The organism is Gammaproteobacteria bacterium (ex Lamellibrachia satsuma), assembly GCA_019623805.1.
Taxonomy (GTDB): domain Bacteria; phylum Pseudomonadota; class Gammaproteobacteria; order Chromatiales; family Chromatiaceae; genus QGON01.
Genome location: CP053680.1, coordinates 3204168 through 3319510, shown reverse-complemented (window position 1 = coordinate 3319510; position 115343 = coordinate 3204168). Strand labels below are relative to the sequence as shown.

General features: G+C 54.0%; 86 protein-coding genes and 2 pseudogenes (2 of these 88 cut by a window edge). 28 read left to right on the top strand and 60 right to left on the bottom strand.

Annotated features, from left to right (window positions below):
• From HPY30_14535 to HPY30_14525, 3 genes are all read left to right on the top strand, one after another.
• Positions 1–1665, top strand: partial view of a HAMP domain-containing protein gene (locus HPY30_14535; protein ID QYZ67085.1) — the 3' portion only. The gene continues 36 nt to the left of window position 1, outside the view; only the last 1665 of its 1701 coding nucleotides appear in the window; its start codon lies beyond the left edge, outside the window; the stop codon is at positions 1663–1665.
• Between the two features lie 140 nt (positions 1666–1805).
• A complete protein-coding gene (locus tag HPY30_14530) occupies positions 1806–2222 on the top strand; it encodes a GFA family protein (protein ID QYZ67084.1) in 417 nt (138 codons plus the stop codon).
• A 500-nt stretch (positions 2223–2722) separates the two neighbouring features.
• The gene (locus HPY30_14525) at positions 2723–5797 is read left to right on the top strand and encodes a tetratricopeptide repeat protein (GenBank protein QYZ67083.1); all 3075 of its coding nucleotides are present in this window, start codon (positions 2723–2725) and stop codon (positions 5795–5797) included.
• Between the two features lie 497 nt (positions 5798–6294).
• Here the strand turns inward: HPY30_14525 and HPY30_14520 are convergent, their stop codons facing one another.
• The 10 genes from HPY30_14520 to HPY30_14475 form a co-directional block, all read right to left on the bottom strand.
• On the bottom strand, positions 6295–7884 hold the full coding sequence (locus HPY30_14520; GenBank protein ID QYZ67082.1) for an SUMF1/EgtB/PvdO family nonheme iron enzyme: 1590 nt from the start codon (positions 7882–7884) through the stop codon (positions 6295–6297).
• A gap of 88 nt (positions 7885–7972) precedes the next feature.
• The gene (locus HPY30_14515) at positions 7973–8215 is read right to left on the bottom strand and encodes a hypothetical protein (GenBank protein ID QYZ67081.1); all 243 of its coding nucleotides are present in this window, start codon (positions 8213–8215) and stop codon (positions 7973–7975) included.
• Positions 8216–8515: 300 nt separating this feature from the next.
• Positions 8516–10393 (bottom strand): DUF4157 domain-containing protein, encoded by a 1878-nt coding sequence (locus tag HPY30_14510; GenBank protein QYZ67080.1) that lies wholly within the window; start codon positions 10391–10393, stop codon positions 8516–8518.
• A gap of 156 nt (positions 10394–10549) precedes the next feature.
• The gene (locus HPY30_14505) at positions 10550–11533 is read right to left on the bottom strand and encodes a toll/interleukin-1 receptor domain-containing protein (protein ID QYZ67079.1); all 984 of its coding nucleotides are present in this window, start codon (positions 11531–11533) and stop codon (positions 10550–10552) included.
• 223 nt (positions 11534–11756) lie between these two features.
• Positions 11757–12842: a hypothetical protein gene (locus tag HPY30_14500; protein QYZ67078.1), complete on the bottom strand. Its 1086-nt coding sequence runs from the start codon at positions 12840–12842 to the stop codon at positions 11757–11759.
• A 143-nt stretch (positions 12843–12985) separates the two neighbouring features.
• The gene (locus HPY30_14495; GenBank protein QYZ67077.1) at positions 12986–14992 is read right to left on the bottom strand and encodes an ABC transporter ATP-binding protein; all 2007 of its coding nucleotides are present in this window, start codon (positions 14990–14992) and stop codon (positions 12986–12988) included.
• Positions 14993–15003: 11 nt separating this feature from the next.
• Complete coding sequence (locus tag HPY30_14490; GenBank protein ID QYZ67076.1) at positions 15004–16401, bottom strand: ABC transporter permease; 1398 nt, start codon at positions 16399–16401, stop codon at positions 15004–15006.
• Between the two features lie 52 nt (positions 16402–16453).
• Positions 16454–16774 carry a GIY-YIG nuclease family protein gene (locus HPY30_14485; protein ID QYZ67075.1) on the bottom strand — a complete coding sequence of 107 codons (321 nt, stop codon included), beginning with the start codon at positions 16772–16774 and terminating at the stop codon, positions 16454–16456.
• Positions 16775–16822: 48 nt separating this feature from the next.
• Entirely contained in the window at positions 16823–17800 is a 978-nt protein-coding gene (locus HPY30_14480; GenBank protein QYZ67074.1) for an ABC transporter permease, read from the bottom strand.
• Complete coding sequence (locus HPY30_14475; GenBank protein ID QYZ68069.1) at positions 17797–19929, bottom strand: ABC transporter substrate-binding protein; 2133 nt, start codon at positions 19927–19929, stop codon at positions 17797–17799. Before HPY30_14475 ends, HPY30_14480 begins: the two co-directional genes overlap by 4 nt.
• Positions 19930–20153: 224 nt before the next feature.
• Between HPY30_14475 and HPY30_14470 the strand changes: the two genes are divergently transcribed.
• Positions 20154–20927 (top strand): enoyl-ACP reductase, encoded by a 774-nt coding sequence (locus tag HPY30_14470; GenBank protein QYZ67073.1) that lies wholly within the window; start codon positions 20154–20156, stop codon positions 20925–20927.
• A gap of 46 nt (positions 20928–20973) precedes the next feature.
• Here the strand turns inward: HPY30_14470 and soxB are convergent, their stop codons facing one another.
• From soxB to HPY30_14455, 3 genes are all read right to left on the bottom strand, one after another.
• Entirely contained in the window at positions 20974–22752 is a 1779-nt protein-coding gene (gene soxB, locus HPY30_14465) for a thiosulfohydrolase SoxB (GenBank protein ID QYZ67072.1), read from the bottom strand.
• Positions 22753–23142: 390 nt separating this feature from the next.
• Positions 23143–23769, bottom strand: coding sequence for a response regulator transcription factor (locus HPY30_14460; GenBank protein ID QYZ67071.1), 627 nt, complete (start codon positions 23767–23769; stop codon positions 23143–23145).
• Positions 23770–23772: 3 nt separating this feature from the next.
• Positions 23773–25137: a PAS domain S-box protein gene (locus tag HPY30_14455; GenBank protein QYZ67070.1), complete on the bottom strand. Its 1365-nt coding sequence runs from the start codon at positions 25135–25137 to the stop codon at positions 23773–23775.
• Positions 25138–25342: 205 nt separating this feature from the next.
• Between HPY30_14455 and HPY30_14450 the strand changes: the two are divergent.
• Positions 25343–25548 (top strand): annotated as a pseudogene (locus HPY30_14450) (hypothetical protein).
• A 30-nt stretch (positions 25549–25578) separates the two neighbouring features.
• Positions 25579–27285 (top strand): group II intron reverse transcriptase/maturase, encoded by a 1707-nt coding sequence (gene ltrA / locus HPY30_14445; GenBank protein ID QYZ67069.1) that lies wholly within the window; start codon positions 25579–25581, stop codon positions 27283–27285.
• Positions 27286–27359: 74 nt separating this feature from the next.
• Here the strand turns inward: ltrA (HPY30_14445) and HPY30_14440 are convergent, their stop codons facing one another.
• The 6 genes from HPY30_14440 to HPY30_14415 all read right to left on the bottom strand — a co-directional run bounded on the left by HPY30_14440 (position 27360) and on the right by HPY30_14415 (position 38354).
• Entirely contained in the window at positions 27360–28358 is a 999-nt protein-coding gene (locus HPY30_14440; GenBank protein QYZ67068.1) for a phosphate/phosphite/phosphonate ABC transporter substrate-binding protein, read from the bottom strand.
• 39 nt (positions 28359–28397) lie between these two features.
• Positions 28398–29198, bottom strand: coding sequence for a hypothetical protein (locus tag HPY30_14435; protein ID QYZ67067.1), 801 nt, complete (start codon positions 29196–29198; stop codon positions 28398–28400).
• Between the two features lie 240 nt (positions 29199–29438).
• Positions 29439–29651, bottom strand: a complete 213-nt coding sequence (locus HPY30_14430) for a hypothetical protein (protein ID QYZ67066.1) — start codon at positions 29649–29651, stop codon at positions 29439–29441.
• Entirely contained in the window at positions 29648–29794 is a 147-nt protein-coding gene (locus tag HPY30_14425) for a hypothetical protein (protein ID QYZ67065.1), read from the bottom strand. Before HPY30_14425 ends, HPY30_14430 begins: the two co-directional genes overlap by 4 nt.
• A 4-nt stretch (positions 29795–29798) precedes the next feature.
• On the bottom strand, positions 29799–29957 hold the full coding sequence (locus HPY30_14420) for a hypothetical protein (protein ID QYZ68068.1): 159 nt from the start codon (positions 29955–29957) through the stop codon (positions 29799–29801).
• Between the two features lie 123 nt (positions 29958–30080).
• Positions 30081–38354, bottom strand: coding sequence for a tandem-95 repeat protein (locus HPY30_14415; protein ID QYZ67064.1), 8274 nt, complete (start codon positions 38352–38354; stop codon positions 30081–30083).
• A 656-nt stretch (positions 38355–39010) separates the two neighbouring features.
• Between HPY30_14415 and HPY30_14410 the strand changes: the two genes are divergently transcribed.
• Together HPY30_14410 and HPY30_14405 are read left to right on the top strand one after the other, a co-directional pair.
• Positions 39011–41296: an RNA-binding transcriptional accessory protein gene (locus HPY30_14410; GenBank protein QYZ67063.1), complete on the top strand. Its 2286-nt coding sequence runs from the start codon at positions 39011–39013 to the stop codon at positions 41294–41296.
• Positions 41297–41547: 251 nt separating this feature from the next.
• Entirely contained in the window at positions 41548–41994 is a 447-nt protein-coding gene (locus tag HPY30_14405) for a hypothetical protein (GenBank protein QYZ67062.1), read from the top strand.
• A 142-nt stretch (positions 41995–42136) separates the two neighbouring features.
• Here HPY30_14405 and HPY30_14400 read toward each other — a convergent pair whose 3' ends face one another.
• Together HPY30_14400 and HPY30_14395 are read right to left on the bottom strand one after the other, a co-directional pair.
• A complete protein-coding gene (locus HPY30_14400) occupies positions 42137–43057 on the bottom strand; it encodes a hypothetical protein (protein QYZ67061.1) in 921 nt (306 codons plus the stop codon).
• Positions 43058–43069: 12 nt separating this feature from the next.
• On the bottom strand, positions 43070–43459 hold the full coding sequence (locus HPY30_14395) for a DUF2780 domain-containing protein (protein QYZ68067.1): 390 nt from the start codon (positions 43457–43459) through the stop codon (positions 43070–43072).
• A 173-nt stretch (positions 43460–43632) separates the two neighbouring features.
• Between HPY30_14395 and HPY30_14390 the strand changes: the two genes are divergently transcribed.
• The gene (locus HPY30_14390; GenBank protein QYZ67060.1) at positions 43633–45111 is read left to right on the top strand and encodes a DUF853 family protein; all 1479 of its coding nucleotides are present in this window, start codon (positions 43633–43635) and stop codon (positions 45109–45111) included.
• Positions 45112–45217: 106 nt separating this feature from the next.
• Here HPY30_14390 and HPY30_14385 read toward each other — a convergent pair whose 3' ends face one another.
• From HPY30_14385 to HPY30_14370, 4 genes are all read right to left on the bottom strand, one after another.
• A complete protein-coding gene (locus HPY30_14385) occupies positions 45218–45934 on the bottom strand; it encodes a transposase (protein ID QYZ67059.1) in 717 nt (238 codons plus the stop codon).
• A gap of 553 nt (positions 45935–46487) precedes the next feature.
• Complete coding sequence (locus tag HPY30_14380; protein ID QYZ67058.1) at positions 46488–46685, bottom strand: hypothetical protein; 198 nt, start codon at positions 46683–46685, stop codon at positions 46488–46490.
• Between the two features lie 723 nt (positions 46686–47408).
• Entirely contained in the window at positions 47409–47942 is a 534-nt protein-coding gene (locus HPY30_14375) for a hypothetical protein (protein QYZ67057.1), read from the bottom strand.
• Between the two features lie 389 nt (positions 47943–48331).
• Positions 48332–49093 (bottom strand): hypothetical protein, encoded by a 762-nt coding sequence (locus HPY30_14370; GenBank protein ID QYZ67056.1) that lies wholly within the window; start codon positions 49091–49093, stop codon positions 48332–48334.
• A 481-nt stretch (positions 49094–49574) separates the two neighbouring features.
• Between HPY30_14370 and HPY30_14365 the strand changes: the two genes are divergently transcribed.
• Complete coding sequence (locus HPY30_14365; GenBank protein QYZ67055.1) at positions 49575–50258, top strand: YceH family protein; 684 nt, start codon at positions 49575–49577, stop codon at positions 50256–50258.
• 37 nt (positions 50259–50295) lie between these two features.
• On the opposite strand, the gene HPY30_14360 is transcribed toward HPY30_14365, so the two are convergent.
• The 6 genes from HPY30_14360 to HPY30_14335 form a co-directional block, all read right to left on the bottom strand.
• On the bottom strand, positions 50296–51366 hold the full coding sequence (locus HPY30_14360; protein QYZ67054.1) for an alkene reductase: 1071 nt from the start codon (positions 51364–51366) through the stop codon (positions 50296–50298).
• Positions 51367–51791: 425 nt separating this feature from the next.
• Positions 51792–52568 carry an ABC transporter permease gene (locus HPY30_14355; GenBank protein QYZ67053.1) on the bottom strand — a complete coding sequence of 259 codons (777 nt, stop codon included), beginning with the start codon at positions 52566–52568 and terminating at the stop codon, positions 51792–51794.
• Positions 52565–53503 (bottom strand): ABC transporter ATP-binding protein, encoded by a 939-nt coding sequence (locus tag HPY30_14350; GenBank protein QYZ67052.1) that lies wholly within the window; start codon positions 53501–53503, stop codon positions 52565–52567. The genes HPY30_14355 and HPY30_14350 overlap by 4 nt, the downstream gene beginning before the upstream one ends.
• A 151-nt stretch (positions 53504–53654) precedes the next feature.
• Positions 53655–54410, bottom strand: a complete 756-nt coding sequence (locus tag HPY30_14345; GenBank protein ID QYZ67051.1) for a ParA family protein — start codon at positions 54408–54410, stop codon at positions 53655–53657.
• Positions 54407–55972, bottom strand: coding sequence for a CHAD domain-containing protein (locus HPY30_14340; GenBank protein ID QYZ67050.1), 1566 nt, complete (start codon positions 55970–55972; stop codon positions 54407–54409). The genes HPY30_14345 and HPY30_14340 overlap by 4 nt, the downstream gene beginning before the upstream one ends.
• Positions 55973–56192: 220 nt before the next feature.
• Positions 56193–56627 (bottom strand): Hsp20/alpha crystallin family protein, encoded by a 435-nt coding sequence (locus HPY30_14335; protein ID QYZ67049.1) that lies wholly within the window; start codon positions 56625–56627, stop codon positions 56193–56195.
• 216 nt (positions 56628–56843) lie between these two features.
• On the opposite strand from HPY30_14335, the gene HPY30_14330 reads away from it, so the two are divergent.
• Genes HPY30_14330 through psd form a run of 3 tightly spaced genes read left to right on the top strand, consistent with a single transcriptional unit; the run spans position 56844 to position 59554 of the window.
• Positions 56844–58025: an alanine--glyoxylate aminotransferase family protein gene (locus HPY30_14330; GenBank protein ID QYZ67048.1), complete on the top strand. Its 1182-nt coding sequence runs from the start codon at positions 56844–56846 to the stop codon at positions 58023–58025.
• A gap of 30 nt (positions 58026–58055) precedes the next feature.
• On the top strand, positions 58056–58646 hold the full coding sequence (locus tag HPY30_14325) for a hypothetical protein (GenBank protein ID QYZ67047.1): 591 nt from the start codon (positions 58056–58058) through the stop codon (positions 58644–58646).
• Positions 58647–58684: 38 nt separating this feature from the next.
• On the top strand, positions 58685–59554 hold the full coding sequence (psd, locus tag HPY30_14320) for a phosphatidylserine decarboxylase (GenBank protein QYZ68066.1): 870 nt from the start codon (positions 58685–58687) through the stop codon (positions 59552–59554).
• Between the two features lie 104 nt (positions 59555–59658).
• On the opposite strand, the gene HPY30_14315 is transcribed toward psd, so the two are convergent.
• The 16 genes from HPY30_14315 to HPY30_14240 form a co-directional block, all read right to left on the bottom strand.
• Complete coding sequence (locus tag HPY30_14315; protein QYZ67046.1) at positions 59659–64560, bottom strand: cadherin-like domain-containing protein; 4902 nt, start codon at positions 64558–64560, stop codon at positions 59659–59661.
• 468 nt (positions 64561–65028) lie between these two features.
• Positions 65029–65979: an IS1595 family transposase gene (locus HPY30_14310; GenBank protein QYZ67045.1), complete on the bottom strand. Its 951-nt coding sequence runs from the start codon at positions 65977–65979 to the stop codon at positions 65029–65031.
• Between the two features lie 195 nt (positions 65980–66174).
• Positions 66175–68211: a cadherin-like domain-containing protein gene (locus HPY30_14305; protein ID QYZ67044.1), complete on the bottom strand. Its 2037-nt coding sequence runs from the start codon at positions 68209–68211 to the stop codon at positions 66175–66177.
• 413 nt (positions 68212–68624) lie between these two features.
• Positions 68625–69587: an FAD:protein FMN transferase gene (locus HPY30_14300; protein QYZ68065.1), complete on the bottom strand. Its 963-nt coding sequence runs from the start codon at positions 69585–69587 to the stop codon at positions 68625–68627.
• Between the two features lie 8 nt (positions 69588–69595).
• The gene (locus HPY30_14295; protein ID QYZ67043.1) at positions 69596–70567 is read right to left on the bottom strand and encodes a TonB family protein; all 972 of its coding nucleotides are present in this window, start codon (positions 70565–70567) and stop codon (positions 69596–69598) included.
• Positions 70564–71085 carry a biopolymer transporter ExbD gene (locus HPY30_14290; protein ID QYZ67042.1) on the bottom strand — a complete coding sequence of 174 codons (522 nt, stop codon included), beginning with the start codon at positions 71083–71085 and terminating at the stop codon, positions 70564–70566. The genes HPY30_14295 and HPY30_14290 overlap by 4 nt, the downstream gene beginning before the upstream one ends.
• Positions 71082–71597, bottom strand: coding sequence for a biopolymer transporter ExbD (locus HPY30_14285; protein QYZ67041.1), 516 nt, complete (start codon positions 71595–71597; stop codon positions 71082–71084). The genes HPY30_14290 and HPY30_14285 overlap by 4 nt, the downstream gene beginning before the upstream one ends.
• Positions 71594–72238: a MotA/TolQ/ExbB proton channel family protein gene (locus HPY30_14280; GenBank protein QYZ67040.1), complete on the bottom strand. Its 645-nt coding sequence runs from the start codon at positions 72236–72238 to the stop codon at positions 71594–71596. The genes HPY30_14285 and HPY30_14280 overlap by 4 nt, the downstream gene beginning before the upstream one ends.
• A gap of 84 nt (positions 72239–72322) precedes the next feature.
• On the bottom strand, positions 72323–72592 hold the full coding sequence (locus tag HPY30_14275; protein QYZ67039.1) for a hypothetical protein: 270 nt from the start codon (positions 72590–72592) through the stop codon (positions 72323–72325).
• 2 nt (positions 72593–72594) lie between these two features.
• Positions 72595–73074 (bottom strand): tetratricopeptide repeat protein, encoded by a 480-nt coding sequence (locus tag HPY30_14270; protein ID QYZ68063.1) that lies wholly within the window; start codon positions 73072–73074, stop codon positions 72595–72597.
• A gap of 160 nt (positions 73075–73234) precedes the next feature.
• The gene (locus HPY30_14265) at positions 73235–75886 is read right to left on the bottom strand and encodes a tetratricopeptide repeat protein (GenBank protein QYZ68064.1); all 2652 of its coding nucleotides are present in this window, start codon (positions 75884–75886) and stop codon (positions 73235–73237) included.
• A gap of 152 nt (positions 75887–76038) precedes the next feature.
• Positions 76039–77898 carry a tetratricopeptide repeat protein gene (locus HPY30_14260; GenBank protein QYZ67038.1) on the bottom strand — a complete coding sequence of 620 codons (1860 nt, stop codon included), beginning with the start codon at positions 77896–77898 and terminating at the stop codon, positions 76039–76041.
• Complete coding sequence (locus HPY30_14255) at positions 77895–78428, bottom strand: AraC family transcriptional regulator (GenBank protein ID QYZ67037.1); 534 nt, start codon at positions 78426–78428, stop codon at positions 77895–77897. The genes HPY30_14260 and HPY30_14255 overlap by 4 nt, the downstream gene beginning before the upstream one ends.
• Positions 78428–80014 (bottom strand): general secretion pathway protein GspF, encoded by a 1587-nt coding sequence (locus HPY30_14250; protein QYZ67036.1) that lies wholly within the window; start codon positions 80012–80014, stop codon positions 78428–78430. The genes HPY30_14255 and HPY30_14250 overlap by 1 nt, the downstream gene beginning before the upstream one ends.
• A gap of 14 nt (positions 80015–80028) precedes the next feature.
• Entirely contained in the window at positions 80029–82413 is a 2385-nt protein-coding gene (locus HPY30_14245) for a LamG domain-containing protein (protein ID QYZ68062.1), read from the bottom strand.
• 111 nt (positions 82414–82524) lie between these two features.
• The gene (locus tag HPY30_14240) at positions 82525–83661 is read right to left on the bottom strand and encodes a hypothetical protein (GenBank protein ID QYZ68061.1); all 1137 of its coding nucleotides are present in this window, start codon (positions 83659–83661) and stop codon (positions 82525–82527) included.
• Between the two features lie 720 nt (positions 83662–84381).
• Here HPY30_14240 and HPY30_14235 point away from each other — a divergent pair.
• The 6 genes from HPY30_14235 to HPY30_14210 all read left to right on the top strand — a co-directional run bounded on the left by HPY30_14235 (position 84382) and on the right by HPY30_14210 (position 90306).
• On the top strand, positions 84382–87012 hold the full coding sequence (locus HPY30_14235; GenBank protein QYZ67035.1) for a hypothetical protein: 2631 nt from the start codon (positions 84382–84384) through the stop codon (positions 87010–87012).
• Positions 87013–87017: 5 nt separating this feature from the next.
• A complete protein-coding gene (locus tag HPY30_14230) occupies positions 87018–87770 on the top strand; it encodes an SH3 domain-containing protein (GenBank protein ID QYZ67034.1) in 753 nt (250 codons plus the stop codon).
• A gap of 83 nt (positions 87771–87853) precedes the next feature.
• Complete coding sequence (locus HPY30_14225) at positions 87854–88423, top strand: outer membrane beta-barrel domain-containing protein (protein QYZ68060.1); 570 nt, start codon at positions 87854–87856, stop codon at positions 88421–88423.
• Positions 88424–88439: 16 nt separating this feature from the next.
• On the top strand, positions 88440–88943 hold the full coding sequence (locus HPY30_14220; protein QYZ67033.1) for a TlpA family protein disulfide reductase: 504 nt from the start codon (positions 88440–88442) through the stop codon (positions 88941–88943).
• A gap of 3 nt (positions 88944–88946) precedes the next feature.
• On the top strand, positions 88947–89171 hold the full coding sequence (locus HPY30_14215) for a DUF4266 domain-containing protein (protein QYZ67032.1): 225 nt from the start codon (positions 88947–88949) through the stop codon (positions 89169–89171).
• Entirely contained in the window at positions 89101–90306 is a 1206-nt protein-coding gene (locus tag HPY30_14210; protein QYZ67031.1) for a DUF3570 domain-containing protein, read from the top strand. Before HPY30_14215 ends, HPY30_14210 begins: the two co-directional genes overlap by 71 nt.
• A 150-nt stretch (positions 90307–90456) precedes the next feature.
• Here HPY30_14210 and genX read toward each other — a convergent pair whose 3' ends face one another.
• Together genX and efp are read right to left on the bottom strand one after the other, a co-directional pair.
• Entirely contained in the window at positions 90457–91398 is a 942-nt protein-coding gene (gene genX / locus HPY30_14205; GenBank protein ID QYZ68059.1) for an EF-P lysine aminoacylase GenX, read from the bottom strand.
• Between the two features lie 50 nt (positions 91399–91448).
• Entirely contained in the window at positions 91449–92021 is a 573-nt protein-coding gene (efp, locus tag HPY30_14200; protein QYZ67030.1) for an elongation factor P, read from the bottom strand.
• On the opposite strand from efp, the gene epmB reads away from it, so the two are divergent.
• A complete protein-coding gene (gene epmB / locus HPY30_14195; GenBank protein QYZ67029.1) occupies positions 92020–93093 on the top strand; it encodes an EF-P beta-lysylation protein EpmB in 1074 nt (357 codons plus the stop codon). The genes efp and epmB overlap by 2 nt on opposite strands.
• A 245-nt stretch (positions 93094–93338) precedes the next feature.
• Here the strand turns inward: epmB and HPY30_14190 are convergent, their stop codons facing one another.
• Positions 93339–93548 (bottom strand): cold shock domain-containing protein, encoded by a 210-nt coding sequence (locus HPY30_14190; protein QYZ67028.1) that lies wholly within the window; start codon positions 93546–93548, stop codon positions 93339–93341.
• A gap of 233 nt (positions 93549–93781) precedes the next feature.
• Positions 93782–94843, bottom strand: coding sequence for a GGDEF domain-containing protein (locus HPY30_14185; protein QYZ67027.1), 1062 nt, complete (start codon positions 94841–94843; stop codon positions 93782–93784).
• Positions 94844–95155: 312 nt separating this feature from the next.
• On the opposite strand from HPY30_14185, the gene HPY30_14180 reads away from it, so the two are divergent.
• Complete coding sequence (locus tag HPY30_14180; protein QYZ67026.1) at positions 95156–96403, top strand: IS701 family transposase; 1248 nt, start codon at positions 95156–95158, stop codon at positions 96401–96403.
• An 81-nt stretch (positions 96404–96484) separates the two neighbouring features.
• Here HPY30_14180 and HPY30_14175 read toward each other — a convergent pair whose 3' ends face one another.
• The 4 genes and pseudogenes from HPY30_14175 to HPY30_14160 form a co-directional block, all read right to left on the bottom strand.
• Positions 96485–97564, bottom strand: a complete 1080-nt coding sequence (locus HPY30_14175) for a phospholipase (protein QYZ67025.1) — start codon at positions 97562–97564, stop codon at positions 96485–96487.
• 97 nt (positions 97565–97661) lie between these two features.
• Positions 97662–99368 carry a group II intron reverse transcriptase/maturase gene (gene ltrA, locus HPY30_14170; protein ID QYZ67024.1) on the bottom strand — a complete coding sequence of 569 codons (1707 nt, stop codon included), beginning with the start codon at positions 99366–99368 and terminating at the stop codon, positions 97662–97664.
• Between the two features lie 30 nt (positions 99369–99398).
• Positions 99399–99604 (bottom strand): annotated as a pseudogene (locus tag HPY30_14165) (hypothetical protein).
• A 628-nt stretch (positions 99605–100232) separates the two neighbouring features.
• Positions 100233–100439 carry a cold-shock protein gene (locus HPY30_14160; protein ID QYZ67023.1) on the bottom strand — a complete coding sequence of 69 codons (207 nt, stop codon included), beginning with the start codon at positions 100437–100439 and terminating at the stop codon, positions 100233–100235.
• Positions 100440–101192: 753 nt separating this feature from the next.
• Here HPY30_14160 and HPY30_14155 point away from each other — a divergent pair.
• Together HPY30_14155 and HPY30_14150 are read left to right on the top strand one after the other, a co-directional pair.
• Positions 101193–103139: an alpha-amylase gene (locus tag HPY30_14155; GenBank protein ID QYZ67022.1), complete on the top strand. Its 1947-nt coding sequence runs from the start codon at positions 101193–101195 to the stop codon at positions 103137–103139.
• Between the two features lie 336 nt (positions 103140–103475).
• The gene (locus HPY30_14150; protein ID QYZ67021.1) at positions 103476–104999 is read left to right on the top strand and encodes a response regulator; all 1524 of its coding nucleotides are present in this window, start codon (positions 103476–103478) and stop codon (positions 104997–104999) included.
• A gap of 108 nt (positions 105000–105107) precedes the next feature.
• Here the strand turns inward: HPY30_14150 and HPY30_14145 are convergent, their stop codons facing one another.
• Positions 105108–107369, bottom strand: a complete 2262-nt coding sequence (locus tag HPY30_14145; GenBank protein QYZ67020.1) for a TonB-dependent receptor — start codon at positions 107367–107369, stop codon at positions 105108–105110.
• A gap of 568 nt (positions 107370–107937) precedes the next feature.
• On the opposite strand from HPY30_14145, the gene HPY30_14140 reads away from it, so the two are divergent.
• The gene (locus HPY30_14140; protein ID QYZ67019.1) at positions 107938–108360 is read left to right on the top strand and encodes a hypothetical protein; all 423 of its coding nucleotides are present in this window, start codon (positions 107938–107940) and stop codon (positions 108358–108360) included.
• Between the two features lie 223 nt (positions 108361–108583).
• Here HPY30_14140 and HPY30_14135 read toward each other — a convergent pair whose 3' ends face one another.
• Together HPY30_14135 and nfo are read right to left on the bottom strand one after the other, a co-directional pair.
• On the bottom strand, positions 108584–109543 hold the full coding sequence (locus HPY30_14135) for a C4-dicarboxylate ABC transporter (GenBank protein QYZ67018.1): 960 nt from the start codon (positions 109541–109543) through the stop codon (positions 108584–108586).
• Between the two features lie 204 nt (positions 109544–109747).
• A complete protein-coding gene (gene nfo / locus HPY30_14130) occupies positions 109748–110593 on the bottom strand; it encodes a deoxyribonuclease IV (protein QYZ67017.1) in 846 nt (281 codons plus the stop codon).
• A 73-nt stretch (positions 110594–110666) separates the two neighbouring features.
• On the opposite strand from nfo, the gene cysZ reads away from it, so the two are divergent.
• Entirely contained in the window at positions 110667–111413 is a 747-nt protein-coding gene (gene cysZ, locus HPY30_14125) for a sulfate transporter CysZ (protein ID QYZ67016.1), read from the top strand.
• A 173-nt stretch (positions 111414–111586) separates the two neighbouring features.
• Here cysZ and HPY30_14120 read toward each other — a convergent pair whose 3' ends face one another.
• Positions 111587–111850 (bottom strand): hypothetical protein, encoded by a 264-nt coding sequence (locus HPY30_14120; GenBank protein ID QYZ67015.1) that lies wholly within the window; start codon positions 111848–111850, stop codon positions 111587–111589.
• Positions 111851–111927: 77 nt separating this feature from the next.
• Complete coding sequence (locus tag HPY30_14115; protein QYZ67014.1) at positions 111928–112068, bottom strand: hypothetical protein; 141 nt, start codon at positions 112066–112068, stop codon at positions 111928–111930.
• A gap of 172 nt (positions 112069–112240) precedes the next feature.
• On the opposite strand from HPY30_14115, the gene HPY30_14110 reads away from it, so the two are divergent.
• The 3 genes from HPY30_14110 to HPY30_14100 form a co-directional block, all read left to right on the top strand.
• A complete protein-coding gene (locus HPY30_14110; GenBank protein QYZ67013.1) occupies positions 112241–112813 on the top strand; it encodes a hypothetical protein in 573 nt (190 codons plus the stop codon).
• A gap of 96 nt (positions 112814–112909) precedes the next feature.
• Positions 112910–114856: an acetate--CoA ligase gene (gene acs / locus HPY30_14105; GenBank protein QYZ67012.1), complete on the top strand. Its 1947-nt coding sequence runs from the start codon at positions 112910–112912 to the stop codon at positions 114854–114856.
• 82 nt (positions 114857–114938) lie between these two features.
• Positions 114939–115343, top strand: partial view of an oxidoreductase gene (locus HPY30_14100; protein ID QYZ67011.1) — the start only. Its footprint extends 462 nt past the window's final position; the window shows 405 of its 867 coding nt (coding positions 1–405); its start codon is at positions 114939–114941; its stop codon lies off the right edge, out of view.

The following is a 115343-nucleotide window of genomic DNA, read 5'->3' as shown; positions in this document are numbered from 1 at the left end:
AAAATTGGTTTCGGCTTTGGGCTTGTCGGTCTGATTTTTCTCATTGTGATCTGGCAGTATCACGATACCCTGCGGCAGTCGCTGGGTGACTATCAACAACTCCAGAATATCTTTGTTGCAAAGAAAATCGATATGTTGTCAATCGAAAGCAGCATGAGGGGAGCGCGCCAGGCAGAAAAGGAATTCCTGCTCTACCGGGACGAGGCATTTGCCGGGGAAGTGGATCGCCAGTTGCAACAGGCCCTGCTCGCCGCCGCCGATCTGGGCAGGGTCGACCCGGAGTCGATTCATATTGCGGACCGGATTACCGAACTGCTCAATATCTATCAGCAGAAATTTCAGGCAACGGTGCTGGATTGGCGCAAGATGGGGCTGGATCACAATTCTGGCCTTCAGGGTACGTTTCGAAATGCGGCCCATGAGTTGGAGACGATGGCCGGGCACTTCAAGGTGGACCGCCTCTATCTGCAATTGCTCCAGATCCGCCGGAGCGAGAAAGACCTGGGGCTAAGGCGGGAAGAGCAATACCTGGCGCAGGTGCTCGATCTCATCCAGGAGTTCGAGAGAAAAACAGCGGAGGCGCAATTCGAGGAGGGGGTAAAAACCCGGCTGTTTCACGAGATAGGGACCTATCGAGAGACCTTCAAAGCCTATGCACGCACTGTGCTCTCCGACGAGGACATTCATGGCGGCAAGGGACCTTTCCGTCAGGCGGCCCATAGAATAGAGGCGATACTGAACAGCCACCATGTTCCCGAGCTGGCAAATAACATCCTTCAGTTGAGACGGCGTGAAAAGGACTACCTGCTCAGGCATGACAAAAAGTACGTCGATATGGCTCTGCAGGAGCTGGATCGCATCCACACGCGGGTTGAACCGTCTGCCATAAGCACCGAACAGAAGACCCACTTTCTCACTCTTTTGAAAAACTACCGCCGGGACTTCACAGCGTTGGTCGAACAGAACGGCCACATTGACCGCATGACCGGGGAGATGCAGAGAGCGGTCTCTGAAATCACGTTACTGGTCAAGGAGAATGTCGCGACCGCCAATCAAGTCATGACGCGCATGGAAAAAGAGATCAACCTCTCATCGGATCAAAAGGAGCGCTTCTTGCTCTGGTCGGTTGCCGTGGCGACACTGTTGGGTATTATTTTTGCCATTTCCATCACCCTGCGTATCGTTCGCCCGCTACGGTCGATGGCCGGTATGCTGGACCAACTTGCATATGAAGAGACCACTGAGCGTCTGCCCTTCTATCCAGGCGCAAGAGATGAAGTCAACGCAATGGCCGGCTCGGTCAATACCATGGCCGACAACAAATCACGTTTCATTGCCTGGTGGAAAAGTTCAATGCGCGAGGCTGACGCCTGCGAGAATCTGGAAACCGTTCTGAAACAAACGCCAGACAAGCCGGAAAGGGATGAAGCTGAGCGGGAGTTCAGAAATGCATTGGCGGCTCGTCACGAACTGCTGTTCCAGCAATATCACAAACTGCACGTCTTGAACGGGGCGGTTATCAAACAGGCGGAGGCGCTGCAAAAGGAGGGACATTCAGGAGGGATTCAGATCAGCATCAACACCATCCGATACTCATCCCACTCCATGCAGAATATTCTTGAAATGGTTGCCTTCCAGGAGAATCAAAAACGGCCCGCGGTGTGATTTCCGGTAAAAGCGATAGCTTCCCAAGTTGTTCGAGGAATAAGAACAAACCGGTCATAGGAGATGTTCCTCTCCTATGGAAAAATCTTGCTTTCGAATCTATCAAATGAGCCAGTTCGTTACCGAAATAATGAAGAATAATGAGCGCAAATACCTATAAAGGCGGTTGTCTTTGCGGCAAAGTCCGTTTTGAAATAATAGGCAAAATAGAGAACATCATCTATTGCCATTGTTCGCAGTGTCGAAAAGCACAAGGCAGTGCATTTGCAACAAATGGGAATGTAGATGTAGAAAAATTTATTTTTATATCGGGTAAAAATGAGCTAACGGGTTATCAATCGTCTCCAGGGCAAACAAAATATTTCTGCAAACACTGTGGTTCCCCAATCATCAGCAATAATGAATCCGTTCCGAACAAAGTACGGGTTCGTCTTGGAACCATCGAATCAGATATACGCGAAAGGCCAATCGCGCATATTTTCGTCACATCAAAAGCGAACTGGGAAACGTTGCCCGATGATCTACCTCATTACGACTCCTATGAGCCAGGTAGATAGATGCGCACCTAATCCGTCCTGGGCCTATTCGGGCCTTCTCCAACACCCATTTTTCACAGTTGAATTGCCGAACGGACGTAGGCACGATCAGGCGTAGCGGATCGGGCGTTTTTGGTTTGATATAACAATGAGGCTGCCGGTTACGCTGCGCTTGAACCGGCCTACGCTTTCAATCGGCTTGCAGAAAAAACCGGCAAAACGTGAGTCAGTGGAAGTTTTTACTCTGGCCCTAATCTCGTAATTTCTAAGGAAGTCCTAATTCATTGGGTCATTGTCATCTCGACCGTAGGGTGAGATCTCAAACTACAGGGTGCTTAACAGGTTTCGAGGTATGAGATTTCTCACTACGTTCGAGTAGTGCTACACGGATGTAGCGTTTACGAACCTAAGGATTCTAATGACAATTAATCAGATGCTCCTTAAACAATAATTGGTTCTATACTGCGGAAAAGTATCGGATATATTACTTCCAACAATTTTAAATAAAGCAGAAACAAGCAATGGCATCCAATATTGCAAACCGCCATGTACGGATTTTCGTCTCCTCGACCTTCCAAGATCTCGAGAAGGAACGTGAATTGCTGACACGTGAGACATTTCCTGCGATCAGAGAGAAGATGGCAGAACGACAGGTCACGCTAAGTGAAGTCGATCTTCGATGGGGAATTACAGCGGAAGATGCTGAGCAGGGCAGAGTATTACAACTTTGCTTGGAGGAGATAGATCGCTGTCGTCCATACTTCGTCGGTATCGTGGGCAACCGTTACGGTTCAAGAATAGAGCCTGATACAGGAACAGTAGCAAAATATGATTGGTTACGGAATGCTGCAGGCAGCAGTATAACCGAACTCGAGTTTCTTTATGGAGCGTTGAACTCACCGGATACAGCTCAAAGAAGCATATTTTACGTTCGTATCGATGCGGAAGGAGCTCATTCTTCTATGGAACTAAGGGCGCTCGTGAAAAAAATCGAGGATGCGGGGCTACCTCTTCGTCGCGGGTGGCGTGAACCTCGTGAACTGGCGAACCTGCTGGCTGAAGATTTTCTCGCACTTCTCCAAAAAGAGTTTCCAGACGAAACTCTCGATCAGTACGAACTGGTTGCTTCCCAGCATACTTATTATGCGAAAAATGCAGCAGCAACCTATGCGGCGAACGAAGACAATCTTCGCCGTCTGCACAGTTTTGTTGAGTCGGATGAGCCTCCGCTAGCAATAACAGGTGAGGCCGGATGCGGTAAAACTGCACTTCTCGCTGTATTTTCAGGATTTCTAGCAAAAGAGTCCACTTTCGTGCATTTCGTGGGCCCGCTCACTAACAGCACCGATCCAATCTTACTGATGAGACGATTGCTAAACTGGCTCACACGCGTGATAGGAGTCGAGACGAATGTGGATGTCGGGGCTAATGACCTCAAGAATGTAATTGACACCGCATTAATAAATATTCCGAAAGGAAAAAAGATTACTGTGATAATCGACAGTGTGGATTTACTCAATGATGTTCATGAAGCGCGACGATTTGTATGGTTGCCGAGACATCCGCCGCCAAATGTTCGATTGATTATCTCCAGTCAAAATCAAGATGTGATTGACGCTACTGCGCGACGTGGATGGGAGGTACATTTACTTGCCCCGCTTGATGTTAAACAACGCGAACAGATCGCGCAACGCTATCTGAAACCTCATGGAAAAGCTCTGAGCCGAAGCCAACTAGAAGTTGTCAGCAATAGCCATCAGGCGGGCAACCTCCTGTTTCTTCAGACAGCTCTGACAGAACTGCGTCTTTTCGGTGCTTTTGAGCTGCTAGACGCACAATTGGATAGGTTACTAAGCTTTCGTGATACCGAGGAACTTCTGGGGAAAATTATTGATCGCCTAGATAAAGAAGACCAGTCCGGGAGCGTACGATGTCTTCTGGAAATGCTATGGGTCTCCCATTCAGGAATGACCGAAAACGAAATCATGAGTATAGCCGAATCAGAGGGTCGGCATGCTCAATTGGTTTGGGTGGCCACGCGTCGTTCGCTTGAGGCGCATCTCGTTGAGCAAGCGGATCGAATTCGAATATCCAGCCATTCATTGAAAAACGCAGTGGCAAAGAAATATTTTTCTGATGCTGATGCAGCGATAAAAACGCGCCATCTTCTGGTTTCTTATTATGGGGGCTTGCCGTGTGTACGACGTATTCAGGAGCTTCCTGCCCAGCTAATCGCGTTGAAGCAGTATGAGGAACTCTACGCTCTGCTAGTCGATATTGGAAATTTCCAGGCATTTCCAGTTGAAGAAAACTCAAGACCACAGTTGCAATTCTTGTGGCAATTCTTGCCCTCATTTGATCCCGTAGCTGGATATATTGAATCGTTCGAAAAATTCCTGGGTGAAAAATCACCCACACTGGATGAACAGATCTCTATACTCAATGAACTCGGTCTATTTTTTGGGGAACTCTCTCGGCACGACGGAGCAGCGAGTGTCTATAAGCGCGCACTTTCCCTTGCGACAATTGTGCATGGCGAAAACGGTCCAGAGACTGCAGTGCATATCAATAATGTTGGCCACGCGTTACTGCAGAACGGTGATCGGGAGGCGGCCAATACACATTTTCAAATGGCAATAGATTTGTGCCAAGCTTCAGCAAAGCCCAACTATACCCTTATTGCATCGTTTATTGACAACCTCGCGCAGACTTTGACCTCGCCAAAGGACGCAACTGAGGTTTTTCAACGCGCATACTCACTGCGAAAAAGTGTCCTTGGTCCGCATTCGCCGGCCACTTTACGGAGTTTACACAACCTTGCTCAGTCCACTTACAAGTCAGGCGATATCGATGCGGCTGAACATATGGCGCGTAAAGTAATTGATCTTCGTGAAGACGTATTAGGCTGGGACAATTTATATGTGGCGATCAGCCGTGGTCTGCTGGCAGCAATACTCATCGAGCGTCAGAACTTCGAAGAAATGGAGAGCCAACTCATGGGAGCTATCCAAGTATATGAAAAACAAAGAGGTTACGATCACCCTTCCACATTGAACCTGAGAAACCTGTTCGCGGTTGCGTTGTTGAGGCAAAACCGGGGCCGTGAAGCAGAACCCTTGCTTAGGGAACTGATTGAGCACTTCCGGGAGAATGGCGATCTGGAATCACCGTTTGCGATCACAGTGCTTCACAACCTTGGTGTTGCCCGCAAACAACAAGGCTATCCAAATGAAGCGTTGTCCATAGTTGAGGAGGCTATTTCCCTGGAAAGAGTGCATGCTGATATCGACACACCGCAGGAGCTTACTTTTCAAAACACTCTGGCCGGAATATTGGTTGACTTAGGGCAGCGTGACGCTGCTGAGTGTAAGTACCGGGAAGTACTAGAAAAGAGGCAAGAACTGATTGGTGAAGAGCACCTTGATACTTCGCGAACCCTGCACGAACTGGGAAAATTATTGCTGTATATCGATCCGGTGGAAGCCGTTAAATGTCTAGAGCGTGCGGTTCGCATACGTTCCAAAAAACTCGGTATGGAACATAATTTAACAAAAGAGAGTGAGGAGGTACTTTCTAAAGCACAACGGATATCCTGAAATATTTTGAAGTGGCTAATTCTACTTTGTCAGCTTGGACCTAAAAGCAACTAACTGAATAAAAATGAATCCGTTCCGAACAAAGTGCGGGGTCGTTTTGGAGCCGTCGAATCAGGTATATGTGAAAGGCCAATCGCGCATATTTTCGTCTCATCAAAAGCGAATTGGGAAACGTTGCCCGATGATTTACCTCATTACGAGTCTTTTGAGCCAAGTCGATAAATGCATTTGTTACGACGGTCAATAGATTGTGGAGTGGGCTCTACAGGCGTATGGCAACTGCATCAAGGCCCTAAACTCCCGCCGAGTTGGATGCCGGCATCCAGGGCTGGGTCAACCATGTACGTTACGCCGATAGCTGGGGATTGCGCCGTAGCGTATTCAACCGCCTTGCCGCAAGGGGACGGTAAGTGAAAATGTAGGTGCGGTGCCACCGCCGCTATCGCGGCGGATCAGAGAACAGAAAATCAGCGATTCAGTGTTCAGCATCGCAGTGGTCAGTCTTTCATGATGGGGGACGAACAACTCAACCGAAAACCCAGAGCGTCGTAACGGTCGTCCGGCCCGACGAAGCCGTTGCGAAACGACGCGCGGGCGAAGTCTCGATCGTAGATCCAGGACCCGCCGCGCAACACGCGTCTTTCCGTGCCGCTGGTTTGTGTATTGACTGGATCGCCATACTCGTTCATACACCATTCCCAGACGTTTCCTGCAAGATCCGATACCTCTTGTACTGAGTCACCCTGGGGATAGATCCCTACTGCCGTGGTTCGTCCGAGGTTGTGAGAGCCAGCGTCACCCCGTGTTTCATTAATATTGGCCTGCCCGCTTTCGTACTTCTCCCCCCAAGGATAGTCCTGTCCTGGGTTGCCGCTCGATGCCGCCTGCTGCCACTGCCACTCTGTCGGCAGACTCACCCGGAAGCCCAATCGGTCGGATAGACAGGCACAGAAAGCCATCGCCTCGTACCAATTAACTCTTTCTCGCGGGTGATTGGGTTCACTCCGGCGAGGTGTTTTCAGGGAGTCTGGTCCACCATCCAACCCTTCCCACCACTTGGGGTTGGCATAACCTTCATCACCCTCGATAAAGGCCTGGAATTTAGCATTGGTGACGGGATAGCGAGCCAGGTAAAAGCGTTCGACCGGGAAAGTACCTGCATCGTCCTCCAGGCTGACTTCATCAGCGGCGGGGATCTCACGCCACTCAATATCGGGTAATCCATTTTCATCCAGCCCGACCCCGGGGCGTGGATCTCCGATGCCACCCAGCACCCTCCCCGCCTCGGCCCGTTCCTCGATTGTTAAAGCGGTGGAATCTTCGATAAGTTCGACAATGAGCCTGCGTATCTTTTTACGCTGACGGGGAAAGCCGGTGTCGTCCAGGCCAGTCAGCCCCAGTTCCATCAGGCTCAGGCCCGCCAACACCGAGACCTGGTGGCGGATGGTTTCGACCGCCTCTTCAGCAGTCTCCAGCATATCCTCGATGTAGCCGATGGCGGGGCGGGGTTTCTTGCGCTGCTCCAGGACCGCCAGCAGGAAGGTCTCCCGCCACCAGACCGGATCGGTGCATACCTCGCGGCTCAGGGCATCATCGGTGCGAGAACTGAGCCAGCTCATGGCCAGGTACTCCTGAAACGAGCGATGGGGAAAGGCGTAGTGGTCCTGGCCACTGCTGATAAGGATACCGCTATGCTGCTCCAGGTAGGCAAGCAGATCATCCCGGCCCAATGTCGCCAGCAGGGGTTCAAAGACGTCCAGCAACAGACTACGACTGATATTGGCGACACCATTGCTGTCGTGCTGTTCACGCTGGGTCTTGTGCGCCGACCACGCAAGTTTCTGCAGACATTCACGCAATATAGGTTCCGGCAGGCTAAGAGGCTGACCATCGCAGTTGCGAAAACAGCGGTTGGCCCGCCACTGGTAGAGCAGCAGGTTGACGCTGTCGCGGTAGAGTTCAGCACGGTCCTCCGGCAGACTGCCGCCACTGACGTGCAGGGTGGCGATGAGGGTCAGCAGCAGGGGACGGCGGGCCAGTTCCCGCAGGTGTTCACGGTCTTCGACCCGTTGCACCATATCAGGCACGCGAAGCTTCAAATCCTGTTCGCGCAGGCCGAATCTCTCTCTCGCCGCCCGATACCAGCCGTGGATGAACTGGCTTCGCTGTCCTTCATCAAATGGGGTGAGGAAGAGCGGGGTGATAACCGGACAGGCGCCAGCCGGGATCGGTGTATGCGTAGGGACGGGCGGTCAACATGAAGCGGGGCGACGCCGGCAGCTCTTCCACCAGCGCACGAATCGCCTGCAACAGGTGAGTACGGCGCTCACCGGCGGCAGGTACCTCGTCGAGTCCGTCGAGCAGGATCATTCCCCCTGGGGTTAGCGGTGTCCCGATTGTAGGCCTAGAAAAAATCACGCACCGTCTGGCGCTCTTCGGCCATATCGCCGGGTGAGGCGAGGAACACATGTTAGATCTTGCGATCAGCGGGTTTCGGCGACGACATGGTTCATCCCTGGTTACGACGGTGGAATATAACCTACGGATCTTTTGTTGGAAATTCAATTCCGTACATCTCAGGATCATCAGCATCTCGACCACGGGAAGGGGTCTCCTGCTTGCATCCCGTTGGCAGCAATGTAGCACGAGATCTCTCCCTGCGGTCGAGATGACAAATGATCAGGGATATCGCAGGTAATGCGGAATCAGACAACCCCATCAAGGCCCAGCCGCTGCGCCGACCAAACCCAGCACACTCTCGCCGGAGAGTCCATCGAGCGCGGTTCGAGTACCTCGGGCGTAGTTTGGATGAGCATCAATGGCATTTTCAAGATTGGTGGTGATAGCCGCCTCGCTCATCGCCAGCGCGGCCACGACATTCGCTTCTGATACGGAGGGATCCTGAACGATAATTCGGGTGCATATGTCCCGATAATGCGCAGTATTACCTTTTGCCGCCAAGACCATTGCCCATTGCAGCAGAGGGCTGGTGGCTGATCGTCTGTAACCGCGAATGGCCGCAGGTTGATCTGCAGCCGGGAGCGCCAGAATCTGGTCCATTGTATATTGCATTTGGCTGGTATAGGCTCGCGCCTCAAGTTCAAGCACACGGCGCTGTGTGATACCTGCACTCGCGGCGTCATCGGCGGCGTGGGTCAATTCATGGATGACCAGTGCTCGCGAATCAATCGCCGCAACGTTCAGACTGGTCGGCAGATAGAGCGTATCCCCTTTTTCCTGGTCTCTCCTGCCTATCGGTGAGTAGAAGGCTCCGGCGCCATTACCTGCTGTCAAGCTACGGAAGGCACGGGGGATCAGTGCATCGATCTTTATCTGACCACTCCTTATCTGCCCTGCGGTAGAGTGGCCTGCTGTCCGGGCGATGACATAGACGATCCCGGCCATCACTTTATCCCCCGAGCTACTGTCAGATGCCGCATTCAACATCGCACCCAATACTTCAAGGGAGGGAATGCTGTGTGTTTCCATATAGGCAATCATCGCAGTCGCCTGTCTCTGGAACTGTGGACCGGCATGCCGAAGAATTTCCGTGGTTGCCGCCGCATCAGCTTCAGCCAATAAGACCATTCCACGTTCAAGATCAACACCTAATGTCGTGATGGCTGTCCACAACTGCAGAATGAGCGCATCCGGTATCTGCTCCCGTCCGATATTTCGCACACGTTCACGGTTGGCCGCAGTGATGGTGTTGATCGCAATACTCAGCGCACCCGTTCCGTGCGCCTGAAGCAATGGGACATTGACCGGATTGAGCATCGCCGCCATCAAGAGCCGTTCAGCGTGGTTTACCGAACCTCTGACCTGCAGCGCATAGATACGCAGTGCATTGAGTTCGTTATCCGTCAGGGCGCCATCACCGACAAAACGTTTTATGCGTCTGAAGAAGCCCGCCGTGATACCACCACCGACCCGAAACAGATAGTTACCGGTAGGCACGTTTGCCGCATCGAGCTCAATCTCCCGTTGGACCATGGAAAACCGTTGCAGGCCTCCAGCGCCACGATTCTGCTGCACCACATGGGTCAGCTCATGGGCCAGCAGGTGTTTTCCGCTTTTCGTCCCGGGATTGTATTTTCCTGAGTTGAAATAGATGTCTTTCCCGTGGGTAAACGCCTGGGCACCGACAGCCCGGTTCAGGCTGGCGGATTCACTGTCTGTGTGTAGCCGAACATCACTGAAATCGAAACCCATCGACTGCGACATCTCCGTGTGGGTACGTTTTGGCAGTCTACTGCCGTTTCCCCTGGAGGATTGCAATCTGGCCGCCATACCCGCGGGCGCGGAAGGTGCGACTGCCCGGTGACTCGCCCGCCGTTGAATGGTGAAGAAATCCTGCTGTTGCGGTGATGAAGCGTGTTCAGAACGCTGAACAACTGCGGTGGCGACGTTATCGGCTTCCTTCTCATACTGATCGCCGGGCTGTCCAATCGTCAGCTTTGCCTGAAAGAAAGCGCCCGGCTGAGACCTTTTTCCCGATACCTTGCCGGCATGGGCGAAAAAAGGTTGCTCCTGCCTGTCAACCGTTTGGATTCCACGCCGCCTGCGTGGCCGGTATGCTCTAATGTCCCTGTTCATGATGTCGGTGTTTTTCAGATCCTTCCTTAAAAGGTAGACCACTCTTCAATGATCTGCCCGTAGAAGCACCGCTCCGGCACGATCCGGCATAGTGGTGAAATACAGGCGCCTTTTCGCCGCGGGGCGCGGCTCCTACAAAGTGTAGTCGGCCTGTCGTCACGCATTCTCAAGCAGCTTGGTGACCTGTTCCTCAAGCTCTCCCGGGCTTTTATGCAGCCGTTTGGAATAGAGCCAGTTCACATGGGTACCGACATTGAGCAAACCGGTTTGCGCGTTGGCACGGTCACGAGCGCGCACTGGTAGATTTTGATTCAAGGATTCGTGCCACTGTATAAGCCTTCCGCGCTTGCGTGTCTTTTCACCATCCAGCACACAAAACAGCTGCCGCTCCGTAACAGCAAGCCAAGTACGCTGTTTCACGGTGCGGAACAGCAGCAGTCCATCGACGACGTATTCTTCAGTCTCGCAGAATCCAGAATCGTCTATCAGTTTGCGCACACCGTTCCAGGTATAGAATTCGTTGCCAGAGGCGTTCTTCTCCTTAAACGGCTCTGTATAGATGGGTTGTGTGGAAATGGAGGCAGCAATGATCTCCTCGACAATATCTGCCTCTTCATCCACCAGCGCCTGACCGCTCCGTTCGCTCTCCAGTTGCTCATCGATACGCAGGGAAAATTCGACAAGTTTTTTCTCCCATTCATGCTTTGGCAGTTCCGACATAGCCTGCCCCGCATCAAATATCTGAATCTCCTGCAGCCAGGCGGTTTCTTGCCACAGGCAGGGACGGATGATAAGTGGAAAGATGGCAAGTTCGCCGCTGTTGGAGCGGTCGATCAGCAGTGGCAACTCCTGTTCGAGGATAAACTCAGAGGCTAAAAAGTCGGTCGAAACCAACAATACTGCCACCCTCGCCTGCCGGATGGCATCTTCTATCTCCGGCTTCCAATTGCTGCCGAGATCGATCTGTTTGTCCGACCAGGCGCGATAGTGAAATCTGGCATTCTGATACAGGTTCCCACTCTTCAGATCCAGCGCTTTCAAACGGGTAAACTTGAGAGAGTCCAGAAAGGCGATAAGCCGCTCATGCCAGTCATCATCGCGATGACTATAGGAGACGAATATATTTATTTCTTTACTCATTGGCCTTTACTTTTAACTCAGGTTTCCGAGTTCGTGGTGATAGCTAGCATGGAGTGTGGCTTCTCATAAGGTAACAGACGTAGGGTGCGCCGCGCGCACCATGATTGCTGTAACTGCTTATTCTGGTGCGCACGGCGCACCCTACCAAACTCTGCGGTTATTTCCTGATTGAGCAATGCAACAGCCCTCCGGTTCTTCCGTGAACCGGTCTTGCTGATAGTCGCTACCAAAGCATAACAGCCGTTTCACCCGCCGCATTGGCCCAGTAAAGACGAACGCGGAGAATATAGGTTGTGCCTTTCATCAGTCGATGCTCGATTCTGGCATTGTAGTCAGTACCGCTGTCATCATCGGCTTGAAGATAGATGGGATCATCGGTTCCACCATCCTCAAAAAGCACCATCAAAGTATCTGCCTCTCCAAAAGACTGCATGGTGTATTTGCGCGTTGTTTGCGGCTTGATAACCAGATTCACCTGTCCGCCCGCTTCGATCTGAATAACTTCAGACTGAAACGGCATCAGATTTATGTAGTCTTTTTTTCTCAGCAACGGATAGAAATGCTGTACCCAGCTTTTGTCTTTGGGTGAGAGGCCGGCAGCAGGATGAATGCCGGTGGAATCATAGGGGGACGGACCTTCAATCAGAGCAGCCCGAAATTCGTAATGCATGACAGAATTGCTGTCCCAGCCCGAACCTTCCACGTCACTTTCAGAAACTGCGTCCAAAATATTGCTGTCGATTTTTCTGCGGCTCCAGTTATTCGGCGGGCCGCTGAAATAATCGTAGACCCCCTGCCGGTTCCATTGAATGCCGGCAAACGGATTCTGATGTTCATGTTTGGCACCGAGGGAATGACCAATCTCATGCAGCGCCGTATCCTTTCCATGGGATGTTGTCAGCGACCAGCCAAAGTTCATCGTTCGCTTACGCTTTGAGATATTACCCATCGGATAGGTGCCGATATATGACCAGGAGCCTTCATCCTGATTAAAGCCGATCCTTATTTCGGCTTCATCGAGATTTTTCACTTCAACGAATTCAAGGCCGATACCCAGATCCTTCCACTCTTTGAATGCTTTTCTCACCGCACGTTTATCCGCTGCGTTCCCTGTCCATTTTGTTGGCGAGTCATGTTTCGTATGTTCAAAAAAACAGTAATGGATAACCGTACCGTTTACCCAGATGTTATCCATATCCAGGATAAATGCAGCCCGTCCCGGATCGACATCCTGTGGCACTTGGCGCACAGCCATTTCCGGCATATCGCAGAATTTACGACCCGCTTTTTCAGCTTTGGAAACACTCACCTTCTTTGTCCTTCTTACGCGTGTTTTTTTCTTGATCACCTTCCCATCCTCCTGTCCTTATCCGGCATTGGTCTATCAGAAGATATAGCACAAGGAGAATAATGTTCCCAGGAACACCCGTGTTTATCACCATGGACACGCTCTTATATCTGATCAATGCGGAAGCACCTGACGCGGTGGGTCTCTGAAATCGTGGTTTCAGCAGGGTATCCGGCACTACAGGCTGCAACGGCCTCTGGACAACGGGGATGAAAATGGCAGCCATTCGGCGGATTGGCGGGAGAAGGCATATCTCCCTCCAGACGGATCACCGAGCGTTGAAAATCGGGGTCGGGCACAGGCACGGCTGAAAGCAGTGCTTTGGTATAGGGATGCGCCGGCGACCCCAGCACCTTCTCGACACTGCCCTGCTCCACAATACGGCCCAGATACATCACTGCCACCTCATCGGCCAGATAGGAAACCACCGAGATGTTGTGCGTGATGAAGAGGTAGGATAACTCCAGTTCTCGCTGCAGCGATTTCAACAGGTTGAGGATCTGCGCCTGCACCGACACATCCAGCGCGCTGGTGGGTTCGTCGCAGACGATCAATTGCGGCTCCACCGCCAGAGCACGGGCGACACAGATGCGCTGACGCTGACCGCCGGAGAACTCATGGGGATAACGTGTAGCTGCATCGGCATGCAGTCCCACTTGTTCCAATAGCTGATTGACCCGCACCTTGCGATCTCTTTTTTTACCGATCTTCTGCGCACGCATCCCCTCGGCAATGATCTCCCCTACCAGCATGCGCGGATTCATGGAGGACATGGGATCCTGAAAGATAATCTGCATATCCGCGCGACGTTGGCGCAGCGCCTCTCCCTTCAACTGCGTCAGTTCGTCTTCGCCAAATTTCACCTGCCCTTCGGTGGGACGGATCAGTTGCAATATACCCTTGCCAACCGTGGTCTTGCCGCAACCCGACTCACCCACCAGGGCCAGGGTTCGTCCCTTGGCAATCGACAGCCCGAGACCATCCACGGCCCGCACCTGGCCCACCACACGCCGAAACACGCCTTTATGGATGGGAAAGTGAACCTTGAGATCCGTTACATCCAGCAGGGATTCATCACCCACCCGGGACAAACTATGGGTTTCCGCCTCGACGGAGGTATCACTCAGCGTGGGCGTGATCGGGTCGTCGGCATAGATAAGGCAGCGTACGCCCTGCCGTTCGGTTAGGTCGACCCAGTCGGGTATCTCGTTGCCACAACGGGATACCGCCTGTTCACAGCGATCCACAAAGCGGCAACCCGAAAACTGCTGGTTCAGCGGCGGCACCGTCCCTCTGATGACCGCCAGTTTTTCGTCCCGCTTGTGACTGTCCGGCAGAGATTCAAAAAGCTTGCGGCTGTAGGGGTGTTTCGGGCCTTCAAAGAAGGCTCCAACATCCGCAGTCTCAACGATCTGCCCCGCATACATCACCGCCAGTCGGTCAGCAGTCTCCGCCACCACACCCAAGTCGTGAGTGATGAGCAGGATCGCCATGCCGGTCTCCTGCTGCAACTGTTTCAGCAGGTTCAATACCTGGGCCTGGATAGTCACATCCAGCGCTGTGGTGGGTTCATCGGCGATCAACAGTTCTGGCCGCCCTGCCAGTGCCATGGCGATCATTACCCGCTGTTTCATGCCGCCGGAGAGCTGATGGGGATACTCTCTGGCACGGCGACGGGGATCGGGAATACCGACAGAATCAAGCAGTTCCACCACCCGCTCCGTCACAGCCGCGCCACTCAGTTTGTCATGCAGGCGCACCGCCTCGGCAATCTGATCACCGATGCGCAGCACCGGGTTGAGGGAGGTCATGGGTTCCTGAAAGATCATGCCCATGCGACCGCCCCGCACTTGGCGCATCTCCTGTTCGGAAAGGGTCAACAGATCCAGACCGTCAAGTTTGACATGCCCATCGCTGATGCGTCCGGAAGGCGGCAACAGGCGCATCATGGTGAGGGCGGTCATCGATTTGCCGCAACCCGATTCACCCAGCAGCGCCAGCGTCTCGCCCTGGCGAATGGTCAGATTGAGACCATCCACCACCCGCACCGGGTTCTGCTTGTTACCGAGCCGGGTGTGCAGGTTTTCAATTGCTAACAGATGATTTTTCATGGGCAATATCACTACCGGCTAGTGCGCAGTCTGGGATCAAAGGCATCCCGCACCACATCCGAAAAGAGGTTGGCGGAGAGCACCAGGGTAAACATGAAAATCAATGCTGCAGCCAGCGACCACCAGACAATCGGCTCGCGGGCCATTTCGAGCCGGGCGCTGTTGATCATATTGCCCCAACTGTTCATGGTCGGATCGACCCCTATATTGACGTAAGAGAGCACCGCCTCCGCCAGCACCAGGCCGCTGAAGTCGAGCACCAGGGTGATCAATACGATATGCAGCACGTTGGGCAGGATATGACGGCCGATGATGGTGAAGTGACCGACACCGAAGGCCTGGGAGGCCTGCACATACTCAAGCTCCCGCAATTTGAAAGTCTCGCCCCGCAACATACGGCAGAGACCTGTCCAACTGGTCACTCCCAGGATCATGCAGAGAAAGAGCAGCCGCAGGTCGGCCCGCTGGGTCAGACTGGCAAACTCCGCTTCGTGATTGCTCATGTAGATCTGCATCATGAGGATGGCGGCGGCGATCAGCAACACCCCTGGAATGGAGTTGAGGGTGGTGTAGCTGTATTGGATCAGATCGTCCACCCAACCCCGGAAATAACCTGCCATGATGCCGAGCAGGATCGCAGCAGGCAGCATCACCATGGTCGTCAGGGTACCGATCAACAGTCCGGTGCGGATACTTTTCAACGCCTGATAAAAGACATCCTCCCCCACTTTGTCGGTGCCGAAGAGGTGGTACTGAACCGCCAGTTCGCCCAGGATAAAACCGAGCACCAGCAGCACGCCCAATGTAATGAGCACTGTACGCCAGGGGATTGGCGTCTCATAGCGAATCACCCGTGACTGCATCTGCCCGAAGGTCAAATTTTCCCGCCTCGCCATCAGCGCCACAAACAGGACGGAGAGACCCAGCCAGCAGACTATGCCCTCCAGCGTTCCGTGTATGACATTAAGATAAATATCGGAAGCCCAGTCGAGTTCAGGGTCTGCCAGATGGGCACCGCCGAACTTCAGCCGGGGATAGTCACGTTGGCTTTTTCCACCAGCCAGTTCGATGGTCTCCTTGGCGTAGAGGTGTGTTGCAAGCGGTGCCGAATAGGTCTTCTCGGTGCGGGTGCGCAAGGGTGTGACCATAAGATCGAAGAGGCTCAGCACCTCGGCGGTCTCCCCCTCTGTGCCATCCATATCGGGATGGTAGTGAATGGAGTCGAGCAGGCCGATCAGGATATAACAGGAGAGCACCACCAGCGCCCCCATACCCACACGGCTGCGCGCCACATGCCGCCAGGGGGCACGCAGATGTTCCCGCCGACTGGCGAACAGGGCAAAGCTGACTGCCAGTAAAACCAGCAGGAAGACCAAGGCGTCGGTCCAGAGAATCACCAGATCAGGCATGGATTACTCTATCGATTTGGTTTCTTTCAACAACGCGTTTCATAGAACTCTGTCATTTCGACCGCAAGGAGAAATCTCCATCCCATTCTGCCGCAATATCTTCAAAGCAAGGATTAGTCTCTGCAACCAATGCATTTTTCTTCTCTCGCCTCCACTTTTTTATCTGTTTTTCTCTTGTAATAGCTGCAACCACATCATCGGTTTCTTCGAAATAGACCAACTTATCAATGTTGTATCTTTGGGTAAAACCCTTAACCAGTTTCCGTTTGTGTTCATATATTCTGCGTTGCAGGTCGTTTGTAACCCCAACATACATAACTTTCCCATTATTGTTGGTCAGGAGGTAAACGTAGTAGCTTTGCGTCCTTGCCATGAGATTTCTCCCTCTGGTCGAAATGACAAATTCTCTTCCATGACTGAATCACTGCAATCGCACCCTTGGATCGACGATGGTATAGGAGATATCGGTCAGTATCAGTCCGATGATGTAGAGCACGGAGCCAAGAAAGACCATCGCCCGCACGATGGCGAAATCCTGCCGGTTGATGGCATCGATGGTGTAACTGCCCAGGCCCGGTACGCCAAAGAAGGATTCGGTGATCAGACTGCCCATGAATAGCAGCGGCAGCACAGCCACCACGCCGGTCAGGATCGGGATCAGCGCATTCTGAAAGACATGGCCGAACAGCACCCACTGCTCACTCAAACCCTTGGCCCGGGCAGTGCGCACATAGTCCTTGTTGATCTCCTCCAGAAAAAGGGTGCGATACCAGCGGGTGCCGGCACCGATACCACCAATGACCCCGATGATCACCGGCAGGAGCAGAAACTTGATCGCACTCAGCCCGGTGCTGTAACCCGAGATCGGCACCAGATGGAGCAGTTTCCCCACCAGATACTGCCCACCGATGATGTAGAAAAGCGCTGAGATCGACATCATCACCACGCAGATCACTACCCCCCAGAAATCGATATAGGTGGCGCGAAAGAAGGCGATCAGCAGGGCGAAGGTGATATTCAACGCCAATCCAACCAGTAGCACCGGCACCGCGATGGCAAGACTGGGCCACATGCGCTGGGAGATGTCGTATCCGATATCGCGGCCGCTGTCGGAAACGCCGAAATCAAACTGAAACAGCTTCACCGACTTCTGAAAGAAGATGGTCCGGGTGATCTGTCCAGCACCCGCCTCGGATTCATTGTAGAGCATCGGAAGATCGTAGCCCCGCTCTGCTTTCCACTCCTCGATAGCGGCGGGAGTGACGCGCTTCATGCCCAGATTCATGCGCGCCATATCATCAGGGGAGTTGACCACGAAGAAGAGTAGGAAGGTGATGATGTTCACCCCGATCAGGATCGGGATGGCATAGAGCATCCGCCGTACAATATAGGCCATCATCGTGCAGCACTCCTCTCCCGGCGTCGGAACAGCACAACGGCGGGAATAAGGGAGAGCAGTAATATTACCGCAGTGCCAATCACCGGCCAGAGCACCGGTTGATTCCATGCCAACTGAGACTCATGGCGCAAGTCAGGGTCGACCCGTTTGTATTTCAACGTGTTGTTCGCCATCAGATTGGGTTTTACGTTGTGATACCAGGCGTGGCTCAGGGAGAACGCCTTGGAGTGATAACCAAACAACCAGGGGGCATCCCGCCGCAGTATCTCCATCATTTGGTCGATGATTGCCATCCGTTCGGGGCCGTTATCCATATTCTTCATCCTGCTGAAGAGTCCATCAAACTCAGGATTGGCGTAGTTAGAGGCGTTCTCCCCTCCCCCGTCCGCCTTGGAATTGGGGCCGTAAAGGAGAAAGAAGAAGTTCTCCGGATCAGGGTAGTCGGCATTCCAGCCCCAACTATACATCTGCCCGGTGCCTTTGCGGATCTTCTCCTGAAAACGGTTGTAATCGGTCGCGCGGACCACCAGCTGTATACCCAACTTGGTAAACTGCTTGCGCCACCAGTTCATCCTTGCTTTGTCATCCGGACCGGTCGCCACGGCATCGTAGTAGAGCACCAGTGGTTTACCTGTGTCCGGATCCCGCCCATCGGTATAACCCGCCTGTTGCAACAACGTCTTCGCCTCATCGATGGAACGGCGTTTGGGTTTACCGTCAATCACCTCGTAGACGTAGGGGTTGACTCCCTCGGCTCCAGGCCGGTTGCCGTAGATGCCCGGCGGAATCATTCCCTGTGCCGGGATGCCCCGCCCATTGGCAAAGATGGAGATAAACTCTTCGTAGTCCGCCGCAATGGCGATGGCACGACGCAGCAGCCGCGCCCGTTCAGAATCCCCGCCGACCACCGAATCGCGCATATTGAAGCCAAAATAGCCGATGGAAGTCTGTACAGCAGTGGTCAGCTGAATCCCTTTCTGCCGCATCGACTCCGTCAGCCCCACCTCTCCCTGATCACCGAACTGCACCGCCTGATCAAAACTGTCCGACGAAATACCGGAGGTATCGTAGTAGCCCTGCAGAAATTTATTCCAGTAGGGAATGGTCTCCTTCTCCAGGCTATAGACCGCCTTGTCGACAAAGGGCAGCGGCAAACCGGCGTCCTGCAACAGTCCAGCCGCGATGTCCTCGGGTTCACCCACTTGGGGATAGGACTCACCATGAAAATTGGGATTGCGCGCCAGCACCATGCGCAGGTTGGGGTTATTCTCCGTCAACATAAACGCCCCGGTGCCTACCGGATACCAGTCCAGTTTGATATTGCGCTTGCGCAACCCTGGCTGGGCGTAGAAGCGGTCCGCCTCCCAAGGCATGGGGGCAAAGAACGGCATCGCCATCCAGTAGACGAACTGGGGATATTTACCTTTGAGACGGATGCGATAGCGGTAGTTGTCCACCACCTCCACACCTGGCAGATCATACTCCCGCAGATCGACATAAGGACGCTCTTGACCGGTCTTCTTCTGCAGCCGTTTATCCTCGGCGCTCAGGCGCTCGGAAAACGCCTTGAAACCGACGATGTACTCATTCATCACCCCGGCGATAGGGCAGTGAAAACGGGGAAAAGCGAGGCGTTTAATCTGGTAGACGTAGTCCGCCGCCGTCAGTTCGCGGCTGTTGTTCACCGGCAGATCGGCCAGAATATGCAGCGTTTCCAACTGATTTTCATTCAACTGATGGTAGAGAAATTCACCAGACTCATCCCGGGCAAACAGGGGATGGGGTTGAAAGCGAATACCCGGTCGAATAGTGATCAGGTAGTCACTGAAGGCGATCTCATCAACCGGAGCACCATCCGGCAGAGACTTGCCGTCGGCGTCCAGGTAGGTGACCTGGGGCATACCCTCACTGGTCAGAGGCACCAGCTCATAGGGCCGTTTCAGAAAATGGTACTGTAGCGGCGGCTCATAGATCTGGGCGATAAACTCATACTCATTGGAGCTGTAGGAGCGGGCTGGATCGAGATGCTTGGGGCGCTCGGAGAAGGAGCGGTAGAGCACCTGGCTGGACATCTCGCCGGCGGGGTGAGGCGAGTTCCAGGGGGAGTCATCGCACCCGGTCAACAGCATGCCGATCAGCAACAGACTGCAGACTCCTCTTAGTTTTATCAATCTGACGCGCATAAAATGGCAGGGCTCGCCCTTTTCGATTCGGGAAATTTCGGGTAACTTAGTTCGTTCTTAGTTAGCGTACATCCAGACAGCTGGAAATAAACGCAGAGTTCGCCGAGGCAATCGGCCACTGGCCGCATTATCCGCAATTCTGTTTGATGACACCACCAAGGAATTGTTCCATGGGTTTTTTGCAAGACAAACGTATTCTTATCGTTGGCGTCGCCAGCAACCGTTCAATCGCCTGGGGCGTTGCCGAAGCCATGCACCGCGAGGGCGCACAGCTCGCCTTCACCTACCAGGGTGACAAACTCAAGAGCCGGGTGCAGAAGATCGCCGACCAGTGCGGTTCGGATATCGTACTGCCGCTGGATGTCACCAGTGACGAGCAGATCGATGCAGTATTCGAGGAACTGGGCAAGAAATGGGACGGCCTCGACGGCATAGTCCACTCTGTGGGTTTCGCCCCCCGCGACCATCTGGAAGGCAGGTATCTGGACAATTTGACCCGTGAGGGTTTTGCCATGGCCCACGATATCAGCGCCTACAGTTTCGCCGCGCTGGCAAAGGCTGGCATGCCGATGATGCAGGGCCGTAACGCCTCGCTGATCACCATGAGCTATCTCGGCGCCGTGCGCACCGTTCCCTTCTACAATGTGATGGGGGTTGCCAAGGCGAGCCTGGAGGCCAATGTCCGCTACATGGCCGACTCAATGGGTCCCGACGGCATCCGCGTGAACGCAGTCTCCGCAGGTCCGATTCGTACCCTGGCGGCATCCGGCATCAAGAACTTCAAGAGCATGCTCGACGAAGCGGAGCAGAAGACCCCGCTGCGACGTAATGTGACTACCGCAGAGGTGGGCAATGCGGCTGCTTTCCTCTGTTCTGACCTCGCCTCTGGCATCACCGGGGACGTGCTCTACGTCGACTCCGGCTACCACATCCTGGGCGTGTGATTCGAAACGTAGGGTGCGCCATGCGCACCCTACCCCAGCAGGATCATCAGCTGCTTCGGTACTCCGCAATACCTGGATTACCCTTCACGCCGACCAGTTTCGGGGTGTTGAGCTTTTTGATCTTTACCGTTTTCTGATGACGCAGGTAGTCACCCACCACATCCCAGATGGGACGGCCCGGAGATTTTGAACCCACGGTCGCCCAACCGGAAACCACATACTTCTTGTCAGCATCAATTGCGGTACCGTCGTTCAGGGTCATATTGGTAATGCGCTTGCCGAAACCCTTGCCCGGCTCACAGACATAGTCCAGGCCACCGACCCGCACCATGTCACCCCCCTGCTGATAGTAGGGATCCTTGTTGAAGAGGTTGTCACTCACATCCTCCAGGATTGCCTTGATGTCGACACCGCTCATCTCCCGGCGATAGGTCTCGGGATAGGTGATACTGGTCTGATCCATGACGTTGTCCATGGTGATCGTCTGACCCGGCAGCACGGTGGTGCCCCAGCGGAAACCGGGAGAGAGGGATATCTGGGCGTCATTGACCTCGGTGAGAGCATCGCAGATGACCTGATCGAAGGTGCCGTTGAAGTTGCCACGGCGATAGAGGGTCTCTTCCGCCACCGCCAACCGCTCATCCAGCTGAGACTTGTAGGGGGCACGCACACCGTCGATGTATGCCTGCATCTCCTTGTCTGCGGGCAGCAGGTTGGAAAAGACCGGTAGCAGCCGGTAACGAAAATCCCGCACCTTGCCGCCCTTTACCTCCAGATCCATCACACCGAGGAACTTGCCGTTGGAACCGGCATTGGTCACCAGGGTCTTGCCACCGGCATTCTTGACGACCGTCGGGGCCGGCATACCATCGTGGGTATGGCCGCCGAAGATGGCGTCGATGCCGCTGACCCGAGAGGCCATCTTGATGTCCACATCCATACCATTGTGGGAGAGCACCACTACCACATCGGGCTTCTCATTTTCGCGCACCATATCGACCACCGCCTGCATGCTTTCGTCCTGGATACCGAAGGTCCAGTCCGGGATGAAGCGCTGGGGATTGGCGATGGGGGTATAGGGAAAGGCCTGGCCGATCACGGCTACACGGGCACCGCCCACGTTCTTGATCACATAGGGCTTGAAGGCGTTGCCCTCATCTTCGTCAAAACCGTCAAAATCGGGAAACTTGTAGTCGAACAGGGCATCGTCATTTACCTTGACGTTCTGCGCTACGAAGTCGCCTTTGAAATCATGGATATTGGAGATCACCTCCTTGTCCAGATAGGTGAACTCCCAGTGACCGGTCATCACATCCACACCCAGCATGTTGCAGGCACCGACCATATCTTTTCCGCGGGTCCAGTAGGCTGTGCCGGAACCTTGCCAGGTGTCGCCCCCATCCATCAAAAGGGTGTTACCAGGCCCCCTCTCGGCACGGATACGGTCCACCAGCGTTCGCAGATGGGCAAAGCCGCCGATCTTGCCATACTTGGCCGAGGCAGCATCAAAATTGAGATAGCTGAAGGCGTGGGCTTCGATGCCGTTCGGTGCGATACCGAAATGGTTCAGCAGTTTGTCACCCACCAGGTGAGGTGCCTTGTTGAATGCATAACCCAGTCCCAAATTAACATTGGGTTCCCGAAAGTAGATGGGATTCAGCTGTGCATGTGTGTCAGTAAAGTGCAGCAGAGAGACATTACCAAATTTCGGCACCTCATAAAGATCGGCGGGCTGCCGGGCTGCTGCAAAGATCGAGCCGGGCATCATGCCGGCAGCGCCGGCGAGTCCCACCAGGCGAAGAAACTCACGTCTGGAAATAGACATTCTCTTTAAATCCTCTCAGGTATCAAGGGCAATTTTTCATTGGGTGGCAAGAGGGGCGAAGTCGATGCTGAATGATTCCAGGCACAGAAAACCTCTGTTGCCTCAATCAAATTTGACTCCGACCCTTATGAGATTCCAAATATTTTGTACTGCACCCATTACACATTTTCAGTCTTCAAACTGCGGTAAAAAGTTGAGTTGCCGCAAGACCACTATTGTTATTGCGTAAAAAAGAGTTGGCAGGAATAGAGGGGGCGCCTGTCAGAGCTCTCCAATAACCTTTCCTGCCAACATCAGGGCTTCCCCCCACTGGCTCCGGGCTGGTCAGGGGAACATTTATTATCTAACTCTATGTCGTATAAAGAAAATTCCCAATTACGCCAAACCCTATTACGGTTTTCCATAGTTTCTGTCCAGGGACAGCATCATGCGCATCAGGTGGGACAATGTATCAGCATGCATCTTCTCCATCACTTTGGATCGATGCGCCTCGACCGTCGACAGGGTGATGCCCATTTCATCGGAAATATTTTTGTTGCGTTTACCGGCAATCACCAGTTCCAGGACCTCCCGCTCACGAGGCGTCAGCTGCTCAAAACGATCCTGTATATCTGTAAGCCGTAACACTTCACCGCGCCGGTTGGCATCCTGCTCGATGGCACGATGCACACTGTCCAGCAGCATCTGGTCACGAAAAGGTTTCTCAATAAAATCCACCGCTCCATTCTTGACCGCGCGCACCGCCATCGGCACATCACCATGGCCGGTGATGAAAATGATCGGCGGGTAAATAGCTTCTCCCTGTAGCCGCTCCTGAAGTTCCATGCCGCTCATGCCCGGCATGCGGATATCCAGCACCAGACAGCCCGGAAGGCTGGCATCGAAAGCATCAAGATAGTTCCCGGCAGAGGCGTAACAGGCAACTGAAAGGCCCACGGATTGCATCAAAAGCTGTAGTGCGTTGCGCACCTCTTGATCGTCGTCCACGATGAAGACTGTCGGCGAGTTCTGTTCCATACTTCATGTACCCATGATAAGTGGAAGGGTAAATTGGAATTCCGCTCCGCCATCGGCTGGAGTGACAGTGCTAAGTCTACCACCATGAGCGTCAATGATCCCGTAGCTGATAGAGAGTCCAAGTCCCATGCCCTCACGTTTGCTGGTCACAAAAGGCGCGAACAGCGTATCCATGATATCGGGATTGAGTCCTGGGCCGGTATCCCTGACCGTCACCTGAACCTGATTGTCACGCAAACCGGTGCGGATGAGCAGTTCGCCGCCCGATTCCGGAGTATTACCCATCGCCTCAATGGCATTGCGGGCAAGATTGAGGATCACCTGCTCGATCTGTATCCGCTGAACATCAACCATTGGCACTTTCGGATCGAGATCCAGTTTCACCACCACATCGGCCCGGCGAATCTCGGGCCGGATCAGCACCTCCACGGTCCGAACCAGATCGTTGATGTCGACCTCGGCACTTTCCAGCGGCTCCTTTTGCACCAAACGGCGCAGCTGGCGAATGATCTCCCCTGCCCGTTCAGCCTGTGAAGCGATTCGGTCCATCACATCAGCACAGACCTGTTTGTTCTGCGAGCCGGACTCAAGCATACGGATGCTTGCATGGGCGTTGGTTGCAATCGCAGTCAGTGGCTGATTCAGTTCATGGGCGATACCTGATGCCATCTCACCCAACGTACTGAGCCGCGCCACCCGCGCCAGCTCATTCTGATGCTGACGTGTTTCATCTTCCACCTGCTTGCGCTTGGTGATATCACGAAACACCACAACGCTTCCCAGTGTCTTGCCAGATACATCCCGGATTGGCGTACTGGTGTACTCCACGGAAAAACTGCTGCCGTCCTTGCGCCAGAAGAGATCATCGGAGACATGCCTGGGCTGGTTGTCCCGGAACGCCAGGTAGACTGGGCAATCCTTCTGCGCATGTGGAGTGCCATCCGCATGGGTATGGTGCAGAATCTCATGCTGATTCCTGCCGATGAGGTCCTCCTCCTGCCAACCGGTGATCCTCACTGCAGCACGATTGACGAAGGTGGAATTACCCTGAAGATCCACACCATAGATACCGTCGGCCACCGAATCGAGGATCAATTCATGTTGCTGTTCCAGTTGCACCTTGGCACCATGCAGTTCCCGATTGAGCCGCATCACCCATAGCGTCATGAAGGACATGAGTATAAGGTGCGACATGAAGTCGCTTAAACAATTGTTTCGACTGGAGAAACATTCCAGTAAGGAAACCTGTTGTTTCGCCAACAGTAGCCTAGCGGCACATGCATTTCTGGTAACAAGAGTGTGTGAAGCTGCCGCGACAATGTAGCCCGGCCGTAAGGCTAAGACTGAACCGTGAGGGGATGTCTGCATCTGCGAGCGTCAATGTGGATGGGGCGCTAGGTTGGATGGTATGACCAACAAATGTGAACTGCCGATAAACATCGTCACGTGTGTACAAGCCAAAGACGCTGACAGGCTTGGGCCAAAATGGCAACGTAGCAAGGCTGCTCTCCTTTTGTATGAGGGCACGCGAATACTCAACGCTACCGGTGGATAGGCAGGGTCTAACCCATTCTTGTTGTTTAAGTGGAACATGGTAAGCCCGTATTTCCGCCCAATTGGGCAGGTGAACCGCAAGGAACACTGTTGGGAGTGCGGGTAAAGGAACGCGGAGAAAGCGAATGCCGATCTGTAATCGATTGGATAGAGATTGAGCTGCGAGGCGACATCATCTCCCGCGAAAGCGGGCAGACTTCCGTATGGTCTTTCATTACAAGATAGTTTGGAGAACTTTTACAGGAGGGAATGCAAATGACTACGCAAGCAAGTTGCGCGGGTGCGCCCTTCGGCGAACCGATACATTGGCATGGCATTGATTGGGCCAAATGTCATCGGGAAGTCAGAAGGCTGCAAGCGCGTATTGTAAAGGCAACACAGGAAGGCCGCTGGGGCAAGGTGAAAGCCTTGCAATGGCTGCTGACCCACTCGTTTTCCGGCAAAGCACTCGCCGTGAAACGGGTGACCGAAAACAAAGGCAAGAACACTCCGGGAGTAGACAAAGCAACATGGTCTACCCCAGAGGCAAAATCTCAAGCTATGTTGTCTCTTAGCCGCCGCGACTACCAACCGCGTCCATTGCGTCGGGTGTACATACCGAAAAGCAATGGGAAGATGAGACCGCTGGGTATTCCAACGATGAAAGACAGGGCCATGCAGGCACTTTATCTGCTTGCCCTGGAACCCATCTCGGAAACGAAAGCAGATCCGAACTCATATGGGTTCCGCCCTCAACGGTGCACTGCGGATGCGATCGAGCACTGTTTCAAAGCACTTGCTCGTGGCAATTCAGCGCAGTGGATACTAGAGGGTGACATCAAAGGCTGCTTCGACAATATCAGTCATGACTGGATGCTAGCAAATATCCCACTGGATAAAGTAGTGCTCCATAAATGGCTGAAAGCTGGATATATGGAAAACCGCAAACTTTTCCCAACAGAGGCGGGAACACCGCAAGGTGGAATTATCTCGCCAACCTTGGCCAATATGACTCTAGATGGACTCCAAGCTGCGCTGGACAAAGCGTTCCCTTGGACAACCCGCCGTGGTCAGAAAGTCAAAGTAAATCTGGTGCGTTATGCAGATGACTTCATCATCACCAGTGTCTCGAAAGAGCTGCTGGAAGATGAAGTTAAACCGCTAGTCGAGGATTTTCTTACAGAACGGGGATTAACCCTTTCTGCTGAGAAAACCAAGATTACGCATATAGAGGAAGGAGTTGATTTTCTCGGGCAGAATATTCGTAAGTATGGTGGGAAGTTGTTGATCAAACCATCAACGAAGAACGTTTCGACGTTCTTAGATAAAGTCCGTGGAATTGTGAAAGGTAACAAACAGGCAAAACATATCAGTTTGATAAGACTACTCAATCCAGTAATTCGTGGTTGGGTCAACTATCATCGCCATGTCGTAGCCAAGGATACCTTTCAGCGCGTTGACCGTGAGATTTGGCGTAGTTTATGGCAATGGGCTAAACGCCGACATCCAAAGAAGAATCGTCACTGGATTAAGGATAAATACTTTAAGCATGTGGGGAATCGGACTTGGGTGTTCGCAGCAGAAACGGGTAATTTGAAGCCCAATGGGAAGCCAATATTGGTAAAGCTGGTGTATGCCGGTGAAACGCCAATTCGGCGCTACCGCAAGATCAGGGCGAAAGCCAATCCTCATGACCATCGTTGGGAGTCCTACTTCGAAGACCGTGTTGGGTCCAAGATGCAGAATAACCTCCGTGGTCGTCGAAAACTGGTAAAGCTCTGGCTCGATCAGGACGGACGATGTCCCGTTTGCCGACAACGCATCACCAAGGAATCAGGTTGGAATGTTCACCGACTGATTCAACGCGTTGACGGTGGTAAGGACAACATAACCAACTTGGTCATGCTGCATCCCAATTGTCATAAACAAGTTCACAGCCAAAAGTTGGACGTTGTGAAGCCGGTTCCCGTGAGGGGGCTATGAAAAGGCTTGAGCCGTATGAGGGGAAACTCTCACGTACGTTTCTTAGGGGAGGGAGTGGCGGTAACGCCACTTCCTTACCCGACAAAAACCAAGCCGCCCAGTAGCCAGTACCGGTAGCGTTTGATGGCGTCCAACAGAGTGAAGCGCCCCGGTTCTGCATAGGGAGAGAGTGAAAGCTCCTTGAGTAGCTCATGCACCGGCTGATAGTCGAGGGGAATCGTCCAGCCGGCATATTTGCCGGAGATTGCAGCAGGGTGATCGTGGGGCATATTCAACAGTGCCACAGCCACCCGTTGAGCCAGGTCGTTCGCAGTATGGCTGACCTTACTGAACGGCCACTCCGGGTAGAGCCGGGTGCTGTGGGCAAAGGGAAACTCAGCGCTGGTCAACGGATTGATGATATGGAACTCATCCAGGTCGATGACCCCGGCATTTGCCATGCGTTCAAGAATATCCGTACGCACGGTACCGACATCCACCTTGCCCTCGCGCACCGCCATCACCACCCGATCGTGGATGCCACCGAACTCCAGCCTTTCAAAATCGCGGTAGGGATCCAATCCTGAGGACCTCAACTCGCGCCACGCCATCTGAAAACCACCAAGAGAGGTCGCATCCACTGCCATCAGCGAACGTCCGCGCAGATCTTCGAGATCTTTTATCTCCGCATGATCCCGGCGGGTGAACAGTACGCCACCGAATATATTGTAGGGCACATCCCCGCGCCGATTGTTAAGCGTGGCAATACGTGAGACGCGGAATTTTACTTCCAGATTGACGTAGATACCTGGATTCACCAGGATGAAGTCGACCGCACCCTGCAGCACCGCTGGATCGACCTCATCAAAGTCGAGGGGAATGATTTCAAACTGCTTTTCCGGGATGGCATTTCCCAGATACTCGGCCGTGGGACGCCAGGCGGCCAGTGTCGCCCGATCACCGCGGTGACTCAGCACACCGATACGGACCAGATCCCCTTCGGCACCGGCAGTGCCACAGAAACACCACAGTAAGCACAGCAGAACGAACGGCACGATGCTTGAGTGAAATAGTGACACCAGGGAAACCTTCAATCACCGCAAGTAGAGAGAACCGACACCACGCAAGCCAGGTTATTCCGTCAACTTGCGTAACTTACTGAACAGGCTCTTGCTGTTTTTCTCCTCGGCAAGCGCGACCTCCTCACGCAGGAGCATTTCTTGCGTCTCCTTTTCACGCTGCTGTTTTTCCATCTGTAGTCGTTTACGGATTTTTTCCTTCTCTGAGTCGGAAATATCCAAACTATGGAGATTTTCATGTTTGCGCAGGATAAAATTACCCAGATCATCAAGCCATTTCTCGGTAATTTTTTCAGGCTTGTAGAGGTGGCGCTTGATGGAAAATCCTTCAAAATTCGAGGTGATCATGCGGATGCCACCCTGTTCAGGATCGGCCTGAAAGAGAAAGATCACTTCAACCTTGACCTGCACCTGAAAAGTGAGGCCGACCAGTCGCTGCTCCATGTCCCTGACCGGCCACTCGGCAAAACGCATTTGCTGGTTTTCCAGGAAAGACCGCGTCGCATCTGCGTCCGACTTGGGGGTAACCGAAAATTCCAGTTCGCTCTCTGTCGCACAGTTGAATCGCAAACGGATAGTTTTGGTCTGATCGGTACTATCCGCGTTGACGATATAATCCTGTTGCCGTAATCCCTGAATTTCCCCGTAACCAAGCAGTTCATAGCTACAGCTCACATCCGGATTGACAAGCTGCAGCTGCTCCGCCAGTTCGTTGAGATAACGCAGGATCGCCCGCATGCGTGGTCGCAGGGTCGACTGGTAGAGGGCTTCCTGCCTGGCTTCAGGCGAGTCCTGCTCGTTATCCGGTTGCTGAAGACGTTCAGCCTCGTGTTTTAATTCATCAAGAAGGGACATGGTGAATCTTCGATAAAATCAGGTGGTTTCAGTCTTTTCCCTATCGATATTCTCAGGCTTCACTGCCATTACCCCGCCTTATTCATGGCGGGTTCCATCAGGCTAGGCGATACACCCGCCTAAAGCAAGGATTTTGGTTCGTAGTTTAGTCTCTGCACTAAAACACAGCTTTAACCACGAAGCGCACGAAGAACACAGAGAAAATTTGGGTCTTCACCAAATCATACTGAGTAACTCCGCTCACCTGACACCAGTCAGGTAGAGGTCCAGGCCACCAAGATGTAAGTAGATCGCTGTCTTAAACAGCTCTTTGCCTCGGAAGCCCGTCTCTGCCCAAGTTCGGTTTACGTAGTACCACAGAGACATCCCGTACTCCTTGATGGCCCAGGCGCGGGCAGTCTTCAGCGTGCTGTCCCGCAGATCCTTAAATGCCCGCCACTGCTTGGTACTCATGTTATCCGGGTTGTGGTCTGCCAAGTGTATTTGCTGCCTTTGAGCATGTCGTTGCCCAGTTGCAGCAGCGCCTTGTGCTCTTGGCGACGCACTTTGTCGACCGCATCGCCCAGGTACTTGGCGATATGAAACTTGTCCTTCACGCGGCTAACCGCTATAGCATTTCAAGCCATCGGATACAACGAGGCTGGACGCGGTCAAGCGCCGTTTCGCCCATTGAGCGATCTCCATCGTACGAAATTCCATCAACTCGATAAATCGCATGGCAACGGACTGTCCATCTTCGTTGGTTTGCACCGCCGCGATGAAGGGTGTCTTGCCTTCAGCACCGCGTCCACGTTTACCGCCGTTATGCTCGCCACCTCAATAGGCATCATCCACCTGAATGGCCCCGGCGGGTCGGCATCCCTGCCTTCAACCTTATCACCCTTACCTGGTTCGGGTGGTTCTCTCTACCAGCGTGGCGCTAGCTTCGTTGGAGTGCAGCGATTCCGCTCCACCATTGACCGAGTTGACCACATAGTAATAGGTCACGCCATTGGTCAGGCTTGGATCATAGTAAGCGCAATAATCACAGACATGACCAGCCGCAATCAGTGAGTAGGGACCACCTGCGGTGGTGCTACGGTAAATATTGTAACTTTCCGCACCATCTGTCGGAGTCCACATAAGGAACACTTCTCTGCTCTTTGCTCGGGCAGACAAGTCGACGATGGACTCACAAATATCACCTATTGTTCCACCACAGCCGCCACCGGCTTCCACAGTTATTGTAATTTCTTCAGAATCACTCAATAGCGGTACACCATCGTCAGCGACGGTAAAGTTCACCAGATAATCACCCGCCTGTCCGATCGTTGTGAACCAGTAGAACAGTGCGGTACCGTCACCGTTATCCACAAAGTCTGCCCCCGTGGGCAGACCATTGATCATGAAGTTCAGGTTGTCGCCATCGGGATCGCTGGCTGTAACGAAGAACGAAAGTTCATCATCTTCAGTGACTCTACGATCACCAATCGGATTGAGTACTGGCGGACGGTTTACATTGCCCACTGTGATGGTGATCTGTTCGCTGTCACTGGCAGTTGGGACTCCATCATCAGTGACGACGAATTCCACCTGATAGTTACCTGACTGAGTAAAGCTTGGTGTCCAGCTAAACAGCGCCGTACCATCACCATTGTCAGTCAAGTAAGCACCTGTAGGCAGGCTATTCACAGTGAAACTCAGGTTGTCACCATCCGGGTCAGTGGCTGTGATGGTAAATAATAGGTCATCGCCTTCATTCACCTGACGGCTGCCAATGGCATCCAGTACTGGTGGACGGTTCACATCGCCCACTGTGATGGTGATCTCTTCACTGTCACTAGCGGCGGGTATACCGTCATCGGTGACAATGAACAGTACTTGGTGGTTGCCTGCCTGACCAAAATTTGGTGTCCAGGTGAACTGAGCGGTTCCATCACCGTTGTCAGTCAACTGAGCGCCTGCGGGCAGTCTACCTGCACTGAAGCTGAGATTATCCCCATCGGGATCACTGGCAGTGATCAGAAAAGAGAGTTCCACATTCTCATCCCCCAGCTGAGTCCCAATTGCATCCAGCACTGGCGGTTGATTGACATTACCTACAGTAATAGTGACTTCCTCACTGTCACTGGCTACCGGGACACCATTGTCTGAAACAAGAAATAGCACCTGGTAGTTACCTGCCTGTGCGAAGCTCGGAGTCCAGCTGAACTGTGCCGTGCCATCGCCATTGTCAATCAACTGAGCGCCGGTAGGCAGATTGGCCGCACTGAAGCTGAGATCGTCACCATCTGGATCGCTCGCCGTAATCAGAAAAGACAATTCAACGTTTTCCTCAATTGCTTGAGGACCAATTGGATCCAGAACCGGTGGTTGGTTAATGTTGCCAACCGAAATCGTGATCAACTCACTGTCACTAGTAGATGGAACACTATTATCTGTCACAATGAATTCCACCGGATAGCTACCCGCCTGGAATGAATCAGGAACCCAACTGAATTGGGCGGTACCGTCTCCATTGTCAAACAACTCTGCGCCACCGGGCAGTCCTGTTGCAGTGAAACTCAGGCTGTCTCCATCCGGGTCGCTGGCAGTGAGTTGTATTGTCAACAAGGCGCCCTCGTCCACTGCTTTATCCCCAATAAGATCCAGAATCGGTGGACGATTGGTATTGTTGACAGTCAGTGTAAACGATTGTGTGTCGCTCAGACCTTGCCCGTCTGTCACGGTCACAGTGATCGTGTAGATTCCGGCATCTTCAAAGCCAGGGTTACTATTCAACTGGCCACTACCACCTCCATTGTCTACCACAGTCACAAACAGCGGTACACTCACACTAAAGACAAGCGTATCACCGACATCAGGATCACTTGCTGAGAGAAACACCGACAGGCTTGCACCTTCATCCATCGTCTGGTCGGCAATAGGCGCAAGCGCCGGTGGTAGATTGATATTAATGACAGTGAGAATAAACGATTGGGTATCGGTCAACCCTCCCTGGTCAGTCACGGTCACCGTAATCGCATAGATACCTGCCTGTGTGAATCCAGGTGTGATGTCTAGTCGTCCACTACCATCACCATTATCTATCAGTGTCACGAATAGTGGTGCGGTGACACTCAGTGTGAGACTGTCCCCTACATCCGGATCGCCGGACGAGAGAGGCACTGACAGTAGTGCACCTTCGTTCACCGCCTGATCATCGATGGGGTCGAGCACAGGCGCACGGTTGGTATCGACAACTGTCAGCGTAAATGATGCACTGTCAGTCAGGCCACCCGAGTCGGTTACTGTTACCGTAATAGGATAGATTCCCCCATCTTCGAAACCCGGTTCAATACTCAATTGACCTGCCCCATTCCCACTGTCAATCAGGGTCACATATGCCGGTCCATTCACACTTAAGGTAAGGATGTCGCCTGTATCCGGATCAGTTGTTGACACTGGGACAATTAGAGATTCGCCTTCGTTGACCATCTGATCACCAATTGGATCGATGACGGGTGGGTTGTTGGCCGTCGTTGTATCGCCCGTATAGAAGACCCAACTGAAGGAGTTACCCATGGTTTTGCCGGAAGCGAGGCTACAGACACCATCCGCACCACCAAGGATAGTGGCGCGGTAAGCTGTATCCGGTGTCAGGAAGAACTGACTGTTCGGATGAGGGGTATCCAGTCCCAGTCGCAGCACCGCAATGGTCGTACCACCGGCCGGGGGATTCTCTACCGTCAGGTCAGTTGGGATATGGCGAACCGGTTCGCCAAAGGCATTCAGTTCTTCCAGATAGTAGGTTCCTGCCTGCAGCAGATCTGCGGAGACCACCTGAATTCCCTTACTCGGGTCACCTGGATCGATGGGGCCGGTGACCACATTTTCCCAGGTATCGGCGATCAGGCATTCTGTCTGAGGAGTGAGCACTGCCACAATCGATGTTGTGATCGGAATATTGGCCTGTCCATTTAGCGGATTGATCGCCAGAACAACGGGCTCATGATCCGGATCGAGTGGCACGAAGTTTGCCGGATAGGTATTTACGATGTTACAAGCCGTACCATCCGGCCCTGTATCCACGGTCAACATGATATTTTCCGCAGCAATCGCCTGACAGGCTATGATCTCGCCTTCCACCAGGGACTGCACACGGAACCCTGCGGTTACCGTTTCACCCGGCAGGATATGGCCAAAATCAGCAATCTTACTTCGTTCAGGAATAGGATCACCATTTTCGTCAACCAATAGTGCATCTCCACCTACAAACAGCTCCAGGCTGGGATAGAGTGCCGGGCGATCAGATTCATTTGTGATCTCAACAATCAGGTCATAAATCTCATTTTCAGTCACATCGGGTGCCCCAACATGGCTGGGATGTCGCACGACGACTCCCAGTTGCGGTGGCCCCAGTACCTCGACGCTGGTGCTGGCCACACCACTCACCGGGATCGGCGTTGGCAAACCGCCACCGGTGATGTCGCCATCGAAATGAACATCGATAAAGCGGGTACCGATACTGTCGCCACGGATAATGAACTGTCCCGTGCCTGTCGTGCCGGGGAGGATCTCGCCCAGTAACAGTGTCTCAGCAGTACCTGCAGGATTGATATCAACTGGGTCTGTACCCAGACCAATGCCTACCGTGGTCAGGCCATCCTGAACCCCAATGCTTGCGCTCATATCACTCAGCACAAAACTACTTGATATATTGTGCAGCAGGAGCGTGACCTGGAAGAATTCCTTCAAGGTCTTGATCCGTCCATCGATGATGATCACGCCGGGAATGGTCTGACCTGAAGGACCGGTAATCACCACGACCTGTGGGCAACCATTTACACAGCCACTTGAAGTGGTGGCGCCTGAACCTCCTCCTGTAGCTCCACCTAACCAGCCACTGAATCCGGAAGAACCAGGACTTCCACGACCATAGCTTACCGACCCTGTGGTTGGATTAATCACCACAGGCTGGCTGATGGTTACCGGATAAGAACCAATGGTCAACACCACGGTGAACATCGAGACATTGAAATTGCTGGCCTCATCCAGGCTGATCACACCCTGCTGCACCAGCTCATCGATCTCATCCACGGTGAGCGGACGAGAATAGGCCTCCGCAATAACGATCTGTGATAGATCCACATGCACCACTTTAACTGGTGTAGCAGAAGCAATCGGCTTAGGTGCCGGCACCAACTCATCGATGGCCGATGCTATGAGGGTATTCTCGGTATTCTGCCGTAAGGTCACAGGCAGACAGAAGGTTGTCGTCGTTGCATCAAGACGGGTTGAAACCACTCGTGCACCACCCTCAACACGTACTGTGGTGTCGGCTCGTGAAGTGCCACAAACCTCTATGATGGGAACCAGACTGAATGGGACCACTGGATCAAGTACAGGTGGCTCGAGAGCTGAGGTGTTCTTGACTGATGGAGTGCCGGGTACTGCCGGAAGTTCAATCCCTGCTTTGTTGTAGACCACATGAAGTGAAATCACGCCATCGGCCAAACCACAGGCGTCAACACCACTGAAGCTGACAGATCCTGCGCCATCCCGACTAGCGGAAGAGACACTGCTTGCGGTGACGCCACCCTGGTCGATGAGATTCATGACAAAGCTGTCCGCACTGGTTGCCTCAGAACTCAAAGTGACCTGACCGCCAACATTGCCGCATGACGCAGCAGTGATCAGATCAACCGCACCGCCAACCTGAACATGTGCATCCAGCACAGGATTATTCTGCGGTGGTTCAATGAGTGTGATCGCCTTACCCAATAAGGCCAGGGTAACCAGTGACTCATCCAAATCATCGCTCATGATGCTCAGGGTGCCAGTGAAATTTGTGCCTGCACTACCTGCTGGAGGTGAAAACCTGACGAGCAGATTACGGGATTCATGCGGATTGATTGTGTAGGGTAGTTGTTCACCCACTGTGGTCGAGACCTGGAAGGCTGCCAGATCAGAAATGGCGCCGAAAATCATCAACGGCCCGTCACCAGTATTGGTGATGGTCGCCACCTTCTCTAATGTGTCCGTCTCACCGACACTGCCGAAATCGAGGTAATCGACAACATCAATATCCCCTGGTTCAACCGGCATGACGCCACGCCCACTGATATCGACCGTTACAGGTGTTCCACTGTTGTTCTCAATCGTGACTGTACTGGTGAAGGTACCTTCCGTTTCAGGTGCGAATCCAACTGGAACAGTCCGTTCACCACCTGCTTCAAGGTCAAAGCTGACCGGTGGATAAGCGATAAAGGGTAACCCGCTGCTGGTAACACTATTCACCGTCAGTGTTGAACCACCTATATTGCTCAACAGGATGGAATTGTAGTCAGTCGAGCCAATGACAATCTCACCAAAGTCAATGGTCAGAGGTGTGGCAACGGGAACTGGCGGTGGCACGTCATTGACAGTGAGTGCAAACACACGGTCAACACTAAGACCTGTACTGTCGGTGACAGTGACGGTCACAGAATAGAGGCCGGTGTCGTTAAATCCCGGGGACATCGTAAGCTCACCGGTTCCGTCACCGTTATCTATCAAAGAGACAAACGGAGGAGCAGTGATTGACAGAGCCAGGGTCTCACCCACATCCGGATCGTTAGAGGAAACGGGGACAACCAGGGTTGTGCCTTCATCCATTATCTGATTTTCAATGAGGGCCAACTCTGGCAAACGGTTTGTATTTGTTACTACCCAAGAAAATTCAATTGTTACGGCGGGATTGACACTATCGTTGACAGATATGGAAACGGGATAACTTCCTTCCGCATCAAACCCAATCGTGCCACTGATCAAACCGGTAGTCATATCGATGGTTAAAGATGTTGGTAACCCGGCAGCAGAATAGCTCAGCGTATCACCGTCAGTTGCAACTATTTGAATACTGACAATGTCACCTTCCTGATTCGTTTGCGTTCCAGGGTTGGTTACGTGTGGTGGTGAATTCGGTGATATACAAACACCTGTGCACTGCACTGTGATTTCATAATCACCTGCTTCATCGAGTCCAGATTCAACCAATGCCAAGGTATAGATCCCATCCTGGACCATTGTATGGATAATCTGGAATCCACAGGTTCTTGCTCGATTAAAGGAATCCCGACCCACGCAGGAACCGGTTGCAATCACTACGCCTGATGGATCCCGCAGGTTCATCGACGGATCCAGGTCTGCAGTCAAGGTGCGCAGGTTAATCGTGATCTCATCACCCGCTGCTCCACTGAACTCGAAAAAGTCCATATCCACGCCAGGGTCCAGACGGTCCGTTACGGGGATATCGAAGGTCAACGGCGTTGGATTCAGGGCAGGAAAAACTCGCTCTACCGCCAGAACATAATCACCCGCTTCATCGAGTCCAGATTCAACCAATGCCAAGGTATAGATCCCATCCTGGACCATTGTATGGATAATCTGGAATCCACAGGTTCTTGCTCGATTAAAGGAATCCCGACCCACGCAGGAACCGGTTGCAATCACTACGCCTGATGGATCCCGCAGGTTCATCGACGGATCCAGGTCTGCAGTCAAGGTGCGCAGGTTAATCGTGATCTCATCACCCGCTGCTCCACTGAACTCGAAAAAGTCCATATCCACGCCAGGGTCCAGACGGTCCGTTACGGGGATATCGAAGGTCAACGGCGTTGGATTCAGGGCAGGAAAAACTCGCTCTACCGCCAGAACATAATCACCCGCTTCATCGAGTCCAGATTCAACCAATGCCAAGGTATAGATCCCATCCTGGACCATTGTATGGATAATCTGGAATCCACAGGTTCTTGCTCGATTAAAGGAATCCCGACCCACGCAGGAACCGGTTGCAATCACTACGCCTGATGGATCCCGCAGGTTCATCGACGGATCCAGGTCTGCAGTCAAGGTGCGCAGGTTAATCGTGATCTCATCACCCGCTGCTCCACTGAACTCGAAAAAGTCCATATCCACGCCAGGGTCCAGACGGTCCGTTACGGGGATATCGAAGGTCAACGGCGTTGGATTCAGGGCAGGAAAAACTCGCTCTACCGCCAGAACATAATCACCCGCTTCATCGAGTCCAGATTCAACCAATGCCAAGGTATAGATCCCATCCTGGACCATTGTATGGATAATCTGGAATCCACAGGTTCTTGCTCGATTAAAGGAATCCCGACCCACGCAGGAACCGGTTGCAATCACTACGCCTGATGGATCCCGCAGGTTCATCGACGGATCCAGGTCTGCAGTCAAGGTGCGCAGGTTAATCGTGATCTCATCACCCGCTGCTCCACTGAACTCGAAAAAGTCCATATCCACGCCAGGGTCCAGACGGTCCGTTACGGGGATATCGAAGGTCAACGGCGTTGGATTCAGGGCAGGAAAAACTCGCTCTACCGCCAGAACATAATCACCCGCTTCATCGAGTCCAGATTCAACCAATGCCAAGGTATAGATCCCATCCTGGACCATTGTATGGATAATCTGGAATCCACAGGTTCTTGCTCGATTAAAGGAATCCCGACCCACGCAGGAACCGGTTGCAATCACTACGCCTGATGGATCCCGCAGGTTCATCGACGGATCCAGGTCTGCAGTCAAGGTGCGCAGGTTAATCGTGATCTCATCACCCGCTGCTCCACTGAACTCGAAAAAGTCCATATCCACGCCAGGGTCCAGACGGTCCGTTACGGGGATATCGAAGGTCAACGGCGTTGGATTCAGGGCAGGAAAAACTCGCTCTACCGCCAGAACATAATCACCCGCTTCATCGAGTCCAGATTCAACCAATGCCAAGGTATAGATCCCATCCTGGACCATTGTATGGATAATCTGGAATCCACAGGTTCTTGCTCGATTAAAGGAATCCCGACCCACGCAGGAACCGGTTGCAATCACTACGCCTGATGGATCCCGCAGGTTCATCGACGGATCCAGGTCTGCAGTCAAGGTGCGCAGGTTAATCGTGATCTCATCACCCGCTGCTCCAGCAAAAGTAAACGTTTCCTCATCTGCCCCTGATTCAAAGCCACACAGGGTTGTTTTATCACCGTAAGCGAGCACCAATGGCTCCAGCAATTCGTTACAGGCGACTGATGTCTCCAGCTGTTCCGCATGGATGGGAAATGAAATTAATGAGAAAAATCCGAACAGAAACAGAAAGAACAGCTGCCAAGATGCCTGAATTGACTTTTTATGTTGCAGTTCCATGGTTATCTACTCACTTTGTCCAGTGTGAAATTCGGGTCTTTTCATTCGATCTGGTTTTTTTCATGAGGACGCTTGAGTAAACAAGCGTCAATGAAACTCATGAAAAACGATACAACTGGCACAGGTCCAGAAGCATCTAAGTTCAAATATGGAGGTTGTCAGATGGTCGATCAGGCGGTGAATGGTTCAACACCGAGGATCTTAGAATGTGATGTCGCGAAGATTTCGCTGGCAAGGGAGCAACTCTGTTAAGTTGCCCCAGCATTATAGACCTGCGTTCCATGTAAAGCCTCCCCTGGCTCATTCCATGTAAATGCGTGATTTTTGTTATTCACGTTCCCCAACAGATAATAACCCTGCAATAAGTATGCCTTACTTTAATTCCCCTACGGAATCAAACGATTACCAGACATTCGTATTTCATTAATATCTAATAGTGTAAAATATTTCGACAGCCAATTTGATTAGTAAATATTTATTTACATTGACTATTCATAACGTTATTGAATTTTTTGGATTTTTACTCCGATTTTGACTGTAAAGAAACTCGACAGTTATGGAAAAACCAAACATAGACGCCTGACAAAGACAATCTTTTCACGCTCTGCTGCAAGGGGTAGAGTGCCGCTTTTTCCACGTAGAGATAGCCGAATCAAATGAAAAGGATCAGCCAGTCGATCGCCGAAACACTCTCCGTCAGGCAGACCCAGGTCGATGCCACTATCCAACTGCTGGATGAGGGCGCTACTGTCCCATTCATCGCCCGCTATCGAAAAGAGGCCACCGGCGGCCTCGACGATGCCCAGTTACGCACCCTGTTTGAACGCCTCGGTTATCTGCGTGAACTTGAAGCACGCCGGGAGACCATCCTCTCAAGCATCGAGGAGCAGGAAAAACTCACGCCGGAACTGAAACGTGACATCCTGGAAGCCGACACCAAAACACGGCTGGAAGACCTCTATCTGCCCTATAAGCCGAAACGCCGTACCAAAGCACAGATTGCGCGGGAAGCGGGACTGGAGCCACTGGCACTCTCACTGTTGGAAGACCCCAGCCTGTCACCGGAACAAGCGGCAGCTGAGTTCATTGATACAGACAAAGGCATCGAGGGGAGCAAGGCCGCCCTGGACGGCGCCCGGCAGATCCTCATGGAACGCTTCGCAGAGGATGCCTCCCTGATCGGCCAGCTGAGAGACTATGTTCGCGATAACGGCCAGCTAAGCTCTGTGATTGTCACCGGAAAAGAGCAGGAAGGCGCCAAATTCTCCGACTATTTTGAATACAGCGAGGCGATCAGCAAAATACCCTCCCACCGTGCCCTGGCACTATTCCGGGGGCGCAATGAAGGCGTGTTGAGCCTCACCCTTGCGGTTGCAGAGAATCCGGGCGGTGGCCACCCCTGCGAAGGTTTAATCTCCAAAACCAACTCCATCAGCCAACAATCCAGGGCTGCCGATGACTGGCTGTTGGAAACGGTACGCTGGGCCTGGCGGGTGAAGATCTCCTTCCACCTCGAACTTGAGCTGCTCTCTGAACTGCGGGAACGGGCGGAAGAAGAGGCGATCCGGGTCTTCGCCAGCAACCTTCACGATCTGCTGCTGGCCGCACCCGCCGGTCCCCGTATCACCATCGGCCTGGATCCCGGCCTGCGCACCGGCGTCAAGGTGGCAGTGGTGAACAGCACCGGTAAAGTATTGGAGACCGACACCATCTATCCCCATGTCCCCCAGAGAAAGTGGGAACACTCCATTGCCCGGCTTGCGGCGTTGGCCCAACGGCACGGGGCCGAACTGGTGGCAATAGGCAACGGCACTGCCTCTCGGGAGACCGACAAACTGGCGGCGGAACTGATGCAGAGGCATCCAGAGCTGAAGCTGCAAAAACTGATGGTCAGCGAAGCAGGCGCCTCCGTCTACTCCGCTTCGGCACTCGCCTCACAGGAATTGTCCGGCATGGATGTCTCCCTGCGCGGAGCAGTTTCCATCGCGCGCCGCCTGCAGGATCCGCTGGCGGAGCTGGTCAAGATCGATCCCAAATCAATCGGCGTCGGCCAATATCAGCACGACGTAAATCAGGGGCGCCTGGTCAGATCCCTCGAAGCCGTGGTGGAAGACTGTGTGAACGCGGTGGGCGTCGACGTCAACACCGCTTCCGCCCCTCTGCTGGCGCAGGTATCCGGACTCAGCAACACCCTGGCACAGAACATCGTCAGCTTTCGCGATGAGCATGGCGCCTTCGACAGTCGTAAGATATTGAAGCAGGTACCGCGGCTCGGCCCCAAAACCTACGAACAGGCTGCCGGGTTTATGCGCGTGATGAACGGCAGCAACCCACTGGATCGCTCATCGGTACACCCGGAATCCTATCCGATAGTGAAAAAGATCATCAAGGAGACCGGCTGCAGCATCGAAAACCTGCTGGGCAACCGCGATGAACTTAAAGCACTGCAACCGGCAAATTTCATCACCGAGAAATTCGGCCTGCCCACGGTGGTGGACATCATCAGTGAACTGGAAAAACCGGGCCGCGACCCCCGCCCCGATTTCAAGACCGCCAGTTTCAAAGAGGGGGTGGAAAGTCTGCAGGACCTGAAACCCGAGATGATCCTGGAAGGCGTCATCACCAACGTCACCAACTTCGGCGCTTTTGTGGACATTGGTGTTCACCAGGATGGACTGGTGCATATCTCCAACCTCTCCAACAAATTCGTCAAGGATCCCCGGGAGGTGGTGAAAACCGGTGACTTGGTGAAAGTAAAGGTACTTGAGGTGGATATCCCCCGCCGCCGCATCGGTCTCACCCTGCGCCTTGACGACAAGGCCGAACGCAAACCGGCTGCAAAACAGCGTCAGGAGATGGCGCATAAACCCCATAAAAAACCCGCTCAGGCGCCAATGGGAAACAGTTTGGCGGCCGCCTTTGCCAAGGCACGCAAGGATTGATCCCTCTGCATAATAACCACAGAACCCGGGAAGCCCGTCTCCCGGAATTTCACCGCACTTGGCGCTTTCTTGGATTTTTCAACAAATGCAGCTAAGGTTATATACGTTGTACACTATGTCCACTCCCAGAAAACAATAAGCCTCATGCAGTTTCGGCGAACAGCTTAAATAGATCCTGTAGTGCGGAAGAAATGGGTTTAGGAAACCTTTGATTTTATTTGCTGATCCCATCGAAACAAGAGGAAGTTCCCATGAAAAAGCAGTTTTTGTTAAGTTGCTGCATCGCAGCAGGGTTAGGTTTTGCCAATATCCAGACAGCAGCCGCCTTCAATTTTGGCGACGCGATGAGTCCGAATAAATGGATGAATCCCAACAAGTGGATGAACAATAAAAATAACAACTCCAGGGACGAACGGCGGGATTATGACGATCGTGATTACCGCTACGACAGAGGCCCCAATCAAGGATATGGCGCTCCTCGGGGCCAGGGTCCCTATTCGGGTCAGCAGGGTAACTACGCAGATCCACGACAAGGTGGTTATCAGGGACAGCCACCCCAGGGCATGCCAGGCGGCCAAGGTTATGGAGGGGCACCCCAGGGTGCAGGCTACCCACCAGCGGGAGGTTACTATCCCCCGCCCAGGGGATATGCACCCGGTTATGGCACACAGCCCTATGGTGCACCCAACCCGAGGTAATAAACCTGAATGTAGGTCGGGTTAGCGATAGCGTAACCCGACAGGCCTTTGGTTTTGTTGGGTTTTGTTGGGTTACGCTGCGCTAACCCAACCTACACTTAGCTTTGCATTTTGCAGTGAATTTCGGGTTGCAGAATTCCAGTCAGAGGGATTTGGCTGAAAAGGTGTCGCAATCCTTAAGCTGGCCACTCTGCATGCCGATCTTGAACCACTTGACCCGCTGCTTTGAACTGCCGTGGGTAAACGAGTCGGGGCTGACATATCCCTGAGACTGCTTCTGCAGACGATCATCGCCGATGGCGCTGGCGGCGGTCAGCCCCTCCTCCACATCACCGGTATCCAACAACTGCCGGGAGTGATCCGCATGGTGCGCCCAGATACCGGCCAGGCAGTCGGCCTGAAGCTCCTGTCTCACCGATAGCTGGTTGGCTTTTACCTCGCCCAAACCCTTCTTCGCCTTCTGCACCTTTTCTGAGACGCCAAGCAGCGTCTGCACATGATGTCCCACCTCGTGGGCGATCACATAGGCCTGGGCAAAATCACCCGGCGCCTTGAAACGATCTTTGAGATCGCTGTAGAAACTGAGGTCGATATAGACCTTCTGATCTGCAGGGCAGTAGAAGGGCCCCATGGCCGCCTGTCCCAAACCGCAGGCGGATTTGACCGCACCGCGAAACAACACCAGCTTGGGCTCTTTGTAACTACTGCCCTTCTCACGAAACAGCTGATGCCAGGTCTCCTCGGTATCGGCGAGTACGACAGAGACAAACCGCACCAACTCTCTCTCCTCGGCGCTCTGTTCGATCTGCTGGCTCTGTTGACCCTGATCGGGGGAGAGACCCTGCATGCCGCCGCCCAGCAGGCTGTCCAGGTTCCCGCTAAAGAGGCTATAGGCACCGATGGCCAGTACCGCCACCAAACCGCCCTTGAAACCAAACAGCTTGAATACCATCGGCAGCAGGTTGAGCATGCCACCGCCACCGCCAAACCCTCGGGCTGAAGGAGCACGCATACCGCGCCGGTCTTCGATATTGCTGCTCTGTCGATTTCCCCGCCAACGCATCGTTTTACTCCATCAATCGCCCTTCAGAACACCAGCCACCAGTGAACTCAACCCATCCCCCCCTTTTGACTGCAGGAAAGAGAGCAGCACGGGGACAAATTTGCCGATCATTCCGGCATCGAGATCCAGTTTGGAGAAACCGCTGACCAGGGAAGCCATGTTTCCAAGCTCTGAGCCACCCAATGCAGAGACCACACCACCCAGCAATCCACCCAGACCACCGGAATCGCCAGCAGGTGCTCCTTCGATCAGGTTTTCGACACCCGGTACGGCATCCGCCACTTTGGAGAAATCCCCTGAGGAGAGCTGATCCTTTACCAAGCCAAGCAACAAACCAGCGCCACCTTCAGCCTGCTGTTGGTTCACGCCGGCTCCTGCAATCAATTGTTGTACCAGTTCCATCATGTTAAAACCTCCGGTATGAGTAGCCAACCAGCCGTAGCGACCCTAAAGACAGGGCCTTGGCCGGTATTCGGATGTCGAGTCTAACCCAGTGATTTGGACCGGCCTTGTGAAAAATGTAAACCATTGTTAACTACCATAGCCCGAAAAGGGCCTGCATCAGGGAACAGACCATGAGTGATAACCAGATCCTGCTCGGTGGAAACGGTAAGGAACAGATCCTGCTCGATGCCGCAATGGCCAACAGGCACGGCCTCATTACCGGCGCAACCGGTACCGGCAAGACAGTCACACTGCAGGTGTTGGCTGAATCCTTCTCCCGCCTCGGAGTGCCTGTCTTTACTGCCGACGTGAAAGGGGATCTGTCGGGCCTGGCCGGTAGCGGCAAAGCCCATCCCAAGGTCAGCGAGCGTCTTGAATATATAGGTATCGAAGATCACGACTTTGAAGGCAATCCGGTAATCTTCTGGGATGTCTACGGCAAACAGGGGCACCCGGTGCGCACCACCATCTCCGAGATGGGTCCCACTCTGCTGGCCAATCTGCTGGAACTGAACGAGACCCAGGGAGGGGTGCTGCAGATCGTCTTCAGCGTGGCGGACGACGAGGGTCTGTTACTGCTCGACCTGAAGGATCTGCGCTCAATGCTCAACTGGGTGGCCGACAACGCCAAGGAACTTGAACGGGAGTATGGCCGTGTTTCGAGACAGAGTGTGGGTGCCATCATGCGCCGTCTGCTGGTATTGGAAGAGGCTGGCGGAGAGATCTTTTTTGGAGAGCCGGCCATTCGCATAGAACACCTGATGCAGACCGACTTTTCCGGTCGCGGTGTCATCAGCATTCTCGATGCCACCACCCTCTACCACTCGCCCCGAATCTACGCCACCTTTCTGCTTTGGCTGCTCTCCGAACTGATGGAGGAGCTGCCGGAACAGGGGGATGCCGACCATCCCAAACTGGTCTTCTTTTTCGACGAGGCCCACTTGCTGTTCAGCAAAGCGCCAAAAGCACTGCTGGAAAAGATTACCCAGGTGGTACGACTGATTCGATCCAAGGGCGTGGGTGTCTTTTTCATCACCCAATACCCCAATGATGTGCCAGACGAGGTCATCGGCCAGCTCGGCAACCGCATTCAGCACGCCCTGCGCGCCTTCACCCCCAGGGACAGGAAGGCTGTCAAGGCGGCTTCGGAGACCTTCCGTCAGAATCCCGCGTTCGATACCGAGGAGGTTATCGGGCAGTTGGGTGTGGGGGAAGCCCTGATCTCAACCCTTAACCACAAGGGTGTCCCGAGCATGGTGGAGCGCACCCTGATGTCGCCCCCCCGCTCCAAGTTCGGCCCGGTGGATGAATCAGATAGGGAACGGATCATCAGCCGCTCCCCTCTCAAGAGTAGTTATGACAAGCCCCTCGACCGGGAATCAGCCTACGAGATGCTGATCAAACGTGAGGAGGAGTTGGCCAAACAACGGGAACAGCAGGCACAGGAAGAGAGTAAGGATAAGATTCCAAAGGGATCACCCAGCCGTGGCGGCCGTAAACGTCAGGGCGTGGGAGAGGCCTTCGTAAAATCAGTGGCCAGGGCAATCGGTTCCAACCTGGGCCGGCAGATCATCCGTGGCATACTTGGCAGTATTATCGGCAAGCGTTGATGGCTTTTAACTCCAGGGGGCGGAGTCGAGTCAACTACGAAGTGACACAACCTGAATCGCAACCAGCTTGCTTCATGCCACACTCGCTCTCGACTCCGACCTTTCCTTAACCAGACAACAATCCCGCAATCCTGAGCAGAAAATCGGCCTGACCAATACCCACCTCCTTCTCGGTGCCCCGGCGTATCTCGGTCAAGAGCTTTCTATCCAGGGCTTGAGCAAAGAGTGCTACATAGCGCCCTACGTCGGCCTCCTCCGGGGTCGGAGTCAAACCGCCCGCCCCTGTCGTTTTACCCACTCCTCTCTCACGGTTTGACTCCGACCCCTCACTGATCAGCTGCAGATAGACTGGATGCGTCGTCACCAGCCCATCCGCCTTACCCACCCCATTCGCCTGATAACTCGAATAGGGATAATCCTCTGGCTTGGCCGCGATACCCGCACGCACCGGATTCAGCTCGATATAGCGATAACAGGCCAGCAAATAACGATCCGTATCCACCAATGCGGATTTGTACCGCCCCTCCCAGAGGGAACCGCTACGGTGATAGGTGCGATTGAAATACTGAGCATAACGCCGCCCCACAGACTGCATGGTTCGGGGCAGGGAGAACGCATCAGAAGGCGTCACCAAAAGGTGGATATGATTGTGCATAAAAACCCAGGCATGCACGGCCAGGCCATGGGTTTCCTCCGCCTCAAGCAGGCAGCGATAGAGAAAACGAAAATCTTCGTGACGGGCCAGAATAGGATCACGATTGTGTCCGCGTACAACCACATGCTGCGGCTGATCCGGCAGCCAGACCCTGGGTCTTCTTGGCATGACAACCTCCTTGTTGTCTTCTGAAGAAGTGGTCAAGTCTGCGCGAAGAGCCAGAGGCTAGTCAATCAGGCAGGGGTCGGAGTCGAGTCCAGACAGGGGTCGGAGTCAAACCGCCTTAACCACATCACTATTCCCATCACTCTTGCGCGGTTTGACTCCGACCCCGGAGAAACACAAAAAAACCGGCAGCCATAACGACTCCGGTCTGCTTTGGTATCAAATTATCTAGAATCAACGGGTTGCGTTATTTTGAACCCGACCCCTGAAGTAAATCAAGTGGAGATAAATTAAGTTGATCAAATTGCTTTCTTAATCTTCTCATTTCTTCTGTTTCTTGCTCTTCTTGCTTTATCTCAGCTACTTTATCAAAATATCTATTTAGCTGTACGAAAAGATTAAATCTTCTTATATCTAACTCATTATATAATTTTGGAGCTAAATCTTTTAAATCATCTACGTCTATACCTGCTAAAGTTCTTCATTCCTTTACAACCACATCAGTAATTAATTCATAATAAAATCCATCTCAAGCATTTTTCACATATTCAGCTTGTCACGCAGCTAAAACAGCAATCAATTCATGATTCCCTGCATGATCTGGATAGTTTTGTTGTAAAAACTCAGTGGCATTCTCAATATACAACTCCCTCAACTCTACAACAGGCTTTTGCTGTTCAAGCCCTTCCCTCAAACCAGCCCCATCAGCCACCGCCGAAAAACCCAACCCCAGCAACACCAACCCAACAATCACCCGTCAATACATAATCCACCCCACCCCTCAAACAACACCCCAAACCCCCAGAGCCGATATCGTGTGCCCACAACCACTGCGCCTTCCGCCTACCCCTGTTATCTTCGCTATCTGACGCCTAATGAACTTAATTAACGGTGTGCACCCCGTCACCGGGCACCGAGTCTCGTCTCCATTCTGCATCAAAGCACAGGGACAGCACTTGCCATCCAGTCTGTTGCGACACCCTTTCCCGGCCTGCCAGTAACAGTGGATAAGACTGCGGGCAGACCGACAACCGGGTGGATGTTCTTTCGTTATTGCCTGTTGGGCAGGACTCCTAACCGTTATTCGATGGGTCGAGTGTAGTGAGGGGTCGGAGTCGGGTCAACTACGCAGTGACGTCACTGCCTTTGCTCCGATTTTACTCTGTGCCACTCCCTGACGGACTCGCTCTCGACTCTGACCCCGGAGGGTTGTCAGGGACGGGGCTGGCGGGACCAGGGGTCGGAGTCGGTTCAACTACGCAGTATCATCAGCGCCTTCACTCCGAATTTACACTGTGCCACTCCCCAACAGACTCGCTCTCGACTCTGACCCCGGAAGAAAGAGCGCAGGAACGTAGGGGTCGGAGTCGATTCGACTACGCAGTAGCGTCAGCGCCTTCGCTCCGCATTTACTCTGTGCCACACCCAGACAGACTCGCTCTCGACTCTGACCCCGGAGGAAAGAGCGCAGGAGCGTTCAGTTAAGAATGAATTCGTGTTTTGAACTGCCCTGAGAAATGATGACCTCCCAGCGCTTGTCTGCTGTTTCCCTGACCAACAACATCGCATCCTCTTTTGCCTTTCCCCAGACGACTACCGAAGTCAGGTAATCCAGATCCGCTCCCAGAATACCTGACAGGATCCTTCTCCAGGTTTTCAGATTCAGTCCATCATGAATGGGTTTTCCCAGGGCCTTGGCGAGTTCAATACTCTGTTCATTGGCAACCTGGTAGGCCTTACTCCGGATAGCGTACGTGAGAATGATTTCCTGCTCTGTTAACCGTCCCTGCTCGCAGTGATAAACAACCGTCGCCTCTCGCCCTCCCTGTTTACCCCGGTACTTGCTGATGCCATTAGCATCCAAGGCAGCCAACTCAACTGACCCCTGGTTCTTCTCGAACTGTGCGATCTCATCGCAGGGGAATCCACTCTGGATATCTGCAAGTCGCTGTCCGGCAAATGCCGTTTCGATCAGCAGGAAAAATAATAAACATGCGATGAATTTTTTCATTTGATTATTGAATGCAGAGTAAAGGGGTGAGGAGAGAGAAATGGTGGGTTGCTGCCTGTCACTGCGCTTCAACGTGGGTGACAGGACGTTGACCACAGAATCTCAACCTTACCGCAGCAATTGCGAAATGTCTTTTTTGATGTGGCTGATAGGGTGCCAGGGATCGGAGTCGGTTCAACTACGCAGTAACGTCAGCGCCCTTGCTCCGGATTAACACTGTGCCACTTCCAAACAGACTCGCTCTCGACTCTGACCCCGGAGGAAAGAGCGCAGGAGCGTAGGGGTCGGAGTCGATTCGACTACGCAGTAACGTCAGCGCCTTCGCTCCGCATTTACTCTGTGCCACACTCAAACAGTCTCGCTCTCGACTCCGACCCCTGAAATACACACTAGAACGGATCAGTAGCACTGCTCTTTTTCGGCGTGCGCATTTCCGGCATATCGGATTTGAATAGACCCGCTTCAAGATCACGCAACAGATCCTGGCAGGCCTTGAGTCGGGTGGGTTTCAGGCGCTTGCCCTGCAGGACTATCAGCTCAACGGGATGATGCGCAGGCAGCCTTGCCAGCAGGGTAAAGGTGACTGCATCGTCAGTCGTATGGAAAGACTCCTTGATCTCCGGCCTTATATTCCATTGCTGCGCCAGCCGCTTACGGATCTCCCGCTTAAGTTGTTCAGGATCACTTTGTTTGCGTTCAGAGGGGAACAGACTGCTGGAGAAGTGGGCGAAAAGCCTGTCTGTGGCGATTACCAGCAGTTGTTGCTCTTTCTGCACCTTCAGGTCCCACAACAGGCAGCAGTAGGCCGTATAGTGCTGCATCTCTATCTCTGTATGCGACAGCCACCCGGCATCTGCCTGGCGCTTTAAGGCGTCATGCAGGCCACTCTGTTGCGAGACAGCGGTGAGCAGTTCGGGATTCTCCCGCAATTGTCGCCAGAAGAAGAGCTGGGTTTCGGCATCGTCCATGTGCCGGCCTTCGAGGTAGCTGAAGAAACGTTCGCGCAACAGACTTTCACCCCGCATAAAGGCGATTTGCAGATGTGCCGGTAATTTATTGTCTTTGGCGCCGGGCCAACGAAGGGCGCGTTGAAAGCGGGTGGTGATATAGGCAGAGAGAGGAGAGATGATCTGCCTGAGTTGTTTTGCCATGCTGTATTTCCTGACCTTCTAAGTAGAGCAAGGGGTCGGAGTCGAATCAACTACAAAGTAACATCACCAGCTTCGCAACCAGCTTGTTTTATGCCACTCCCCAGCACACTCGCTCTCGACTCCGACCCCGGAGGGAGTAAAGCTTAGTGGGGAATTTGGAGCGGACGACGGGATTTGAACCCGCACTACCCGGGGGCAACCGGAATGTCGGGCTCTGAAGGCCTGCGTGCTACCGTTACACTACGTCCGCTTGAGAAAATGTGATTTTATACCACCGAAACCGGTAACTGTCAGATCAGGTTGCGACTACTACAAATTATTGCGTGTCTGGGGCCGATCTGCGTAAAACCGGGTTTTCCAGTACCATTTTTCTCTGACTCAGTTTTCGAGCTTCACATCATCCCAACTTTTCAAATTTCGCTTGTGCTCAGCTTTTTCGGAGATTATTTTCACAGTAACCCTACGTACCGGTAACACTGACATGACAGACCAGCCTGATACAGATGCCAACAATGAACCACTGTTTACTCCAGTTGAGGCCCGCATACTCGGCGTGTTGATGGAGAAACAGCGGACCACCCCGGACAACTATCCGCTCACCCTCAACGCACTGGTACAGGCCTGCAACCAGAAGACCAGCCGCAACCCGGTGATGCAGCTGACCCAGGGGGAGGTTGGCCACACCGTCAACCTGCTGCGGGATCGGGAACTGATCCGTTCGAGCTTCTCCGGCCGGGCGGAGCGGTATGAACAGAAACTCGGCAGGCATCTTGAGCTTGGTCGGGAGGAACAGGCAGTACTCTGCGTCCTGCTGTTGCGCGGACCCCAGACGCTGGGTGAGCTGCGTACCCACGGTTCGCGCCTGGCGGACTTTGCCGGTCTGGAGGATGTCCGAGATGCCTTGGAACTGCTGATGGCGCAAGAACCTTCATTGGTGGCGACCCTCCCCAAGGGGCCGGGACGACGCGAGGACCGATACGTCCAGCTGCTGAGTGATGAACCGAAGGAGGAGCTGTCTATGGCCGCTGCTGCGACGGAAACGACCGGTGAAGCTGATCGCCTGACGGCCCTTGAGGAGGAAGTCCGGCAGTTGCGGGCCGAAATCGACACACTATGGCGGTTGACCGGACTGCAGATGCAGAAGCCATCATCGGATGAGAGATAGTCTTTCGCTGTCACCTCAAGGCCTGTCCCGATGACCCCTACAGAAACGGATAATCGGTATAACCTTTTTCATCACCGCCGTAAAACGTCTCGGGATTTGGCTCGTTAAGTCGTGCACCCTGGGCAAATCGCTCAGGTAGATCCGGATTGGCAATAAACAGTTTGCCGAAGGCAACCAAATCAGCATCACCCTGTTGCAGCGCCTGCTCGGCCCTGGCTTGGGTATAGCCATTGTTGGCCGTGTAGAGGCCCCCAAAGCGGCGCTTGAGCTCATGATAATCCACAAGACGATCTCCACCCAACATATCGCCTTCCAATACATGCAGGTAGGCAAGCTGATGCCCACGCAACATATCAACAACCGCATTAAACGTCGCTTGCGGCTGTGAATCCCGAATGTCATTGAACTGGTTTTCAGGTGACAGGCGCACACCGATACGGTTGCTGGGCCACACTTTACTCACCGCTGTAATCACTTCATCCAACAGGCGCATGCGGTTTTCAATACTGCCGCCATAGGTATCAGTCCGGGTATTGGTGCCATCGCGTATAAACTCATCCAGCAAATAGCCGTTCGCTGCATGGATCTCCACCCCGTCAAAGCCTGCATCCCTGGCTCTTTGCGCGGCTGCCGCATAATCTGCACACAGGCCGGGGATCTCTTCGATGGTCAGGACACGTGGTGTCTCGAAAGGCTGCATGCCCTCATAGGTCACAGCATCACCTTCAGGGCGAATGGCAGACGGCGCTACCGGCTGAATGTTATCGGGCAACATCGATGAGTGAGATATGCGCCCCACATGCCAGAGCTGGAGAAAAATACGCCCGTCTTCGGCATGCACGGCATCGGTTACCTGCCGCCATCCCGCCACTTGCTCATCGCTGTGGATCCCCGGTGTTGCGGGATAGCCAACAGCCTCGGGCGAGATCTGACTGGCCTCAGTAATAATCAACCCGGCAGCGGCCCGCTGAGAGTAGTACTTGGCGTTTAGTGCCGTGGGCACATTGCCCTCGCCGGCCCGGTTGCGGGTCATGGGCGCCATCACAATACGATTCGGCAGTGTCAGGCCACCCAACGTGAGCGGGGTAAAAAGATCGATATTGTTCATTATTCACCTCACTTTCTCAGCAACTTGAAGGCATGATTGCCGTTGAAACCCTGGTTGAAAAAATACCTGTTTTCATGTCTGCACCCTCCATTCACGAATGGCAGGAGACCGGGTTTAGCTACCTTGGTTTCATGGATATTAGGGAAGCTCTGATTAATTGTCATTTCGAATGCAGTGAGAAATCTCATACCTCGAAACATAGCTATACGCCTAGTAGTTTGAGATCTCTCCCTACGGTCGAGATGACAATGACTCAATTAATCAGGGTTTCCTTAGTAAGGATAGGGCATTATAGATCCTATGTTAGCGATATAAGGACGTTTGATGGGTTTGGTGTCTCCACCATGCCGATGTTTGTCGAAGTAACACACCAAGGCAGAAATAATCAGGCAATTTCTTGCACGGAAGGCCGGTAGACAGCCGGTCTATTTTTTTATCCCCACACCCCGGTGCAGCAGGTTCAGGCTATAGGCCGACAGGGCCAAAATAAACGAGAGAATGATCACTATCGCAATACCCAGATCGATATCCGAAACGCCGATGAGGCCGAAGCGAAAGGCGTTCACCATATAGAGCACAGGATTGGCCATGGAGACATCCTGCCAGAATTGGGGCAACAGCTGGATGGAGTAGAAGACGCCGCCAAGATAGGTCAGGGGTGTCAACACAAAGGTCGGCACAATAGCAATATCGTCAAAGGTGTTGGCATAGACCGCATTGATGAAACCCGCCAGGGCAAACAGGATCGAAGTCAAAACGAACACCAGCAGCGTGATAGCGTAACTGTGTATCTCAAGATCGGTAAAGAACAGTGAGACCAGTGTCACCACGCTGCCAACGGCAACACCCCTGGCTACTCCTCCGCTGACATATCCTGCCAATACCACCCAGTTCGGCACAGGCGCCACCAACATCTCATCCACATAGTGCTGAAATTTTGCGCTGTAGAAAGAGGAGACCACGTTGGCGTAGGAGTTCTGTATCACCGACATCAGGATCAGTCCCGGCACGATGAAATCGATGTAGCGGAAACCATCCATCTCCCCGATGCGATCACCGATCAGCGTGCCGAAGATAACGAAGTAGAGGCTGGTGGTGATCGCCGGCGGCAGTATGGTCTGGATCCAGATGCGACTGAAACGCAGCACCTCTTTGATGACAATGGTGCGATAGGCGGTAGTGTAGCGGCCCCAGCAGGTCACGCTTTGCCCTCCACACTGCGGCTGCGATCCCGGTCCACCATGTTGATGAACATCTGTTCCAGACGGTTTTGTTTGTTGCGCATGCTGACAACCTCGATACCGTTGCGGGAGAGCGCTTCAAAAAGGTCGTTGATGGTTTGCCCACGGGTGAGTTCCACCTCCAGCGTAGTCTCATCCACATGTTCCAGCACATACCCTTCCAACTCCGGTACAGCGGCAAGCGTTCCACGCAGGTTAAGTACAAAGGTCTCCGTGTGCAGACGACTCAGCAGTCTCGAAAGCGAAGACTGCTCCACGATTCGGCCGTGGTTGATGATGGCGATGTTGCGGCAGAGGCTCTCCGCCTCTTCAAGATAGTGGGTGGTAAGAATAATGGTGGTGCCCTGTGCATTGATCTCGCGCAGAAAAGCCCACATGGATCGGCGAATCTCGATATCCACCCCGGCAGTGGGTTCATCGAGGATCAACAACTGCGGCCGATGCACCAAAGCACGGGCAATCATCAGGCGGCGCTTCATGCCGCCAGAGAGCGAACGGGCCTGTGCGCTGCGCCGATCCCAGAGATCGAGCCGTTTCAGACTCTTCTCAGCCCGCAGATAGGCCTCGCCCCGCGGTATGCCGTAGTAACCCGCCTGATTGACCAGGATCTCCACCACCGGCTCCCACTGATTGAAGTTGAACTCCTGAGGTACCAGACCAATAAACTGCTTGGCGGCCTCACGCTGCCTGTCGATATCATGGCCAAATACCACCACCTGCCCGGAAGATTTGTTGACCAGGGAGGCGATGATACCGATGGCAGTCGACTTTCCTGCACCGTTGGGACCCAGCAGTGCGAAGAAGTCCCCCTCTTTTACATCGAGATCGATACCTTTCAGCGCTTCAAAGCCGTTGTTGTATCTCTTGTGCAGATTTCGAATGGAGAGGGCGTTCACGGCAGGACTACAGCAGATGGATGATGACCGCCTATTCTACAGATAATTGGCCAGCAGGGGTCAGAGTCAAACCGGACAGCACGGCAGGTAATTGAGATTGAGTTGAATCGTTTGACCCCCGCCGCTTCGCAGCAAGATACCGGAATAGCGATTAATCAGGAATTCCATTGAGTCGCTGTTTCGTCTCCGCCCACAACGCCTCGTAGGCCTGTGCTGCGGGTCCTCGCAGAGCATACTCAGCCACCGGCATGCGGAATATACCCATCCGCTCCACATCACTGGCATAGGGAATACGGGTCTCCAGCACCTCGCTATGCGAGGCTGGCAGGTTCTTCATGACATCAAGATGCATCCGCTTGCGCCGGTCCACCATGGAGAAGAATGGCATCAGCTCCAGCCCGTCTATACGATGGCCATCAAGAAAATCGAGCAATTGGTCAAAGGTTCGCAGGGAGAGCGTAGTCGGAATCAGGGGCAACATCAGGCCATCGGCGGCACGAAAGATGTTTTCCGAGACCAGCGATATACTGGGCGGACAGTCGAGAAAAACATAATCATAGGCACGGGATAGGGGACGCAGCAGTCTCAGCAGCTGTTTGGTGGGTTTACTGGCAGTCTCCAGTCTCAGATCCATATTCCGATAGGAGAAATCCGCCGGCAGAATATCAAGGTTGTCAAAGTCGGTGGCCTTGACCAGCGAATCAAGATCGAGCTTGCCTTTCACCAGGCGTTTACTGCCGCCCTTTACCTTCGGTTTGACGCGAAAATAGAAGGTCGCTGCAGCCTGGGGATCAAGATCCCAGATCAGGGTGCGGTAGCCCTCCTTCGCCGCCAGGTAAGCAAGATTCACCGCCGTGGCGGTCTTGCCCACCCCACCCTTGATGTTGTAGATGCCGATGATCTTCATGCAGCCCCCTTGCCACCAAAGAGTTTCCTGAATGTGTCGCGGTTTTCCTGCGCGGCAAAGTCGGTAAACAGGGCTTCGAACTCAGCCCGGGCCTGCTGTTGTTTCGCCAGAAGATCACCCACCAGGATGCCCATCGCAATCACAGGCCGGGCGCCGCTCCCCTCTTTCAGCATCTGCTCACCAAAATCCTCCAGGCTCTCCGCCTGCACCTGCAGATCCTGAAAGTCGCCGAGATTATCCAGCAGGATCTTCATCGCCTTGATCACCTTGCGAATATCGCGCTTGGGATAGAGACTCTGGAAAAACTCCATAAGATAGCGCAGTTTCTTGCACGATTTTCGCAGATCGTGAAGCGCTTCCGCCGGGGAGTCCGGCGTAATCGCCAACCCCTCTTTCAACACCCGATGGTAGATCTTGCGAATGCGCAGATCCGCCACCGTCGCCGCCGGCTTCCGGGCATTGACTTCAACCGGAGCCTCCGGCAGTGGCGACTCCAGCCAGCTACGCCAATCCTTCATCAATTTCCGGAAGTGAGGCGAGTTGATCTTGCGCACCAGAGTACGCTGCGCACCCTGATGATGATTCACCAGGAAGTCGTGAAAGGGATCGAGATCGGCTTGCACCACCGTCGGCAGACTCGCCCGAAGATCAGCGAATTTCAGCAGATAGACATCCAGGTCGCGGGTCGGCCCGGTGATCTGGCCGATCCACCCCAGACCCTGTTTGAAACGTTCGATATCGGTGTCGGCAAAGATGTTCTTGACTTGCCCCAGCAACGAACGACTGCGGCGCACCGCGACCCGTAAGTCGTGGAGAAATTCCGAATCAAGATTTGCCCGGGTACCGGAAATGTTCGCTTCCATGGTATCCAACAGACCCAGCAGTATCTTTCTGCCAGCAGCATCAGCGCGCTGTTCAGGGTCGAGCCGATAGTTGAGTTTGGATGAGTAGTCCCAGGGTCGCCGGCCAATTCCGTCGAGCGCACCGATGAACGGCGTCTGAGCCGCCACCTCTAATCCCAGATTCTCCAGGTCCGCCTGCACACGCAGGAACGGTTTTGGGTAGCCCTTAAGCGGCAACAGGGTGAGGGTCGGTTCCAACGGCCCCTGCTGTTTACCATCCTGGGAGCTGTAGCGGTTCTCTTCCAGCACAATCCGAACGACCGTCTTCTCCTCCCTGTCGAGCATCCGCAAGGTTCGCATATGACGATCCACCCTGACCAGAGGTAACAGCGTACGCATTTCGAGTATCGGGGAGAGTCGCTCACGCATCTCGCCGACCGGCAGGGAATCGCTGAATCCAGGGATCTGCTGCAGCGCCTCACACGCCACTTGCTCCCCGCTACGATGTTCAATCCAGCAGAGACGGCCACCCGCCGAAGACTTTTCGAAGGTCAGCTCCGCACCAGCCTGCCAAACCCGCCAATCGAAACTGTCGAGAAAGACCAGGCTATCTTCACTTTTGGGAGCTTTCAGGAAACGGTGGGATTGGGCCAGCGCAGACTCGACGCCGTCCAGTCCCAGGTCGTCAGGCAGAGTGTATTTGATCGGCTGCAGCAACATTGCTTTGATTCCAAGACACAGAGGGTTGGAAGAGTAACCGACACACTATGTGGCAGGCAATCTCAATTGGTGCATTCATCTCTGCATTTTTTTCAGCATCGTTTCCGGACGGGCAGCCGGCAGGAGCGGCGCCCCCGCCGCGATGACTCCGTAGACAGATAAAACGCGGCGGGGGCAGCGTTCCTGCATTTAACGCAATTAAACCCGAATAGTGCTTGAATCAGTGGGTAACCGGGATGCGGCGCGGCTGCAGTGCAGCTCTCTTCTTGATCACCACTTCCAGTACTCCATGACTGGTAGCCGCGCTGATCTCTGTATCGTCGGCCGTTTCGGGCAATTTGAAACTGCGGCGAAACGCCCCTTGAAACCGTTCACGGCGACTGTAGTCCAGCTTTTCGTTCCCGGCGTCTACCGCCTTACGTTCACCGGAGATCTCCAGCACGCCATCCTCCATGGAGACCTCGATCTCTTCCGGTGCAACACCGGGGATATCCATCGTCAAACGATAGTGATCCTCCGCCTCATGAATATCCACCGCCGGCGTCCAGGCGGATGCTGCGGCAACCTGTTGCTGTTTGCGCGCCTGCATCAGACGGTCCATCTCGCGGCCAAAGTCGTGCAACTGGATCCAGGGCTCATCGTGAAAAATGCTCATTTTTTCGTTCTCCAGAAATTGTGTTTTGCTGTTGTCTGAAGAGATTGGGACACACCATTTTTTTTCAAGTGCTGATATGTAAAACGCGATAACCCCGAAGTAAAAAGCGGTTGTTGTTCCTTGAAGCGGGCTCTATACGCAACTTATACTCGCATTCAACATCGACTTAACGAAAACAGATACCGGTTTCCACGACACCCTACAGGCAGCGACGCTATGAACACACCTATCTTCAACCCCCCCATCCGTACCCTCATGGGCCCCGGCCCCTCCGATGTGCACCCGCGCATTCTGGAAGCCCTCTCCCGTCCGACCATCGGCCATCTGGATCCAGCCTTCGTCGGCATGATGGAGCAGACCAAGGCGATGCTGCAGTACGCATTCCAAACCGAAAACGAGCTGACCATGCCGGTCTCGGCCCCCGGCTCCGCCGGAATGGAGACCTGCTTCGCCAATCTGGTCGAACCGGGTGACAAGGTCATCGTCTGTCAGAACGGCGTCTTCGGCGGCCGCATGAAAGAGAACGTGGAACGTTGCGGCGGCACCCCGGTGATGGTGGAAGACGACTGGGGCACTGCAGTCGATCTGCAGAAGGTCGAGGAAACGCTGGAAAACAACCCCGACGCCAAGATTCTCGCCTTTGTACATGCTGAGACCTCCACCGGCGCCCAGTCCGATGCCAAAGAACTGGTGGCGCTGGCCCATGCCCACGACTGCCTGACTATCGTCGATGCGGTGACTTCCCTCGGCGGCACCCCGATAAAGGTGGACGAATGGGAGATCGACAGCATCTACTCCGGTACTCAGAAGTGTCTCTCCTGCACACCTGGTATCTCACCAATCAGTTTCAGTGAACGCGCCCTGGAGAAGGTACGCAACCGTTCAGGCAAAGTGCAGAGCTGGTTCCTCGACCTCAATCTGGTAATGGGTTACTGGGGCAGTGGACAGAAGCGTGCCTACCACCACACCGCGCCGGTGAACGCGCTCTACGGCCTGCATGAATCGCTGCGCATCCTTGAGGAAGAGGGACTGGAAAACGCTTGGGCCAGACACCGGAAGATGCATCTGGCGCTGAAGGCCGGCCTGGAGGCGATGGGGCTCTCCTTCATCGTCGACGAGGCACACCGTCTGCCCCAACTCAACGCCGTATCCATTCCCGAGGGAGTGGACGACGCAAACGTCCGCGGACGCCTGCTCAACGAATACAATCTGGAGATCGGAGCTGGTCTCGGTGCACTGGCCGAAAAGGTCTGGCGTGTCGGCCTTATGGGGCACAGCGCCCGGGCAGAAAACGTCCTGCTCTGCGTTGGCGCCCTGGAAGCGGTCCTGAGCGACGTGGGGGCACCGATCAACACAGGCGTGGCCCTGGCTGCGGTACAGAAGGCGCTACAGGCTTAAGGAGCTTCTGATTTTCAAGCAGGCAGAGACATGATCGGCAGACCCGGCCCAAGGCAACGCCGCGCGGTTTTCTTCCTGTTGGCGATTTCCGTCTTCGCCATCAGCTACTATGTGGGTAACCGCCATAAAACCAGTGATGCAGTCCCAATCTCCGGTGTGGTGATGCGTCCTCCAACCCCGGCCCCGGAGTTTCAGCTTTCCGATCAGTCGAACGAACCCTTTTCGCAACAGCGGCTGCAGGGGAGCTGGAACCTGCTGGTGCTGGACCCTCAGTCCGGCACCGCCTCCCCTGCTTTCTTCCGCATGGTTCAGGTCTACAATCGTCTGGCCATCGAATCGGAGCTGCAAGGTCGGACCCACTTCATCTACGTTCCCAGAGAGAGCAGTGACGACATCAAGGCTGGCGCTGGCAGACTCGGTCCCAACTTTCTCGCGCTGCATGGTACAGAGCTGAACGTCGATGAAACTTTCTCTCGCTTCGGCGTGCCAGATATCACTGACAGCTTCACCCTCTACCTCATTGATCCTGAGGCGCGGATTCATGCACTGTTTACCGACGTGCAGGATGCGGCTACCATCGCAGCTGATCTGAAGGCAATTATCAGCAACCAAAATCCATGAAAAATTCTCCTGCTGCCCGGCACGGCGCCCCTGAAACCATTGGCAACAAACTTTTTGTGGGTCTCCAATACCTGCTGCCGCACCACCTTTTATCGGCAATCATGTACCGCATCACCCGCTCGGAGTGGAAACCCTTCAAAGATCTGCTGATCCGCAAGGCCATTGAGTGGTATCGGGTGGATATGAATCTGGCGCTGGAGTCGGATCCGGCGGTCTATCGTAGCTTCAACGACTTCTTCACCCGCGTCCTGCGACCGGATGCGAGACCCGTCGCTGCGGAACAGGACGCCATCACCTCCCCCGCCGACGGCACACTGAGCCAGGCAGGGGATATCGAGAGCGGCTATCTGTTCCAGGCCAAAGGGCACGACTACTCTTTGCTGGAACTGCTGGGTGGCGATATCGAGTGGAGCCGCCGTTTCGAGGAGGGCAATTTTGCCACTATCTACCTCTCACCAAGAGACTACCATCGTGTGCATATGCCGTTCAGCGGTACGCTGAAAAAGATGATCCACGTACCGGGACGCCTGTTCAGCGTCAACAACACCACTGCCCGTATGGTGCCCAATCTCTTTGCCCGCAACGAACGGGTCGTCTCTCTCTTCGAAACCGAGGCTGGACCCATGGCCGTCATCCTGGTGGGCGCGATCTTTGTCTCCAGTATGGACACCGTCTGGTCGGGCACAGTGACACCTGTTTCAAAACAGGTACGCGAATGGCACTACGCTGAACAGTCGGCACCTACGGAGATCACTCTTGAAAAAGGAGAGGAGATGGGGCGCTTCAATATGGGTTCCACTGTTATCCTGCTGTTCGGCCAGGATGCCATGGACTGGATGGATGAGCTAACGCCGGAGATGCCGCTGAAGATGGGTGAACAGATCGGTCAGGCGCAGGCAATATTGTAGGCTTTATCTCTTATTGGGCCACCGCCCCAAAGCAAATTGGTGCGGTGGTGGTACACCGACACCTCATCGCCACGGGGCGCAACGCCTACAGACAAATCTTCGCTTTAGAACCGAACTATTATCTCCTCTGAGTAAGCCGATTCAATGCCCACATTATCGATTGCGGTTACCGCCAGATACCAGGCTCCGTCACTGGGTAGCGTAACAACGTGGGATATCATACTGTCCGCCACCTCCCACTGCTGGTAGTTACCAGGTTCCTGACCATAATAGACGCGATATGATTGAACACTCACTCCCTCACTGGGTGTCCAGGAAATCTGCACCCGATTACTGATTGTCTCGCATGAAGTGATACAGGTGATATCCACATTTACGGTAGCGGTTGCACTGTCACCATCGAGATCGACTACCTGGTAGGCAAAGCTGTCTCTGCCTGAATAACCGGCAGCTGCCAGATAGACAACCTTATTGTCCGCAGTGACACTCAACTCCCCTCTGGTCGCGGATTGCAGAATGCGCAAACTGATCGGTCCATCCTGCAGACCGGTATCATTGGCCAGCACAGCAACCATGACAGATTCACCCGCGACGACTGCAGCAATATCATCGACAGCTACCGGCAGATGGTTGAGTCCCGTGACCTGAATGGAAAAAGGCGCCAGCCGGCTTGTTATAGTTCCATCGCTCACCGAGATGGCAACATCCATATATTCACCGACATCAGACTCAGCAGGCGTGCCGCTCAAGGTGCCGGTTGCGCGATCGAAGTTCAACCAGGTTGGTTTTCCAGTGACGGTAAAGGTCATACTGTCACCGTCAGCATCAGAGGCACTGGGGATGAAACTATACGCTTTGCCTGCAGAGACCTCAGCCGCGGGTTCACCGCCAATCACAGGCGCTCTGTTGACATTACTGACTACCAGGCTGAAGGGAGAAAGTGCAGCACTCGCCTTTCCATCCGTTACCGATACACTGATATCCGAATAGCTGCCCGCGCCATCGAAGCCGGGGGTGCCGGAGATGACTCCAGTTGCGGAATTAAAACTTGCCCAAGCAGGCAGATTACGAACACTGAAGATCAGTTTATCGCCATCAGCATCGGCACCTGCGGGGGCAAAATTGTAGGGGGTATTTTCCGCCACAACCAATACGGGTTCACCGGTAATTGTCGGTGCATGATTCGGTAGCAGTGGATCTGTAGTGCCGACATGCTCAAATGCCCCCATATCCGGAGCCGCGCCATTGTATTTCAGGGCAACGCCCTGACTGGCATTCCAGCTCAACGCGCGATCGAGGGTGATGGTGTGGTTAGCATAGTTGATCTCTACAATACGTGCGGTCTCGCTACTGCCCTGTAGCTGGATCTCATCCCCGGCCTCACCGGCGATCCCGAAACCGTCGTAGAAGTAACCGGCATCATCGACCACCAGGGTGGTGCCGCTGCCGCTGCCCACGGTGATGGTGAGGAAGCGTCCGGCATCGATCATCGGGCTTGTGGGTTCGAGGGTGAAGTCACGTCCGGCCTCGTCAACAAACTGCGGATCCTGCTCTATGTTGTTTGCATAAAAGTCCGGGTTATTGTTCTGTGCTGCGGCAAGTGTGATGCCGGAGCCTCCCCAGCGTCCAATCACATCATCTCCCGGGTTGCCGGAGAAGAGATTGTTGGTGTCGAATTTATAACCCGACATGCTGTTGCGGAAAACGTGCTGATAGGGGGTATTGGGCTCATCGCACTCCGAATTCCAGCTAAGGATGTTATTGACGAAAATATTGTCCTCATAGTTGCCATAGGAGGTATCTATTGTGCCGATGCCTCCACACTTATTTTTGTGGAAGACGTTGTTATAAGCTCGGTTATGGGTGACGTAGAGCGCCTCAGGAGTGTAGTGCTGCATACTGAGGCCAGTATTGTTCTCATAAAAGACGTTCTGGCGAATAATGCCGTTTTGACCTGCGTATTGAATGCCGTTACCACCAGAGGTGCTGTAATAATAGCTGGTTTTGGCGAAGGTATTACCCTCCACAAGGTTGTGCTTGGTGGCGTCGTGAATGGTGAATTCGTGATCAAAACCCACATTGTCGCAGTCGTAGATTTCACCAATCTTCTGGATCTCATTGTAGAGATAGTTGTTGCGAATCACATTGAAACTGCCGCATTTGATAGTCCAGAGTACATGGTTTGCACGCACAAAGGTGTTACCTTCCACAAGGTTGTGATCGGATTTTACCAAAGCGAGATTGTCTTCGTTTGAGTCCCCGATGGTGTTGTTGAGAATCTTGTTATGTGTCGCTTCCTGGAAGAACAGACCGGTTTTGGCGCTGCCGCTAGTGTCCAGGGCACGCAGGAAACTATTGTGTTGCAGAATGTTGTGATGGGCGTTGAGAGCATACATCCAGCGCCGGACGTTGTGTACCCGCAGCCCCTGCAGAATAAGGTACTGGCGATCGGAGATATCTATGCCCGGTGTGAGGTCGGTGCCAGTGATCGTCGCCAGCTCCAAGTCGTAGTTGCGATAGGTGATGTAGTTGCCAGGCGAGCCGGAGCGCTGCGGAATCAGCGGTTCATTATAGTCGCCTTCGCGAATCAAGACGGTTTCACCGGCTACGGCAGCCGCGGCTGCCCCGCTCAGGTTGCGAAAAGCCGTGTCTGAGCCTGCGCCACAGGCACGGCTGGCGGGATGGTAATCGTTGCAGCTTGAGGGACCGATGAGCAGGTCGACATAGAGATTGTCTCCCCCTGCCTGAGCTGCCGTGTTGACAAGGATCTGGAAGGCATTCAGGGTCGAACTCTCGGTGCTATCGGAAACAGAGATGCGGATATTCTCATAGTTGCCGGCGGTACCAACGCCAGGTGCGCCGGAGAGCTGCCCGGTGGCGGTGTTGAAGCTCGCCCAGGTTGGCTTGTTAGCGATGCTGAAGCTCAGGTCGTCGCCATCTGCATCGGATGCGATGGGGGTGAAGCTGTAGGCAGAACCTTCATCGATATTTTCGGCAGGTACCCCGTTGATGGTCGGCGCCCGGTTTGTGTTGCTGACGGTGATAGTGAAGCTGGGTAGCGAGGTGTTTTCAGTGCCGTCCGTCACGCTGATGAGGATATTGCCGTAGCTGCCGGCATCATCGTAACCGGGTGTACCGTTCAAGCGTCCGGTGGTGGTATTAAAACTGGCCCAGTCCGGTTTGCTGGTGATACTGAAGCTCAGTGTATCGCCGTCCGCATCGGATGCGCTCGGAGAGAAAGTATAAGCTGATCCCTCGGCGACACTGGGGAGAGGGGAACCCACGATGGTCGGTGCCTGGTTCTTTTCGCTGGCGATAACAGTAATGGTAAAACTGTCCAATAAGGCGCTGTCTGCGCTATCAGTTACGCTGATACTGATATTGCCATAGCTGCCCGCCGTACCTGTGCCAGGCGTACCGTACAACTGCCCGGTGGTGGTGTTGAAGCTAGCCCAGGCAGGCTTGTTGCTGATACTGAATACCAGCACATCGCCATCTGCGTCAGATGCGTTGGGGCTGAAACTGTAGACCGAGCCTTCATCGACAGTGCCTGTAGGAGAGCCACTGATTGCAGGCCCTCGGTTTGTGTCGCTGACAGCAATGGAAAAATCAGCCAGCGTAGCGCTCTCCGCGCCGTCAGTTACACTGATGCTGATAAGGTCGTAGTTGCCTGCCGAATCAAAGCCGGGGGTACCGGAGATAATCCCGGTTGCAGGATCAAAACCTGCCCAGGCAGGCAGATTGCGAACACTAAAGTTCAGTTTATCGCCATCGGCATCGTCGGCTGCAGGCGCAAAAGAGTAAGGCGTATTTTCTGCCACAACCGATGCAGGGAGACCGGAAATGGTCGGCGCATGATTCGATGGTTGTGGATCTGTAGTGCCGCCGCCCTCGCTAGCCTGGTAGTTAACAACCAAAAGAGGGGCTTTATCTGCCTTGCCGTCAAAAGAAGAGGCCACACGGCGTCCGCTACCTTTTATGACCACCGCCAGATGATTTCCGGCCTGCCAATCCGGTTGGTCGATCGCAGCCTGTATCAGGGCAGAGATATCCGGCGTCCGTTGCCTGGCACCTGCGCGCCCCCTTTTCCTCCAAACTGATGGAGACCATGCAACAGACTTTGCAAAAAGCGTGCGTGATGAAACGTTATAACTGCTTTTCTGGAACGGCGCTGCATTGTGCGTCTGCTCCACACCAATTTGAAGGCTACTGTCACCACGGGAAACCTTATCGACAGTAAACTGGAGGTTCGCATCATCGATGCGGGCGCCCTGCGGCAGATCCACAGCGAAGCGAAGTCCGACAACCTGATACTCACCATCGTATATCAGTTCTATATCAGAACTATCGGCATAGATATTTCCATCCTCTTCCTCTTCCACATCATCAAGAGATGAGGAGATACGACTGGTGAACTGTTTTGAAACTACAGGCTCTTCTATCACCGGTTCCTCGGGAACAGGAGCAGTCTCACTATTTGTGTATAAAACAGACAGCAGCGGCGCCTTATTCATTTCGCCGTCATAAGAGGATGCAGTACGCCGCCCACTGCCTTTAATCACAACTACAACATGGCTTCCGGATTTCCAGTCAGGCTGATCGACTGCCGCCTGTATCAGTGCTGAAATATCGGGCGTCTGCTGTGCTGTACCCGCTTCCCCTACACTCGTCCAATCCGCAGGAAGCCATGGCACGCTTTGACGAAAAAATGTGCGGGAGGAGACGTTATGACTCAGGTTGCTGAATGGTTGCGCATCCAGACTGTTTTCCAGATAGATCCCCAGGCTTGTCGGTTCGGTTGAAACCTCATCAACGGTAAACTGAAGTTTTGCCTCGTCGACACGAACACCTTGTGGCAGATTCAGAGCAAAGCGGAGTCCAATAACTTGATATTCACCATCGTATACCAGCTCCAGGTCTGAACTGTTAGCGTAGATATTGCCACTCTCTTCCTCTTCCACGTCATCCATGGAGGCCGAGATTCTCTGCTCAATACGTGTTGACACAACACCTGCATCAGCGGCTTGCAAATCCGTGAAAATCGGCATCACTAAAAACACACATAGGATGATAATCAAAGAAAAAGAGAAACGCTTACAAAATAAATTTTCCAACAACATATTTATAATCCACAACACAACTCGTTATGGCTACATTGTTGGCAATCATGGGACGGATGAACAGTTCATAAAACCAAACATGTGACACAATTTTTCACACTGATTTCAATGTGTGATGCCTGCCGGATTTATGCATAAATTATTAGAACAAACCGATTGTTTTTATGGTTTTGTGAACGAAATCAACCAATAGAATATTGGTTAATTTCCGTGCGAATAACAGGCAGATTAAATGCAAAAACGCAAGGACACAGAGAGAAAACTCTACGACCTTGCGCTTTAGGGAACCTCTGATAAATTGTCATTTCTAGCATAGCGAGAAATCTCAACCCTCATAACTTATCTTGATTAGAACTAATGTTCAGCCAGCCGAAGCCACGCCTCAGATCGCGGCACTGTCGTAGCAGCGGCCCGAATCAGGCGGGGTAGCATGGCTTTCAGATCGAATCTGCGATTGAATCGATATTGGTATTCGGCCAAGTAACGATGAGCATATTTGCGAAATCCAAACGCATGATAGGTGCCCGTAATCGCCGTTTTCAGATTGCCCAGCAGGATATTGATCCATGCGAAGCAAGGCATATCGGTACTGCGCCTATGCGTTCCAACCACCTCTCGCTGATGGGTCATACCAGCCTGCTCAACAGCGGTAAAACAATTCAGCCCATCACTGAGTACGTGGCTTGAGGCGACCAAATACCGTTCGGCCCAGTTCTGGATATCGATCTGCTTGAATCCAGGCACTGGATCAAAGCGAACAACCTGCGGGTGACCGTCCTCATCCAACTGAACCGCCGCCACGAAAGGAACTTTGTTCTCTGATCCCCGTCCTGCCTTGCCTTGGTGTCCACCGCCAAGATAGGCATCATCCACCACCACGATATCACCCTGCAAGGTGCGTCTTTCCTCGCGTTCGTCCATAACCTGCATGATCTTGTGTTTGACCCGCCACGCGCTCGGATAGGACACACCGATATGACGCTTCAACTCCAATGCAGATATGTTGTTCTTCGACTGGCTGATCAGGAACATCGCCTGAAACCATTTGCGCAGTGGCAACTTCGAACCATGGAAAATCGTGCCCGAACGCAAACTCGTCTGGTGGCGGCAGGCGCTACATTGCCAGTATGTGTGTTGTCCTTCATGAAATCGGCTATGGGTCGTGCCACCACAATGTGCGCAAACAAAACCTTGGGGCCAGCGTGCAGTTTCCAGTGCCGCCTCGCATTGTTCTTCGGCGCCATAATGTTCAAACAACTCGTTCAAACTCATACCGGCCTGAAACTGAATCGGGTTCATCGCCATGATCGGACTCCTCTTGCTGATCTTGGTGATATTATGTGGTCACTGGTGGCTCAATCCGTGAGCCTGGCTGAACATTAGTTCTAATCAAGTAACTTATTGACAGTTCGGTGGTTTGAGATCTCTCCCTACGGTCGAGATGACAGTGACTCAATTTATCGGAGGTTCCCTAGATTTATGACAAAGAATTTATCGATATTAAAAGGTCAGATTGACCTCATCAGCGAAACCGGATTCAACACCAAGACTATCAACCGCAGTCACTGAGAAATACCAGGCGCCACCACCAGGAACCGTCACATCATGGGAGGTCATAGTGTCAGCCACGACCCACTGGGTGTAAACACCTGACTGAGTTCCATAGTGAACACGGTACTCCTGAACTCCCACACCACTGCTTTGACTCCAGCTGATTCTGGCCATGTGTGTAGTGCATTCTCCCTCGCAAGTCACGCTGAGGGTCACAGTTGCCGTGGCACTCTCACCGTCAATATCCACAACCTGGTAGGTAAACGAATCCAAACCACTGTATCCAGCATCCGGGAGGTATGAAAAGGTATTATCCCCATTGATCGAGAGAGTCCCTTCCGTTGTATTCTGCAGCACGCTCAGAGTAATCGGCCCATCCTCAAGCCCACTGTCGTTATTCAGTACAGCGATCGGCACCACCTCTCCCGCTGTTGCAGATACCAGATCATTATTCGCAACAGGTTGATGGTTAATGCCCAGCACATTGATGGAAAATGCCGCGAGTGCTGCACTCGCCACTCCGTCGCTTACACTGATAAGAATATCATTGTATTCACCAATGTAGTCCCCGGATGGAGTACCACTGAGATTGCCGTTTGCGCTGTTAAACACAGCCCAGGAAGGCATATTGATAATAGAAAAAACAAGCGGGTTATTGTCAGCATCGCTGGCAACAGGCGTAAATTGATATGGCGTGCCTTCAGTCACTTCATTCAATGGGGTACCACTGATCGTCGGTGCACTATTTGCCAGGCTCACACTAATCGCAAAATTGGGCAACGAGACATTGTGTACGCCATCGGAAACGGCAATTCCGACATTCTCATAGTTTCCGGCATCTGATACCGAAGGCGTCCCAAACAAACGGCCCGTCGATGAATCGAAGGTTGCCCAAGCAGGTTTTCCCGTAATAGAGAATGTCAACGAATCTCCATCCTGATCAACAGCACTGGGAGTAAACTGGTAACTGCTACCTGCCACTACCTGGGTGGGTGCCAGGCCACTGATTACGGGGGCACGGTTCACATCAGTTACGGTGATGGAAAAAGGTGCAAGAGACACAGTCTCAGTCCCATCGGTTACGGATACGCTGATGTTGGTATAAGTACCTGATTGACTGAAATCCGGCGTTCCAGACAGTCCGCCGTTTACCGCACTGAAATTCGCCCATAAAGGCAAATTACTTACCGAGAATACCAATGCGTCATTATCTGCATCCACGGCTACTGGCGTAAAAACATAACCCTCACCTTCCGCTACTGTAAGTGCTGGGGTTCCCGACAATTCAGGCGGCTGGTTGGGCTGCACAGGGTCTGTCCCGGTGTCGCCGGTATTCCCGCCATCGAAATAATCGACATTCAGTAAAGGCGCACTGGCTGCATCGCCATCATAGGATGACGCTGTTCTTCTTCCACTACCCTTGACGACAAGAACAACATGTTGTCCCGGCTGCCATTGGGGTTGATCCACTACTTTTTGAATCAACGTAGTAAGGTCCGGGGTCTCCTGTTCAGAACCGGACTCACCAACAACATTCCAGTTACCCGGTTTCCAGCTGACGGTTTCGGTAAAAGTTGTCCGGGAAGAGACGTTATAACTACTGTTTGAAAAACTTTCCGCATCGGTAACATGTTCTGCAGATATTTCAAGATCACCTGTTCCAGTGGATACTTCGTCAACGGTGAACCGTACACTCGCTTTATCGATAACGGCACCCTGCGGAACATCCACCATAAACCGCATGCCTATTACCTGGTCCTGATCATCGTTGATCAATTCCAGGTCACTGCTGTTTGAGTAGATGGCTCCACTGACCTCTTCTTCAACATCATCCATTGATGATGAAATACGACTTGTTGACGTCTTCAGCGCAGAACTTCCAGTTGCATCTGAAACAGAGGAGGTATCCCCAGTTCCACTGCCACATGCAGCAAGAGAAAGAGCAGTAACTACAACAAATACGAGCTTTCCAATTTTCGCAAACATCTGCGTCAACCCATTGGTAATCAATTCAATGGGGGTGAGTCTAGTCGTTAAGAAAACAGAGAAAAGCCGTCTTCCTAAAAGATGTGAAACCCATCCATCACTACTGATAAAAAATGTGACGGCTTGCTAAATCCAATGATTATAAAACGAAATAAATGATTCTTTATCCAAACTGTGAGCATATTCCTTATTTCCTTACAGCATCGAAACATTTCACAAACCAGTGAACGGCCGGAAATAACAATTCTCGCCAAGACGCCAAGATTACGGGACTATAAGCCATTGTTATTCAATGATTAAATACGATTTTCTTGGCGTCTTTGCGAGAGGAATAGTGACGTTTCCGGACGGACACTATGCAAGCTGGCGTGATCAGATGTGCGGTCATAACAACGCAGTTATCTGGTATTGTTTTATTGCGTTTCTAATCCGGAGGAGAAACGAATCTCACCCGTTGGGTCCACAAATACCGCCTCAATACCCGACAGCCGCTCCACCAGCGCCATACCAGCCGGTTCGCCCATAACAAACAGCGCCGTGGCCAGCGCATCCGTAGTCACCGCCTCCGGCCCCACAATCGAGACACTACGAACCCCTTCAGCCGAGCGGCCCGATTTGGGATTCAGAATGTGATGGTGACGCACACCATCCAGCATAAAAAAACGCTCATAGTCACCAGAGGTCGAGAGCGCGGATTCATCCAAAGGCAGTAACGCCTTAATGCCCTTCTTGTCATCCGGATCGCGGATACCCACCTGCCAGGAACGGCCACGTCGGTCGCCGAGAAAACGGCTATCGCCACCAGCGCTCAGAGTGGCGTGTTCGATACCGTGATGCCGCAGGATCGCTATCCCCCGGTCAACCGCATAACCTTTGGCGATCCCACCAAGATCGATGCGTACCTGCGGTCGAGCAAACTGCACGCCGGCCGGGTCCGCCTGGAGCAAAACATGATGATAATCGACGGCGGGCAACAGCCCTCCCAGTGTCGCGTCACTGGGTTTGATGCCACGACGATAGTCGTAATGGTCACCGACGCTGGCAAAGGTGATGTCGAAGGCCCCCTCTGTCAGTTCCGATATCCGCCGTGACTTCTCCAACAACCTAAACAACTCACCACTGATCGCCACTACTCCCTGACCCGCCTCCCGATTGACCCGTGACAACTCACTGTCGGAGCGAAACGGACTCATCGCCCGGTCGATGCGGTGCGTCTCCTTCAGCACTGCCTCTATGGCAGCCTCACCCTGTTCCGCAGATTCACACCACAGCTGCAGCGTGATTCGGGTACCCATGATATCGGCGCTTCGCCATAACCACTGCGCCTCGACACCGAGGCTGGCAAGCACCAGCAGTACCGCCAGCACCCGAACCATTACACCGCTCATGAGGGAAGAAAATCGATCGGGTAGGAGACAACAGTGGTCTCCACCTCTTTAGAGCCAAAATCGAACATCCTTATTCTCGCGAGCAGCTTCCGCTCCAGTTTCCGGTTCTCCAGCTCAGAGGAGAGCAAACGACAGGTAGTCACCTTGCCCGAGGGTGCAATGGTAATCTCCAGCAACATCTTTCCCATCAATGAGGGGTTCTTTCGCAGAGCCCGGTTGTAGATGGAGTAGAGCGCCCCTTTGTTGCGATCGAACACCAGTTGAACCTCCTCTTCAGTACGCTGGGCAGAGTAGTCTTTCGCCACCTTTTTAGCCCGGCTGCCGCCACCTCCGTTGCCCTGCACTGCGGATCGCACCTGGGTCGTTTTTCGACCACTCAACCCTTGAGAGCCGGTATCCCGGCTTAGTTTCGCGGTGTTGATGCCGTCACTGCCGCGGGAGGCACCCGCAGTTACCAGCGAGCGCTCCACCCGGTTTGCCTTGTTACCTGCTTTGGAGAGGCTGCGGGATGAGGCCACGCTGCTCACCGCAGGTGCGGAACGCAGATCTGCCAACTCGTCGGCGACAGCCAGCAGACCCGACCGGCTGGCCTTGCGTCTTGCTGCGGCCGGATCACTCTTTATTGGTTTCTTTGCCACCTTGGAAGGCGCTCTTTTCGGCCTTTTTTTCACTACCGGCTTGGGCTTGGGTTTCGGCTTGGCAACCGGTTTTGGTTTAACCACGGGTATCTCGACTTCCGGCGGCTTGCGCTCTACCGGTTTTATCGGACGGCGCTCCAGAATGAGTTTCGCCAGCCGCGGCGGGGTGACGCGTGTAAACCGTTCCTGTTGCGGCAGTTCCACCAGGGAGAGCACCATCCCAAGCAGCAGCGCTGCACCCACCATCACCAGTTGCAACCGGCGGAACTGCCGGTCTTCCCAGTGCGCACTGTTCCAGGGCAGTTCCAGTCGATGTGTCATCACACTCATAGCGCCACCTCTGACTCACCCTCCTCCGGGCGCCTCACTACTGCCAGGGAGATATTTCCGAACTCGCTCTCCGCACAGGTCAGCATCACCCGTTTCAAGAGGCTGTAAGGGACCTGCCTGTCCGCCATGATGGTGATCTCACCTATGCCATCAGCATCCTTCCCCGCAGCAGGAAGCGCTATTTTCACTCGTTCATCCAGTGCCTGCCGCAACGGCTCGATCATCTCCGTAGTGGAGTCTGCCAGCCGGTCGAGCTGCACCACAACCTCTCCCTGCAGCCGAATCTCATCTGTATTGAGCATCACCACCATGGTCTCTTTTGCACGCTGCTCTGCGCTCGACTCAGGCAGCTTGAGGGCCTTGGCGTTGGGCAGCACCTGCACCTCTGAGGAGTTCACCAACAGGAAAAAGACCAGGATAGTGAAGATATCCATCAGCGATACCAGGTTGATGCCACCGCGCCCCCGGTTGCGCTTGTGGTGCCGCTGCATGCGTTTCGCCCGACGTGACATCTTCATGAGCCTTTACCCCGGGTTGCCGCCCCTGGCAGTGGAGGTGCATCGCCCAGAGAGATATCGGGAAACAGCTCCGCCTGCACCACCGAACCCGCCTGCACCAGATCGGTAATCCGCACCCGGTCCATCACCTGCACAAGATCGTCATATGAGACCTCCGGCTCCGACAGGATATATACGTTGCGCTTTTCGGGATAACGCGCCTTGAGTGCCTGCAGCACCTGTGAAAGCTGCTGCAGATGTTGTCCCGACTCCTGCTGTTCAATGCGCTGAATCAGACCTCCACGACGATCGGCAATCTCGATGGCGTCATGACGCACAATAACCTCCAACTGGAGTTCTCCCTTGGCAGTACTGCTGCCCTCACTGGCCGGCGGCAGGTGGAGATCCAGCACTGCCATGCGTGAGAAGGTGGCGGTGATCAGGAGAAAGGGTACCAGTATCACCATCAGATTCATGAAGGCGGTGATATTCAGCTCCGCCTCTTCCGCATACCGACGCGACCGGCGTCTCATTTTGCGCTCCCGGCCCGCTCGGTGACGATATTGAGGAACTTCACAGAAACCATCTCCAGACTATCGACAACCTGGGTGGTACGGCTTTGCAGCAGTGTGTAGACAAGCAATAGCGGGATCGCAGCCATCAAGCCGAAAGCGGTGGTATTCATCGCCACCGAAATACTGGCGGAGAGCAGGTCCGCCTTCTCCGCAGGATCGGCAGCAGCGACCGCAGTAAAGGCTTTGATCAGACCAATAATGGTTCCCAAGAGGCCAAGAAGCGTTGCGATATTGGCCAAGGTACTCAGATAGTGAGTGCGTTTCTCGAAACGCGGGATCTCTTCCATCAGTCCCTCTTCCATTGCCATCTCAATGTCACCCCGGCGCCGAGCATTGTGGGTACGGGACAGACCGTAGACCAGGATGCGCCCCAAGGCGGTGCCGGAATCGCTGGCCGATTGCAGCGCCTGTTTGAATTCACCTTCATTCAGCTGTGGCAGCACCCTCGCCCAGAAACGGCTGTTGCGCAATTTTGCGCTTGCCAGGTAGATGTAACGCTCTACAGCTATCGCCAGGCCGAGGGCAAAAATCAGCAGGATCGGGTACATGAACATCCCTCCCTCCTGGAAAAATCGAATGATAAAAAGATAGTTGTCCATAATGGTTCCTCTGTAGCGATTATTCAGATTGATCTATTAACAAACCTTGTTCTGTAGGTCGTACGGCGTTTCGTTCATGGTTGTTCATTCATTGGCGGCACTAAAATAGTCGAGCTGCCGCCGAAACACCGCCCGCTCCAACGGGACCAGCAGATCGTCTCCGTTCTCCAGCGGCGGCATGCCTAACGGGTCACCCGGCCCCGATTTCCGCCAGGGCACCAGATAGAGCACCTGCGGAGACTCCCGGCTGCCAACTACCGCCGTACCGTCCAGTTCCATCCGCTGTTCTGCCTGGGCCATCCACGGATTCAGCAGCGTCGCCAACAGCATCCATCGAAATAAATCTGTACTCATGCTCATTTCACCTCTGCCGCCAGTTTTTCCCCGGCGCCAATGCGTCTTTTCAGCTCCGCAATCCACATTTTTGTCTCCTGCTCGCCAGCAGCCGAGAGCGCAGCAAACTGCTTGTAGTGGGCCAGAGCCTGGCGGGGGTTGTCGAGATAGAGGTCATAGAGGATGCCCAGATTACGGTGAGCCAGGGCATGGTCCGGTTTGCCCTCCAACAGTTTCCTGTATACCGTCAGGGCTTCCTGGAAACGTCCCTGGCGGCGCAGCAGAATAGCCAGCTGGTGCCGTGCCACCGAATTCTCCGCGTCGATCTGCAACACTTGGCGCAATGCCGTCTCCGCAGCCTCTGCCTGATTCCCCCTGAGCAGCAGGATGCCCAGGTTGAGCCGCGGCGAGACAAAATCGGGGAACTCATCCGCCAGCGCCCTCAGCAGTGGCTCGGCCTCCTCATCCTGGCCATCACGCATCGCAATGAGCGCCTGGCTCAGCTGCAACCGGGCTTGTTCCGGCAACTCCGGCGCACTCTCCCGCTCTGTTTTTTCCAATGACGGTGTCCCTGCAGTTGCAGGTAAAGCCAGATCCCGGTGCAGTACCTGATTAGCGCAACCCGCCAGCAGCAACGAGCAAAAAAGGAGACCCGTAATCGGTCTAACGTATCTCATTGAACACCCGCTCCCCCTGTTCCTGTTTGGCGTAACGCGCTGGGTTCAATTGCGCCAGCTGACTGAAGCTCTGACGAACCCAGTCGTCATAGACACCCTGCGCCGCCCGGCGGGCGTTCAGCTCATGGGCCTCGATCGCCTTCTCTTCGAAGGGATATGCCTGCTCCTCCAGTAGCAGTTCATACTGTTCCAACTCTTCCGCCGAAAGCCCGGCGGGACGTTCCGAAGTCAGCAGGGACTCGCCGAAGAGCCGATAGATCTCAGCCAGGCGGAAGGTTGCCAGGGTGGTCACATCGGCCTGGGCAAAACCTGCCGCCAGGTCATAGGCCTTGATTGCGCGTTGCATCTGGCGCTTTTTGCGCTTCAAACTGCGCGCCAGCGGCCGTTTAAGGGGGATTTTCACAAACGCCATGTATTCCGGTTCGGCCAGTCTCAGCGCCGCCTGGGCGGCGAGATAGCGACTGCGCTCACTGCCGGCGGCACCGGCCTTGCGTTCCACAGCAACAATCTGGCGCAGCCAGTAGTCACGCTTGGCGGGTTCCTGCTGCCGTTGATAGAGCTCCACGAGTTGCTGGCGGGCCTCCATTGCTGGTTCCAGAGGCTGGGGAAAACGTTTTACGTAGCGCTTGAATGCACTTACCGCCCGTTTGTCACTGCCTGCCTTCTGGTAGAGTTCCGCTGCCTGCCAGGCAGCCTGCTGCTGCACTTCCGTCGCCAGAGGCGCAACGGCAACCCGCTCGAACACCACCGCCGCCTCCAGCGGCTGGTCATTTTGCAGATAGGCAAGCGCCAGTTTGCGCTCAACATCGACCGTCAGCTCATGCTTGGGATATCGCTGACGAAATCCCTCCAACACCTCGGCAGCCATCTTCCACCGGCCCGCAGTGATCAGGCTGGCCGCACCATCGTATTCAGCAGTGGTACGAATCGACGCATCGGGCACCACCCGGCCCACGCGCAGATAGTGTTGGGCCGCTGCCGCTGCCTCGCCCTTTTCACTCAGAATCCGCCCTTGCTGGTAGATAGCAGCCGCAAGCTTTTCCCGGATAGTCCCCTGCCCCGCCTTGTCCCCCGCCGACAGTTGCAGCAGCTTGTTGTAGCCGGTTTCCGCTTCAGCATAGTCGGCCAGTTCGAAGGCGGCGTGGGCGGCCACTGCCCAACTCACCCTTTGGCCCTTCTCATCCAGCCCGTTTTTTCCCTCCAGACTGCGCTGCGCCACTTTTCTGGCCTGGACATAATCCCCCAGCTGAAACAACTGCCGGGCGCTCCGACTCAGCACCCCGGCAGTTCGTTTGTCAGCGGGAAAACGGTCAGCAAAACGCAAACCACTCTCTGCTGCCTGACGCTGCCACTCCAGACGCGGAGTCTCAGGCAGGAGCGACTTCTGTCGATCAAAGGCGAGCAGCGCAGCATAACCCGCCTCGGCAGCGTCTTTGTGTGGTGGATAGTCGTAAGCAGTGCGCTGGTACTCCACTACCGCCTGGCCAAACTCACCCCGCTCAAACTGCAACTCCGCCAGTAGAAAGTTAACCCGACCGCTTTGTGCCTCGCCGGGAAAACGGCTCAGGTAGTGGCGATACCAGACAACCGCTTCGCTGAACCAGGTATCGCGCTGGCCCTTTTTCACCTTGCCGGGCTGTTGAGCCAGGGCATGATAATGGCTCGCCAGATCCCGCAGATACTTTCTCAGATGGGGGGTGAGAGCGATCCGGCTCTCCTGTTCCAATCCCTTCCAGGCCTCACCATCCTGACTGTAGCGTTGCGCCAGCTCTCTTTTCGCCGCCAGTGCCTGACCGGGAAAATCGTGGGTCTGGTAACTCTCGATTGCCAGCAGTTGAAGCGACGGCGCCTGTGGATGGCTGGGACTCCGTCGCACGAATGAAAGATAGGCATCTGCCCCGTCGAGGATACGCTCCTGTTTGAGGTAGAGGTCTCCAAGACTGCGATAGACCCGATGCAGCCAGGGACGTTCGCCATTTGACTGAAAATACCGGTCGATCCCTGCGGCACCCCCCTGCTGGGTAAAACAGAGGCTGGTAACCCGCAGGGTATCCTGCATCAGCTCCCGGTCACTGGGGATCAGGGTGTTGCTGTCGAGGCGGCTGAGCGTATCCGCACGCAGATCGAGCAGGGCCACGAAGGCATCCAGAGCCGCATTGAATTGTTGTTGTTTGAACAGTGCCCAACCGAGTTTGAACAGGGCACGTTGGTGGAACGGCGAATCCCCACCCGCAGCCACGGCGGCAGCATAGGCTCGCTGGGCTGCAGCATAGTCTGCACGGGTGAACAACCACTCGCCCCGTCGAAACTGAGCCTCCTGAAAATAGAGACTCTCAGGATGTTCCCGCACCAGACGATCAAGGGTCTGCTGCGATGCCTCCAAGCGGCCGACCAGCACCTCGGCCCGGGCCAGCTGATAGTAGAGCCGGTCACGCCCGGTTATGTCGTCATTCAGCTCCAGTAGTTGCCGATAGAGTTTGATCGCACTGTCGAAGACAGCCTCCGCCGGCAAACCTTGGGCCTCCCCTGCAAGCCGCCGCTCGCCCTGCCCCAGCTGCAGATCCGCCAACCGCCGGGTCGCTTCATGGGTCAGCTCGGGAGGCGCAGACTGCTGCAGCAGTGCCCGGTAGTCATCCATCACCCTCTCTGGTGTCAATGCCTCGACCGGTACCACTTCCACCTCGCTTTCCCGGCTCGGCAGACTGGACAGAGTGAGTGGCTCGGGTTGCCGCTGCAACCAGGAGACGCACCCCTGCAGCAGAGGCAGAAGCAGTATCAGAGTCAGAAACTTCATGGTCCCGCCTCACTGCGGGCAGCGGCCCGGTCCTGCAGCTGAGCCAGCGCGAAGCGAGTCCGGACCTGCAGCGCTTCGAGGCCTTGCCGACGCTGCTGCAGCGATTCGCTGGCCATGAGATTCAGCGCTCCGGCCTGTGCCTTCAGGGTCACATTCACGGTAGATTGCAGCTCTGCAATGCGCACTTTCAGAGATTCGATTCGCCCCGAAAAACCTTCGAAACGGCCGGGCGCCTGCTCTAACGCCCCTTTCAACCTTTCACGAAGTTGCCGACTCCGCTCCAGCTCATCACTCGTCGAACGGAGTAATTTCTTGAACTGCCACAGGCGGGGTTTGAAATCAGTCTCGACCTGCCAGTTCAGCATCCCCATCATCAGCCTTAGCCGCTGACGTTTGCTCTCCAGTTGAACAGCGTCACCCAATTGGTCCATTTCCGCTTCAATCGCCTGCATACGGGCCAGTTGGGCCTGCTCTTCGGCATTCGCCAACCGCAGTGGCAGACTGTTGTCAGCCAGCTCTTTTTGCATCTCAAGCAACTTTTCACGACGCTGCTGCAAGCCCTGAAGACGCTGATCGGATAGCGCCGCCTCCACCCTCGGCAACTGCTCGGCATAGGCGGCCTGCCGCACCTCCAGCATGTGGTCGTAGGTCTCGATGGTGGAGGACCAGCGGTGGAGATTGGCGCTGAGAAAACCCACATCGACATAGTCGTCGTAGGCCTGCCGGAAGCGGTGCTTTGCCAGGAGTCCCCGTAGACGACGGCGCTGATCCGGGTCGCTCGCCAAAAGCAACCCGTCTGCTGCACCTCCCCCGTCGAACATAGACAGATCCGGCAGCAGCACACCCTTAGCCACTGCCTGTAACGATAGGCCCAGCTCGGTCAGCTCAGTCTGGTAAAATTGCAGCGCCTGGCGGTAGCGTCTGAGCGCCTCGGCTTCCGCCCCTAACTGCTGCAGCGCCTGGGGGGCCAGCAGCAGCCCCTGCTGTACTGCCGGGTCGTCCGGGTCACGTAACGCCAACGCCATCCAGGGAGTCAGCGCCTCTTCAAACTGGTCTTGGCGAAAGGATGCCCAACCCAGCGCCAACAGCGCCTGATTGGAGTGGAGACCTTGCAGCCGCACACGCTGCAGGCGCTCCTGTGCCGCAGCATTCTCCCCGGCTTCGAGTAATAACTGTCCATGCAGCAGATTGGCGCGGTCACGCAATGCGCGGTGCTCCTCATCATCGGCGTCGAGCCCGGCCAGTTGATCAAGCAGATCTCGGCCCTCCTGCTCACTGCCCTGACCAAGCTGCGCCAGTGCCCGGTTGAAGAGATGAAATCCCTGCCACGCTGACCTTCCATCAGGAGACACCAACCGCTGTATGGCGAGCGGGTGGTCACCCTGCGCCATTGCGATCAGACCGGCCAGCTCGCGCTGCTGTTCATGCAGAGTTTCGGGCAGAGCATCGCCGATACGTCCGAAGGCCAGGGCAGCCCGTTTAGGCCGACCCTGCTGCTGATGCAGCCGAGCCAACTGGAACCAGGCCCGGTCACGTACTGCAGGTTTTGCCGCCTTTTCCAGCAGCCGGTTGAACACCTGTTCCGCCTCGTCATAAAGACCGTAGGCGAGATAGAGTCCGCCCAGGACCAACTCCGGTTCATCACCCTGGGCGGTCATCACCCCCTTGGCTTGGGCCATTTGCAGGTGGGTAATGGCAGTGAAGTTGCGCTGCTGGAAGAGCTGGAACAACGCCTCGCCGTAGTGCAAATCGCGCACCCCGGTTTCGGCCGGTGCAGATCCACCCAGCGTCGCGCTGCTCAGCAAAGCCCCCAGCAGGCCAACCCCCAGCCGCAAGATGAAACCTGCCTGACTCACTCCCACTCCCGGACGTCAAACTCCGGCTGCTGCCTGGCTTCCAAATCGACGATCCGCAGCTCCAGCAACTTGGGGCTTACCCCCTTGGTGAACTTGAGGCTGGTGGCGCGACGATAGTCGCGGCCAGCGGGACCAAGACCGGTAAAGAAAGCGACCAGCTCATGTTCACCGCTCTTCAGATTGCCGAGAAAGAGCCGTTGCACCCCGCCACGGCGTAACGCCGCCAGTTCCCGTTCGGTGTAGAGATGGTTGGCCAACGCCTTGTCATCGATCTTCAACTGCACAGAGTCAAGGGTGAAGAACTCACCCAGGTCGAGGGAGAGGAAGACCGAGACCTGAGTATGGCCGGGAAAAAGCAGCTCTTCCTCCAACAAAAAGAGATCCCGGTTTAGTGCCACCACCGCCTTCTTCAGCGACCGCACCTGGCTCTGCAGGTCAGCGGGTTCATCGGCCTGAGACTGGCCCACAATAGACAGGGACAGCAGCAACAGTGCCAACAACCGGAGGATTTTCGGCAGCCTGGTTTTCATCAGAGAGTTCCATTGACGATGGGTTGGAAGGCAGTGAGCTGGTCAAGCATCGTCGCATTGCCCAGGCCGTGGCCGGGAAACCGTCCGCTGAAACTGCCCTGTTCTCCATGCAGTGCCATGTAGTTGAGTACTACTGTTTCCACCAGCAGATTGACGTTATTGGCTGCGGGGGCTGCACTGGTCTCCACCGAACCGTCACCGCGAAAGAAACCGATCTGCTGGTGCTGCGCCTGCTGTTCCGGGGTGGCGCCAAGCAACCCGGGGCGGCCCGCCGGATTGTAGACCAGGAAGCAGGAGGCTGCGGTCGAACCATTGTCGCCGGTCCAGACCCCTTTGCCGCGCCCCTCGATGGAATTGTCCACCGCACCGTTACTGGCTACTGAACCATCACTGAAAACGTAGAGCATCAACGGCACCCCGAGCCGCGCTGCGTACTCCAGGCAGGCGCCCATGCAGCGTCCGGCACGCAGATCACGGATCTCCCCCACCGACCGGTTGCCGGTATGATAGTCAAAGCCGCCCATGGTGATGGTGCCGGCGCCGGCATAACCGTTGAGTACCAGCTTCATCACCGAAGCGGTCTTACGGAATTCGCTGTCCCCGTCGTACTCCGCCTGGCTGAATATCGGCCCGATGATGTCCGGATCGAGGGAGGGATTGAGGGCGGCGGGATCACCGTAACGGTCCACCAGGTCGGCACTCTTCACATAACCGCAGCGCACCAGTTCCTTGATCACTGCGTCACTGCTGATACGGGTATCCACCCGGTCCAATCGCATGTCGCTGATGCGCTGGATCGACTCCATCACCGCTACCGCATCTCCCTGGCTGAGCAGCCCTACCAGCTTGCCGGTGTCCACCAACCCGGTGACATCACTGGGGCGATCGACTTTGGTGGGACGCAGGCTGGGGTCGATCATTCCCGCTGGCGCCACCGAATTGCCGCCCGACTCGGAATTGCGTGAGCCGATCAGGGTCAACAGCTCACCGTCAGCACCTGCGCGGTTGATGCCGTACATGGGGTTGTGGGGGTTGTTGCCGGTATCGTTATCGGAACGCGCCGGGATCACCGCACCGTTGATGTTGGCGGCGGTGGCGGGGGAGACCCGCTCCAAAATACCCCGCAGAAAGGCGCTGTCGGAGTGAAAACCAAGCCCAAGCTCACTGTTGGTGAAATCACCGGATGCGGACTGGGGGTTGGCCAGCGGCGGGATCATATCGCCTGGTAGACCGAGGCGGCTATATCCGGCGGTTGTGAGGAAATCGAGTTGTCCCCCCTGCCCACCAACCAACACATTGGAGCCCGCAATATTGGCGCCACCGGCCAGGTCGAAACAGATGAAGGGAATCTTGCCGGCCCCCTGAACAGCGATGCCGCAAGACTGTTTCAGGTTCTCCAGATCGCTGGAGAGGGCAGCACTGGCCTGGCGGGGATTGGCGAACAGGCCGAACAGTGTGGGCGCGGTCACCGCACCCAGCCCGGCGGCCAGTCCCTGACGGATGAAATCGCGCCGGCTGACGGGACGTGGATGATCCGGGTAGAGCAGTGGCGCATCCGGGGAGAGGTTTCTGACTCGTCGTTTCATCGCTTTAATCCGTCTTATTGCAACAGCAGAACTGCACTGCCGAGCAGCGCGGCGCAGTTGGCTTTGACCACCACAGCGGTGCGACCCGGTTCACAACCGGCACCACAGGCGATCAGCAGGTCAGTGAGTTGATCCAACTCGGTGCGCACATTTGTCTCACTGGGCTGATCAGCCAAGCCCCCGCCCAGCATCCGCGTCATCAAAGGGTCGAGCATCAAGTCCCGGCTGGTGGTAAAGGCGCTCTGCGGCTCGCTGTCGAAAGGGAAGCCGGGGAAGTAGCCGCTGCGCAAGACAGGGTCGTCCACCAAAGCATTGCAGTATTCGATCGCCAGCTGCGACACCGCCACCTGATGGGCGGAGAGGAAACCCCCGATGGTCTCAATCGCCGGGAGTTGCTGTTTGACACTCTCGAAGGTGGTACTCACCTCCGGGCGGATCGAACTGACACCGGTCAGCGCTGACATGCTGGCGTTGATCTCATCAAAAGTGCGCAGTCCAATCACCGATTGCGGTTCGCCATCAGCAGGGGGCGGTGGGGCCAGCGGCAGCGGTTCCGTATAGACGTTACTCTGGTTGCCAAGCCGTTCGAAACTGAGGAAGAATTCATCCCCCGCCACGCCCAACTCACTGGCGATCGCCGTTCCAAGTGGCGAAAGCAGTTGGCCCTGTTCAGCCGAATAGGCACTGCCTCCAATAGTGAGATCGAGATTGTTGTAGGCCTGGCCCACCTCCACCTCGCGACCGTTCATGCCGAGGCGCATACCGGCGAGGGGGAGACCCGTAGGTTGCACGTCCGCATCCAAACTGATAAACCGGGGCTGGTTGAAGAGATAACTGTAGCTATCGTACTGGGTGACTTCGAACAGGATGTAGCTCTCCGGCAAGCCCACCAATTCACTCACGCTAAACAGCAGAAAGTACTTCTCCCCCACACCAGCAGTCAGATTGCGGTCGACCTGCTCAGGCGTCATGGCGCGATTGTGGATCGCCAGCATTCGAAGTTTGCCCTGCCAGGGACGGTTTCCCGAAACCTCGTTGCCCAGCACCAGGGCAAAGGTGTCATCCCAATCGTTCAGATTGCCACCCGGAACCGGATCAAGATCATCGGTAAAGCGGCCGTTGACGTAGATGCTACGACCGTTGACCGGGTCGAAGGTGACTACCACATGCTGCTCTGTAGCCTGCAGGCGCTCGTCTGCATCGGCGGTGGAGAGCGCAGGTTCACCATTCGCTCCGGTCTGGTTGGAACGCTGCAGAAAATCGTAGTTATAGCGGGTCTGCCCCAGGGTGAAGTTGCGGATATCCGTGCCGCCAGAATAACTGACGATACGAGCCGGTCCCTCCTGAGTCACATTGGCTGGCACTACCCAGGCCTCGATGGTGTATTCACCAGTGGCCTGAATCAGCTCATTCAACTTGCTGCTGGCGCCAGTGGAACCCTGCGCCTTACCGCCGCTGAACTCCAGCCCCCAGCCACCGACCCAGGCCACTTCGCCACTGAGGGTCAGATTGAGTCCTGGCTCCACACCGCTGGTGTCGTAGGCGATATCACCTTCACCGGTCTTGAATTCATACAGGGCGATCTGATTTGTCTCATGACGGCTGCCACCGCTGGCGATCACTCCGTCTGCAAGGTTGAGGGCCTTGCTCAACACCAGCGCGGGATCGACCTGTGAGATCGGTACCTGGGCGGCAAAGGCGGCCACCTGGGCCTCCATGTCATCCGCATCCGTCAGGCATTCGCCGCTCCAGCAGTTGTGAAACTCAGTGCGCAACCGTACCACCAGACGCGATGCCTCCGGCCGGTTCAGATCGAGCTTGGAAGCCACCGCTTCGTAGGCCACCGCCACATCGGGCCCGGCAAAGTAGGGGGCCTCCGGGGTGACCGCATTTTCGTTATGACACTCGGCACAGTGGCTGGTAAGCAGTGGATAGACAGTGACGGAGAAAAGACCGAAATCGTCCGGCAGGATGCGCGAGTCACCCACTTCCTTGATCGGCGGGGCCTTGAGTTCGATCTGACGGCCACCACCAATACCGCTGCTGTTGGCCCAGGCTTCGATATAGGCAGTGATAGTGTCTGCGCAGGCAATATCACTGGCAAGCCAGCAATTGTGTCCACCACCTGTCTTGGTCACCAGGCGTGAATCGCCGGGGCTGACCAGGTCGACCAGCGAATTGGCCGCAGTGTAGGCCAGATTGACATCGTCGTTGCGCGCAAACAGGGGCGACTGACCCGTTTCACCATGACAGTTACCGCAACGACTGGTGGAGCGCAGGTTCTCCCACAGACTGATCCGAAACGCCTGGACATCACTGGTACGCGCCGCCGGTCCCTTGTAGCTGCTCTCCTCCTGAGCACTGGTGGAGGGGATCTCGCTGGTGCTGACCCCTTCCATGCAGCCGCTCAACGACACAGCGGCAAGTAGCCATAAGCCGCCAATCAACGCCATTTTCTGTTTAGCGACTGCCATCTTTAGCCTCATATCTCCGCTGACCGCCCACACCGCTCAATCCCCCCGGCAATAGACCGCCGATTCGGCGAACAGTCGTTTCATGCTGTAGTTATCGGACTTGAATGAAGCGCTCATGGTTTCTACCTGGGCATGGTCGGCAGCATCCACCGGCTCCCGCAGACAGACGCTCTTGAAGACCTTTTTTGCCTGACAGCTGGCGAACGCCTGGCTGTTGGCCAGTTCCACGCCCATGGATTTGGCGCCGTTGCCTCCACCCGGCAGAACCTGATCCCAGCCAAGCAGGGCGTTGGGTCCCGTACGCCAGTAGTTGTCCCAGCGATCGTCCGTCGTCACATAGCCATATTTGAAGTTGTCGGCGTTGATCAGGTACTTGGCTTGGACCACGCCCGGTGTATAGACGAGGCGACCTGCGCTTTCATCGAAGTCGTAGTAGGCATAGGCCTGAACCAGTGGATCCATGCCGGTGTGACAACCGATGCAGTTGTTGAGAAAGAGTCGGCTGTCACCGCCTGGACTGCGGGGAATATCCTGACGGATGCGGTCAGCGGAACGGGTGGTATCCTTGATCTGCTCCAGGTCGACACACAGCTGATTCAGCAGGGTGAATCGGTACATGGATCTATTGGTCCCGGCGGAAAAGAATGCCATGGCCGCCTGCCGGGTGGTCACGATGCCGGCTGTGGCAGAGGCGGGCAAACCACCGGCCACCGACTGCTGCGTCGCCACCAATCCTTCCTTGAGATCGATTCCGCGCTGCTCCAACGCCTCGTAGTGATCATTGTTTGCGGACGAATAGCCGGGCAGGTCCAGGGCCGGATCACCGATATAGAGCAGATCCGCCGACAACAACTGATTGAAGGGAACCTCGTCGCGCACCATGCCGATCACCGTGGCGGTGTAGTCGTTGAGCGGCACGAAACCGCTCTGCTCCTCATTGCTCCAGGGAGCGGCAAAATTCTTCAGGGTCACATTGTAGAAAGCCGGGTTCTCCATGGCGATATAAGCCGCGGCAACCGGGTCGCCGTTGGCATTTATCTCCGTCTCCATTTGGTCCAACACCAATTGACTCGGCGGCACCCCCGCAATGCGATCGTGCATCCGCCGGGCCTGTTCCTTTGCACCCGCCAGCAACGGGTGGGAGATAACGAGGAATAGAACCAGACAACCCATCATCAGTGCATCACTGACGAACAATCTCCTCCTTATATGTAGACCCATTTTTATCCCTACCTTGTATATATATCGATTGCCTTACGACAAAATATTTTATTCTTCGCAATAAACGGAACTGCTTTTCATTCTTGAAGCCAACTACATTGGCCAGCGATATTTTTCGATTAATATATGCTCAGCTTATCGTATTAAAATTATCATTTTCCCAATGTTTTTATTGGTAGGTGCTTATTTTATTATCAATAGTCGGAAGCACTTTTATCTTCAGAATTAAGACCTGTAAATATCTCTTGAACTAAATAATGCAGGCATGGATGAGTTGTTTCTGTGACTTGGATACGAATCCCACCACACCCAATGTGACCACCTTTGCAGTTTTTATACTGCTCTCCCATTCATAATGAACTCACTTGGTTGAGCACAAATAAAAAGAGACGAATGCAAAAAACAAAGCAGTGACAGATCTTTGTTACCAACCCGAAAAAACATTTCGTTTGATTTTTTTCTGCCCAACAGATCGGACCAATCATTTATTTAACTCAGGTTTCGGAGTTCATGGTGGTGGTTGGCATGGAGTGTGGCTTCTCTAAATGTGAAGAGCGTAGGTGTGCGCAGTGCACCCTACCAGATGAATTAAACGCCACCTTCCATCTTTTCCGGATGGCTTGAACTCTGAAATTTGAGTATTTAATAATGGATTATGGAAATCATCGACTGATGTTCTTGTTTACTTTTCTTAAGAAACATCCGGCTGCATGCCGATACATTTCCGGCATCCTGGCTCCAATCTTATTGGTTGCTTGCGGTGGAGCTGAGCAGACAGCAGACCCTGTGGTAGTGGACCACCCGGTTGCCTATGTAAAACGTCCTGTCACCGGTATCGAACAGGAGGACATGCGCCGCCTGATCACCTTCAATGCAGGCGCCGATCTCTACCTGCGCGAGCGTGCTTCACCCAGTGCGAGTGAGCACAACCTCACCCGTCAGCTCACTGGTGGAGGGGGGGACGTTCGGGATCTGCAGGTCTCCTATGATGGCGAGCGATTGCTGTTCTCACTTCGCCTGCCTCTGATCGAAGGTCTGGACGAGGCAGACCAGCCGAGCTGGAACATCTGGGAATACAGCTATGCCGACAATAGTCTGCGCCGCGTCATCACCTCCGATACCCATGCAGAAGCGGGCCATGACATCGCCCCCCACTACCTGCCGGACGACCGGATACTGTTCAGTTCCAGCCGGCAGAAAAGTGCCAAAGCACTGTTGCTGGACGAAGGCAAGCCGCAATACGCCGCGATCAACGAATCCGGCCAGGAGCCCATATTCGTGCTGCATGTGATGCAGGCGGACGGCAGCGACATCCAGCAGATCTCCTTCAACCAGAGTCACGACCTGGACCCCACGGTACTGAGTGACGGACGGGTGGTATTTAGCCGCTGGGAACGCAGCGGAGACGAGGCAATCGACCTCTATCAGATGAACCCCGATGGCACCAATCTGCAACTTCTCTATGGCGCAGACAGCCACGCCACGGGGACTGACGGGGCAGCAGTGCAGTTCCTCCGCCCCCGCGAATTGCCTGACGGCGGCTTGCTGGCCCTGTTGCGACCCTTCAACAATCTGGATGGTGGCGATCTGGTGCGGATCGATATCGATAATTTCGTCGACCACAACCGTCCGCTCAGCGGCGGCGAAACCCTGCCGGGCACAGCCCAGCCGCCGGCGACGATCAACCCGGTGCGCACCGATAGCGCCCCTTCCACCGGCGGCCGCTATCGTGACGCTTTTCCGCTCCGGGACGGCACAGACCGGCTTCTACTGAGCTGGAGTCAGTGCCGTCTGCGAATCGAGAGCCTTACCCTGCCCTGCACAGAGGAAAATCTGGCCGACCCCCGCGCCGAGGAAGCCTCCCCACTCTACGGCATCTACGTCTATGACCCTGACGAGACAACCCAGATGCCGGTGCTCAGCCCCACCGACGGAGTGGTCTACGAAGAGGTGGTGGCGTTGCAGGCGCGCAAAGCCCCGAGCATAATCTTTGACAATATTCCCGATATCCTGCTGGCGGAAGAGGGCGTAGGGCTGCTGCAGATCCGCAGCGTTTACGATCTGGACGGCCAGGACACTGCCGTTCCCGACCTTGCCAGCCTGGCGGACCCGGCGCTGACCACAGCCGATCAGCGTCCACTGCGTTTCCTGCGTCTGTTCAAACCGGTGGCACTCCCCCCCGACGATCTGTTGGATATACCCGGCAGCGCCTTCGGCCGTAACCGAAGCCTGGGAATGCGAGAGATCCTCGGTTACGCCCCCATCGAACCCGACGGCTCGGTGAATATCAAGGTTCCGGCCGACACCCCTTTCAGCTTCAGTCTGCTCGACCGGAATGGGCAAAGGATCGGCGATCGCCATGACCACTGGCTGCATCTGCGCCCTGGAGAAACACTCACGTGTCACGGCTGTCACGACCCTGACGACACCGTACCTCACGGCCGCAAGGATGCCCTGCCGGTCGCAGTCAACGTCGGCGCTCTGGGTGACGGCCTGCCCTTTCCCAACAGCGATCCGGCGATCTGGGCCAACCAGGGTGAAACCATGGCCCAGGCCCGCGGCCGTATCAGCTGCCAGAGTGACTGTGCCGCCCTCAGCCCCAACGTCGACCTGCTGTTTGAGGATCACTGGACCGACCCCGCTGTGCGGGCAAAAGATCCCGCTTTCAGCTATCGCTACGCCGACGTGAATGCTCCAGCGCCCACCACCGAGTCCTGCCAACAGAGCTGGTCCCGTCTTTGCCGCACGGTGATCCACTATGAACAACATATCCATCCTCTCTGGAATGTCCCACGTCCGCTGCTGGACGAAAGCGGTCAGCTGATCGAAGATCGCCGCTGCAACCTGTGCCATGGAACCATCGACGAAAACGGCGCCCTGCAGGTTTCCGCCGGCCAGCTCGACCTGAGTGACGGTCCTTCGGACGCTCAATCCGACCATTTCAAGGCCTACCGGGAACTGCTCTTTTCCGACAATGTGCAGGAGATCATCAACGGTCTGCTGCTCGACCAGGTGGTACAGGACACCGACGGCGATGGCAATCTCCTGTTTGAAACCGACGCACAAGGCAATCTTATCCTCGACGCCGACGGCCTGCCGATCCCGATTATGGTGACGGTACGCGCCCCCGGCCCCTCGATGCGGGCCGGTTCCTCACAGACCAGCTATTTTTTTGACCGTTTCACGGTGGGCGGCTCCCACGAAGGTTATCTGAGTCCGGCCGAACTGCGGCTGTTGTCCGAATGGCTCGACGTCGGTGCCCAGTATTGGAACAACCCCTTCGACATACCCGTCGAAAATTGAACCCGATGGCCTCTGCCCGCCCTCACTTATCCCTGATCTACCTGCTTCCACTTTGGCTGTTGAGTACGCTTGCAGCAGCGGAAGAGCGTTACCGGGAGGTGGAGATCAGTGCGCCCTATATTGAGTTGCAGACCGGCCCGGGACGCGCCTTCCCCGCTATTCATGCCGTGGGGCGAGGCGAGCGGGTAGAGATCCTCAAACGCCGCACCGATTGGTTCAAGCTGCGTACCCACAAAGGCGTTGAAGGTTGGGTCCATCTGGATCAGCTCAGTGGAAACCTCGACCACCAGGGTGAGCCGCTGCGTCTGGATGCACCTCGACTGGACGACTTCAACGGACGCCGCTGGGAAGCGGGCCTGCTGGGGGGATATTTTGAAGGCGCCGCCCTGCTCAGTGCATATGGCGGCTTTGCCCTGTCGCAGAATCTCAGTGCCGAGCTCGCCTTCTCCCATGCCTTGGGGGACGTCTCAAGCCAACTGATGGCAGACATAAATCTTGTTGCCCAGCCTTTTCCTGAGTGGAGAATCTCGCCTTTCTTCACCATCGGCACCGGCCTCATCCACACGCGGCCACGCAGCACTCTGGTGCAGAGCGAGGACCGCACTGACCAAACCGCGAACGTGGGACTCGGGGCGCGCTTCTACCTGGGGCGCCGTTTCATGTTGCGCGGTGAATACAAAAACCGACTGGTGTTCACCAGTCGTGACGACAACGAGGAGTACTCGGAATGGAAATTAGGTATCGCTTTCTTCTTCTGAAAAGCCGACCGACCAGACGATCTGTCGGCTTCTGGCTGCTGATAGCACTGCTGCCCTGGCAATCCCTGTCAGCAGCCGGGGAGATGGAGGGCGGCAGGGAGCCGGTAATTCTGCCCGACCTCGATCGACGCGAGATCGTCGAGCCTGAGATCGATACCGAAGACTTCGAGATCAGCCTGTTTGCCGGCGCACTCAGCATTGAGGACTTTGGCACCAACCCGGTCTACGGCGTGCGTCTCAACTACCACCTCAGCGAAGATTTTTTCCTGGAGGCAGATGCAGGCTACTCCCGCGCCAGCAAGACCAGCTATGAACTGTTAAGCGGTAGTGCACAGCTGCTCACCGACAGCGAACGCGATTTCACCTACTACAACCTCTCTTTGGGTTACAACCTGTTACCCGGAGAGGTTTTCATTGGAAAGGGACGGGCCTTCAACACCCATCTCTATCTGATCGGCGGCGTCGGCAATGTCACCTTCGCGGGTGACGACCATTTCAGCGCCAATCTCGGACTGGGTTACCGCTTCCTGTTCACCGATGCCTTTGCCCTGCATCTTGACGTGCGGGACCACCTCTTCAACAGCGACCTGCTTGGAGAGGATAAAACCACTCACAACCTCGAACTGAGTGCCGGTCTGAGCCTGTTCTTTTAAATCAGGAGCCTTAAGAATGATAAACACAGCCAAACAGCACCACATATTGGCCACCCTGGTGCTAATGTTATCACTGCATTTCACACCACTGTGGGCGGCCACTCAGCTGGCCCCTGACTTCACCCTGAAGAGTCTGAACGGCGAGAATCTGCGTCTCAGCGAACTGCGCGGAGAGGTGGTGATGATCAATTTCTGGGCAAGCTGGTGCGGCCCCTGCAGACAGGAGATGCCGCTGCTTGAAGAGCTCTATCAACGCTACCAGCCGCTCGGGTTTACCCTGCTGGGGATCAATGTGGAGCAGGATGATGCCAAGGTACGCAAGCTGTCCAAGGAGCTGGGGGTGAGCTTTCCAATCCTGTTCGACAACGACAACCGGGTCAGCAAAGACTATGCCGTATCCGCCATGCCGACCACCCTGCTGATCGACCGGGATGGCAATCAACGATTCCTGCATCAAGGTTTTCGGCCCGGTTACGAGCAAGCCTATCAAGAGCAGATTCGGCAGCTGGTGAAGGAGTAGACCATGCAAGCGATCAACCTCTCTGCGGTGCTCCTGGTGCTGACGTCATTGGCTGGTTGCGCCGTGGAACCCTGGGTCAAACCCTACGAACGGGCAAAGCTGGCCGATCCGATCATGAGCTTCAGTCGCAATCCGGTGGCAGACAGCTACCTGCACCATGTCTATCAGGCACGAGAGGCAGCACGCGGTGCCGAAAGTAGTCAGGGAGGCGGCTGTGGCTGTAACTGAGATCAAACAGACAAACCGACTGCTGCTGATCGGCAGCTTGACCGCTGCCTTGCCGGTACTGGCGGCACAACTGCCTGAGGAACGGGCGGATGCCATGTACCATCTCTACGACGGTGGCGGGGTGACAGTCAGCGGCCCCTCCATCCTGGTACGCAAGCAGTTCGGCGAGAGCATATCTGCCTCCGCCAACTACTATGTCGATGCCATCTCCAGTGCCTCCATTGACGTGGTGACCACCGCCAGCCCATACACCGAAAATCGCACTGAAATCAGCGCATCGGTGGACTACCTGTATGGCGACTCGCAGATGAACCTCGGCTATACCAGCAGCGAGGAGAGCGACTACAGCGCCGATGCAGTCCATTTCAGTATTGGCCAGGATCTGCTTGGAGACCTCACCAACGTCACCCTGGGTTACAGCCGGGGCAGTGATGAAGTACGGCGCAACGGTGACGCTGACTTCAGCGACGAGGTGACGCGTAACAGCTTCAGTCTCGCCCTGAATCAGGTGGTCACCGCCAACACCCTGTTCGCCCTCTCCTGGGAGACCATCGCTGACGAGGGTTTCCTCAATAACCCCTACCGCTCGGTGCGTTATCTGGATGCATCCAGCCCGGCAGGTTACAGCTTCGAATCCGAAATCTACCCCCGGACCCGCACCAGCAACGCACTATCGGCCCGCCTGCGTTACCATCTGCCTTACCGTGCGGCAATCTCGGGAGAGTATCGTTATTTCTCCGACACTTGGGGTATCACAGCCCACAATTCCGAACTCGGCTACACCCACCCGTTGGGAGACAACTGGACCTTCGATCTCAGTTACCGCTATTACACCCAGAACGCTGCAGATTTCTACAGCGACCTTTTCCCGCGGGTTCAGTCACAGAACTACCTGGCGCGTGACAAGGAGCTGAGCAGTTACTCCAGCCACTCGGTCGGCTTCGGAATGAGTTACAAACTGCAACGGGAGAGCTGGAAACTACTGGACAGTGCCAGCCTTAATCTCGCCTACAACTATCTCTATTTCAACTACCGGGATTTCCGTGATATCAGCCAGTCGGAAGCAGTAGGACAGGAACCGCTCTACGAACTCTCCGCCAATGTGATGCGGCTCTATCTCTCGGTCTATTATTGATTGCCGGGTTACGCCGTGCAGGATGTAGGGTGCGCCATGCGCACCCTACATCCTGGCTGAATCCGCAATTATCACATTGAAGGAGTACTAAGCTACGCAACACAACGTAGGCCTGATCAAGCCTAGTGGATCAAGTGTCCAGCATTGGCATCAGGCATGCAGATAGGGAAACGCCAACACCTCTTCGATAGACGCCACATTCGTCACTCGCATCAAGAGCCGGTCTATACCCAGGGCAACACCGGCACATTCGGGCATCCCGGACGCCAGACCGGACAATAAATTTCTGTCCATCGGCACTGTCGGCAAGCCCCTCTCTTCACGGATCGCATTCTCCTGCTCGAATCGACGCTGCTGCTCTTGGGCATCGGTCAGTTCATGGAAGCCGTTGGCAATCTCAATCCCCTCCAGATAGAGCTCGAAACGCTCAGCCACGGCTGGCGTACCCTGACGCACCTTTGCCAATGCCGCCTGACTCGCCGGGTAGTCGAATAGAAAGCTCAGCCGCTCCCTGCCAAGGTGATGCTCGATGCGCTGGGTCAGCAGCAGGTCGAGCCAGGCATCCGCACCATCCAGTGACAGGGTTTCAGCATCGGAAATGCCCGCATCGATGGCACATTGGCGCAAGCATTCAGCCGAAGCAGCATGCGGATCGATGCCAAGATAACGCTGAAAAGCCTCCCCATAGCTCACATGTTCCACCGGCAGGGCGGATGGCAGTACGGCATTCACCAGGGACGCCACTTCATCCATCAGAGCAAGGTGATCAAACCCCGGCCTATACCACTCGAGCAGGGTAAACTCCGGATTGTGCCGGGTACCGAGTTCCCCTCCCCGGAATACCTTGCAGATCTGGTAGATAGGCCCACTGCCAGCCGCCAGCAAGCGTTTCATGGGGAATTCCGGTGAAGTGTGGAGATAAAGGGTTTCACCGTGAGCCGCTCCGGGACCGGTGTAACGGGTGGTGAAACTCTCTATGGAGGGGTCGGTCACCCCAAAGCGGGAGCAGACGGGGGTTTCGATCTCCAAGACCCCGGTCTGTCTGAAAAATGTCCGGATATCCGCCAGCAGCCCTGCCCGTGCCCGCAGCATCTCCTGCGTGGCGACAGGACGCCAATCCGAATTTGCCGGATTGCCGGAGGTCAACCTTCCTTGACGCGGGAAACATACTCGCCGGTGCGAGTATCGACTTTGATCATCTCACCGATCTGTACAAAAAGCGGCACCCGAACCACAGCGCCGCTCTCAAGGGTCGCTGGTTTACCGCCGCTGCCGGAGGTATCCCCCTTGAGGCCCGGGTCGGTATCTGTAACAGTCAGCACCACGAAGTTCGGCGGCGCAACGATGATGGGGGAACCGTTCCAAAGGGTAATGGTGCAGAGATCCTGCTCCTTCATCCACTTTATGGCATCACCTACGGCTTTTTCGTCAGCACTGACTTGCTCGAAGCTCTCCGGATCCATAAAGTGCCAGAATTCACCATCAGCATAGAGATACTGCAGGTCAACCTCCATGACATCAGCCGCTTCCACCGACTCGCCGGATTTGAAGGTCTTCTCCAGCACCCTGCCAGTCTTCAGATTGCGGATCTTTACCCGGCTGAAGGCCTGGCCTTTGCCTGGTTTAACAAATTCGTTCTCAATGATGGAGCAGGGATCACCGTCCATCATGATCTTCAGACCGCCCTTAAACTCGCTGGTGCTGTAACTTGCCATGACTTCCTCACGAAACATATCGATTGCGGCGCATATCATACCTGAGAGTGGGTTAACTTTGCAGACTCCTCTTTGGCAGCAGGCGCTCAGCGATGCATTTACCCGACCGAAGGCGCTGCTGGACTACCTCGGAATCGAACAAGACAGCATTCCAGTGGAATTCAGCTCCGAATTCAGCATGCGCGTGCCCAGAGGTTTTGCGGACCTGATGAGGAGAGGCGACCCAGGGGACCCGCTCCTGCGTCAGGTCCTGCCACTTCAGAATGAGTCGGTGCATGTCCAGGGTTTCTCCCGCAATCCCGTCGGCGACCTGGAGGCCCATGCGGTTACTGGACTGCTGCACAAATACCATGGACGTGCGCTACTCATCACCACCGGCGCCTGCGCCATACACTGTCGTTACTGTTTTCGGCGCCACTATCCCTACGAAAACGGTAGTGCCACGCCTCGCCAGTGGGAAGCGTTGCTCGCCTACCTACGCGAACATCCAACAATCAACGAGGTCATTCTCAGCGGTGGCGACCCGCTGATGCTGGGCGATGAAAAGCTTGGCCGGTGGATGCAGCAACTCAGCGAAATTCCCCATCTGCAGCGTCTGCGCCTGCACAGCCGTCTGCCGGTCGTCCTTCCGGAACGCATCACCCCTGAACTACTCACCCATCTGCGGAAAAACCCTCTCCAATCTGTTCTGGTGATACACACCAATCACCCTCGCGAACTCTCCGGCAGAGTGACCGGGAAATTGAAGGCGTTGCAGATGGCCGGCGTACTTCTACTGAACCAAAGCGTGTTGCTGCGTGGCGTCAATGATCAGACTGCGGTATTGGTGGAACTCAGTGAACGTCTGTTCGAGGCGGGGGTCATGCCCTATTATCTGCATCTGTTGGATCGTGTGGAGGGAGCCGCTCATTTCGAGGTCGAGCAGGCGCGTATCCATACATTATACAGTGGCCTGCTATCCCGGCTGCCGGGGTATATGGTCCCCAAACTGGTGCGTGAAACCGCCGGAGATGCATCGAAAAGACCAGAAGGGTTCGATCTATCGGAGCAAAAGCCCCACTGGATTACATAAGCATCCGTTGGTAGGGTGCAACCCGCGCTTATTTTGGTGCGCATGGCGCACCCTACGTTCGTCACATTACCCTATACCGACCATCACCGAACGCCAAAGCTGGAGTAATAAGACAGGTTGAGGAAGTTTCGAGACGAAAGAGAGAGACCGGCGAGGCAATTTCCCGCTGGTGGATTGTGTTGAACTGTAGAGAAGACCGGCCAGATCAACCCTGGCCGGTCTTCCAAAAGGCTGTGTTGAAAAAATTACAGCGGCGTTACGTCTTCAGCCTGGGGACCTTTTTTCCCTTCACCTACGGTGAACTGAACTGACTGTCCTTCCGCCAGGGTCCGGCGACCAGTCCCTACGATTGAGCGGAAATGAACGAAGAGATCGGCACCATTTTCCCTTTGGATAAATCCGTAACCCTTCTCATCATTGAACCATTTAACGGTGCCTGTTTGCTGTTCAGACATTTGAAGAACCTCTGTAATATTAGTAAAACAGCCCACTCAAACAGTAGGCTAACGTTCTGATTGTAGTTTTTTGCGTACGGATTAGCAAAAAAATTGGCCTGCCATCTTTACCGACCGGACAAATGAAGCCTACAGACACATGCGCCAAACAAATATTTTATTAATCATGAAGTTATCAACCTACAGGTAACACGAAAACCGTATCAATTTCTCTGCAGGTTTGGGGAAAATCTCTAGTCAGCCAGAACCACCCTACCCCGCCCGAGCTTCTTCGCCCGATACATCGCTTTATCACATCGATCAAGAAAGCCATGAGCGGATTCCCCCAACCTAAACGCTGCAACACCCAATGAGGCAGAGACATCCACCAACGTCTCGCCAGTGCTTGGGCGCTTAAGCACCAGCTTCTTGATGTTTTTCCGTAGATTTTCCGCAAGGCCAAAGGCATTGGTAATGCTCGTTTCCGGAAGCAGGAGCGCAAACTCATCTCCCCCGATGCGGGCACTGCTATCACTCCCCTTGGTATGTTTTTTCAGAAGTTTCCCGAGTACGCTCAGCACCTTGTCACCCACGATATGGCCATGTGTATCATTGATCTCCTTGAAGTGATCCAGATCCACCAGTATCAGCGAAAAGTTAGCTGCCTGGAGGCGTTCTGCATCAGCAATCAGGTGATCCAGTGTTTGATCAAAACCCCGACGATTAAAGACACCCGTCAGCACATCAACGTATGCCTCTTTCTTGACAGACTCCAACTCATTCTTGAGCCTGTCCATCTCATCGGAAGAGGTCGTCAACTGGCTCTCAAATTGCTTGCTTTCCCGTGCGAGCTCGCGAGTATCCGACATGATGTTAGTCACGACAGCAAGCACATCTTCAGCCTTCTGACTCTCGGCTAACCGGTTGATATGCTGTTCAAGTTTTTCATTTGAGACTGCGGTTTTGCCTGCAAGGTCCACCAGCCCACCGATAGTCTGGGCGACGATGGCAAGCAGTTCCTCTCTTAGGTCGTCCAGGGCATCTCCATCGCAACTGTAGAGGAAACGCCGGAAGAGTTTATCTGCATCCTCCTGTGACCAAGTCCCTTGATCCTCCATAAACCTGTCGAGTTTTTCTTTCAAATGAGCATCTCTTCCCGCCATATAATTGTAGAAGAGGGAGAAGTTGACGGGGTTTATGGGAAGCTGATGTTTGGCGAGTAGAGGGATGGCCAAGCGAAAAAACTCACCTGCCTGATCCCGTGTATCAGGATGAAACAGCGCAGGGCTGGCACTATCCTCTTTCTGTTCTTTCATACGAATAGTTTAGCTAAATGGAGAGAAATCAACCGACTTTAAAATACCATTATTAATTCTACTTTGTCAGATTAGATCTATAAGTAACTCACTGAATAATATAAAATATATGCTGTGAATTTCTTGGCAATCATCGTAAGGAAGAGCATCAAATGACAAGCACCAAGGTCATTTGAATTACCTGATACGCGCATAAGTAGAATCGATCGCATAGCGGAGCGATTCCAACGTTTCCAGTACCGCTTTGAATCCCATTTTCGAAGCAAGACGAGGTCGGTGTTTCAACCGGTCACACACTATCTCAAAGGCCTGATGCAAGCGCAGAGAAAGAACATGGAACGCATGGAAGAGGTGGTTGCAGGCGCAGATGATCAGCGTCTCCAGCATATGCTCACCGAGTCCCCGTGGGATCATCGTGCGGTGTTAGACCAAGTGGCGCTGGAAGCCGATCAATGGCTGGGTGGAACCGCGGATACCTGTCTGTTGCTCGATGAGAGTGGCCTTGCCAAGAAGGGTAAACATTCAGTGGGGGTTAAACGCCAATGGAATGGCCGCCAGGGCAAGGTGGATAACTGCCAGGTTGGTGTATTCGCAGCACTGGGTAAAGGGCACTTGTCCACGCTGATAGATGAACGTCTCTATCTACCCAAAGAGTGGGTATCGAACCCGGCTCGCTGTCGCAAGGTGGGTATCCCGGAAGTTGAACGGAAACATCAAAGCAAGTCAGAGTTGGCGCTGGAGATGGTGCGTCATCAGAGGACGCTTGGCCTGCGTTTTGCCTGGGTGGGTGCAGATGGGGGATACGGGAAGGATCCGGCTTTTCTGAGGGGTTTGGAGGCGATGGGTGAAACCTTTGTGGTGGACATCCACAAAGACCAACAGGTCTACCTGGAAGATCCACAGCCGTTCATACCGGAGAGCACGACAACGCGCGGTCGTCGTCGAAGTCGTCTGCAAGCCCAGGCAGCCCGTCTGCGCGTTGACCAGTGGCTCAATGAGCAACGGGACAGCGAGTGGCAGCAAGTGGTATTACGGGATAGCAGCAAGGGCAAACTGCGCGTCGAGATCCTGCATCATCGGGTTTGGCTTTGGGATGGAAAAGAAGCCCAGGCACATCAATGGCACCTGATTGTACGACGAGAGGTCAATTCACCGGAGACGATTAAATACACCTTGTCGAATGCACCGGAAGAAACGCCATCCCATTGTCTTGCAAAGATGCAGGCGCAGCGGTTCTGGGTTGAGCGTTCGTTCCAGGATGGTAAGAGTGAATCAGGTCTTGCTGATTATCAGGCCCGTAAATGGAAATCCTGGCATCACCATATGGCCTTGGTCATGATGGCGATGTTATTCATGCTCGAAGAGCGAATTGTGCAAAAAGATGATCACCCCTTACTCAGTTGTTCAGACATCGAATCGCTATTGCGTGCCTTCCTGCCACGGCGAGATATTGAACGCGATGAAATACTACGGCAAATGACGAAACGGCATCGTAAACGACAAGCGGCTATCGACTCCCAATATCGAAAACAGACGCTGGAACAGTCGGTTGCCGGGTGATGGAATCTGACAAAGTAGAATTAATGATTCAGGTTAAGAAGCAATGCGTTCGGTAGGCTTCAGAAGAGTCATCCAGACAAACTATCCACTTGTCAGTTTATGTCCATGCTTGTCAATAATACGGTCGATCTCCTTTCTGGCATAGCGGCACAAACTGGCTTGAGCGTCACGCGATGCCGCCCTGCCTTCCTCTAGATCACCGATGATAATAATATTCTCATCGTTTAGTGTATTTGCGGGTTTCGTGTAGTTAAAACTTCCTGCGATGATAACGCTGTCATCGATAACCATCAGCTTGTGATGCAGCTTTCCGAGTCGCCCCGGACTCCAACCCCGCCCCTTTCGCGCCAGATAGACTTCGGCACCACTCTCGGCAAGTCCCTTGCTCGCAGCCCAGTACTGATTGCCCTGCCCTGCATCAAAGACGCCTCTGATCGGAATCCCCCCCAACCGGCGTGCAATCATGGCATCATCAATACCGGAGGACTTGGAGAAGGTAAAAATCGCAAAATCGATCCGTTCTCGCGCCTTCAGCATCTGCTTCATGATCTCCATCTCGGGGCCGTGATCGGGCGCGAACAGGACCTTGACCCTGATACCCGACACATCGACCTCCTTCGGCGCTTTACGGCTTTTGAAATGACGTTGCCCAAAGGCACCACTCCAGATCTCACGGAATTCGCTGGCATACTCCCTGGCTACTTTCTCATCCTGGACAACGACAAGATGATTCAAGTTTTTCTGAGTACCGGTAGGGGTGAAGTTGGTGGAGCCTGTGAGTACAGCGCTACGATCCCGAACCATGAACTTCTGATGGAAAATTCTGGGGTTATAGTCGAGTTTTGCGTTGATGCCTGCACGATGCAGGGCATTTAACATCGAACGGTTTTGCTCTTTTTTACCACACCGGACAAACACGTCATCAAGATCTTCGCGCTCGATGAGATAGTCCCCCTCAAGCACAAGCCTGACGCTAACCCCATTTTGCGCTGCATTAACCAAAGCCCGGGCTATGGGTTCAGACTCAAGTTCCTGAATGGCCACATCGAGCCTTTTTTGCGCCTGCTCGATAAACTCCACTATGGGAGATTCAAGATCATCCGGGCCGCCCAGTTCTTGCGGTCCCATATAGAGACAAAGATCACCCAACTCAAGTGGCATTTACCTGACTCCTTGTCGGGTAAGGAAGTGGCGTTACCGCCACTCCCTCCCCTAAGAAACGTACGTGAGAGTTTCCCCTCATACGGCTCAAGCCTTTTCATAGCCCCCTCACGGGAACCGGCTTCACAACGTCCAACTTTTGGCTGTGAACTTGTTTATGACAATTGGGATGCAGCATGACCAAGTTGGTTATGTTGTCCTTACCACCGTCAACGCGTTGAATCAGTCGGTGAACATTCCAACCTGATTCCTTGGTGATGCGTTGTCGGCAAACGGGACATCGTCCGTCCTGATCGAGCCAGAGCTTTACCAGTTTTCGACGACCACGGAGGTTATTCTGCATCTTGGACCCAACACGGTCTTCGAAGTAGGACTCCCAACGATGGTCATGAGGATTGGCTTTCGCCCTGATCTTGCGGTAGCGCCGAATTGGCGTTTCACCGGCATACACCAGCTTTACCAATATTGGCTTCCCATTGGGCTTCAAATTACCCGTTTCTGCTGCGAACACCCAAGTCCGATTCCCCACATGCTTAAAGTATTTATCCTTAATCCAGTGACGATTCTTCTTTGGATGTCGGCGTTTAGCCCATTGCCATAAACTACGCCAAATCTCACGGTCAACGCGCTGAAAGGTATCCTTGGCTACGACATGGCGATGATAGTTGACCCAACCACGAATTACTGGATTGAGTAGTCTTATCAAACTGATATGTTTTGCCTGTTTGTTACCTTTCACAATTCCACGGACTTTATCTAAGAACGTCGAAACGTTCTTCGTTGATGGTTTGATCAACAACTTCCCACCATACTTACGAATATTCTGCCCGAGAAAATCAACTCCTTCCTCTATATGCGTAATCTTGGTTTTCTCAGCAGAAAGGGTTAATCCCCGTTCTGTAAGAAAATCCTCGACTAGCGGTTTAACTTCATCTTCCAGCAGCTCTTTCGAGACACTGGTGATGATGAAGTCATCTGCATAACGCACCAGATTTACTTTGACTTTCTGACCACGGCGGGTTGTCCAAGGGAACGCTTTGTCCAGCGCAGCTTGGAGTCCATCTAGAGTCATATTGGCCAAGGTTGGCGAGATAATTCCACCTTGCGGTGTTCCCGCCTCTGTTGGGAAAAGTTTGCGGTTTTCCATATATCCAGCTTTCAGCCATTTATGGAGCACTACTTTATCCAGTGGGATATTTGCTAGCATCCAGTCATGACTGATATTGTCGAAGCAGCCTTTGATGTCACCCTCTAGTATCCACTGCGCTGAATTGCCACGAGCAAGTGCTTTGAAACAGTGCTCGATCGCATCCGCAGTGCACCGTTGAGGGCGGAACCCATATGAGTTCGGATCTGCTTTCGTTTCCGAGATGGGTTCCAGGGCAAGCAGATAAAGTGCCTGCATGGCCCTGTCTTTCATCGTTGGAATACCCAGCGGTCTCATCTTCCCATTGCTTTTCGGTATGTACACCCGACGCAATGGACGCGGTTGGTAGTCGCGGCGGCTAAGAGACAACATAGCTTGAGATTTTGCCTCTGGGGTAGACCATGTTGCTTTGTCTACTCCCGGAGTGTTCTTGCCTTTGTTTTCGGTCACCCGTTTCACGGCGAGTGCTTTGCCGGAAAACGAGTGGGTCAGCAGCCATTGCAAGGCTTTCACCTTGCCCCAGCGGCCTTCCTGTGTTGCCTTTACAATACGCGCTTGCAGCCTTCTGACTTCCCGATGACATTTGGCCCAATCAATGCCATGCCAATGTATCGGTTCGCCGAAGGGCGCACCCGCGCAACTTGCTTGCGTAGTCATTTGCATTCCCTCCTGTAAAAGTTCTCCAAACTATCTTGTAATGAAAGACCATACGGAAGTCTGCCCGCTTTCGCGGGAGATGATGTCGCCTCGCAGCTCAATCTCTATCCAATCGATTACAGATCGGCATTCGCTTTCTCCGCGTTCCTTTACCCGCACTCCCAACAGTGTTCCTTGCGGTTCACCTGCCCAATTGGGCGGAAATACGGGCTTACCATGTTCCACTTAAACAACAAGAATGGGTTAGACCCTGCCTATCCACCGGTAGCGTTGAGTATTCGCGTGCCCTCATACAAAAGGAGAGCAGCCTTGCTACGTTGCCATTTTGGCCCAAGCCTGTCAGCGTCTTTGGCTTGTACACACGTGACGATGTTTATCGGCAGTTCACATTTGTTGGTCATACCATCCAACCTAGCGCCCCATCCACATTGACGCTCGCAGATGCAGACATCCCCTCACGGTTCAGTCTTAGCCTTACGGCCGGGCTACATTGTCGCGGCAGCTTCACACACTCTTGTTACCAGAAATGCATGTGCCGCTAGGCTACTGTTGGCGAAACAACAGGTTTCCTTACTGGAATGTTTCTCCAGTCGAAACAATTGTTTAAGCGACTTCATGTCGCACTCAGTAATCATGACCCAGACACCCAGGGTACCGGAAAAAGGAATTATTCTACTTTTAGCACTAAATCCTATAACCTGCCAGCACTCACTCAAGGAGACATCGACAGGCTCAAAGCGAGCCACACCTTCAGGCAATAAAAAAGGCAGAACCCTCAGGTCCTGCCTTTTCCAGTCATCAACTCCCAAAAGGGAATGTGACCTGCATTGCGTTCAATGCAATGCCAAATCGCAGCTCAACAACTTAGAGTGGTACGATGTTCTCTGCCTGGGGACCTTTCTGACCCTGGGTAACAGTGAACTCGACCTTCTGGCCTTCAACCAGAGTTTTGAAACCCGAGCCGGTGATGGCGCTGAAGTGTGCGAACACATCGGGGCCGGATTCCTGCTCGATAAAACCAAAACCTTTAGATTCGTTGAACCATTTAACGGTACCGGTGGTAGTAGACATAATCATATCCTATTAAATCAAGAGTAACTGAAGCCTTTTTACAGGCCGTTTAACTGGAAGCTTTGCTATTACTTATGAAAAACAGGACGAGGTACTAAAGACTGTCATCGAAAAAGCGTGCATAAACATAAATATAAGACGTACTTTCAGGTTCTATCGATTATATATAGCTTTTTCCCATAGTCAACGGGTATTCCTATGAAAAATACAGGCACTCAACCTCATGGGTCCCATTAAGCGAGCCCGGGCGTCCTGGCAGCTTGTGGAGCTTAATTACGGAAGGCTGCGTCAAATCCTTCGAAACGGTATTTCAGAATAGGACGCTGGAGACCAAGAAGAATTTGAACCTTCGACCAATGGGCTAGAATTGGGAAAGAGAACAAATACCCTTATTTTTCCATGAGTTACATTGGAGTCCGTTACCCATGTTGCAGGACTCTGCAGAACTGACCCCCACAATAGGTCCACTTAACCCAAACCGTTGCAGAAAAGCAATCCCTATCCTCATTCTCTATGAAAAATGTGGGCCAGCCTTCTCCTTTACCCAACCCCTCGAACAAAATAATCTTATCCATCCATATGTTTTGTTGATCACCCTGACCGACTTGGAAACCCGCCGGCCACCTTGAACCCCGAATTTTTCCCGGCGTCAACCCAGACTGAGAATTTCATAATCAATTGCCTAAGAGGCACAAACTGTATTCTGATGTGGCAGCACTTCAGTCAGCATAAGGATAGTCTATCCTGTCAACTATGGAGGTATCCGACATGCCTATTCAGTCTCAGGTGGAACAGAGTCTGGCGGAGATCGATTTTGCCGACCTTACCAACAAACGCAATTACTACCCCTCTCCCACCGCCTGGGAGGATGAACTACTCTATTTTCTGTTTGTTGACCGTTTCTCCGACGGAAAGGAGTTCGGGGACTTCTCCAACATTGAGGGAGATCCGGTAAGCCGGGACGGCAATCGCTCCACACCGCTCTTCAAGCTCCAACATGACGCTTTCAGGGCAGATTGGGATCGATGGTTTCGGGATGGTCGGGGCTGGTGCGGTGGTTCCATCTCCGGCCTGAAGGACAAACTGGGATATCTCAAGCGCCTCGGCATCAGCGCAGTCTGGCTGAGTCCGGTTTTCAAGCAGGTAACGGACAGTGACGACTACCACGGCTACGGCATTCAAAACTTTCTCGACGTGGATCCCCACTATGGAACCCGCGAGCAACTAAAAGCGTTCGTGGCGGCAGCCCATGAGACCGGTATCCGGGTGATTCTCGACATCATCCTCAATCATGCCGGGGATATCTTTACCTACCGGGATAACCATACCTATTTGTATCACCAGGGGAGACGCTGGCCGGTTCAGGGTTACCGGAAAAGGCAGGGCGACCCCGGCAGTGTCCCATTCGGGCATCTGGAAACCCATCCCGACGCCTGGCCGGACAGTGCCGTCTGGCCCAGCGAATTCCACCCCCCGGAAAGCTGGGCCGCACAGGGACAAATCCGGAATTGGGATGCTTATCCTGAGTACCTGGATGGCGACTTCTTCAGCCTGAAGGAGCTTAATCATGGCCGGGCCAACAAAGATCCGGCAATCGCCTGGGACGTTCAGCGCCGTATCCGGGAATTTCACCACTCCCCAACCCTGGAACAACTCTGCAAGGTCTACCAATTCTGGATCGCTTACGCCGATATCGACGGCTTCCGGCTGGATACCGTAAAACACATGGAGCCTGGCGCTGTGCGTTACTTCGCCAACGTTACCCACGAGTTTGCCCAGTCCCTCGGCAAGGAGAACTTCTACATCATCGGAGAAATCACCGGCGGGCGTGGTCACGCAGTGAATCTGGTCAACACCACCGGCATCGATGCCGCCCTGGGCATTAACGACATCCCGGACAAACTGGAATACCTGGCCAAAGGTTACCGCAGTCCGGGCAACCCTGATACCGACGAACATGAAGGCTACTTCGACCTGTTCCGCAACAGCCTTCTGGACGACAAACACACGCACCAATGGTACGCAAAGCACATCGTCACCATGTTCGATGACCACGATCAGGTGGGCACCAGGCATAAGTATCGCTTCTGTGGCGACCACCCGGAGAGTTACCGTTACCTTCCCCTGGCGTTGGGTTTAAATCTCACCACGGCGGGGATCCCCTGCATCTACTACGGCACGGAGCAGAACTTCAATGGTTCCGATCCGCGCAAAGAGCAGGACGGCTATAGTGACGTCTTCCTGAGAGAGTGCATGTTTGGTGGTTCCTTCGGTTCGTTTCAGAGCACCGGCAGGCACTTCTTCAAAGAAAACCATGAAACCTATCAGTTCATCCGACGACTGAGTGAAGCCCGAAAAAAACACATCGCTCTGCGCCGTGGCCGTCAATACCTGCGGCAGGTTTCGCAGGATGGAAAGCACTTCTACTACCCTGAACTTGTGGGTGAGCAACTGAAATGGGTCGTGGCTTGGTCACGCATGTTCGCAAGCAGCGAATGCCTCTGTGCCATCAACACTGCGGACAAGGATTTGGAAGTTTGGGTTACCCTCGACCACCCCGCCCATCAAGCAGCCGGGGAACTCACCTGTATTGTCTCAACCGATTCGAGGCAGCAAGGGCAGAAGATACCGATACAAGCGCGCAATGGATCAGCCATTCATGTTCGCGTGCCGGCTTTTGGTTTTATTGTCTTTGGGTGATAGATGAAACGTTAAATTGAGGATTAATACAGCTGCACAAACACCACGGCCGGACTCATCCCCGCCTGTTCCCGTTTCATAGCCGGTGAATCCAGCTCTCCCTGCATTGCTCCAAAACCTAAGGAACCTCTAAATTATTGTCATTTCGAGCATCGCGAGAAATCTCAACCTACGTAAGCCTTTGATAGCTCCGTAGTTTGAGATCTCTCCCTGCGGTCGAGATGACAGAGACCGGATTAATCAGAGATTCCAAAACAAGACACCTTTCAAATAATTTCTTTTTCCACTTTCTGTCACCTGACTGAACCTCAAATCTAACTTCAATCCAGTTGATCTTTGGGTATTTCTCCCCATACAAGCTGTTGGTTTGCAGTGCAAGAATGTGAGCTATTCGATAGTCCGCGCGATATTAATACTTATATTCTGCGTGGAAGTAGTCTTAATTTACACGGACTGACCATGACCCGAAAATGCGTTCTCATCGTGGACGATTCCCGCACTGCCAGGGAAGTCCTGAAAAAAAAGCTGATCACGTACGATGTTGATATCGATAGCGTTGAATCTGCCGGCACCGCCGTTGATTATTTAGTAAAAAAACTTCCCGATGCCATTTTCATGGATTTCGAAATGCCGGGAATGGATGGCTACCAGACCTTGAGAGTGCTCAAGTCGAATGCCCGAACATCGAAAATCCCTGTAATGATGTACACCTCCCGAGAGGAGGGGCTGACAGTCAGCCAGGCACGCGCTCTTGGCGCGGTTGGTGTGCTACCAAAATTGATGGGGAAAGAAGAGGTGCAAAGCGCAATGGAGCAACTCAATTTGCTCACGGCGCACGAGTCCACGGAAGTGGTTCTGGATCACGTGGAAGACTTCGATGTAGAGAGCAGCGCCACGTATGAAGTCTCAGTGGGCGACACAGGGTTGGTGGAGTCGGTCAATAGTGTTGAGTCAGTCCGGAACCATGATCAGACAAGGAAGAGGATAGCGCGAATGCTGGCACATCAGCATCGGTTGATTAATCAGGAATTCCAGGTCACATCGCAAGAGACCCAGCAAAACCTGTTACAGCGTTTTGATGATGTCGATGGGAAATTATCGGAAGCCAGACTCACGCTGGATAAAAAAGCTGGCCGGCTTTCGAATGGAGGATTGTTGGTACTGCTGCTATTTTTCGGTGCACTGCTCTATTGGACCATCGGCAAAGAGAGCAATCTGGAGCAGATAAAATATGCCAACCAACTGACTGCGCTTGAACAGGAGCGAGGGAGGCTTGCCAATCAGGTGAACATGCTTGAGAAGTTGACTGCCAAACAAGAGAGTCTTGCGTCTCAGCAGGTATTGCCATTGAATGCGAAGAATGCACAGGAAAATAAAGCGCTTGTGCATGCACTGGAGTGGGCGATGAACCGTGAGGGTGCATTTGCATATAATCACGTACCCTTTGGTGATAAGCGGGTTTCCTGGCTTTCACAGGTGCTGGATCATCTGACTGCAGCTGGATTTCGGGGAACCCTTTCGTTGAAAGCGCATATGGGTAATTTTTGCCTGCAAAGAGGTGATCAGGAGTTACTGCATTTGGCAGATGCCGGGACAAAGATGAGCGAGTGTATTTTTTCTCGTGATATATCGGCAACTGATGGAGTGCAAACCATTGTACAGACCATTGAGTTTAGCAATTATCTGGATACTGCTCCGCCCTTGGTGGATGGCGCTATAGAGGTGGAGGTTGGTCTCTCCGGATATGATGATCCAGTGGCGCCTTATACAAATCCATACCTAGTGGAAAACGCGGGGGTGTGGAATAAGGTGGCTGCACAGAACCAGCACATATCGGTAACACTAACCCAGCTTCAGTGAACTGCGATTGGGATTGTTAGAAATTCTGTGCCTTTTCAATTGCCGGATTGATCCAAAAAAAAACGCCGAATGACGTCGGCGTTAAAAAGGTGCAGACAACAATTTCCGCTAGAACGTGACGTTCACTCCAGCATAGAGCGAACGCCCCATGCCCGGAACCGGGACGCCCCAAGGAACGTCGGTTCCGGTCATTGTCTTGCCCTCGCCGAGATAGGCGCCGCCCAGCGGGTGGTTATAGAACTTGTCGAAAATGTTCTCGATCCCGAAGTCGAAGCGGACCTGTTTCCACTGATAGTTGCTCCGCAGGTGGAACAGGCCATACCCCGCAGTCTGGAGTTCATTCCTGACCTGTGAGACGCGCGTCTTCTCATCCACAAGCTCAAGCTCGATAATGCTGGTCAAGCCACCCGTACGATGCTCTACTGCCAGTAAAGCATTCAGCGGCATGATGTTATAGAGGTTGTCGTCGGTAGTCTGGTTCTTGCCACGGACGTAATTCAACATGCCAGTTGCGGTGAAATCACCGTACTGGGTGTTTTCCGCCAGAACCCGTTGGCCGGAGATATCCACGCCATACATGTGCGCGGATTGATTGACAAACTGGAGGTAAACGAAGGCGTCGGTAGAAGTGTCGGCTGGGTCGATGCGGCGGGCATCGATGTAATCATTGACGTAAGTGTAGTAAGGCGCCAACGTCAGACCCCATTCCTCCTGGCCAGCGTCATGCCAGTCGAAGGACGCGCTGACGGTATGGGCGGTTTCCGGCTCCAGGTCGAGATTGCCGACATAGCCATTTCCGTCACCGGTCATGTTGATCATACGCATAGCCATACCGCCGGTCGACCATGCATAGCGCTCGTACAGGTTGGGCGAGCGAGTCTTCCGCGCATAGCCGAGTTCGATGGTGCGGGTGGCGTCCGGTGCGAAGCGAGCCAGCGCGGTCAGATCGATATTGTCATCGCTCTTTTTACGGTCAGCAGCATTAAAGGCATCGGCTTCAACCCCGTACTTATCTACGTTATACCCCTGCACCTCTCCCGTATCCATGTGGACTCTTTCGTAGCGTACACCGAGTTGCGTCAATAACTGCGGATTCCATTGAGCTTCCCATTCGGAAAAGGCCGCCAACCGGTCGCGTTCGCCGTTGTTGATGTTCCAGAAGGTATCTGGCCACATCCCTCTGCCGGACGGATCCCACCAGTCATCCAGCCGGTAATTCTGGGCTTCACCGCCCACCCTGAGCAGATCACGTTCGGAAAGAACGATATTGGTCTTGACGACCAGACCTGTGTTGTCTCCCTCAGTGTCCATGGGCATGCCTGCGGCGCAGCCCATCATTCCTCCGCTCGGCGTGCACGGGATACCATCCAAGAGAGCCGTGGTTTTCGTATCTGAGCCATACCAGAAGAGCTTGTCGTCGAAAAACTGCATCTTGTGACGCGTATGTTCACGATAGCCGCGCACATCCAAGGAACCCCAGTCGAATTCCCCTTCGTAGTGCAGATTGACTTGGTTGCTGTCGTTGCCGGTCATGTCCATGCGCTGATTGGGCCAACCCTGGTAGGGGATATCCTGAACTCCAAACTTTAGTTCAAGCAGATGATTTTCATGACGCATCCCAAAGTCAAGTGAGTGGTTGGTCGACTTGTACATGGTGGAGCCGACCTCGTCGCCATCCAGCCACTCCCGCCCAGCGGCCGCGGGTCCAGCCGGTTTGAAATCTTCCCCCGCCTTGTAATCATCCGCCTTGGTCGTCGACCCGCGATAGCTCACGCTAAATTTTTCGTTGGCGGCCGTCGCGGCTGCATTGCCGCTGATTGCGTTGCCGTTGGAGCGATAAGACATCCCCACTTCACCCTTGAATAGCGTGCCTTCGCCGGCCCAAGCGAACTCCGGAGCGGGGGAATCCACCAGGATCGTACTACCGATGCTGTCACCACCCACGCTGACCGGCGTGATGCCCGCGAATACCGTGGCGCTGTCAACGCTGGTCGGATCGATATAGGAGAGCGGAGGGTTCATGTGGTTGCCGCAGGCGGAGATTAAATCCATGCCATCTACCTTGATGCGCAGACGGTCATCGGCCATGCCGCGAATGACGGGGAGACTGGAAACGCCGCCCGCATTCTGGATACTAACACCGGGAATGTTTCTCAAAAGGCTGGCAGTGTCCGAGGTGGCAGGGCGCAGGGTTTGTAGCGCTTTCGCGTCAATATCCATGGCGTTCGGTAGCTGAGCATTGAGCGGCGACGACTCAGTGACCGTAATTGCTGGAAGCTGTACCTCCTCGGCGAATACCGGGCCTTGGGCCGCGGCGGCAACCAACGTGATTAGTAGGGGGCGCCGATAGTGGTGCATATACTGCTTCATGGGAACTCCTTTTGATGGATTGTTATTGTTTAGGACCAAATTCTTAAATATGCCTAGCCATACAAGCGCCTGAGCCAGGGGTGCGGATATTCGCGAGGTGTTTCGCTCCAGAACATTAGTTGGAACTTATATATCAAGACGAACACTCACTTACAATACAATTTGTTAATTTTTTTCGACGTTCGACTAAGTTAGGGTATTTTTTGTGTCATTTGACTCAGTTGTGTGGAAAGTAACGCAGATTAACCAGCGTTCCCAGAGACTCTCACTTCAGATAACCGGATCAAAAAGACATCGCCAGGCTCATCAAGTGATGACATTACACGCATGAGACTGATGAGAGAGAAAGCTGCGACTGCAGCTGATAACAAATATTGCCCGAAAGGCTATTGGCAACCTGAAGGAGAGGAAGGGAATCAGACGAATGCGCACTCAACAGTCATCCCAAAACTTTGGCAAGCCATAACTCCCAAAGCGGTCATACATACAATAACCATGCATTAAATACGGTCAAATGTACTATGGTTCAATTTATATGTCTTTTTTTCGACAGGATCGTTAGCTCCACATGAAAAACTCCACTATGGGAAAACAGGAGCAGTTTCTACTCTTGGAATTCCAAGAACTCCAGGCGAGGTATCGGCAGTTAGTTGACGATACTGTCTGGCTACAACGCTACGTCCTGATTTTTTCAGGTGCGGTTTGGGCTTGGATTTTTTCTGATTCAACCAAGTCACCTCAGAATTTAGCCGTTTGGGCACCTTTTGTAATTACGATATTGTTTTCTTTGAAGGCGATCATCCTCCATTATTACGCGCAGCGGATTCACAGATATCTACATAGAGTCGAAGAATGGATGGAGCTGGATGATCTAGGCTGGTCTACCAGCCAAAGTAAGATGGGATTTGCAAACTGGTTGTTGGTATTTTGGCTTGTCGTAACAATAGTTAATCTATCTCTCGCTTTGATCTACCCTCATCTGAAGACGTGAGAATTACCAAAATGGAGGGTTTGCAAGTAGGATTGGGTCGCCAAAACTTATCGAGCACCACAACCCTGCTTCGTCGGGATTTTATGTTGTCATCAAATCGTCATAAATTTCCAATACAATCTCATTGCCTACTTTGGACAGGCAAGGAAAGTCAGTGATGACACACCCTCCACAAGGACGTGGAGGGACTTTATATCAGGAGGGTGAATAGTTATCTTACTTGTTAATCTTCCGGGCGGCAGATCATATGACGGCTCACGGCACGCGCTGTTCTGTAGAGCAACATAATGATCAGCAGTGTCAGCAGAGTGACAAGCACCCAACTCAATCCCGCATGCGCGACTGATCCAGTATGTTCATACACTACAAGGGTGGCAATGGTTATCGCGGCGATAGGGAAGGAGTAGGCCCACCATGTGAGGAAAAAGTTGATCCGGATAAAAAACCGGTATTGGGTTGCCAGCAGGAGCGTCAGAAAAAGCCCCACATAGTAGAGAATCCTGGCAAACGCATCGAAGTCTCCCGTCAATTTTATATATGAGAGGAAACCCACCGCCGGCGGTGCAATAAGAATAAACAGGGTCGGCATCAGTTTTTCAGGCATCGGGCTATGAAACATGATCCGGTAAAAGATGATCGTCATCAGGACGATCCAGAAAACGACGCCAATACTGAAGAAAAACCACGAAACCTCTGTATATCCCAGTTGCATCCCTGCCACTGGCACCAGTACATTCCCAACCACTGGAATAAACCACGCAGGATTTATGTGATGAATCTCGAACTGATCATGATGAATCCAGACACTCATGATATAGAGCGTAAATCCAATATGCATCACAGTACCCATCAACCATAAAGGTTCTGCGGCCACAGGCAGCGTATGCAAAGAGACAATGGAGAGCAGTAGCAGGCTGATGGAGATACTGGGAAAGAAATTCATCTTCACAGGATGATTTAATTCCCGAATAACTGCATCACGAAAATAGAGGATTTTTCTCACATAGAAGAAAAGCAACACCACAAACAGACCGGCGACAAACAGCGCCAGCGCTCCATCGACATTCAACTGCAAACCGAACGCACGTTGAAACGTGCTCCAGGCAATCGTAAGCCCACACAACCCCATCACAATGGAAAAGAAGGAGATGGGGAAATTCTCTAATCGGGATGGGTTAGACATAATGAATTCTCCGGTAAGCAGCTACTGCATTCAGCTCAACGGAGAGAATCTGTAACCGGTTTTTAAAGGCTACAGCATCCACAATTACCTGCAGGCATGCATTGCGTAAACGCAAATTCCGCAGTTTCTATAAGCTTGTTGATATTGTTTGGCAGGGGCCAGAGCCTGATTTAGAGCGTTGTTGATGACCTCAAGCTTGGTTCTCTATTCGGTGGAAAACCGATAGAGCGCCTGTATCTCCTCTCGCCAGATTGTGTCATCGATCGTCTCCAGCACCATGGGAATATCGTCAAAACGTGGGTCCCGCATAATAAAGCTGAAGGCATCCCAGCCGATCTTTCCCTGGCCGAGACTATGGTGCCGGTCCACTCTGGCCCCCAGATCAGGCTTGCTATCGTTGAGGTGCATGCCACGCAGATAGTTGAAGCCGACGATGCGCTCAAACTCATCGAAGGTCTGCCCGCAGGCGTCACTGGTCCGCAGATCATAGCCGGAGACAAATGTGTGACAGGTATCGAGACAGACACCTATCCTGCGTTTGTCCTCCACCCCTTCAATAATTCGGGCCAACTGCTCAAACCTGTAGCCCAGCGTGGAGCCTTGACCTGCAGTGTTTTCGATCACCGCTGTCACCCCTTTCGTCTGCTCCAGGGCGATATTTATCGACTCGGATACGCGGTCGAGACTCGCCTCCTCACCGATCTTTCGCAGGGTGGCGCCGGGATGGAAGTTAAGAAGTTTCAGACCGAGCTGTTCACAGCGCTGCATCTCGTCGACAAAGGCGGCACGGGATTTCTCCAGCTCCTCGGTTTCCGGATGCCCGAGATTGATCAGATAACTGTCGTGGGGCAGCACATGTTCCGGGGCGATACCGACCTGTTCTAGATTCACTTTGAAACCCTCTACCGCCTCATCGGTCAGCGGCTTTGCCTTCCATTGACGTTGGTTCTTGGTGAATAGCGCAAAGGCCTTCGCACCAATTTTTTCAGCATTCAACGGGGCGTTCTGAACACCACCGGAAGCACTGACGTGGGCGCCTACAAACTTCATTGGTTCTGTCCTTTGGTTATTGAATCTCTAACTCTGTTAAAATCCAGCTTTTATCAAAACAGACCGAAGCAACATGGCAAACAATCCCCTCTCCGGCGTCGGCTATCTGCTGCGCGGCTTAAGCCTGATAAGCAAACCCGGGCTGAGACGTTTCGTACTCATCCCCCTGCTGATCAATATCCTGGTCTTCAGCCTGCTGGTTGGGATAGGAATCAGCCAGTTCGATCTGCTGATGGATCACTTTCTGCCCGCCGACGACAGCTGGCTCTCCTACCTGCGCTGGCTGCTTTGGCCAATCTTCGCTCTGGCACTGTTGCTAATCATCTTCTACACCTTTACCGTCATCGCCAACCTGATCGCCGCGCCATTCAACGGCCTGCTGGCAGAGAAGGTGGAGCTCTATCTCGGCGGCCGGTTGCAGGAGGAGAGCGGCAGCATCAAACAGGTGATGAAGGATATTCTTCCTGCCCTGTTTTCTGAACTGCGCAAGATACTCTATTTTTTGCTGCGGGCGATCCCACTGCTGATTCTCTTCGCGATCCCGGTGCTCAACATCGTTGCACCCTTTTTATGGATCGCCTTCGGTGCCTGGTTTCTCTCTATCGAGTATAGCGACTACCCGATGGGCAATCACAGCCTGCTCTTCAAGGATCAGCACAAACGTCTGAAAAAGGCCCGTTTTACTGCGATGGCATTTGGTGGCAGCGTCACGCTATTGATGATGGTGCCCATCCTGAATTTTGTCGCAATGCCGGCGGCGGTGGCCGGGGCCACTGTCTTCTGGAAAGAGCGTCTGGAGAAAGCCGCAGGCAACGCTTAGACTATTTGTCGGGCTACACCACGCGCAAACGACTATATCTGATTCAAGTTTTGTAGTGTTTCGCGACTATAGCCCGTATAAGCTCTCCTCCCACTTTGCAAGTTTGCAAGACTGTGCACCGTTGATAATAGGAACCGGATTTCTTACGCATATCCAGCCTGTTGATGGGGACATTATCCCCCCCCGGCCTCGATGAAATGTACGCGCACCGTCCTTATCGACCTATCTGATTGTTCTGCCTTCGTGTTAGCCAGGTTTTCAATACGCCGGTATGACCTATTGCGGAGTTTGCACCAGCCATATAGCTCCATCTCCAGCAGCCAGGCTGAAATGTGACCAATACTTTTCAACAGCATTGTCCGCCTGACCTGCTCCAGTTTCTTGCCCGAACCGTCGGCAATCCGACAATCGCGTTCATACTCCAACTCCCAGGCCAAGCCTATCTCCACCTCATCTTGTTCACTCGGGACATGTACTATCTGCAGGGTACAATGGAGCCAATGTCCCTCTCTGCCTACTCCGTACAACTGACCACCAACGCTTCCGCAGGAAACCACAACTTTACCCGTGTCTGCCCAATCTCTACCAGCAGCACCTTCAGGTCACGAGCCACGATCATACGTTGACGCTGCTTTCCCGCGTAGCTAAACAGCAACTACCATTCGTACACGTTCAGTTCAATTGCCTGGTATAAAACTGCTGGTACAGATGTAATACTCTCCTTTAGGGGTTTTTGGTTGATGTCATCTCTAGGTTCTCCATTTTTGCCTTCCCTATTAGAGGCTTAGCTCCCCTCTATAGTACCTACAGTCGCTGAGGAATAGACCGTGCTGTTAGAACTCTACAAAAAACTCATCCTGCTGGGCATAGTCATCGGCCCCATCTTCTGGCTGGTATTTACCGATGATGGACAACGCCGCTCCGATTCGGTCTTTCTCTGGCTCAAAGGAGAGAACACAATCGAATTCAATCTCAAGGAATTGGATGCCGCACTCACCGAGACCGAACTGAAAACCGTCTATCCCGATATCACCTGGCAGTGCGAAACGCGGGAGACCAGCTTCGGCGACCGTCTCTGCCTGACACTGATCGGCACCTTCAACGGCATCCCGGCAAAATATCTGACACTCTTTTTTGCCGACCAGCGCATCAGCGCCCTGAAACTGATATATCATCCCGGCTACCATGAGCAATTACAGATCCAACTGCTCCAGCAGTTGGGGGAGGCCGAGGACGAAAGCCGAGCGGCGGTGACCTCCCCTGCCCCGGACAGCATCGTTCGCTGGCGCACGAACCATGGAGAGGTCGTTCTCAAACGCGAACTTACCGAAGATGAGGAGGCCGCCCTTTTCTGGCTGTCGCCCTCACACCTGATGAGCTATCGGCAGCCTGATTCATAATCAGTAACACTGGCTGATACTATCCGGAAATATGGACCTTTCGGACCAGGTGCTTTATAAACGCAATGAAAGAACCACTGAATCGAGGAGAAAAAGATGGCTGATGAGAAGGTCTACCCAGTTCCCGCCGATTTCGCCGCCCAGGCGAATATCACAGCAGAACAGTATCAGGAGATGTACCAACGCTCCGTGGACGACCCCGAGGGCTTCTGGGGCGAGCAGGCTGAAGAGTACCTCACCTGGTTCAGCAAGTGGGACAAGACACTGGACTGGAGCTTCGCGGAAGACGATCTCCACATAGAGTGGTTCAAGGGCGGCAAGCTCAACGTCTCCTACAACTGCCTCGACCGTCATCTGGAGACCCGCGGCGACCAGACTGCCATTCTTTGGGAGTCTGATGATCCCGGAGTCGACAAAAAGATCACCTACAGTGAACTGCATGCCGACGTAAACAAGTTCGCCAATGTGCTCAAATCCCGCGGCGTAAAAAAAGGCGACCGTGTCTCCATCTACATGCCGATGATCCCCGAAGCGGTTGTGGCCATGTTGGGCTGTACTCGCATCGGCGCGGTGCACTCCATCGTCTTCAGCGCCTTCTCTCCTGACGCGTTGAAAGATCGCATCCTCGATTCCGATTGCCAGTGCCTGATCACCGCCGACCAGTCGATCCGTGGCGGTAAGCATCTGCCCCTTAAGGCCAACGCCGACGCAGCCCTGGCCAACTGCCCTGACGTACACACCTCCATCGTCGTAAAGCACGGCGGTAAGGCTGTCGAGTGGACCGAAGGTCGCGACGTCTGGTATCACGAAATGCTGGCGGGGGCCGACCCTGTCTGCGAGCCGGAACAGATGGACGCCGAAGACCCGCTCTTTATCCTCTACACTTCCGGCTCCACCGGCAAACCCAAGGGGGTACTGCACACCACCGGCGGCTACCTTCTGCAGGCGGCAATGACCCACAAAACCGTTTTCGACTACAAGGACGGCGAAGTCTACTGGTGTACCGCCGACATAGGCTGGGTCACCGGCCACAGCTACATCGTCTATGGACCGCTCACCAACGGCGCCGTCAGCCTGATGTTCGAAGGCATCCCCACCTATCCCGACGCCGGCCGCTTCTGGCAAGTCTGCGACAAGCACAACGTGGCCAGCTTCTACACTGCCCCCACTGCCATCCGCGCCCTGATGGCCTGTGGTGAAGACCTCGTGAAAGCCACCAGCCGCAAAAGCCTGCGTCTGCTCGGCACCGTTGGCGAGCCGATCAACCCCGAGGCTTGGGAGTGGTACAATCGTGTGGTGGGCGACAATAACTGCCCCATCGTCGATACCTGGTGGCAGACCGAGACCGGCGCCCACATGCTGACCCCCCTGCCCGGTGCCACCCCGCTGAAACCCGGTTCTGCCACCCAACCCTTCTTCGGTGTACAACCCGTGTTGCTGGATGATGAAGGCAATGAGATCGACGGCAATCCGGCCTCCGGCAACCTGGCGATCAAACACCCATGGCCGTCCTCGATGCGCACGCTGTATGGCGACCATCGACGCTTCTACGAGACCTACTTCCAGATGTACCCCGGCTACTACTTCACCGGCGACGGCGCCCGTCGCGACGAAGACGGCTACTACTGGATTACCGGGCGTGTCGACGACGTACTCAACGTCTCCGGGCACCGCTTGGGCACCGCCGAGATCGAATCGGCACTGGTACTGCATGAGAAGGTCGCAGAAGCCGCCGTGGTGGGTTACCCCCACGAGATCACAGGCCAGGGTATCTACGCTTATGTCACCCTGATGGGCGGAGAAGCGTATGTCGAGGAGCTGAAAGCCGAACTGGTCGCACTGGTACGCAAAGAGATTGGCCCCATCGCCAAGGTCAACATCATCCAGTGGGCGCCCGGTTTGCCCAAGACCCGTTCCGGAAAAATCATGCGCCGTATCCTGCGCAAGATTGCAGCCAATGAGATCGATGCCTTGGGAGATACATCCACACTGGCTGATCCTTCAGTGGTTGAAAACCTGATCGAGAATCGGGCTAACAAGTAACCTGTAATTATGGAATGAAAAGAGGCGACATGAGCCGCCTCTTTTTATTACCCAGATTGATCCACCGGACATGAAACAAATCATGAATAATTCCACACCAGATTACGCCTTGAGCAATACCTGCCCTGCCGTGGTAATCGACAGCCGGCGCATCTCGCCCGACGATACCGATGAAATCAGGGTCATCAGGCTGGGTATCGCCGATCCCGCTTTTCGTTTCCTGGAAGGACAAACCATCGGCGTGCTGGTGCCAGGCCCCCACGCCTTTGGAACCAAGCCCCATCATCGCTACTACTCCATCGCCAATGCACGTGACAAGCAGGCCGACGATGAGATCGAGATCCAGATCATTGTTCGTCGTTGCTTCTATATCGATGAGATCTCAGGCGAACAGTTTCCGGGCATCGCTTCAAATTACCTTTGTGATGCAAAATCCGGCGACCCGATCACACTCACAGGTCCCTACAAAAGCGTCTTCAATATGCCG

Excerpts from the sequence above, each read along its gene's own strand:
- HPY30_14530 (QYZ67084.1), top strand. The coding sequence starts at position 1,806 with ATGAGCGCAAATACCTATAAAGGCGGTTGTCTTTGCGGCAAAGTCCGT.
- HPY30_14525 (QYZ67083.1), top strand. The coding sequence starts at position 2,723 with ATGGCATCCAATATTGCAAACCGCCATGTACGGATTTTCGTCTCCTCG.
- HPY30_14510 (QYZ67080.1), bottom strand. The coding sequence starts at position 10,393 with ATGAACAGGGACATTAGAGCATACCGGCCACGCAGGCGGCGTGGAATC.
- HPY30_14505 (QYZ67079.1), bottom strand. The coding sequence starts at position 11,533 with ATGAGTAAAGAAATAAATATATTCGTCTCCTATAGTCATCGCGATGAT.
- HPY30_14495 (QYZ67077.1), bottom strand. The coding sequence starts at position 14,992 with ATGAAAAATCATCTGTTAGCAATTGAAAACCTGCACACCCGGCTCGGT.
- HPY30_14490 (QYZ67076.1), bottom strand. The coding sequence starts at position 16,401 with ATGCCTGATCTGGTGATTCTCTGGACCGACGCCTTGGTCTTCCTGCTG.
- HPY30_14485 (QYZ67075.1), bottom strand. The coding sequence starts at position 16,774 with ATGGCAAGGACGCAAAGCTACTACGTTTACCTCCTGACCAACAATAAT.
- HPY30_14480 (QYZ67074.1), bottom strand. The coding sequence starts at position 17,800 with ATGATGGCCTATATTGTACGGCGGATGCTCTATGCCATCCCGATCCTG.
- HPY30_14475 (QYZ68069.1), bottom strand. The coding sequence starts at position 19,929 with ATGCTGTTGACCGGGTGCGATGACTCCCCCTGGAACTCGCCTCACCCC.
- HPY30_14470 (QYZ67073.1), top strand. The coding sequence starts at position 20,154 with ATGGGTTTTTTGCAAGACAAACGTATTCTTATCGTTGGCGTCGCCAGC.
- soxB (QYZ67072.1), bottom strand. The coding sequence starts at position 22,752 with ATGTCTATTTCCAGACGTGAGTTTCTTCGCCTGGTGGGACTCGCCGGC.
- HPY30_14460 (QYZ67071.1), bottom strand. The coding sequence starts at position 23,769 with ATGGAACAGAACTCGCCGACAGTCTTCATCGTGGACGACGATCAAGAG.
- HPY30_14455 (QYZ67070.1), bottom strand. The coding sequence starts at position 25,137 with ATGCAGACATCCCCTCACGGTTCAGTCTTAGCCTTACGGCCGGGCTAC.
- ltrA (QYZ67069.1), top strand. The coding sequence starts at position 25,579 with ATGACTACGCAAGCAAGTTGCGCGGGTGCGCCCTTCGGCGAACCGATA.
- HPY30_14435 (QYZ67067.1), bottom strand. The coding sequence starts at position 29,198 with ATGTCCCTTCTTGATGAATTAAAACACGAGGCTGAACGTCTTCAGCAA.
- HPY30_14430 (QYZ67066.1), bottom strand. The coding sequence starts at position 29,651 with ATGAGTACCAAGCAGTGGCGGGCATTTAAGGATCTGCGGGACAGCACG.
- HPY30_14415 (QYZ67064.1), bottom strand. The coding sequence starts at position 38,354 with ATGGAACTGCAACATAAAAAGTCAATTCAGGCATCTTGGCAGCTGTTC.
- HPY30_14410 (QYZ67063.1), top strand. The coding sequence starts at position 39,011 with ATGAAAAGGATCAGCCAGTCGATCGCCGAAACACTCTCCGTCAGGCAG.
- HPY30_14405 (QYZ67062.1), top strand. The coding sequence starts at position 41,548 with ATGAAAAAGCAGTTTTTGTTAAGTTGCTGCATCGCAGCAGGGTTAGGT.
- HPY30_14400 (QYZ67061.1), bottom strand. The coding sequence starts at position 43,057 with ATGCGTTGGCGGGGAAATCGACAGAGCAGCAATATCGAAGACCGGCGC.
- HPY30_14395 (QYZ68067.1), bottom strand. The coding sequence starts at position 43,459 with ATGGAACTGGTACAACAATTGATTGCAGGAGCCGGCGTGAACCAACAG.
- HPY30_14390 (QYZ67060.1), top strand. The coding sequence starts at position 43,633 with ATGAGTGATAACCAGATCCTGCTCGGTGGAAACGGTAAGGAACAGATC.
- HPY30_14385 (QYZ67059.1), bottom strand. The coding sequence starts at position 45,934 with ATGCCAAGAAGACCCAGGGTCTGGCTGCCGGATCAGCCGCAGCATGTG.
- HPY30_14375 (QYZ67057.1), bottom strand. The coding sequence starts at position 47,942 with ATGAAAAAATTCATCGCATGTTTATTATTTTTCCTGCTGATCGAAACG.
- HPY30_14370 (QYZ67056.1), bottom strand. The coding sequence starts at position 49,093 with ATGGCAAAACAACTCAGGCAGATCATCTCTCCTCTCTCTGCCTATATC.
- HPY30_14365 (QYZ67055.1), top strand. The coding sequence starts at position 49,575 with ATGACAGACCAGCCTGATACAGATGCCAACAATGAACCACTGTTTACT.
- HPY30_14360 (QYZ67054.1), bottom strand. The coding sequence starts at position 51,366 with ATGAACAATATCGATCTTTTTACCCCGCTCACGTTGGGTGGCCTGACA.
- HPY30_14345 (QYZ67051.1), bottom strand. The coding sequence starts at position 54,410 with ATGAAGATCATCGGCATCTACAACATCAAGGGTGGGGTGGGCAAGACC.
- HPY30_14340 (QYZ67050.1), bottom strand. The coding sequence starts at position 55,972 with ATGTTGCTGCAGCCGATCAAATACACTCTGCCTGACGACCTGGGACTG.
- HPY30_14335 (QYZ67049.1), bottom strand. The coding sequence starts at position 56,627 with ATGAGCATTTTTCACGATGAGCCCTGGATCCAGTTGCACGACTTTGGC.
- HPY30_14330 (QYZ67048.1), top strand. The coding sequence starts at position 56,844 with ATGAACACACCTATCTTCAACCCCCCCATCCGTACCCTCATGGGCCCC.
- HPY30_14325 (QYZ67047.1), top strand. The coding sequence starts at position 58,056 with ATGATCGGCAGACCCGGCCCAAGGCAACGCCGCGCGGTTTTCTTCCTG.
- HPY30_14310 (QYZ67045.1), bottom strand. The coding sequence starts at position 65,979 with ATGGCGATGAACCCGATTCAGTTTCAGGCCGGTATGAGTTTGAACGAG.
- HPY30_14305 (QYZ67044.1), bottom strand. The coding sequence starts at position 68,211 with ATGTTTGCGAAAATTGGAAAGCTCGTATTTGTTGTAGTTACTGCTCTT.
- HPY30_14300 (QYZ68065.1), bottom strand. The coding sequence starts at position 69,587 with ATGGTTCGGGTGCTGGCGGTACTGCTGGTGCTTGCCAGCCTCGGTGTC.
- HPY30_14295 (QYZ67043.1), bottom strand. The coding sequence starts at position 70,567 with ATGAGTGTGATGACACATCGACTGGAACTGCCCTGGAACAGTGCGCAC.
- HPY30_14290 (QYZ67042.1), bottom strand. The coding sequence starts at position 71,085 with ATGAAGATGTCACGTCGGGCGAAACGCATGCAGCGGCACCACAAGCGC.
- HPY30_14285 (QYZ67041.1), bottom strand. The coding sequence starts at position 71,597 with ATGAGACGCCGGTCGCGTCGGTATGCGGAAGAGGCGGAGCTGAATATC.
- HPY30_14280 (QYZ67040.1), bottom strand. The coding sequence starts at position 72,238 with ATGGACAACTATCTTTTTATCATTCGATTTTTCCAGGAGGGAGGGATG.
- HPY30_14275 (QYZ67039.1), bottom strand. The coding sequence starts at position 72,592 with ATGAGTACAGATTTATTTCGATGGATGCTGTTGGCGACGCTGCTGAAT.
- HPY30_14265 (QYZ68064.1), bottom strand. The coding sequence starts at position 75,886 with ATGGATGACTACCGGGCACTGCTGCAGCAGTCTGCGCCTCCCGAGCTG.
- HPY30_14255 (QYZ67037.1), bottom strand. The coding sequence starts at position 78,428 with ATGAAAACCAGGCTGCCGAAAATCCTCCGGTTGTTGGCACTGTTGCTG.
- HPY30_14250 (QYZ67036.1), bottom strand. The coding sequence starts at position 80,014 with ATGAAACGACGAGTCAGAAACCTCTCCCCGGATGCGCCACTGCTCTAC.
- HPY30_14245 (QYZ68062.1), bottom strand. The coding sequence starts at position 82,413 with ATGGAAGGGGTCAGCACCAGCGAGATCCCCTCCACCAGTGCTCAGGAG.
- HPY30_14240 (QYZ68061.1), bottom strand. The coding sequence starts at position 83,661 with ATGGGTTGTCTGGTTCTATTCCTCGTTATCTCCCACCCGTTGCTGGCG.
- HPY30_14235 (QYZ67035.1), top strand. The coding sequence starts at position 84,382 with ATGTTCTTGTTTACTTTTCTTAAGAAACATCCGGCTGCATGCCGATAC.
- HPY30_14230 (QYZ67034.1), top strand. The coding sequence starts at position 87,018 with ATGGCCTCTGCCCGCCCTCACTTATCCCTGATCTACCTGCTTCCACTT.
- HPY30_14225 (QYZ68060.1), top strand. The coding sequence starts at position 87,854 with ATGGAGGGCGGCAGGGAGCCGGTAATTCTGCCCGACCTCGATCGACGC.
- HPY30_14220 (QYZ67033.1), top strand. The coding sequence starts at position 88,440 with ATGATAAACACAGCCAAACAGCACCACATATTGGCCACCCTGGTGCTA.
- HPY30_14215 (QYZ67032.1), top strand. The coding sequence starts at position 88,947 with ATGCAAGCGATCAACCTCTCTGCGGTGCTCCTGGTGCTGACGTCATTG.
- HPY30_14210 (QYZ67031.1), top strand. The coding sequence starts at position 89,101 with ATGTCTATCAGGCACGAGAGGCAGCACGCGGTGCCGAAAGTAGTCAGG.
- genX (QYZ68059.1), bottom strand. The coding sequence starts at position 91,398 with ATGCTGCGGGCACGGGCAGGGCTGCTGGCGGATATCCGGACATTTTTC.
- epmB (QYZ67029.1), top strand. The coding sequence starts at position 92,020 with ATGACTTCCTCACGAAACATATCGATTGCGGCGCATATCATACCTGAG.
- efp (QYZ67030.1), bottom strand. The coding sequence starts at position 92,021 with ATGGCAAGTTACAGCACCAGCGAGTTTAAGGGCGGTCTGAAGATCATG.
- HPY30_14190 (QYZ67028.1), bottom strand. The coding sequence starts at position 93,548 with ATGTCTGAACAGCAAACAGGCACCGTTAAATGGTTCAATGATGAGAAG.
- HPY30_14185 (QYZ67027.1), bottom strand. The coding sequence starts at position 94,843 with ATGAAAGAACAGAAAGAGGATAGTGCCAGCCCTGCGCTGTTTCATCCT.
- HPY30_14180 (QYZ67026.1), top strand. The coding sequence starts at position 95,156 with ATGCAAGCGCAGAGAAAGAACATGGAACGCATGGAAGAGGTGGTTGCA.
- HPY30_14175 (QYZ67025.1), bottom strand. The coding sequence starts at position 97,564 with ATGCCACTTGAGTTGGGTGATCTTTGTCTCTATATGGGACCGCAAGAA.
- ltrA (QYZ67024.1), bottom strand. The coding sequence starts at position 99,368 with ATGACTACGCAAGCAAGTTGCGCGGGTGCGCCCTTCGGCGAACCGATA.
- HPY30_14160 (QYZ67023.1), bottom strand. The coding sequence starts at position 100,439 with ATGTCTACTACCACCGGTACCGTTAAATGGTTCAACGAATCTAAAGGT.
- HPY30_14155 (QYZ67022.1), top strand. The coding sequence starts at position 101,193 with ATGGAGGTATCCGACATGCCTATTCAGTCTCAGGTGGAACAGAGTCTG.
- HPY30_14145 (QYZ67020.1), bottom strand. The coding sequence starts at position 107,369 with ATGAAGCAGTATATGCACCACTATCGGCGCCCCCTACTAATCACGTTG.
- HPY30_14140 (QYZ67019.1), top strand. The coding sequence starts at position 107,938 with ATGAAAAACTCCACTATGGGAAAACAGGAGCAGTTTCTACTCTTGGAA.
- HPY30_14135 (QYZ67018.1), bottom strand. The coding sequence starts at position 109,543 with ATGTCTAACCCATCCCGATTAGAGAATTTCCCCATCTCCTTCTTTTCC.
- nfo (QYZ67017.1), bottom strand. The coding sequence starts at position 110,593 with ATGAAGTTTGTAGGCGCCCACGTCAGTGCTTCCGGTGGTGTTCAGAAC.
- cysZ (QYZ67016.1), top strand. The coding sequence starts at position 110,667 with ATGGCAAACAATCCCCTCTCCGGCGTCGGCTATCTGCTGCGCGGCTTA.
- acs (QYZ67012.1), top strand. The coding sequence starts at position 112,910 with ATGGCTGATGAGAAGGTCTACCCAGTTCCCGCCGATTTCGCCGCCCAG.